At 57.9% G+C, this 113589-nt stretch carries 103 protein-coding genes, 1 tRNA gene, 3 pseudogenes and 2 other annotated features (1 of these 109 cut by a window edge); of the genes and pseudogenes, 33 read left to right on the top strand and 74 right to left on the bottom strand.

Annotated elements, in window-relative coordinates:
• The 20 genes from ACFER_RS01050 to ACFER_RS00955 all read right to left on the bottom strand — a co-directional run.
• Positions 1–62, bottom strand: partial view of a porin family protein gene (locus ACFER_RS01050; protein ID WP_012937597.1) — the start only. The gene continues 547 nt to the left of window position 1, outside the view; only the first 62 of its 609 coding nucleotides appear in the window; its start codon is at positions 60–62; its stop codon lies beyond the left edge, outside the window.
• 77 nt (positions 63–139) lie between these two features.
• Entirely contained in the window at positions 140–1483 is a 1344-nt protein-coding gene (brnQ, locus tag ACFER_RS01045) for a branched-chain amino acid transport system II carrier protein (protein ID WP_012937596.1), read from the bottom strand.
• 10 nt (positions 1484–1493) lie between these two features.
• Positions 1494–2249 carry an SDR family NAD(P)-dependent oxidoreductase gene (locus ACFER_RS01040; protein WP_012937595.1) on the bottom strand — a complete coding sequence of 252 codons (756 nt, stop codon included), beginning with the start codon at positions 2247–2249 and terminating at the stop codon, positions 1494–1496.
• 109 nt (positions 2250–2358) lie between these two features.
• Entirely contained in the window at positions 2359–2556 is a 198-nt protein-coding gene (locus ACFER_RS01035; protein ID WP_009015310.1) for a cold shock domain-containing protein, read from the bottom strand.
• 156 nt (positions 2557–2712) lie between these two features.
• On the bottom strand, positions 2713–2982 hold the full coding sequence (locus ACFER_RS01030) for a GIY-YIG nuclease family protein (RefSeq protein ID WP_012937594.1): 270 nt from the start codon (positions 2980–2982) through the stop codon (positions 2713–2715).
• Positions 2979–3446 (bottom strand): peptidylprolyl isomerase, encoded by a 468-nt coding sequence (locus tag ACFER_RS01025; RefSeq protein WP_012937593.1) that lies wholly within the window; start codon positions 3444–3446, stop codon positions 2979–2981. Before ACFER_RS01025 ends, ACFER_RS01030 begins: the two co-directional genes overlap by 4 nt.
• A 231-nt stretch (positions 3447–3677) precedes the next feature.
• Positions 3678–4673: a hypothetical protein gene (locus tag ACFER_RS01020; protein ID WP_012937592.1), complete on the bottom strand. Its 996-nt coding sequence runs from the start codon at positions 4671–4673 to the stop codon at positions 3678–3680.
• Positions 4670–5527, bottom strand: a complete 858-nt coding sequence (locus ACFER_RS01015) for an NAD(P)/FAD-dependent oxidoreductase (protein ID WP_012937591.1) — start codon at positions 5525–5527, stop codon at positions 4670–4672. The genes ACFER_RS01020 and ACFER_RS01015 overlap by 4 nt, the downstream gene beginning before the upstream one ends.
• Before the next feature lie 27 nt (positions 5528–5554).
• Positions 5555–6130 carry a nitroreductase family protein gene (locus ACFER_RS01010; RefSeq protein WP_012937590.1) on the bottom strand — a complete coding sequence of 192 codons (576 nt, stop codon included), beginning with the start codon at positions 6128–6130 and terminating at the stop codon, positions 5555–5557.
• A 15-nt stretch (positions 6131–6145) separates the two neighbouring features.
• Positions 6146–6703: a hypothetical protein gene (locus ACFER_RS01005; RefSeq protein WP_012937589.1), complete on the bottom strand. Its 558-nt coding sequence runs from the start codon at positions 6701–6703 to the stop codon at positions 6146–6148.
• Positions 6704–6795: 92 nt separating this feature from the next.
• Positions 6796–8148, bottom strand: a complete 1353-nt coding sequence (gene pdxR, locus ACFER_RS01000; RefSeq protein WP_012937588.1) for a MocR-like pyridoxine biosynthesis transcription factor PdxR — start codon at positions 8146–8148, stop codon at positions 6796–6798.
• Between the two features lie 112 nt (positions 8149–8260).
• Positions 8261–8896, bottom strand: a complete 636-nt coding sequence (locus ACFER_RS00995; protein WP_012937587.1) for a V-type ATP synthase subunit D — start codon at positions 8894–8896, stop codon at positions 8261–8263.
• A gap of 3 nt (positions 8897–8899) precedes the next feature.
• Complete coding sequence (locus ACFER_RS00990) at positions 8900–10291, bottom strand: V-type ATP synthase subunit B (RefSeq protein ID WP_012937586.1); 1392 nt, start codon at positions 10289–10291, stop codon at positions 8900–8902.
• Positions 10284–12059, bottom strand: coding sequence for a V-type ATP synthase subunit A (locus ACFER_RS00985; protein WP_187287533.1), 1776 nt, complete (start codon positions 12057–12059; stop codon positions 10284–10286). Before ACFER_RS00985 ends, ACFER_RS00990 begins: the two co-directional genes overlap by 8 nt.
• Positions 12060–12065: 6 nt before the next feature.
• Positions 12066–12392 (bottom strand): V-type ATP synthase subunit F, encoded by a 327-nt coding sequence (locus ACFER_RS00980; RefSeq protein ID WP_012937584.1) that lies wholly within the window; start codon positions 12390–12392, stop codon positions 12066–12068.
• Between the two features lie 26 nt (positions 12393–12418).
• Positions 12419–13414 carry a V-type ATPase subunit gene (locus tag ACFER_RS00975; protein ID WP_012937583.1) on the bottom strand — a complete coding sequence of 332 codons (996 nt, stop codon included), beginning with the start codon at positions 13412–13414 and terminating at the stop codon, positions 12419–12421.
• A gap of 1 nt (position 13415) precedes the next feature.
• A complete protein-coding gene (locus ACFER_RS00970) occupies positions 13416–14024 on the bottom strand; it encodes a V-type ATP synthase subunit E (RefSeq protein WP_012937582.1) in 609 nt (202 codons plus the stop codon).
• A gap of 16 nt (positions 14025–14040) precedes the next feature.
• Positions 14041–14517: a V-type ATP synthase subunit K gene (locus ACFER_RS00965; protein ID WP_012937581.1), complete on the bottom strand. Its 477-nt coding sequence runs from the start codon at positions 14515–14517 to the stop codon at positions 14041–14043.
• 14 nt (positions 14518–14531) lie between these two features.
• Positions 14532–16388, bottom strand: coding sequence for a V-type ATP synthase subunit I (locus ACFER_RS00960; protein WP_012937580.1), 1857 nt, complete (start codon positions 16386–16388; stop codon positions 14532–14534).
• The gene (locus tag ACFER_RS00955; protein ID WP_012937579.1) at positions 16382–16693 is read right to left on the bottom strand and encodes a hypothetical protein; all 312 of its coding nucleotides are present in this window, start codon (positions 16691–16693) and stop codon (positions 16382–16384) included. Before ACFER_RS00955 ends, ACFER_RS00960 begins: the two co-directional genes overlap by 7 nt.
• Before the next feature lie 321 nt (positions 16694–17014).
• Between ACFER_RS00955 and ACFER_RS00950 the strand changes: the two genes are divergently transcribed.
• Positions 17015–18256 (top strand): aminopeptidase, encoded by a 1242-nt coding sequence (locus ACFER_RS00950; protein WP_012937578.1) that lies wholly within the window; start codon positions 17015–17017, stop codon positions 18254–18256.
• Between the two features lie 43 nt (positions 18257–18299).
• Here the strand turns inward: ACFER_RS00950 and ACFER_RS00945 are convergent, their stop codons facing one another.
• The 3 genes from ACFER_RS00945 to ACFER_RS00935 form a co-directional block, all read right to left on the bottom strand.
• A complete protein-coding gene (locus ACFER_RS00945; protein ID WP_012937577.1) occupies positions 18300–19694 on the bottom strand; it encodes an NAD-dependent succinate-semialdehyde dehydrogenase in 1395 nt (464 codons plus the stop codon).
• A 116-nt stretch (positions 19695–19810) separates the two neighbouring features.
• Complete coding sequence (gene ygiD, locus ACFER_RS00940; RefSeq protein ID WP_012937576.1) at positions 19811–20602, bottom strand: 4,5-DOPA-extradiol-dioxygenase; 792 nt, start codon at positions 20600–20602, stop codon at positions 19811–19813.
• A 13-nt stretch (positions 20603–20615) separates the two neighbouring features.
• Positions 20616–21599, bottom strand: a complete 984-nt coding sequence (locus ACFER_RS00935; RefSeq protein ID WP_012937575.1) for an alpha/beta hydrolase — start codon at positions 21597–21599, stop codon at positions 20616–20618.
• 195 nt (positions 21600–21794) lie between these two features.
• On the opposite strand from ACFER_RS00935, the gene ACFER_RS00930 reads away from it, so the two are divergent.
• Both ACFER_RS00930 and ACFER_RS00925 read left to right on the top strand, forming a co-directional pair.
• Positions 21795–22334, top strand: coding sequence for a PadR family transcriptional regulator (locus tag ACFER_RS00930; RefSeq protein WP_012937574.1), 540 nt, complete (start codon positions 21795–21797; stop codon positions 22332–22334).
• A 325-nt stretch (positions 22335–22659) separates the two neighbouring features.
• Positions 22660–23616, top strand: coding sequence for a M23 family metallopeptidase (locus ACFER_RS00925; protein WP_012937573.1), 957 nt, complete (start codon positions 22660–22662; stop codon positions 23614–23616).
• Between the two features lie 197 nt (positions 23617–23813).
• On the opposite strand, the gene ACFER_RS00920 is transcribed toward ACFER_RS00925, so the two are convergent.
• Positions 23814–24713, bottom strand: coding sequence for a LysR family transcriptional regulator (locus ACFER_RS00920; RefSeq protein ID WP_012937572.1), 900 nt, complete (start codon positions 24711–24713; stop codon positions 23814–23816).
• A 361-nt stretch (positions 24714–25074) separates the two neighbouring features.
• On the opposite strand from ACFER_RS00920, the gene ACFER_RS00915 reads away from it, so the two are divergent.
• The 3 genes from ACFER_RS00915 to ACFER_RS00905 are packed head-to-tail and all read left to right on the top strand — an operon-like array spanning position 25075 to position 28044.
• Positions 25075–26289 carry a pyridoxal phosphate-dependent aminotransferase gene (locus ACFER_RS00915; protein ID WP_012937571.1) on the top strand — a complete coding sequence of 405 codons (1215 nt, stop codon included), beginning with the start codon at positions 25075–25077 and terminating at the stop codon, positions 26287–26289.
• A gap of 27 nt (positions 26290–26316) precedes the next feature.
• Positions 26317–27603 carry an aminotransferase class V-fold PLP-dependent enzyme gene (locus ACFER_RS00910; protein WP_012937570.1) on the top strand — a complete coding sequence of 429 codons (1287 nt, stop codon included), beginning with the start codon at positions 26317–26319 and terminating at the stop codon, positions 27601–27603.
• Between the two features lie 15 nt (positions 27604–27618).
• Positions 27619–28044: a RidA family protein gene (locus tag ACFER_RS00905; RefSeq protein ID WP_012937569.1), complete on the top strand. Its 426-nt coding sequence runs from the start codon at positions 27619–27621 to the stop codon at positions 28042–28044.
• Between the two features lie 43 nt (positions 28045–28087).
• On the opposite strand, the gene ACFER_RS00900 is transcribed toward ACFER_RS00905, so the two are convergent.
• Positions 28088–29701, bottom strand: a complete 1614-nt coding sequence (locus tag ACFER_RS00900; RefSeq protein WP_012937568.1) for a putative polysaccharide biosynthesis protein — start codon at positions 29699–29701, stop codon at positions 28088–28090.
• 416 nt (positions 29702–30117) lie between these two features.
• Here ACFER_RS00900 and ACFER_RS00895 point away from each other — a divergent pair, with 416 nt between their 5' ends.
• A complete protein-coding gene (locus ACFER_RS00895) occupies positions 30118–34404 on the top strand; it encodes an acyl-CoA dehydratase activase-related protein (RefSeq protein ID WP_012937567.1) in 4287 nt (1428 codons plus the stop codon).
• A gap of 246 nt (positions 34405–34650) precedes the next feature.
• Positions 34651–35772 carry a 5-methyltetrahydropteroyltriglutamate--homocysteine S-methyltransferase gene (locus tag ACFER_RS00890; protein WP_012937566.1) on the top strand — a complete coding sequence of 374 codons (1122 nt, stop codon included), beginning with the start codon at positions 34651–34653 and terminating at the stop codon, positions 35770–35772.
• A gap of 170 nt (positions 35773–35942) precedes the next feature.
• Here the strand turns inward: ACFER_RS00890 and ACFER_RS12055 are convergent.
• Both ACFER_RS12055 and ACFER_RS12050 read right to left on the bottom strand, forming a co-directional pair.
• A pseudogene (locus tag ACFER_RS12055) lies at positions 35943–36302 on the bottom strand (YadA-like family protein); the annotation flags it as partial.
• Positions 36303–36761: 459 nt separating this feature from the next.
• Positions 36762–36947, bottom strand: a pseudogene (locus ACFER_RS12050) (hypothetical protein); the annotation flags it as partial.
• Positions 36948–37227: 280 nt separating this feature from the next.
• Here ACFER_RS12050 and ACFER_RS00880 point away from each other — a divergent pair.
• On the top strand, positions 37228–38733 hold the full coding sequence (locus tag ACFER_RS00880; protein ID WP_012937564.1) for an ArnT family glycosyltransferase: 1506 nt from the start codon (positions 37228–37230) through the stop codon (positions 38731–38733).
• A 24-nt stretch (positions 38734–38757) separates the two neighbouring features.
• Here ACFER_RS00880 and ACFER_RS00875 read toward each other — a convergent pair whose 3' ends face one another.
• Genes ACFER_RS00875 through ilvB (ACFER_RS00860) form a run of 4 tightly spaced genes read right to left on the bottom strand, consistent with a single transcriptional unit; the run spans position 38758 to position 42877 of the window.
• Positions 38758–39315: a methylated-DNA--[protein]-cysteine S-methyltransferase gene (locus ACFER_RS00875; RefSeq protein WP_012937563.1), complete on the bottom strand. Its 558-nt coding sequence runs from the start codon at positions 39313–39315 to the stop codon at positions 38758–38760.
• A 60-nt stretch (positions 39316–39375) separates the two neighbouring features.
• Positions 39376–40629 carry an ATP-binding protein gene (locus ACFER_RS00870; protein WP_012937562.1) on the bottom strand — a complete coding sequence of 418 codons (1254 nt, stop codon included), beginning with the start codon at positions 40627–40629 and terminating at the stop codon, positions 39376–39378.
• On the bottom strand, positions 40626–41165 hold the full coding sequence (gene ilvN, locus ACFER_RS00865; RefSeq protein ID WP_012937561.1) for an acetolactate synthase small subunit: 540 nt from the start codon (positions 41163–41165) through the stop codon (positions 40626–40628). Before ilvN (ACFER_RS00865) ends, ACFER_RS00870 begins: the two co-directional genes overlap by 4 nt.
• 14 nt (positions 41166–41179) lie before the next feature.
• Positions 41180–42877: a biosynthetic-type acetolactate synthase large subunit gene (gene ilvB, locus ACFER_RS00860; protein WP_012937560.1), complete on the bottom strand. Its 1698-nt coding sequence runs from the start codon at positions 42875–42877 to the stop codon at positions 41180–41182.
• Between the two features lie 146 nt (positions 42878–43023).
• Positions 43024–43262, bottom strand: a binding site (T-box leader).
• Between the two features lie 384 nt (positions 43263–43646).
• Between ilvB (ACFER_RS00860) and ACFER_RS00855 the strand changes: the two genes are divergently transcribed.
• From ACFER_RS00855 to ilvN (ACFER_RS00835), 5 genes are all read left to right on the top strand, one after another.
• The gene (locus ACFER_RS00855) at positions 43647–45158 is read left to right on the top strand and encodes a HAMP domain-containing sensor histidine kinase (protein ID WP_012937559.1); all 1512 of its coding nucleotides are present in this window, start codon (positions 43647–43649) and stop codon (positions 45156–45158) included.
• Positions 45130–45816: a response regulator transcription factor gene (locus ACFER_RS00850; RefSeq protein ID WP_012937558.1), complete on the top strand. Its 687-nt coding sequence runs from the start codon at positions 45130–45132 to the stop codon at positions 45814–45816. Before ACFER_RS00855 ends, ACFER_RS00850 begins: the two co-directional genes overlap by 29 nt.
• A gap of 130 nt (positions 45817–45946) precedes the next feature.
• Positions 45947–46187 (top strand) — a binding site (T-box leader).
• 89 nt (positions 46188–46276) lie between these two features.
• Positions 46277–47287: a ketol-acid reductoisomerase gene (ilvC, locus tag ACFER_RS00845; RefSeq protein ID WP_012937557.1), complete on the top strand. Its 1011-nt coding sequence runs from the start codon at positions 46277–46279 to the stop codon at positions 47285–47287.
• A gap of 121 nt (positions 47288–47408) precedes the next feature.
• Positions 47409–49106, top strand: a complete 1698-nt coding sequence (ilvB, locus tag ACFER_RS00840) for a biosynthetic-type acetolactate synthase large subunit (RefSeq protein WP_012937556.1) — start codon at positions 47409–47411, stop codon at positions 49104–49106.
• Positions 49103–49606: an acetolactate synthase small subunit gene (gene ilvN / locus ACFER_RS00835; protein WP_012937555.1), complete on the top strand. Its 504-nt coding sequence runs from the start codon at positions 49103–49105 to the stop codon at positions 49604–49606. Before ilvB (ACFER_RS00840) ends, ilvN (ACFER_RS00835) begins: the two co-directional genes overlap by 4 nt.
• Before the next feature lie 281 nt (positions 49607–49887).
• On the opposite strand, the gene ACFER_RS00830 is transcribed toward ilvN (ACFER_RS00835), so the two are convergent.
• The 6 genes from ACFER_RS00830 to ACFER_RS00805 all read right to left on the bottom strand — a co-directional run bounded on the left by ACFER_RS00830 (position 49888) and on the right by ACFER_RS00805 (position 56046).
• On the bottom strand, positions 49888–50457 hold the full coding sequence (locus tag ACFER_RS00830) for a DNA-3-methyladenine glycosylase I (protein WP_012937554.1): 570 nt from the start codon (positions 50455–50457) through the stop codon (positions 49888–49890).
• Positions 50458–50544: 87 nt separating this feature from the next.
• Positions 50545–51618, bottom strand: coding sequence for a 3-isopropylmalate dehydrogenase (gene leuB, locus ACFER_RS00825; RefSeq protein WP_012937553.1), 1074 nt, complete (start codon positions 51616–51618; stop codon positions 50545–50547).
• Positions 51618–52100, bottom strand: coding sequence for a 3-isopropylmalate dehydratase small subunit (locus tag ACFER_RS00820; RefSeq protein ID WP_012937552.1), 483 nt, complete (start codon positions 52098–52100; stop codon positions 51618–51620). The genes leuB and ACFER_RS00820 overlap by 1 nt, the downstream gene beginning before the upstream one ends.
• Positions 52097–53362 carry a 3-isopropylmalate dehydratase large subunit gene (leuC, locus tag ACFER_RS00815; RefSeq protein WP_012937551.1) on the bottom strand — a complete coding sequence of 422 codons (1266 nt, stop codon included), beginning with the start codon at positions 53360–53362 and terminating at the stop codon, positions 52097–52099. Before leuC ends, ACFER_RS00820 begins: the two co-directional genes overlap by 4 nt.
• Before the next feature lie 323 nt (positions 53363–53685).
• Entirely contained in the window at positions 53686–55092 is a 1407-nt protein-coding gene (locus ACFER_RS00810) for a WG repeat-containing protein (protein ID WP_012937550.1), read from the bottom strand.
• Positions 55093–55116: 24 nt separating this feature from the next.
• The gene (locus ACFER_RS00805; protein ID WP_012937549.1) at positions 55117–56046 is read right to left on the bottom strand and encodes a LysR family transcriptional regulator; all 930 of its coding nucleotides are present in this window, start codon (positions 56044–56046) and stop codon (positions 55117–55119) included.
• 140 nt (positions 56047–56186) lie between these two features.
• On the opposite strand from ACFER_RS00805, the gene ACFER_RS00800 reads away from it, so the two are divergent.
• The 3 genes from ACFER_RS00800 (at position 56187) to ACFER_RS00790 (ending at position 59037) form a co-directional block, all read left to right on the top strand.
• Complete coding sequence (locus tag ACFER_RS00800) at positions 56187–57257, top strand: AbrB family transcriptional regulator (RefSeq protein ID WP_012937548.1); 1071 nt, start codon at positions 56187–56189, stop codon at positions 57255–57257.
• A gap of 365 nt (positions 57258–57622) precedes the next feature.
• Positions 57623–58027 (top strand): HTH domain-containing protein, encoded by a 405-nt coding sequence (locus ACFER_RS00795; RefSeq protein WP_012937547.1) that lies wholly within the window; start codon positions 57623–57625, stop codon positions 58025–58027.
• An 11-nt stretch (positions 58028–58038) separates the two neighbouring features.
• Positions 58039–59037, top strand: coding sequence for an IS3 family transposase (locus ACFER_RS00790; RefSeq protein ID WP_012937546.1), 999 nt, complete (start codon positions 58039–58041; stop codon positions 59035–59037).
• A gap of 361 nt (positions 59038–59398) precedes the next feature.
• On the opposite strand, the gene ACFER_RS00785 is transcribed toward ACFER_RS00790, so the two are convergent.
• From ACFER_RS00785 to murQ, 11 genes are all read right to left on the bottom strand, one after another.
• Positions 59399–59474, bottom strand: a tRNA-Ala gene (locus tag ACFER_RS00785).
• Between the two features lie 122 nt (positions 59475–59596).
• Positions 59597–60490 carry a CvfB family protein gene (locus tag ACFER_RS00780; RefSeq protein ID WP_012937545.1) on the bottom strand — a complete coding sequence of 298 codons (894 nt, stop codon included), beginning with the start codon at positions 60488–60490 and terminating at the stop codon, positions 59597–59599.
• Positions 60487–60840 (bottom strand): ribosome silencing factor, encoded by a 354-nt coding sequence (rsfS, locus tag ACFER_RS00775; protein ID WP_012937544.1) that lies wholly within the window; start codon positions 60838–60840, stop codon positions 60487–60489. The genes ACFER_RS00780 and rsfS overlap by 4 nt, the downstream gene beginning before the upstream one ends.
• A 61-nt stretch (positions 60841–60901) precedes the next feature.
• Entirely contained in the window at positions 60902–61879 is a 978-nt protein-coding gene (locus ACFER_RS00770; RefSeq protein ID WP_012937543.1) for an LCP family protein, read from the bottom strand.
• 3 nt (positions 61880–61882) lie between these two features.
• On the bottom strand, positions 61883–62470 hold the full coding sequence (gene yqeK / locus ACFER_RS00765) for a bis(5'-nucleosyl)-tetraphosphatase (symmetrical) YqeK (RefSeq protein ID WP_012937542.1): 588 nt from the start codon (positions 62468–62470) through the stop codon (positions 61883–61885).
• Positions 62471–62505: 35 nt separating this feature from the next.
• Entirely contained in the window at positions 62506–63117 is a 612-nt protein-coding gene (nadD, locus tag ACFER_RS00760; RefSeq protein WP_012937541.1) for a nicotinate-nucleotide adenylyltransferase, read from the bottom strand.
• A gap of 165 nt (positions 63118–63282) precedes the next feature.
• Complete coding sequence (locus ACFER_RS00755) at positions 63283–64056, bottom strand: histidinol-phosphatase HisJ family protein (protein ID WP_012937540.1); 774 nt, start codon at positions 64054–64056, stop codon at positions 63283–63285.
• 34 nt (positions 64057–64090) lie between these two features.
• Positions 64091–65200, bottom strand: a complete 1110-nt coding sequence (gene ychF, locus ACFER_RS00750) for a redox-regulated ATPase YchF (protein WP_012937539.1) — start codon at positions 65198–65200, stop codon at positions 64091–64093.
• A gap of 38 nt (positions 65201–65238) precedes the next feature.
• A complete protein-coding gene (locus ACFER_RS00745; RefSeq protein WP_012937538.1) occupies positions 65239–66309 on the bottom strand; it encodes a MupG family TIM beta-alpha barrel fold protein in 1071 nt (356 codons plus the stop codon).
• On the bottom strand, positions 66306–67709 hold the full coding sequence (locus ACFER_RS00740; protein WP_012937537.1) for a PTS transporter subunit EIIC: 1404 nt from the start codon (positions 67707–67709) through the stop codon (positions 66306–66308). The genes ACFER_RS00745 and ACFER_RS00740 overlap by 4 nt, the downstream gene beginning before the upstream one ends.
• Positions 67699–68535: an N-acetylmuramic acid 6-phosphate etherase gene (gene murQ, locus ACFER_RS00735; RefSeq protein ID WP_012937536.1), complete on the bottom strand. Its 837-nt coding sequence runs from the start codon at positions 68533–68535 to the stop codon at positions 67699–67701. Before murQ ends, ACFER_RS00740 begins: the two co-directional genes overlap by 11 nt.
• 97 nt (positions 68536–68632) lie before the next feature.
• Here murQ and nagA point away from each other — a divergent pair, with 97 nt between their 5' ends.
• Positions 68633–69766, top strand: a complete 1134-nt coding sequence (nagA, locus tag ACFER_RS00730) for an N-acetylglucosamine-6-phosphate deacetylase (RefSeq protein WP_012937535.1) — start codon at positions 68633–68635, stop codon at positions 69764–69766.
• A 47-nt stretch (positions 69767–69813) separates the two neighbouring features.
• Here nagA and ACFER_RS00725 read toward each other — a convergent pair whose 3' ends face one another.
• The 10 genes and pseudogenes from ACFER_RS00725 to ACFER_RS00680 form a co-directional block, all read right to left on the bottom strand.
• Positions 69814–70983: a type III PLP-dependent enzyme gene (locus tag ACFER_RS00725; RefSeq protein ID WP_012937534.1), complete on the bottom strand. Its 1170-nt coding sequence runs from the start codon at positions 70981–70983 to the stop codon at positions 69814–69816.
• 342 nt (positions 70984–71325) lie between these two features.
• A complete protein-coding gene (serS, locus tag ACFER_RS00720) occupies positions 71326–72606 on the bottom strand; it encodes a serine--tRNA ligase (protein WP_012937533.1) in 1281 nt (426 codons plus the stop codon).
• Between the two features lie 79 nt (positions 72607–72685).
• Positions 72686–73459 (bottom strand): NAD-dependent protein deacylase, encoded by a 774-nt coding sequence (locus ACFER_RS00715; protein WP_012937532.1) that lies wholly within the window; start codon positions 73457–73459, stop codon positions 72686–72688.
• 27 nt (positions 73460–73486) lie between these two features.
• A complete protein-coding gene (locus tag ACFER_RS00710; RefSeq protein WP_012937531.1) occupies positions 73487–74767 on the bottom strand; it encodes a hypothetical protein in 1281 nt (426 codons plus the stop codon).
• A 117-nt stretch (positions 74768–74884) separates the two neighbouring features.
• Positions 74885–76312 carry an FAD-binding oxidoreductase gene (locus tag ACFER_RS00705; RefSeq protein ID WP_012937530.1) on the bottom strand — a complete coding sequence of 476 codons (1428 nt, stop codon included), beginning with the start codon at positions 76310–76312 and terminating at the stop codon, positions 74885–74887.
• A gap of 364 nt (positions 76313–76676) precedes the next feature.
• On the bottom strand, positions 76677–78116 hold the full coding sequence (locus ACFER_RS00700; RefSeq protein ID WP_012937529.1) for a carbon starvation CstA family protein: 1440 nt from the start codon (positions 78114–78116) through the stop codon (positions 76677–76679).
• A gap of 204 nt (positions 78117–78320) precedes the next feature.
• On the bottom strand, positions 78321–79568 hold the full coding sequence (locus ACFER_RS00695) for a hypothetical protein (RefSeq protein WP_012937528.1): 1248 nt from the start codon (positions 79566–79568) through the stop codon (positions 78321–78323).
• A gap of 257 nt (positions 79569–79825) precedes the next feature.
• A pseudogene (locus ACFER_RS00690) lies at positions 79826–80341 on the bottom strand (ATP-binding protein); the annotation flags it as partial.
• A gap of 293 nt (positions 80342–80634) precedes the next feature.
• A complete protein-coding gene (locus tag ACFER_RS11335) occupies positions 80635–80826 on the bottom strand; it encodes a hypothetical protein (RefSeq protein ID WP_049763412.1) in 192 nt (63 codons plus the stop codon).
• A gap of 223 nt (positions 80827–81049) precedes the next feature.
• On the bottom strand, positions 81050–81358 hold the full coding sequence (locus ACFER_RS00680) for a LysM peptidoglycan-binding domain-containing protein (RefSeq protein ID WP_012937527.1): 309 nt from the start codon (positions 81356–81358) through the stop codon (positions 81050–81052).
• A 194-nt stretch (positions 81359–81552) separates the two neighbouring features.
• Here ACFER_RS00680 and ACFER_RS00675 point away from each other — a divergent pair, with 194 nt between their 5' ends.
• Both ACFER_RS00675 and ACFER_RS11710 read left to right on the top strand, forming a co-directional pair.
• On the top strand, positions 81553–82230 hold the full coding sequence (locus tag ACFER_RS00675; protein ID WP_012937526.1) for a response regulator transcription factor: 678 nt from the start codon (positions 81553–81555) through the stop codon (positions 82228–82230).
• Between the two features lie 15 nt (positions 82231–82245).
• Positions 82246–83976, top strand: coding sequence for a sensor histidine kinase (locus ACFER_RS11710; RefSeq protein ID WP_012937525.1), 1731 nt, complete (start codon positions 82246–82248; stop codon positions 83974–83976).
• A 53-nt stretch (positions 83977–84029) separates the two neighbouring features.
• On the opposite strand, the gene ACFER_RS00665 is transcribed toward ACFER_RS11710, so the two are convergent.
• From ACFER_RS00665 to ACFER_RS00655, 3 genes are all read right to left on the bottom strand, one after another.
• Positions 84030–84506 carry an S-ribosylhomocysteine lyase gene (locus tag ACFER_RS00665; protein ID WP_012937524.1) on the bottom strand — a complete coding sequence of 159 codons (477 nt, stop codon included), beginning with the start codon at positions 84504–84506 and terminating at the stop codon, positions 84030–84032.
• Positions 84507–84605: 99 nt separating this feature from the next.
• Positions 84606–85001 carry a DUF190 domain-containing protein gene (locus tag ACFER_RS00660; protein ID WP_012937523.1) on the bottom strand — a complete coding sequence of 132 codons (396 nt, stop codon included), beginning with the start codon at positions 84999–85001 and terminating at the stop codon, positions 84606–84608.
• 246 nt (positions 85002–85247) lie between these two features.
• Entirely contained in the window at positions 85248–86006 is a 759-nt protein-coding gene (locus tag ACFER_RS00655; protein ID WP_012937522.1) for a hypothetical protein, read from the bottom strand.
• A 138-nt stretch (positions 86007–86144) separates the two neighbouring features.
• On the opposite strand from ACFER_RS00655, the gene ACFER_RS00650 reads away from it, so the two are divergent.
• Positions 86145–86540: a thioesterase family protein gene (locus ACFER_RS00650; RefSeq protein ID WP_012937521.1), complete on the top strand. Its 396-nt coding sequence runs from the start codon at positions 86145–86147 to the stop codon at positions 86538–86540.
• On the opposite strand, the gene ACFER_RS00645 is transcribed toward ACFER_RS00650, so the two are convergent.
• From ACFER_RS00645 to ACFER_RS00615, 7 genes are all read right to left on the bottom strand, one after another.
• Complete coding sequence (locus ACFER_RS00645; RefSeq protein ID WP_012937520.1) at positions 86541–87359, bottom strand: bifunctional 5,10-methylenetetrahydrofolate dehydrogenase/5,10-methenyltetrahydrofolate cyclohydrolase; 819 nt, start codon at positions 87357–87359, stop codon at positions 86541–86543. It lies immediately after the preceding gene.
• Between the two features lie 15 nt (positions 87360–87374).
• Entirely contained in the window at positions 87375–89468 is a 2094-nt protein-coding gene (locus ACFER_RS00640) for a penicillin-binding transpeptidase domain-containing protein (protein WP_012937519.1), read from the bottom strand.
• On the bottom strand, positions 89465–90670 hold the full coding sequence (locus ACFER_RS00635; protein ID WP_012937518.1) for an FtsW/RodA/SpoVE family cell cycle protein: 1206 nt from the start codon (positions 90668–90670) through the stop codon (positions 89465–89467). The genes ACFER_RS00640 and ACFER_RS00635 overlap by 4 nt, the downstream gene beginning before the upstream one ends.
• Positions 90671–90688: 18 nt before the next feature.
• Positions 90689–91330: a tRNA (guanosine(46)-N7)-methyltransferase TrmB gene (gene trmB, locus ACFER_RS00630; protein WP_012937517.1), complete on the bottom strand. Its 642-nt coding sequence runs from the start codon at positions 91328–91330 to the stop codon at positions 90689–90691.
• Positions 91331–91420: 90 nt separating this feature from the next.
• Positions 91421–93340: a sigma-54-dependent Fis family transcriptional regulator gene (locus ACFER_RS00625; RefSeq protein ID WP_012937516.1), complete on the bottom strand. Its 1920-nt coding sequence runs from the start codon at positions 93338–93340 to the stop codon at positions 91421–91423.
• 21 nt (positions 93341–93361) lie between these two features.
• Entirely contained in the window at positions 93362–94060 is a 699-nt protein-coding gene (locus tag ACFER_RS00620; protein ID WP_012937515.1) for a C40 family peptidase, read from the bottom strand.
• A gap of 219 nt (positions 94061–94279) precedes the next feature.
• Complete coding sequence (locus tag ACFER_RS00615) at positions 94280–95188, bottom strand: radical SAM protein (protein WP_012937514.1); 909 nt, start codon at positions 95186–95188, stop codon at positions 94280–94282.
• A 323-nt stretch (positions 95189–95511) separates the two neighbouring features.
• On the opposite strand from ACFER_RS00615, the gene rsxC reads away from it, so the two are divergent.
• The 12 genes from rsxC to amrS all read left to right on the top strand — a co-directional run bounded on the left by rsxC (position 95512) and on the right by amrS (position 105712).
• The gene (rsxC, locus tag ACFER_RS00610) at positions 95512–96855 is read left to right on the top strand and encodes an electron transport complex subunit RsxC (RefSeq protein ID WP_049763411.1); all 1344 of its coding nucleotides are present in this window, start codon (positions 95512–95514) and stop codon (positions 96853–96855) included.
• Positions 96856–96881: 26 nt separating this feature from the next.
• Positions 96882–97916 carry an RnfABCDGE type electron transport complex subunit D gene (locus ACFER_RS00605; protein WP_012937512.1) on the top strand — a complete coding sequence of 345 codons (1035 nt, stop codon included), beginning with the start codon at positions 96882–96884 and terminating at the stop codon, positions 97914–97916.
• On the top strand, positions 97913–98482 hold the full coding sequence (locus tag ACFER_RS00600) for an RnfABCDGE type electron transport complex subunit G (RefSeq protein WP_012937511.1): 570 nt from the start codon (positions 97913–97915) through the stop codon (positions 98480–98482). Before ACFER_RS00605 ends, ACFER_RS00600 begins: the two co-directional genes overlap by 4 nt.
• A 5-nt stretch (positions 98483–98487) precedes the next feature.
• A complete protein-coding gene (locus ACFER_RS00595) occupies positions 98488–99084 on the top strand; it encodes an RnfABCDGE type electron transport complex subunit E (protein ID WP_012937510.1) in 597 nt (198 codons plus the stop codon).
• Complete coding sequence (locus ACFER_RS00590) at positions 99077–99652, top strand: electron transport complex protein RnfA (protein ID WP_012937509.1); 576 nt, start codon at positions 99077–99079, stop codon at positions 99650–99652. The genes ACFER_RS00595 and ACFER_RS00590 overlap by 8 nt, the downstream gene beginning before the upstream one ends.
• A gap of 17 nt (positions 99653–99669) precedes the next feature.
• Positions 99670–100587 (top strand): RnfABCDGE type electron transport complex subunit B, encoded by a 918-nt coding sequence (locus ACFER_RS00585; RefSeq protein WP_012937508.1) that lies wholly within the window; start codon positions 99670–99672, stop codon positions 100585–100587.
• Positions 100588–100692: 105 nt separating this feature from the next.
• The gene (locus tag ACFER_RS00580; protein ID WP_227898332.1) at positions 100693–101601 is read left to right on the top strand and encodes an FAD:protein FMN transferase; all 909 of its coding nucleotides are present in this window, start codon (positions 100693–100695) and stop codon (positions 101599–101601) included.
• A 9-nt stretch (positions 101602–101610) separates the two neighbouring features.
• Positions 101611–101988, top strand: a complete 378-nt coding sequence (locus tag ACFER_RS00575) for a NusG domain II-containing protein (RefSeq protein ID WP_012937506.1) — start codon at positions 101611–101613, stop codon at positions 101986–101988.
• Entirely contained in the window at positions 101969–102496 is a 528-nt protein-coding gene (locus ACFER_RS00570; RefSeq protein ID WP_227898333.1) for a Gx transporter family protein, read from the top strand. The genes ACFER_RS00575 and ACFER_RS00570 overlap by 20 nt, the downstream gene beginning before the upstream one ends.
• A 269-nt stretch (positions 102497–102765) precedes the next feature.
• A complete protein-coding gene (locus ACFER_RS00565; protein WP_012937504.1) occupies positions 102766–103413 on the top strand; it encodes a uracil-DNA glycosylase in 648 nt (215 codons plus the stop codon).
• Positions 103414–103475: 62 nt separating this feature from the next.
• Positions 103476–104873: an AmmeMemoRadiSam system protein A gene (gene amrA, locus ACFER_RS00560; RefSeq protein WP_012937503.1), complete on the top strand. Its 1398-nt coding sequence runs from the start codon at positions 103476–103478 to the stop codon at positions 104871–104873.
• The gene (gene amrS, locus ACFER_RS00555; protein WP_012937502.1) at positions 104870–105712 is read left to right on the top strand and encodes an AmmeMemoRadiSam system radical SAM enzyme; all 843 of its coding nucleotides are present in this window, start codon (positions 104870–104872) and stop codon (positions 105710–105712) included. Before amrA ends, amrS begins: the two co-directional genes overlap by 4 nt.
• A 41-nt stretch (positions 105713–105753) precedes the next feature.
• Here amrS and ACFER_RS00550 read toward each other — a convergent pair whose 3' ends face one another.
• The 6 genes from ACFER_RS00550 to ACFER_RS00525 all read right to left on the bottom strand — a co-directional run bounded on the left by ACFER_RS00550 (position 105754) and on the right by ACFER_RS00525 (position 113324).
• Positions 105754–106077 (bottom strand): hypothetical protein, encoded by a 324-nt coding sequence (locus tag ACFER_RS00550; protein ID WP_012937501.1) that lies wholly within the window; start codon positions 106075–106077, stop codon positions 105754–105756.
• Positions 106078–106091: 14 nt separating this feature from the next.
• On the bottom strand, positions 106092–106790 hold the full coding sequence (locus ACFER_RS00545; RefSeq protein ID WP_012937500.1) for a hypothetical protein: 699 nt from the start codon (positions 106788–106790) through the stop codon (positions 106092–106094).
• A gap of 126 nt (positions 106791–106916) precedes the next feature.
• Positions 106917–108344 carry a sensor histidine kinase gene (locus ACFER_RS00540; protein WP_012937499.1) on the bottom strand — a complete coding sequence of 476 codons (1428 nt, stop codon included), beginning with the start codon at positions 108342–108344 and terminating at the stop codon, positions 106917–106919.
• The gene (locus ACFER_RS00535; RefSeq protein WP_012937498.1) at positions 108328–109002 is read right to left on the bottom strand and encodes a response regulator transcription factor; all 675 of its coding nucleotides are present in this window, start codon (positions 109000–109002) and stop codon (positions 108328–108330) included. The genes ACFER_RS00540 and ACFER_RS00535 overlap by 17 nt, the downstream gene beginning before the upstream one ends.
• A gap of 628 nt (positions 109003–109630) precedes the next feature.
• On the bottom strand, positions 109631–110953 hold the full coding sequence (locus ACFER_RS00530) for a CitMHS family transporter (protein ID WP_012937497.1): 1323 nt from the start codon (positions 110951–110953) through the stop codon (positions 109631–109633).
• A gap of 82 nt (positions 110954–111035) precedes the next feature.
• Positions 111036–113324: a hydratase gene (locus tag ACFER_RS00525; RefSeq protein WP_012937496.1), complete on the bottom strand. Its 2289-nt coding sequence runs from the start codon at positions 113322–113324 to the stop codon at positions 111036–111038.
• Between the last annotated feature and the right edge of the window lie 265 nt (positions 113325–113589).

Genomic DNA, 113589 nt, shown 5'->3' with positions numbered 1-113589 from the left:
GCACAGGCCACGGTCAAAGGCAGCAGGCTCAGCACTGCAGTGGCCATCATCATTTTTTTCATGGGAAATCCCTCCTTCAATGGATTCAAACATTCATCATTCTTTCATTATACACTTTTTCATCAATTTTCGCAAAATTTCACCGCCGGACTCCGCCCAGTTTCACGGCTGCAGCCGCAACCGCCAGAGCCGCCAGGGTGGGCAGCAGCCAGCTCATCCCCAGGGAAAACAGGGGCAGCTGGTGGTAACACCCCAACAGAGCCTGGACGGCACCGGTTTCCTGGAGCCCTTTGGGCAGGACGCTGAGGGCATCCCCGAAGGCCGCCACCCCTGCCAGCAGCATGGGCCACCGGTACAGCCGCCGGTCCTTCCCCAGCAGGGCGGAGGCGAAGGATGCCAGGATCAGGGTAATGGCCATGGGATACAGGAACATCAGGATGGGTACTGCCAGCACGATGATCTGGGTAAGCCCCACATTCCCGATCAGGAAGGAAATCCCGGCAAAGAGCACACAGTAGGCTTTATAGCTCAGGCTCCCGGGGAACAGATCACAAAAGGTGTTGGCACAGGCGGTGATGAGACCGATGGCCGTCTTCAGGCAGGCAAAGGTCACGATGGCCGCCAGCAGCATGCCCCCCACCGGTCCGAAATAGGCATGGGCAATCTGGGCCAGGGCAATGCCCCCGTTGGCGGAGATGGCCAGCGCTCCCAGGCTGGAGGTCCCCAGCCAGGTGATCAGAGTGTAGATCAGGGCCATCAGGAACACCACGATGATCCCCACCTTCAGCAGGTCCACGGAAATGGTCCGGGCATCCGATACCCCCAGTTCCTTCAGGGTATTGATCACCACCACGGAAAAGGCCAGCATGGCCAGCACATCCATGGTGTTGTATCCTTCCTTGAACCCGGTGAGGAAGGCATGGTCCACATAGGGTCCCTGGGGCACCCCGGCGGCAATGGATCCCATGGGACGGGCCAGGGCCACCGCCACCAGGATGGCCAGGAAAGCCAGGAATACCGGGTTCAGGAATTTCCCGATGTAAACGATCAGTTTGGAAGGTTTCAGGGAAAACAGCAGGGCCACCGCCATGAACAGGAAGGTGAATCCGGCCAGCACCAGGGTCTGGTTCCCGCTGACAAAGGGAACGATCCCGATCTGGTAGGAAACAGTGGCGGTCCGGGGCAGGGCAAAGGCCGGCCCGATGGTGAGATACAGCAGCACCGTAAAGATCCGGGCAAAGGCCGGATGCACATTCCCGGCCAGTTCTTCCAGACTGCCGCTGCCGGAAAGCCCAAAAGCGATCAGGGCCAGGAAGGGCATGAACACCCCGGTGGAAATGAAGCCCAGGTTGGCCCCCCAGAAATGGGACCCGGCCAGCTGGCCCATGTGCACCGGGAAGATCAGGTTTCCGGCCCCGAACAGCATGCCGAACAGCATGGAGCCCACAAAAAGATATTCTGCAGAAGTCAGTTTGTGATTCATGGCATCCTCCTTATTTGGCCGTCAGGCCGCCGTCCACGGAAACGATGGCTCCGGTCATGAAGCCATTGAGCGGAGACAGGACGGCACAGATCATGTGGGCCACTTCTTCCGGTTTCCCGATCCGTCCCATAGGATAGACGGAAGCCATGGACTCCCGGGAATAGCCCCCTTCCGCCAGCTGTTTTTCCACCAGAGGCGTATCCACATCCCCGGGGCACAGGCAGTTCACCCGGACCCAGGGGGCCAGGTCCAGAGCCAGGGACCGGGTAAAAGCCACCACAGCCCCTTTGGAAGCCGCATACAGACAGCAGCCGTAATTCCCTTCCAGGGCGGCATCAGAGGCGATGTTCACAATGGAAGGGCCATCCTGGGCAAAGAGATCCAGCAGGGCCTGGGTGAGGAAAATGGTCCCCTTCACATTCACATCCATCAGCTGCTGATACTCCTCTTCCGTCACATCCTGAAAGGGCTTTTCCTGATAGATCCCGGCGCTGTTCACCAGGAAATCCAGTTCCTGATGATGCTGCTGGAGGCAGGCGGCGATTTTCCGGCAGCCTTCCACGGTGCTCACATTTCCCTGGAGATACAGGGCTTTCCCCGGCAGTCCCTCAAGACTTTCCAGGGCCTTCTTCCCCCGTTCCGGATCCCGACCCACCAGCCAGACGGTGGCTCCATCCTGGACCAGCATCCGGGCAGCGGCCAGGCCGATGCCGGAAGTCCCTCCGCTGATCACACCCCTTTTGTTCTCCATTCCATATCCGATCATATCTTCTTCTCCTTTGCATACTGGGGTCAGCACAATAAAAAAGGAGATACCGTTTCCACGATATCCCCTCTTTGCTAAGCTGGTTGTTCCTTGCAGATATCTGTATATCTTACAGTTTCACAACGTTGGCAGCCTGTTCGCCACGGTTGCCTTCGACAACGTCGAATTCTACAGCCTGGCCTTCTTCCAGAGTCTTGAAGCCTTCACCCTGGATTGCGGAGAAATGAACGAATACATCGCCGCCATCTTCCCGTTCGATGAAACCATAACCCTTTTCAGCATTAAACCATTTAACTTTGCCAGTCATCTTTACTTGGCCTCCTAAAAAATATTGCGAAAAACGATCCAACTATATGTGATACCTGCGTGAGTTCAACATTCAGTAAGTCCGTTGTTTCTGTTCTCCATTCTAGCATAACCCCTGGACTTTTACAAGCAAAAGAATTGGGCCTATACAGAAAACTCAGGGTATTTTCAAAGATTTTTGAGAAAATTGACGGACCAGCTCTTCTTTTTGTTTTTTTGCCAACTGTTTCAGGGCATATTCCCGGCGAAGAGCCGTTTTCCGGTCCGGCAGTTCCTCAAAATAAGCCAGGTCCACCGCCTTGAAGGCCCGGGTGTATTTGGCCCCGGACCCGCTGCGGTGCATGGCCAGCCGGTGGGCCAGGTCGTTGGTCCAGCCGGTGTACAGGGCGCCGTTGGCACAGCGCACCATATAGACGTAGGCGGTCATTCCTTTACGACTTCCACCTTTTCCATCACCACATCCTGGAGAGGCCGGTCGGCGAAATCCGTGGGCGTGGAACCGATCTTGTGGACCACGTCCATCCCTTCCACGATTTTCCCGAAGATGGCATGGTGGCCGTCCAGCCAGGGAGTAGGCACCAGAGTGATGAAGAACTGGCTGCCCCCGGTGTTGGGACCGGCGTTGGCCATGGACAGGATCCCTTCCCCGCTGTGGGCCAGACCGGGACCGAATTCATCATCGATGGTGTAGCCGGGGCCGCCCATGCCGGTACCGGTAGGGTCCCCGCCCTGGATCATGAAATCATCGATGACCCGGTGGAAGATCACCCCGTCATAGAACCCCTTCTCCACCAGTTCCAGAAAGTTCCCGGCAGTTTTGGGAGCCTTGTCTTCAAACAGTTCAGCTGTAAAATCTCCCAGGTTGGTATGGAAATGCACTTTTTTATTCATGTTGTTCACCTCGTTGTTGTGTGGGCTGCCCTTTAGCAGCCCCTGGAAATCGTTCCTGCAGGGGCGGCAGGCCCGGCCGCCCGTCAAATCACCGTTTGTCCGTACGGTTTGCGGGCCGCCCGGCGTGCGGCCCCTACGGTTTACAGGGTTCAAAATCAATTGGCAAAATTGATTTCCACCAGCCGTTGACCATTGACAGCTGACCGCTGACAGGAGGTGCTCCGCACCTCCTTAAAATTCCCGAATCACCAGATCCGACAGATCCATCTCCACCCGTCCCTTGCCGGGGACGGAAGCCAGGGCCACCAGATGTCCCTGGGTATCAATGTAGAAATTGTCCTTCTGAAACCGGGCCCCTTCTCCCAGGTCCGCCAGCCGTTCCCGGATGGCTTCCTGCCGGTTCTGCCCCAGGAAGTACTCCAGAGGAAGCCGGCTGCCGGTAACCAGATCGAACACCAGCCCATAATGGAGATCCGTGATCCGGGCCGTCAGCAGGGAGGGATCAGCCCCTCCCTGGAGCGGGGACACATAGGCATAGTGCTTCAGCCGGGTCCAGCTGGCCAGGCTGTTCACTTCCGTCACCGGATAACTCCGGTACAGGATGGGATCCCCCTGGAACACCAGGCTCAGGATCTGCCGGCGGTTGTAGGTCACCCTGCACTGGAGCCCGCTTTCCACCGGGCCGGTAATATGCCGATACACGGACAGGTAATTGCCCAGTTCCTGGTTGATCCGGTCCTGGACCTGGGACGTGACCCCTCCCGTCACCTGGGGAAAGATGGTTCGGTAGCCTTCATTGGTGATCTGGAGGGGCTCCCGTTTGTCCCGGGGGCTGGCTCCTTTTTTGGCCGGCACGGTGTACCAGCCGGTAACCCCGTCCCGGGTGGCCACTTTGGCCCACTCCAGCCCGTTGATTTCCCGCTTCCCGAAGATCATTCCCTGGGCGCCCGCAGGAGCCGGCCGCAGGATGGTTTCCGGTTTTTCCTCCGGAAGGCTCCGGAGATAGCCACCGCTGAACAGCACCCGTTCCATTTTGTGTTCCCGGGTGACAAATTCCACCCGGGCGCCCTGCACTCCTTCCCCCGGTGCCAGGGCTTTGGTTTCTGAAGGAGCCGCTGTCTCCGCCGCCTGTCCGGTTTCCGCCGGCTGGCTCCGGACGCAGCCCCCGGCCAGCATTCCCATCACCGCCAGTGCCAGCAGGAACCGTCCGGTCTTTTTTCCGGTCATACCGGATTCTCCCGCAGCCAGAAGGCTGCAGAAAGCAGTGCCTTTTGCCCTTCTCCGGCAGCCTTGTTGATCTGCCAGGGATAACCGGCCGCATCTCCGGCAGCAAAGACCCCCGGTACGGAAGTGGCCAGGTTCCCGTCCACCCGGATAAAAGGCCCGTCCAGCCGGAGTCCGGGCAGGAGCCGGTCCAGGGGATCTGTTTCCCGGAGCAGGAAAAGACCGTCCAGTGGTTCCGTCCCGGCCGTGGTTTCCAGGGCTTCGGCTTTTCCTTCTCCCAGGATCTTTCGGGGTTTCCCGGCCATCACCGTCACATTGGCCGGTTTTTCTTCCGACAGGGAAAAATCCGCCCAGAGCTTCACTTCTGCCGCCAGCCCGGCCAGGAACTCCACTTCTTCCCAGGCGGAAGGCAGATTGGTCACCACCCCGATGGTCTTTCCCCGGTACAGAAACCCGTCACAGGTGGCACAGTAGCTGACCCCTTTTCCCAGAAGGGCCGTTTCCCCTTCCAGGGGTTTCCCATGAGCGGCTCCCGGACACAGGATCACACTCCGGGCCTCATACACATCCCCCGGTGTGGCCAGGAAAAAGCTTTTCTCCCGGGGCATGATGCTCAGTACTTTATGGGGGACCACCGTGGTCCCGGCGGCCTTCATATGAGCGGTAAAGGCATCCATCAGTTCCACTCCGGACCGGTCCGGCAGCCCCAGATAATTTTTCACCAGATGGCTTTTCCGCAGAGCCAGGCCAAAATCTCCGGTATCCAGCAGCAAAGTGCCCAGAGACCGGTTGGCCGCCGTCACCGCCGCACTGCAGCCGGCAGGCCCGCCCCCTACAATGGCAATATCATACAGCATAGGATTCTCCTTTTTTCTCGGGAGCGGTTATTTGAACTCCGCCACTTTCTCCAGGGGCAGTTTGGGTACATAATAATCCCGGGCCTCATCCACATAGTAGGCCAGTTTTCCCTCTTCTCCAGGAACCAGGGTGCTTTGGTGGGAGGGATAGCCCAGAGCCAGTACCGTCACCACTTCCCGTTCTTCCGGAATATCCAGCAGGGCCGCGATTTTCGGCCGGTCCACCGCTGCCAGGATGGCGCTGCCCACCCCCTGCTGCCAGGCGGTGATGGCCATGGCATCCAGGGCAATGCCCACATCGATGCTGGAAATGGTGGGGTTGGCGTCCTTGGGCCGGGACACCACCACAAAGGCCACTGGCTGTTCCCCTTCCTTCGGGGTGCCGATTTCTTTAGGCAGGGCTGCCGCCCACCGGAGCAGGGGCTGCATGGCTTTTACATTTGCCGGGCTTTCCACCACCGTAAACCGCAGGCACTGGCCGTTCCGGCCGCAGCTCCGTTTCCGTGCAACGTCCGCCAGGGTCCGCAGCAGCTCCGGTTCCACCGGCTTTTGTTCAAAACGCCGGTAGGTCCGGCAGGTATCATACAAAGAAGCCAATTCCATTTCACTCACTCCTTCTTATTCCACTTCCGCCACATAACCGTTTTCCCCGTCCGCCCGGAGGACCAGCACATGGGGTGCCTGTTCCAGGAACAGCACCGCCTCCTGCTGGCGGATCTGGAGAGGACTGTTGAACACGGCCGTGGGCACAAAGCCGTTCACCGGCAGCTGGCGGATGACCCCCAGGGAATCTTCCCCGATGACGGTCACTTCATTCAGATGGGTCTTGCCGGTGCCCCGGTGGCCGTAGCTGAGCACCAGGATATCCTGTTTCCCCGGGCGGAAATCCAGTTTGTACAGGGCGTAGTCCACCCCTTTCTGGAGGGTGCACAGTCCCACTCCGTCCCCCACCTGCCAGCCCAGGACCAGGACCTTCTCTCCGCCGTCAGTACCGGTAAGGCTGGCACTGATCTTCTGGGGAACCCCTTTCTGGAATTCCACCGTCAGTGGGGGCTGCAGCTGGCCGTTGGCACTGAGATTGTACCGGGGGGCAAAATACTGGGCCGCTTCCCCGGCCGCCGGACCGCCCAATCCCAGCATCACCGTCAGCAGCGCAATCTCCCAGGTATTTTTCATACATCCACCTCCCGCAGCCATAGACAAAATGTTTTTTCTGTATCCTTTTTATTATACCCTACCGGGTGGAAAGAAGACAATTGTCTTTTCGTTTACTTCTCCAGAGCCTCCCGGAAGGCTTCCACCCCTTCCCGGATCTTCTCCTCGGGAATCCCGGCAAAGGACAGCAGGAATTCCGGGGACCGTCCCGGCTCCGTACCCCGGACCGGGATGACCCGGACCCCCTGGGCCAGGGCTTTCCGGGCCAGTTCTTCCGCCGTTCCCGGCAGATCCAGGGCGATGTGGAGATGGAGCCCGGACCCGTAGCTCAGCAGCCGGACCTTGCTCCCGAACCGGCTGGTCAGTTCTTCCTTCAGCCGCCGGCTCTTGGTCCGGTACAGGCTCCGGAGCTTCCGGATGTGCCGGGTGAGATGACCTTCTTCGATATACGCCGCCAGAGCCAGCTGCTCCACCGTGGAGGAAGTCTGGTTGTACCGGTCCGCAATGGCCTCATAGGCCGGCAGCAGTTTCTCCGGCAGCACCAGATAGCTGATCCGCAGGGACGGCAGCATGGTCCGGGAAAAAGACCCCAGATAGATGATCTGTTCCCGGTTTCCAAAACTGTGGAGAGCCGGGGTGGGCCGGTGGAGATACCGGAATTCCCCGTTGTAGTCGTCTTCCAGCAAATACACCCGTTCCAGCTGGGTAGCCACGATCAGGTTGTTCCGTTCTTTTTCCGTCAGGGCCCGCCCCTTGTAGGGATTGGCCGGGGAAATCATCAACAGGCCGGGCCAGTCTCCCTTGGGATCCGCCGGATCAAAAAGCCGGGTCTTCCACCCCATCAGATGGAAAATCTGTTCCGCCTGGGGAAACCCTGGTGCTTCCAGGCCCGCCACCTTCTGATCCAGGGGCAGCAGGGGCAGCAGGATCAGCAGCAGGGTCTGGAGACCGGCCCCCACCAGGATCTGTTCCGGACGGCACACCACCCCCCGGGAGGCATAACTGTACCGGGCCAGGACCCGGCGCAGTTCCGGTTCCCCCTGGGGATCCCCGTACCCGGCGATGGACGCCGGATTCCGCAGCACCTGGTTCAGACAGCGCCGCCAGAGCACCGTGTCAAAGGTGGAAGTATCGATGTAGTTGTTGGAAAAATTCCAGCGGACTTCCGGCCGGCGGAGTTCTTCCCCGGCTTCCTGTCCCTCCGATGCTTCCCGGGGCTGATAGACGGCCACCCGGTAACCCCGGTTGGGCAGGTTTTCCACATACCCCTGGTCGATGAGGATCTGGTAAGCGTTTTCCGCCGTGGTCCGGCTCAGTTTCAGGTCCCGGGTCAGTTTGCGGATGGAGGGCAGGAAATCCTGGGAAACCAGATGCTGCTGGCGGATTTCCTGCCGGAAATAATCAGCCAGCTGCCGGTAAAGAGGCTCTTTTCCCGGCTGTGCCCGGAAATTAAAGGTAGTCAGCACGGAACTGTGCTCCTTTCATCAGTATTTTTTAACAAAAATTACAGTCACGGATATTGTAGCATAAAAAGGGGCTGTGAAAAAATGAGGAATCATTTTTTCACAGCCCCTTCTTTCACGCCTGCTTCGCCATGATTTCCTTGGCTTTCATCAGGCGCACCGTACTGGCTCTTTCGTTTTCGCTGAGCTTCATGGTGATGTACTTGATGCTTTCCTGCATTTCCGGGATCATCACGTATTCCAGGGCGTTCACCCGCCGGCGGGTCTTTTCGATTTCATCCGCCAGCATGTTGCAGGTCTTTTCCACTTCCGCCAGTTCCAAAAGATCCGGCAGGCAGGTGGTCAGTTCCGTCACCGCCGTGTCCAGTTCCCCGGTGGTAAAGGCGAAGGAATAGGGCACCTGGGCCGCATCATCCGCCGTAGCCCCCGTATAGGTCAGGGTGGGCACGTCCACGCTCATCACATTCTTGCTCCCCACTTCGAACTCGGCACTCCGGGCCGGGTACAGCAGGGCTTCGTTCATGGTCAGGAACCCCATATGGGCCCGGGCCACCACGAAATGGTGGGACACGTTCTGAAGGGCTTTTTCCATCTTCAGCCGCAGCTCGTGGTTCCGGCGAATGTAGATCATGAACTGCCGGACCATTTCGTCCCGTTTGTCTTTCAGCAGTTTATGCCCCCGGACGGCGGTGGCCAGCCGGCGTTTCAGCCGGGTCAGCTCCATCCGGGTCGGATTCACGTTGGTCGCCATGGGTTATTCCCCCTTGCTGCCGTCCGCCGGTTTGTAGTATTTGTCCAGGTATTCATCCCGGATCCGTTTCAGCTCGCTGCGGGGCAGGATTCCCAGCAGCTTCCAGCCCAGATCCAGGGTCTCTTCGATGGACCGGTTGGTCCGGTACCCCTGGGAGACGTATTCCTTTTCAAAGGCATCGGCGAATTGGGCATACAGCTTATCCACCTTGCTGAGGGCGGAATCCCCCAGGATGGTGGCCAGTTCCTTGGCCTGTTTCCCCCGGGAATAGGCGGCGAACAGCTGGTTCATGGTATCCGCATGGTCTTCCCGGGTCTTGCCCTTGCCCACCCCTTTATCCTTCAGACGGGACAGGGAAGGCAGCACGTCGATGGGCGGCGTCAGCCCTTTCCGGTACAGTTCCCTGGACAGGATGATCTGGCCTTCGGTGATGTACCCGGTCAGGTCAGGGATGGGGTGGGTCTTGTCGTCTTCCGGCATGGACAGGATGGGGATCATGGTAATGGAGCCCTTCTTGCCCCGGATCCGGCCGGCCCGTTCGTACATGGTAGCCAGGTCCGTATACAGATACCCAGGGTAGCCCCGGCGCCCCGGGACTTCCTTCCGGGCAGCGGACACTTCCCGGAGGGCATCGGCATAGTTGGTGATGTCGGTGATGATGACCAGCACGTGCATATCCAGTTCAAAGGCCAGATATTCCGCCGCGGTAATGGCCATACGGGGGGTTGCGATCCGTTCTACCGCCGGGTCGTTGGCCAGGTTGATGAACATCACCGCACGGCTCAGGGCCCCGGTCCGGTTGAAGTCCTGCATGAAGAAGTTGGCTTCTTCGAAGGTGATCCCTACGGCAGCGAACACCACGGCGAACTTTTCGTCGGTGCCCCGTACCCGGGCCTGCCGGGCGATCTGGGCAGCCAGCTGGGCATGGGGCAGACCGGAACCGGAGAACACCGGCAGTTTCTGCCCCCGGACCAGGGTGTTCAGGCCATCGATGGCACTGACCCCGGTCTGGATGAATTCGGAAGGATATTCCCGGGCCGCCGGGTTCATGGGTTCCCCATTGATGTCCTTGTATTCTTCCGGGATGATGGCCGGCCCCCCGTCAATGGGGCTGCCCATGCCGTCGAACACCCGGCCCAGCATGGCGGGAGACACCCCCAGCTGGATCCCGTGGCCCAGGAACCGGGCCTTGGCTGTAGCCGGCTGCAGCCCCTGGGAATCTTCGAACAGCTGGACCAGGGCCTTGTCCCCGTCCACGGTAAGCACCTTGCCCTTCCGGAGTTCCCCGTTGGCCTGGTGGATTTCCACCAGTTCGTCATAGGTTGCGCCTTTCACCTGATCCACCAGCATCAGAGGGCCCACCACTTCACGGATGGTCTTGTAATCCTTACGCATTTTCTTCACCCTCTTCCGTCAGTTCTGCAAAGGCCTGCTCCAGATCCCGGTTCAGCTGGCCGAATTTTTCCTTCCGTTCTTTTTCCGGAATGTACTTGGCACGGCCGATCTGTTCCCGGATGGGCATATCGATCAGTTTGTCCAGTTTCACATGCTTGGTCATGGCATCCAGGGCTTTCTCGTACCAGGTGATGATCAGTTTCAGCATGTCATACTGTTTTTCCAGAGAAGTGTAGGTATCCACTTCGTGGAAGGAGTTCTGGTGCAGGAAGTCTTCCCGGATGGACCGGGCACATTCCATGGTGATCCGGTCCTTGAAGCCCAGGGCATCGATCCCCACCAGACGGACGATTTCGTTCAGGTTGGATTCTTCCTGGAGGATCTCCATGGCGGTCCCCACCAGTTTGGACCAGTCGGGAGCCACTTTGGCATCATAATAAGCCCGCAGCCGGTCGGAATACAGGGAATAGCTCTGGAGCCAGTCGATGGCCGGGAAATGCCGGGCATAGGCCAGGGCCGAAGACAGGCACCAGAACACCTTCACGATCCGCAGGGTGGCCTGGGATACGGGTTCGGAAATATCCCCGCCGGGAGGGGATACGGCCCCGATGGCGGAAACCGCCCCTACCCGGTCCTCCTGGCCCAGACATTCCACTTCCCCGGCCCGTTCGTAGTATTCCGCCAGACGGGAGGACAGGTACGCCGGGTACCCTTCTTCACCGGGCATTTCTTCCAGACGGGAGGACATTTCCCGGAGGGCTTCCGCCCAGCGGGAGGTGGAGTCGGCCATGATGGCCACTTTGTAGCCCATGTCCCGATAGTATTCAGCAATGGTGATACCGGTGTAAATGGACGCTTCCCGGGCGGCCACCGGCATGTCGGAGGTATTGGCGATCAGCACCGTCCGCTTCATCAGCGGCAGGCCGGTACGGGGATCGTTCAGAGCCGGGAATTCGTTCAGTACGTCGGTCATTTCGTTCCCACGTTCCCCACAGCCCACATAGACGATGATGTCCGCATCCGCCCACTTGGCCAGCTGATGCTGGATGACCGTCTTGCCGCTGCCGAAAGGACCGGGCACGGCGGCCACGCCCCCTTTGGCAATGGGGAACAGGGTATCGATGACCCGCTGCCCGGTGACCATGGGTTCTTCCGGAGGCAGCTTGGTCTTGTAGGGCCGGGCCACACGGACCGGCCACTGCTGCAGCATGGGATATTCCTGCACATTCCCTTTGCTGTCCTTCAGTTTGTACACCGGGTCCAGGATGGTGGCTTCCCCTTCATAGACCCATTCCACGGTGCCGCTTTTGCCGGGAGGCACCATGATCTTGTGGAGCACCGCCGGGGTTTCCTGGACCGTACCGATCACATCACCGCCGGAGACCTGATCCCCCGGTTTGGCCACCGGCACGAACTGCCATTTCTTTTCCCGGTTCAGTTTGGGCACTTCCACCCCCCGGCTGATCCGGTCCCCGGCCAGTTCATAGATTTTTTCCAGCGGGCGCTGGATCCCGTCGAAGATGCTTTCGATCAGCCCGGGAGCCAGTTCCACACTCATGGGAGACCCGGTGGATTCCACCGGTTCCCCCGGCCCCAGGCCGGCCGTTTCTTCGTAAACCTGGATAGAAGCCTTATCATCACGAAGCTCGATGACTTCACCGATCAGGCGCTTGTCACTGACGCGGACCATATCATGGAGCTGCACGTCTTTCATGCCTTCGGCGACAATCAGCGGGCCGGATACTTTCACGATCTTTCCACTCACGATTGTTCCCTACCCTTCCTTGAATAGAATATCGGCGCCTACTGCTTTTTCCACATTTTCCCGGACACGCTTCATGCCCAGTCCCAGGGATTTGTTCCCGGCGGGGATGGGAATGATAGCGGGAAAGGTAGCGGTAGCATATTCTGCGATCACCGCCTGGGCCTTCTGGGCGGCGGTTTCCGTAATATAGATCACGGCATAGCCCCCATCGGCCAGACGGTGGATCCTGCGCTCTATCTGTTCCTGTTCTTCCTCGTAGAACACATCGAATCCTACGGCTTTGAAGATCATCACGGAGCTGGGATCGCCGATCACTGCAATTTTCTTTTTATCCATCTTGCTGCCTCCCATGCTTCCTGTGATCAGGCATAGACACTGGGCAGCTGGGGTTCAAAGCCGCCCTGGATGGCTCCGAAGATCATCCGCAGGGCTTCCGCTTCCGTTTCCCGGGCTTCCAGGTATCCCACGATGGGCCCCAGAGAATGGGTATCCCATCTGGCCCGGCGGAGGATCAGGCTCAGCCCCTCTTCCATCCGGCGGGCAATGACCCCCAGCTCATTGGTCTGTGCAAATTCATTGATGGCCTGGACCAGTTCCGCCCCATGGCTTCCCTGGTTCAGACGGGCCCCCAGCTGTTCCGGAGGCACATCCAGGCTTTCTTCGAACACCGTCCGGGGGATCTCTCCGCAGTCCACCAGGACCAGCCGCAGCTGGGACAGTTCCCAGTGGAGATTCTGGGCCCGGATCAGGCTGATGGTATTCAGGTAATCCGCCCACAGAGAAAAATACTTCCGGATGAAGCCGTCTTCCTTTTTCCGGTCCAGCACCGCCTTTGCCTGACGGAACATGGCTCCGTCCAGCAGGGCGCTGAGCCGGAAAGGATCCGCTTCCCGGGCCAGCTCCCCTTCGATTTCGTTCAGGGTCTGGCAGTAGATGGGCGGCAGGTCTTCATAATATTTGGTCTGGACCATGTCCTTCAGGAGGTTCAGGTCGAAATTGCCTCCCTCCCGGAGGATGGCGTCCGCCTGGGTTCCCAGCAGCCGTGCCTTCAGCAGGCATTTCAGGTTGTGGGTATCCACCGGCAGCAGGAACAGACCGGTCAGTTCCGGATCCGGCGTCAGTTCCTGGATCCGTTTCCGGGTCAGCTGCATCTGGGCCCGGATGATCAGGTCGATTTCTCCCTGGGCCAGTTCCTGTTCCGTGGCCGTATTTTCCCCGTACCCGGTCTCCAGCAGCAGCTTCATGGCCGCCTTTGTGCTGTCGGCTTCCGCAATCCGCCGCAGCTGGGCTGCGGTGAGCAGATGGGTGGACAGGACGCTGATCCGGCCCAGAGCATATTCATAACTGGGCTGGGCCATTTTACTTCACCTCCGCGCCAAACAGGAGCTCTGCCACGCGGTATTCCTCCCCGGTCCGTACGTCTTCCAGCAGGGTGGCGAAGGAACCGTCATAATCACAGGTATCCCCTTCGATCAGCACCCCATCGGCGAAATCCGCCTCTTTGTCCGACAGGGCCAGTGCCCCTTCCCGGCCCTGGGCCTTCAGCTCACCGTTGAGCCGGGCCAGGAATCCGTTTTCATACCGGGGCCGGTCCTTGGCCGGTACCACCAGGGTTTCACGGCCGGTAAGATCCGATTCCAGGATGATCCGCCCGATCAGATTTTCCCACTGTTCCTGGGGCAGGGCTTCCAGCTGTCCGGCAGCCTGATCAAAAGCTTCCTGGAGCACTTTCCGCTTGCTGGCCAGGTTCTCTTTCCGGCTCTGCAGTTCCGCGATCAGCTGCAGACGGCCGGCCGCTTCTTTGGCATCCACCTGGGATTTGGCCTGGATTTCCCGGACCTCTTCCCGGGCTTTGGCCAGGATCTGTTCCTTTTCCTTCCGGGCCTTTTCCTGAGCCGCTGCTCCGATGGCTGCCGCGTCCTGCTTCGCTTCTTCTTCTATTTTCTGAATGATTTTGTCACCAGACACGACGGGTCACCCTTTCTTATAATTTGATCCCGTTCACCATGATGAAGGAAATCAGCAGACTCAGCACGGCGTAGGTTTCCACCATGGCCGTCAGGATGATGCCTTTACCGGTTTCTTCCGGCCGTTTTGCCGTCAGATAGATGCCGGAGGCAGCCACTTTCCCCTGATAGATGGCGGACAGCAGACCGCCGATGCCCATGGGCAGTGCGGCAAACAGATAGGCCAGGCCCTGGAAGGTGGTCAGGTCTTTCACGTTCCCGTCAATGACCCCCAGGTTCAGGATGATGATGAAAGCGATCAGCAGCCCGTAAATGCCCTGGGTACCAGGCAGGGCCTGGAGTACCAGTACGTTACCGAACTTGTCCGGGTCTTCGCTGACCACACCGGAAGCGGCCTGCCCGGCGATCCCTACGCCGATGGCACTGCCAACCCCTGCCAGAGCGGCAGCCGTTGCTGCCCCGCCAAATGCCAGCGCTGTTCCTAAAGTAATCATAATGAAATCCTCCCTTATTTGGTAATGTCAGTATACTTGGTCCGGAGCGCCAAAGGCAGAAATGCCCGGCCGCCGGCTTCGTAGAACTTGCCGAAGAATTCGATGTACTGCAGACGGCTGCTGTGCACGAAGGCACCCAGCACGTTGATGATGATGTTGAAGTAATGCCCTGCCAGAAGCACCAGGATGGCCGCCACAATGCCCACAGGGCCTGCGCTCCAGAGCATCTGGGCCACGGTATTGATGACCATGGCGATGACCCCGGTGGCCAGTCCCAGAGCAAAGATCCGGGAATAGCTCAACAGATCGCTGAGATAACCGCTGATGTTGTATAGGGTCAGGAGACCGCCCAGGAGACGGTTCACGATGCCCTTCTTTTCCCGTCCCCCGAACAGGACGATGATGCCGGCACCCAGCCAGGCCAGGTACTTGCCCACAGGCCCCGGCACCAGTGCCATGAGGAAGAAGCCCAGGAACATGATGAGCCAGCTGATCTGGTCACAGACCGCTCCCATCACATCCCCATCCCGGAGCAGCATGTAGATTTTCACCACCATGCCGGCCACCAGATGGATGGCCCCCAGGCCGAAGCACAGCGCCAGCATCTTCAGGGGTTCCTTCATGGGGACGAACAGCAGAGGCTGCCATTCCAGGCCGAACCAGCCGCCGAACATGGCTCCCCAGATAATGGTGGAAATACTCCCGAAGAAAATCACCATGGCCAGCTGCCGGGCGAACCCGGTGGGCCGGAACTTCTTCAGGGCAAAATACAGCATCACGGTCAGCACCAGGCCGTAGCCTGCATCGGACAGCATCATGCCGAAAAAGATGAAGTGGAAGGGAGCCATGACCAGATCCGGATCGATGGAACCGGCTTTGGGCAGGGAATACAGTTCCACTACGCTTTCGTAGGGTTCCACCAGTTTGCCGTTTTCCAGTACCGTAGGAGGGATTTCCCCTTCTGCCGGATCTGCAAAGGTCAGCTGGTAGGCGTCGGTGACACTCTGGACCACCTTTTCCACCCGTTGGGTCCGGTCCTTCCGCACCCAGCCCTGTACCTTGAAGGCACTGACGGTTTCCACCCCGCCGTTCTGGAGACGGTCATGGGCGGCACTCAGCTGGTCGTAGTACAGTTCCACCTGCTGTTTCCGGGGGATGCTTTCCCGGGTTTCCTCCTTCAGACGGCTGATCCGTGCTTCCTTTTCCTCCGCTTCCTGGAGCAGTTCCTTCCGGACATCTGCCGCCAGGCCGCTGTGTTTGGGCAGCACTGCCTCGCTGAAATCATGTTCCTTCAGCAGATGCTTCACTTCACTGTCGGCCTCTTCATAAGCCAGCACCACCATGGCCTGCCCGTCCTGGGTCACCCCATACAGGCTCACATCCGCCAGGAGGCCGCTGATGGCCTTCTGGAATTCCGGCAGTTCTTTTTCCGGCAGGAATCCCACATGGCAGCGGGTGGTTTCCGTAAAGCTCAGCTGTTCCAGGGGAATGTCCAGTTCCAGCCAGGGATCCAGGCTTTCCGCCTGGGTCCGGAGGGCCGCCGCTTCACTTTCCAGGGAAGCGATCTTGCTGGCGGTGGTATCCAGTTTTTCCGTCAGCTTCCGGCCTTCCTGGGTCTCTTCCAGGAAATTCCCATAGGAAATGGTTTCTTTCTGAGGAAACAGGGGATTCTTGGCACCATTCTGGACCAGGAACTGGAGCACCTGACCGGTTTTATCCAGCTGGGCGCTGACTTTTTCTGATCCGGGAAGGGCCTTGCTTCCCGCTTCCGGTTCCAGCATCACACTCCCGTCCTTCTGGAGGGCCAGGAGCAGGGCATCGCGATCGGCTTTCAGGGCGTAGAGAGTCAGTTTTTGCATAGGGACTAACATTCGATCACGACCTTCTTCATAATATACTGGACTGCCGCATCCAGATTTTTCCGGGCCTCTGCCGCCTGGGCCTCATCCCGTTTCCGGTTTTCCGCCACCAGGGCATCGGCTTCCTGTTTGGCCTGGGCTTCTGCCTGGGCAATGGCCGCGGCCGCCTGTTTCCGGGCTTCCGCGATCAGGGCTTCCGCTTCCTTGTGAGCTTCCGCCTGGGCGTCCCGTACCGTATTCCGGGCTTCCAGGGTGGCCTGTTTCTTCAGGTCATCCGCCTTCTGCTCGGCATTTTTGATGTCTTCCAGCATGGACATGGTATCACCACCTTTGCGCAGGGAAGGCGGTTGCCTTCCAGATTGGTTGAAAAGAAAGAAATAGCAGTAACCAGTGTAGTATTTCAACAGAGATCCGCAAATCCCTGCTGAAGCGCTATAAAATCATTATACTATACTGTATCCGTTTTTGTAACAATAACTTTTCTTATTTTTTCATTGCAGGGTTGATTTTGTACTATTTTATAATAATTTTGTAGCATATGATACACTAATGTCACAGAAGAGTCCCCCGTTTCTGGCTTTTTCCTTCCTGGACTTTCCTGTATAATAGAAAAACAATGGTGAAAAGGAGTGATTTCCATGGATATACAAGAAACCCTGACCCGGCAGCTGCCGCTGTATGCCCGGGTCCTGCTGCAAAAAGGGATCTGCCTCCAGAAGGACCAGATCCTGGTGATCAATGCCCCGGTGGAAGCCAGCCGGTTCGCCACCCTGCTGACGGAAGAAGCCTATAAGGCCGGTGCTGCCCAGGTGGTGTTCAACTGGTACTGCAATGGGACCACCCGGCTCCGGTATGAGTACGAAACCCAGGACAAGTTCGAATCCGTCCCCCACTGGCGCAGTGAATTCAACCTGGATTATTACCGGAAAGGTGCCGCTTTCCTGAGCCTGATCTCCGCCGACCCCTATGCCATGAAGGGCATCGACCGGAAAAAGATCATGGCCTGGCAAAAGGCCTTCCACCAGGCGGTCAAAGAATATTCCGACGGGATGATGGCTTCCAAAACCAACTGGCTGGTGGCCGCCGTCCCCAGTACCGTATGGGCCAGGCTGCTGTACCCGGAGCTGCCGGAACAGGAAGGCATGGACAGGCTGTGGATCCAGCTGCTGGATGCGGCCCGGTGTCTGGGCGAAGACCCTTTGGCCGACTGGGACAAGCATCTGGCGGAACTGAAACAGCGCCGGGAATGGCTGACGGCCCAGCAGTTCACCGCCCTGGAATATGAAAACGGCCTGGGTACCCATCTCACCGTGGGCCTGCCGGACCGGCACATCTGGCAGGGAGGGGCTGAAAGCACCGCCCGGGGGTTCCTGTTCAACGCCAACATCCCTACAGAAGAAGTGTATTCCGCGCCCCAGGCGGACCGGGTGGATGGGGTTGTATGCAGCACCCGTCCCCTGGTGTACAGCGGAAATCTCATCGAAAATTTCCGTCTCACCTTCAAAAACGGAAAAGTAGTGGAAGCCACAGCAAAAAAAGGCGAAGAAGTCCTGAAAGACCTGCTGAAAATGGATGAAGGTGCCTGCCGGCTGGGAGAAGTGGCCCTCATCCCCTACCATTCCCCCATTTCCCTGATGGATACGGTTTTCTACGAAACCCTCCTGGATGAAAATGCTTCCTGCCACCTGGCCCTGGGGGACGCCTACCCAACCTGTGTGGAAAAAGGAGCGGAGATGGACGAAGAAGAACTGAAAAAAGCCGGACTCAACGATTCCATGATCCACGTGGACTTCATGGTGGGCAGCCCGGATCTCACCATCACCGGGATCCGGAAAGACGGAACAAAGGTGTCCGTGTTCGTCAACGGGGATTGGGCATAAAAAAAGAAGGGGCTGTTGCTCACGCAGCAGCCCCTTTTGGCTTTTACTTCCCGTGCCGTTCCCATACGGTCTGGGGAATGAATACCAGATGCTGGTTCACGAAGGTGTCGAAACCGCTCCGGGACAGTTCGTGCCCGTACCCGGAATTCTTCACGCCCCCGAAAGGCAGTTCCGGCAGGGAGGTCCAGCCGTGGTTGATGAAGCTCATCCCGGTTTCGATCCGGGCCGCCACCCGGCCGGCATGTTCCATATCGCTGCTGAACACCGTGTTCCCCAGCCCGTAGCTGGAATCGTTGGCCAGGGCAATGGCATCCTCTTCATCCCGGACTTTGTACACCACACCCACCGGACCGAAGACTTCTTTGTTATACAAAGGATTGTCCTTTGTCACATCGGTCAGGATGGTGGGCATCACGAAGTAACCGGGACTTTCGATGGGCTGGTTCCCGTACACCACCCGGGCGCCGGCCTGGACAGCCTGTTCAATGGCCGCCAGCACATCCCGCTTGGCCGTGGCGGAGGACAGGGGTGCCAGTGTGGTGGCCGGATCCATGGGATCCCCCCATTGGGCGGAGGCAAAGACTTCCGTCAGATCCCGGAGGAACCGGTCGTAGTTCTTTTCCGTCACGATGAACCGTTTGGAAGAGACGCAGACCTGGCCCGCATTGTACAGCCGGGCGGCAAACAGCTGGGATTTCACTTCGTCCATATCCGCATCATCCAGGACGATGAAGGCATCATTGCCCCCCAGTTCCAGGGAAGAAGGCTTCAGGGCCTTTCCGGCATGTTCCGCCACGGAAGAACCGCCCCGTTCCGACCCGGTCAGGCAGGCTCCGGCCACCCGGGAATCCTCGATGATCCGGGAAACCTGATCATAGCTGGCAAACAGGTTCTGGAAAGCCCCTTCCGGAGCCCCCGCTTCCCGTACCAGGGCTTCAAAGGCCAGGGCAGAGCCGGGGCAGTTGGAGGCATGTTTCAGCAGCAGAGGATTCCCGATGATGAAATTGGGGGCGAACACCCGCATCACCTGGTAGAAGGGGAAATTCCAGGGTTCCACTGCCATGATCACGCCCCGTGCCTGTTTCAGGATATAGGCTTTGCCGGCCGGGGTTTCCACCGGTTCCCGGGCCAGGAATCCATCGGCCTGGTCCGCATAATATTCAGCGATGGCAGCACAGAGTTCCACTTCTCCCCGGGCTTCCACAAACAGTTTCCCCATGTCTTTGGTCATGGTTTCCGCATACCGGTCCAGATCCCGCCGGAGCAGGGCAGCCACCTGGCGCAGGACCGTTTTCCGGTTCTCCACGTCATTGTCTTTCTGCCAGGCCTGGTATTGTCCATAGGCCCGTTCCAGGGCTTCTTCCACCCCGGCATCGGACAGGCTCTCATAGGAGCGGAGCACTTCATTGGTATAGGGATAAATAGTCTGATAAGCCATAATCGACCCTCCTTGGACTGGTTAAGTGTATTTTTATCGTTTACAGTTAACCGTATTATACGATACCGCCCCTAAAAATACAAGTCCTTTTTGGAGAATTTTTATCGATTTCTTTTTTATCCCTTCATTCCCCAGGCATAGCCGGTCATGGCCATGGATCCCAGGTTGCAGATTTTGTTGAACACCTGGGCCCGGTCTGCGCCGGCGGCTCCCAGGCATACCAGGAGCGGCAGGTAATGATCCGGGGTAGGTACGGCATAGGACGCATCAGGATGGGATGCGAACCCGATGACTTTTTCCGTATCCTCCTGGAGCACCGCTTCTGTAATATAGTCATTGAACCGGAGAGTGGCATCAGAACCCCCTGCATTCTCCCATTCCACTTCCCGGAGATTGTGGACCACGTTGCCGCTGCCCAGGATCAGATAGCCATCTTCCCGGAGAGCAGCCAGCTTCCGGCCCAGTTCGAATTCTTCCGTATAGGAAATGTCCCCGTCCACGGACAGCTGGACCACCGGGATGTCCGCCTTCGGGAACATATGGACCAGCACCGTCCAGGCCCCGTGGTCGATGCCCCAGTCGTCATTGACGGCCACGGCAGAGCCCAGCAGCGACTGTACCTTTCGGGTCAGTTCTCCATCCCCTTTGGCGGGATACTTGACTTCATACAATTCCTTGGGGAACCCGTACATATCGTAGACCTGCCGGGGTTCCGGGGCGCTCTGGACAAAAGTCCCGTGGGTATACCAGTGAGCAGATACCATCAGGATGGCCCTGGGCCGGCCAAACTGGCTTTCCACCGCCCGGCCGATCCGGTCCATCCCTTCCGTAATTTCATTGTGTTCCAAAGCAATCATAGGGCTGCCGTGGCCCGAAAAAATCACCGGCATGGTTTTCTGTTCCTCCATATTTTATCTCCTTTTATTTCAGGTACCGGTCGAAGAAATCCCCGATTACCTGCAGTACCTTGTCCTGCACCCAGTATACGCCCCCATGGGCTGCTCCCGGGATCTCATACCGTTCCGCCGGCACCCCTTTGGCCTTCAGGGCCCGGTACAACAGGTCCGTCTGCCCCGGGGACACCACCTTGTCCGCCGTTCCGTGCATCAGCAGCATGGGGGCGCTGTTTTTCCCGATATAGGCAATGGGGTTGGCAGCCTCCGTGGCTTTGGGATCTGCCAGGACCCCTCCGTCCTTCCCGCCGAACACCGGGCTGCCGTTGACCCACAGGGCTTCTGTGGCCCCGGCGGACTGATGCCGTTTCTGGTTTTCCGGGCTGTAATCCATGCCCACCCGGCTCAGATCCGACAGACCGTAGAGATCCACTGCACAGTTCACTTGGCTGGATTCCTGGAGATTCTCCCCCTTGTCAAAGGTCCTGGTACCGCTGGTGGTGCCGGCAAAGGCAGAGAGATACCCCCCGGCGCTGCCCCCCACGATGCCGATCCGGTCTTTGTCGATGTGCCATTGGTCCGCATGGGCCCGGAGATACCGGATGGAAGCTTTTACATCTTCCAAAGGTTCCGGGAACCGGGCCGTGGGGGCCACCCGATAGGTGATGCTGGCCACCACATAGCCCTTTTCCGCCAGGTAGTTCCGCAGCTGGACCCCGTTGTCCCGGTTGGCGTTGATGAAGCCGCCGCCAGTCACATAGACGATGGCCGGCATTTTTTCTTTCTTCTGGGGCTGGAGCAGATCCATGGCCATGGGCACATTGGGATACCCCCGGGAAGGTACCTGTTCATAGACCACTCCGGAAATCTGCTTTACTTCCGTTTTCACCGGAGCCACCTCCAACGTCTTGCTGGCGTATTGCTCCGCCGCCTCCGCCCCGGAAAATCCCGTCATGCCCAGCAGAAACAGTCCGGACAACACCAGCCGGCTTACTTTCCCACACTTTTTCATAGAAATGCCTCCCTTGCTCTCTTTTCAGGCAGACTCCTCCTGCCCACAAAAAAACATGTCAATATTGACATGTTTCGATTGCCACGAGTGTAGCACGGGCCGGAGGGGCTGTCAATGTTTATGGATGCTTTTTTTCTATATCCATGGATGTCTTCTTCCCATGATATAATATACCCCGAAGAAAGGAGCAGTTCAATGACAAAAGAAGACACTCTCCAGTACATCCTCCTGGGACTCCTGGCCAAACGGGACCTGACCGGCTACGACATGAAAAAACTTTTCGGGCAGGAAGTGAGAGATTTCTGGTACGCCCGGCACAGCCAGGTGTATCCGGAACTCCGGAAGCTGGAAGAAAGCGGGCTGATCACCTCCTACACCAGCACTGTGGGTACCAAACTCCAGAAAAAGTATTACCGCCTGGCGGCCACAGGCCGGCAAAAGCTCCGGGACTGGCTGGACCAGCCTTTGGGAGATATGATGCCCACCCGGGATGAATTCACCATGAAGCTGTACCTGATCCGCAGCCAGAAAGACCCCCAGCTCCGGCAGCTGCTCCAGGAGGATATCCGGCGCCACAAGGAACGTCTGGCCCATCTCCAGCTCCGCTGGCGGCTGCTGTTCCCCACCCAGGAAGCCCGAGAAAAAGAATATGGCCACGCCCTGATCCTCCAGGAAGCCATCCAGCGGGAAACCCAGAAGCTGGCATGGGAAAAGAAGCAGTTGGCAGAGATTTAACAAAATGTAAATTTTTTGGGGAAACCGTTGAATATACCGGATTTTCGCGATAAAATATTGACCCGGTAGTCAATATGTGCAGATTTGTACAGGAGGCTGTTGCAGGAGCAACAACCCCGTCAGCGGTCAGCTGTCAACTGTCAACGGCCAAAGGCAGCCAGCCCCGCTGGCTTTGAACAACGAAAAACAAGACCAGCCAACCGCTGGTTTTGTAATTTCAAAATCAATTTGAAAAATTGATTTCCAACGGCTGGTGACCAGTGACCAGTGACTGGTGACTGAGGGGTGTTGCAAAGCAGCACCCCTCTTTTGGTAAGGAGTAAGTATGGAAAAGAAAGAACTGACGGAGAAATTCAAAGGATTGAAGGGGCTGCTCCCTTCCGGGCATCTGGTGGTGACCGGCTTCTCTTTCCAGTGGAAGGATGCGGACGGCCAGATCCAGGAATTCCATGCGGGGCCCAAGCTGCTGATGGGCTTCTGCGGGGCTTTCCTGGCCAGCCTCATGGGACTGGCGGTATGCGCCGGGCTGCTGTTCAAGGCCTGGGATGAACAGACGGAACTGGCCAATTACCGGGCGGACTACGGGGTCTATACGGAACGGCTGGCCAAGCTCATGGACGACAATGAAAAACTCCAGCGGGAACTGGCCCAGGTGGTCCAGGTGGAAAACGCCGTCCGGGAAAAGCTGTCCAAGGACGGAGTCAAGATCGGGGAACAGGCCGTGGACAAAAAGTCCAAGGAACTGGATAAAGGGGGCCAGGGCGGTTCCACCACGGCGGACCAGCTGACGGTGCTGGAAGTCCAGGATGAAATCAACTGGAAGAAGCTGGCCTATAAGAAGGAAAACCTCACCAATATGCTGCTGGCCCTGTCCAATACCGGGGACGGAACCTATGGCTGGCCCGTCAGCGGCGGGGAAATCAGCTCCTTCTTCGGGCTCCGGGCGGATCCTTTCGGCGGCGGCAGCGATTACCATCCCGGCATCGACATCGCCGTGGACTATGGGACCCCCATCAAGGCGTCCTCCACCGGGACTGTGGAAGAGGCCCAGTGGAACGGGGGATACGGCCGGTTCGTCAGCATCGATCACGGCAACGGGATCACCACCTGCTATGGCCACATGAGCGCCATCGCCGTACAGCCGGGGCAGACCGTCCGTCGGGGAGATGTGATCGGCTACGCCGGCAGCAGCGGCTACAGCACCGGTCCCCATGTGCATTTCGAAGTGCGCCAGAACGGGAGCCCGGTGAACCCGCTGAATTTTGCCAGACCGATGGGATAAGAAAAAAAGAGTGCCTTCGATGGGCACTCTTTTTTTGTCAGCTGTCAACTGTCAGCGGCCGAAGGAAATCAATTTAGCAAATTGATTTTGAAACCCATAAACCGTAGGGGCTGCACGCCGGGCGGCCTGCGCATGATTGCCATTTGTTGGTGCATTGTGTGGGACGCCGGGCCTGCGTCCCCTACGGTTTTACACAGTCAAAAGGACCGTCTATCCATCTGCCCCTTTTTCAAATCCTGGAAATGCTGCTGGAGGGCGGCTGTCATTTCTTTCACCCAGAGCCGGTCTTCTCCCTGGCGGCTGGCCAGATACAGCCGGTGGAAGGGGGTCCGTTCCGCCAAAGGGAATATGGAAAACCCCTGTTTTTTCATGGCGGCGGCCACTGACCGAGGTACCAGCATCCAATCTTCCGGTCCCTGGAAATACTTTTCAGCCGTCGGGGTGCTGTTCACCCGGATCTTGCTGTCCAGAGCCCGCCAGTACTGATCATGCCAGCTGCGGAATTCTTCCGTGAAGATCTGGAAGATTTCCTGTTTTCCATCCAGGTCTTCCATGGAAATGATCTTTTTCCCCTGAAAATGTCCTGGCTCCTTCATCACCACCAGAAATGGCTCTTCATAGAGAAGTTCGCTCACCAGCCCCCGGCTGGCAAGAGGGATCTGCACAATGCCCACATCCAGCAGTCCTTCCTGCAGCAGGTCCCGGATTTCCACACTGTGATGATCTTCCAAAGTCAGACTGCACCGGGGATGGCCCAGCAGATAGTCCTGGAGGAACCCGGCCAGGAAATATTCCTGGGCACTGCGCATGCACCCCAGCCGCAGAAGATACCGTTCCTGTTCTTCCCGGAAGGAAAGCCCTTCTTCATACAATTCCAGCATGTGGACGACCACTCCCAGGAACCGTTCTCCTTTGCCGGTGAGTTCCGCTTCCTTTCTCCCCTTGCTTCTCAGCAGCAGCGGGTACCCCAGTTCCTCTTCCAACCGGGCCAGCCGTTTGCTGAGGGTGGACTGGGTCAGAAAAAAATTTTTGGCGGTCTGTGTCATGTTCCGGGTCCGGCAAAGATCTCGGAACAGGTAAAGTGATTCTGTATCCATGGTTTCCCGCTCCTTTAAATAGTCATCTTGGGAAAATTATAAAGTATAATAAGTTGTTTTACAACTGTTTTCTTTCAACTTATACTAAAGCTATCAAGAAAAACATTCCTGGAAAACAGAGGGAACGATGAAAAGAAAGGATGAGTGCCATGAGAAAGAGCTTTATGGATAAATGGCTGGCTGGTTTGGAAAAAGACGAATTCATCCGGACCCGGCTGAGCAGAAAACGGGTATGCGGCCCTGCTCCGATGAAGAAAGGAACAACTCCCATCAGCTGCTTTCAAACCAGAACCGCCGTTCTGCCGGGAAGGTAAAACAACCCTCCATTGACAGAATCATCAATAAAAAAGGAGACTATACCATGGATCTGATGACAGCAAAATTCCAGCGTCTGGGAATCGACAATGCACCGGGACAGGAAGACCGGCAGAGCCATACGGAACTGGAGCTTCGGGGAGAACCGCTGCCGGGACCTGCAGTGAATTTCTCCCATGGAGATGTGGATGCCCACCAGCCCATTCCAGGAAGCCTGGAAACCTTCATCGAGGGATACAAAAAAGGCAGCTGTGTGGCCTATACGGAATACCGGGGTGGAGATGACATCCGGAAGGAAGTGGCGGCCAAACTGGCGGCCTTTACCGGAGCCCCCATCGATCCGGAAAAAGAACTGATCCTGACCCCCGGGACCCAGGGAGCCCTGTTCCTGGCACTGGGCTGTCTGGTGGGACGGGGAGACAAGGTTGCCATCGTGGAACCGGATTACTTCGACAACCGGAAACTGGTGGAATTTTTTGAAGGAGAACTGGTTCCCGTCAAGCTGGATTATCTGAGCCAGGACAAAAATGCCGGGGTCAATCTGGCAGCGTTGGAAGAATCCTTTAAACAGGGTGTCAAACTGTTCCTGTATTCCAACCCCAACAATCCCACCGGGGTTATCTTCTCCGAAGAAGAAACCCGGGAAATCGCCCGTCTGGCAAAAAAATACAACGTGATCCTCCTGGTGGATCAGCTGTATTCCCGGCAGATTTTCGACAACCATCCCTATACCCATCTGCGGGCTCTGCCGGAACGGCCGGAGAACATGCTGACCATCATGGGGCCCTCCAAAACTGAATCTCTCAGTGGGTTCCGGCTGGGAACTGCCTTCGGGACCAGCTGGATCATCGACCGGATGGAAAAGCTCCAGGCCATCGTCACCCTGCGGGCACCGGGATACAGCCAATATGTGTTCAAGCGCTGGTTCAGTGAGCCGGAAGGATGGCTGAAGGACCGGATTGCTGCCCATCAGGCCATCCGGGATGATCTGATTGCTCTGGTCCGGAGCCATGAAGGATGCAGCGTACGGAAAACAGAAGGTGGAAGCTATATTTTCCCCACCCTACCTCCCATGGACGTAAGCATCAGCGATTTTGCCAAAATCGTCCGCAGGCTCACCGGAGTGATCATTACTCCAGGTACGGAATTCGGGCCTCAGTTCACCCACAGTTTCCGGGTGAATTTTTCCCAGGATCCAAAAAACACCCACAGCGCCATTGACCGGGTGCTGCAGGTCATGGAACGGTACAGAAGCAAATGATTTTTGGTTGGAACAGGAGGCATTCCCATGCATAAAAATTTTACGTTTGATCCGGAACTGCAGAAGGAAATCAAAAGCAGATTCTATTATATGGATGAAAATCCCTTGGGCCGGAAGCGGCTGTTCTTCGAAAACTCCGGAGGCTCCCTCCGTCTCAAGGCCTGTGTGGAGGCCAAGGCCCGTTATGAACAGATTCCCGACTGTCCCCTGCGGTACCATGATGTTTCCCTGAAGCTCCATGAAATAAAGGACAAGGGGATCCGGGATCTGATGGAAGTGCTTTTCGGCGCCGCTCCGGGGGAAGGAGCCCTGGTTACGGAACTGACTCCTTCCAAGGTCACCTTCAGCATCACCCGGGCCATTGTGGAAAATGTGCCAGGTACCAATGTGGTCACCACGGCCATCGAGCATCCTTCCGCCTATGATGCCGCCCGGATGTATGCAGAAAAGACCGGGAAAGAATTCCGGGTAGCCAAAGCCAATCCGGAAAACGGCGGAGTGGATGTGGACGAAATCCTGAAGCTGGTGAACAAGGACACCTGCCTGCTCAGTGTCATGAGTGCCTCCAACATCTCCGGAAAAGTGTTCCCCATGAAGGAAATCGTGGAAAAAGCACGGCAGATCAAGCCGGACCTGTTCATCATCTCTGATGCGGTGCAGCATGCCCCCCATGCAGCCCTGTACGCCCATGACCTGCAATTGGACGGACTGGTGATTGCCCCCTACAAAGCCATGGGGATCCGGGGCTGCGGCTATGGATATGTCTCTGACCGGGTGGCTGCCCTGCCCCATGACAAACTGCTGGCCAAGCCGGAAAAGGAATGGGAACTGGGGACCTACCCTCACGCCAACTTTGCGGCCATGAGTGCCATGGTGGACTACATCTGCTGGATTGGCCGTCATTATACGGACATCCAGGACCGTCGGACCCAGTATATAGTAGGCTTCCAGTACTGCCACGCCCATGAAAACAGCCTGCTGGAACGAATGCTGGAAGGCACCGAAGCCCTGCCGGGCCTGCGCCATATCCCGGGCGTGGAGCTGTATTTCGACGGACCGGTGGATGACAGCCGTGACCTGGTGGTGGCCATGGGGCTGAAAGGCATGGATTACACTGCTCTCCGGGAAGAATATGACAAACGGGGGGTGCTGGTCTTTGAACGGATCAACACCAGTGAATATTCCAAACGGATCGTGGAATCTCTGGGCCGCACCGGCCTGCTGCGGGTTTCCCCGCTCCATTGCCACGATTTCAGCGACATCGACCATTTCCTGGAAATTACCTGGGACATTGCCAAAGCCCAGGCCCGCTGAGAAAGGAGCGTCCTGATGAAAGATCCCATTCCTCAGGGAAAATATGTACCGGCAGCCCGCAGCGGCAGACTGATTGCCACGGCCGGCATGACCCCCCGGAAAGAAGGCGTGTTGATCATGCAGGGAAAGGTCCAGGCGACAGTTTCCCTGGAAATCTATCGGGAAGCGGTGGTCCAGGCGGCGGCCAATGCGCTGACAGCCGCCCGGAACCAGCTCCGGCCGGGAGAAGTCCTGGCAAGGATTCTGCGGATGGATGTGTACGTGAACGGAGCTGCGGATTTTACCGCTCACCCCAGACTGGCGGATTTTGCTTCGGAATATCTGCTGGAAGAATTGAGAGACGCCGGGAGGTGTGCCCGCTGTGCCCTGGGCATGGCCGGACTCCCGGGCAATGCTCCGGTGGAGATCAGCCTGCTGGCTGTGGTGAAAGAAAAAGAATGAAAAAAGTTCTGCCTGTGCAAAATAAAGCACAGGCAGAACTTTTTTACAACAGCTTCAATTTCTTCCCCAATACCACCATTCTCCTTCCCAGGAAGGGAATCTGGTACAGTTCTTCTTCGGGCATGGTTTTCAGTCCCAGCAACAGGATGCCGTAGACGGGCACGGCCACGGCCATGCCGCCCAGGATACTCCAGGCACCCCACCCCGGCACCAGGGCCAGGAAGCCCTTCACCGCCGCCCCCATGGCCACAGCGGCCAGAGCGGTTTTCCCCAGCTGCTTCAGTTCCAGGGAGAAGCCGGTGTATTTTTTAATGAAGAAAAGGTTCAGGACGGCGGCGATCCCGATATCCGCCACCGTAGCCCAGGAGGACCCCACTATGCCCAGGGTGGGGGTCAGGTTCCAGTTCAGCAGCACTTTGGAGGCCGCCGCAAGGATCATATTAAATACGGGGATCTTGGTCTTCCCCAGCCCCTGGAGGATCCCGGTACTCACCTGATGGAGCCCCAGGAGAAAAATGGCCCAGCTCATGGTCTCGATGGAAGGCCCGGCTTTGGGGGCATTGTAGATCAGGGCCGCCACCCGGCCGCCCAGCACATGGAGTCCGATGCTGCAGGGAATGGTGATCACCGCCGCCACGGAAAAGGCCGTGGCCACTTTTTCCCGGATCCCTTCCGTATCTTCCAGCACCCGGGATTCACTGATGGCCGGCACCAGGCTGATGGAGAGCGCCGCCGTCAGGATGGTGGACATGTTGATAAGAGGCACCGCCATGCCGGTCAGATATCCGAACAGGGTGGTGGCTTCGGACATGGACCAGCCCCCCACCATCAGCCGCCGGGGTACGATCATCATATCCAGGTTGGACACAATGGGCAGCATCAGGCTGGACATGGAAACCGGCAGGGCCAGGGCGATCAGCCGTTTGATGATCTTTCCGGCCGGTTCCTGTTCTCTTTCCGGTACTTTCTGTTCCCCTTTGGGGAAGAACTTGTGCTTCAGCCGGAAATAGAACACCTGGAGGAGCAGCAGACCGCACAGAGCACCGGCCCCGGCCCCCATGCTGGCCCCGGCCGCCGCATAGGTCAGGCCGTAGGGCATCAGCAGATAGGAGAAAGCGATCATGGTGACCACCCGGACCAGCTGTTCCGTGATTTCCGAACAGGCGGTAGGAGTCATGATCTGCCAGCCCTGGAAGTATCCCCGGAAACTGGACAGGAAGGTGACGAAGAACACCGCCGGCGCCAGGGCGATGATGGAATAATAGGCCCGGGGATCCGGGATGATCCCGGACGTCACCAGCCAGTGGGCCATGCCCAAAAGGCACAGGGAAAAGAACAGCCCGGTGCAGAACAGCATCCGCAGGGATACCCGGAACACCCGCTGGGCGCCGGTATAATCCTCTTTGGCCACTTTTTCCGCTGTAATGATGGAAATGGCCACCGGGATCCCGGCAGAAGAAACGGTGATGGCCATGAGATAGATGGGGAATCCCATCTGATACAGGCCGATGCCTTCGCCCCCCATAACCCGGGAGAGGATCACCCAGTTCAGGGCTCCGATGACTTTGACCACAATACTGGAAATGGTCAGTATCAGCGTCCCTTTCAGGAATTTTTTCGTTTTGCTGTTTCCGGGAGTCTGTCCTTGCTGCTCCATGCCACCCATCCTTTATCCTGCAATGATTATCAGGCCGAAAACGGGGTCTGCCCTGCGGCATGGCCCCGGCCGGTCCCATCCATTTACTGTAATTGTATTATTTTATCATATTTTATCGGCTTGTGGGCAAGGGGCGGGCGAAAATATCTTTCGAATCTTCTCCCGATTGCCCTGGCAGGGCACCCTCTACACGCGGATACGGGTCCTTTCCCCCTTGCCAGGGGGAGCACAGCCCTGCAGGCGGCATTGCAATGGTTCTTCCGGTTCCGCCGTCCCCGCTGCACTCTTCACTCTGCCCTCTTCACTGCAATGAAATTTTCACCGGGAACCTGCTGACCCTATACTATGTTGGATTAACTACTGGAGTTCTGGGGGGATTGTGCTATAATAGTATACACTTTAAGATGAGGTGCATTATGAGTACGTATCGTGTAGGTTTAGACATCGGGTCCACCACGTGCAAGATCGTCGTGCTGGACAATCATTCCCATGTGGTGTTTTCCCGCTACAAGCGGCACCAGGCCAACGTGGCCGGGGTCCTGCGGGAAGAGCTGAAGACTTTGCGTTCCCAGATCGGCGGTGCCAGCCTGAAGCTGAAGATCACCGGTTCCGTGGGCATGGGGGTGGCGGAAAAGTTCCAGATTCCCTTTGAACAGGAAGTAATCGCCGCTACCAAATTCGTCAAAGCCAAATATCCAGACGTAGCCACCCTGATCGACATTGGCGGGGAAGACGCCAAAATCGTGTATATCAAAAAAGACGGCAGCTGTGACCTGCGGATGAACGGCAACTGTGCCGGGGGCACCGGAGCCTTCCTGGACCAGATGGCCGTGCTCCTGGGGATTCCCATCGAACAGCTGAACGGGCTGGCGGAAAAGGCCCAGCATGTCCATTACATCGCCTCCCGCTGCGGGGTCTTTGCCAAAACGGATATCCAGAACCTGCTGGCCAAGAACGTGAGCCGGGAAGACATTGCCATTTCCATTTTCCACGCCGTGGCGGTCCAGGTGATTTCCACCCTGAGCCACGGCTGCACCATCGAACCCAGGATCCTGCTCTGCGGCGGACCTCTGACCTTTATGCCCGCCCTGCGGAAAGCCCTGATGGACTGCCTCCAGATTCCCTATGTGAATTTCGTGGTGCCGGAAAACGCCAATCTGATTCCGGCCTACGGAACCGCTCTCAGTGCGGCGGATGCTCCGGTCATCACCTTTGACAAGCTGGTGGAAAAACTGGAAAGCGCCCCCAAAGTGGCTGTCCGTTCTGACGATATCCTGCCCCCCATTTTCCAGTCTCCGGAAGACTATGCCGCCTGGAAAAAGGCCAAGGAAGCGGATGCCATCCAGCTGACGCCCCTTACGGCGGAAACGGACGGGATCTATGTGGGCATCGACTCCGGTTCCACCACCACCAAGCTGGTGGTCACCGATGACCAGGACCGGATCCTCTTTACCCATTACGGGCCCAACAGCGGGAATCCCATCGGCGCCGTCCAGGAAGCCTTCGAGGCTTTTTATGCGGAATGCCTGAAGGTGGGCGCCAATCCCCGGATCCTGGGCAGCTGCTCCACCGGTTACGGGGAAGACCTGATCAAAGCCGCCTTCGACCTGAAGACCGGTATCATCGAAACCATCGCCCACTATCTGGCAGCCCGGAAGATCCACCAGGATGTGTCCTTTATCCTGGACATCGGTGGGCAGGACATGAAGGCCATTTTCGTAGACCACGGGGTCCTGAACCGGATGGAACTGAACGAATCCTGTTCCTCCGGCTGCGGCACTTTCCTGGAAACCTTTGCCAAGGGACTGAATTATTCCGTCAGCGATTTCGCCAAACTGGCCTGCGAAGCCAAGGAACCCTGTGACCTGGGCACCCGGTGCACGGTGTTCATGAACTCCAAGGTGAAACAGAGCCTCCGGGAAGGGGTCACCATCGGGGACATTTCCGCCGGTCTGGCCTATTCCGTCATCAAGAACTGCCTGTACAAGGTGCTGAAACTCCAGAATACCCATGACCTGGGGAACGATATCGTCCTCCAGGGGGGCACCATGAAAAACGACGCGGTAGTCCGGGCCTTTGAACTTCTGACCGGCACCACCGTCCACCGGAGCAATATCCCGGAAATCATGGGGGCCTACGGCTGCGCCCTGTTTGCCCGGAGCCGGGCGGAAGGGGAATCCACCCTGGACGACATGATCCACGTGGCCAATTATACCGACAGCCAGCTCCAGTGCCACGGCTGCGAAAACAACTGCCTGATCAAGAAATACAACTTCAGCAACGGCAGCGTCTACTATTCCGGAAACAAATGTGAAAAATTCTTCACCAACAACGGGGAAGAACACAAGCCCGGGGAAAACATCTACGACTACAAATACAAGCTGCTCTTCGACCGTCCGGTGAAAGAGGATGCCCAGCGGATCATCGGGATTCCCCGGTGCCTGAACATCTACGAGGACTATCCTTTCTGGCACGCCCTGTTCACCACCTGCGGCCTGAAGGTCCAGCTGTCCGATCCCTCCACCTTCAAGAACTACGAAGGCGGGATCCACGATGTAATGAGCGACAACATCTGCTTCCCGGCCAAGCTGGTCCACGGTCACATCAACAACCTGATCCGGAAACGGGTGAACCGGATCTTCATGCCCTATGTAATCTACGAATGGCAGGATGACAAGCGGCAGCTGAACAGCTACAACTGCCCGGTGGTCTCCGGCTATTCCGACGTAATCAAGAGCGTGGTGGACACGGAGATCCCCATCGATTCCCCGCCCATCAACTTCCAGGACGAATCCCTGCTGAAGAAACAGATCCGGAAATACCTGAGCTATATCGGATTCGACCGTTTCACCGCCGACAAGGCCCTGAAGGCGGCCCTGAAAGCCCAGGAGGAATACGGCAGGGCCATCAAGGCCAAAAATGAGGAAATCCTCCAAAAGAGCCGGGCCAACAAACAGCTGACCATCCTGCTGGCCGGCCGGCCCTACCATACGGATCCCCTGATCCAGCACAAACTCAGCGAATCCATTGCGGCCATGGGCATCAATGTGATCAACGAGGACCTGGTCCGGGACGACAGCTCCATTACCATCGACGATTCCTATCTGGTCCGTCAGTGGGCCTACATCAACCGGATCTCCAAGGCCGCCGACTGGGTGGCCCGCCAGGACAACAGCGTCCACTTCATGGAAATGACCTCCTTCGGCTGCGGCCCGGATGCCTTCCTCCAGGACGAGGTCCGGGGCATCCTCCAGCGCCACGGGAAGGCCCTGACCCTGCTGAAAATCGACGATGTGTCCAACATCGGTTCCCTGAAGCTGCGGGTACGGTCTGTGGTGGAAAGCATCCGGTACAACCGGGATGCCAAATTCGCCGCCACTCCCTTTGAACAGCCGCCCCGTTTTGAAAAGAGCATGAAGGATTACACCATCCTGGCGCCTTTCTTCACGCCTTTCATTTCCCCGCTGATTCCCTCCGTCCTGAAAAACCTGGGCTATCATGTGGAAACCCTGCCGGAAAGCACGGTCCAGAGTGCGGACCTGGGGCTGAAATTCGCCAACAACGAAGTGTGCTATCCGGCCACCCTGGTGGTAGGGGACTTTATCCGGGCCCTCCAGTCTGGAAAATACGATCCCTCCCATACGGCCGTGGCCATTACCCAGACCGGGGGCCAGTGCCGTGCCTCCAACTATTTCGGGCTGATCAAGCATGCGCTGATCTCTGCCGGGTTCAAAAACACGCCGGTGCTGTCCCTGGCCACCAGCAAGAACATCCAGAACGACCAGCCGGGCTTCGAGCTGAACTGGCTGAAGATTGCCCGGATCACCGTTTCCACCGTGCTGTTCTCCGACTGCCTGGCCAAGTTCTTCAACGCCTCCGTAGTCCGGGAAACCGTCAAGGGCAAAGCGGCGGAACTGAAGGAGAAATACCTGGAACTGGCCAAGAAGGAAATCGAAGCCAACAGCCCCGGCGGTCTCCAGAAACTGCTGAAGGAAGCAGCGGCGGAATTCAATGCCCTGGCCAAGCCGGACGTGCATCTGCCCCAGGTGGGGATCGTGGGGGAAATCTACCTGAAGTTCAACGCCTTCGCCCACAAGAACATCACCGGCTGGCTGATGGATCACTCCATCGAAGTGATGCCCCCTCTGCTGACGCCTTTCTTCATGCAGGCTTTTGTGAACCGGATCACCAACCGGAAATTCGGCCTGGAACGGCACCATATGCCCAACCTGATCGTGGATGCCCTGTACATGTGGGTCAGCAAACAGGTGAAGAAATTCAACGAAATCGGGGAAGAATTCCAGTATTTCACCCCCATCGAGGACATCTTCGACCTGGCCAATGACGGCAAGAGCATCATCAACATGGCCGCCCAGTTTGGGGAAGGCTGGCTGCTGCCGGCGGAAGTGGTGAATTTCGCCAAGCACGGCATCGAAAATGTGATCAGCCTCCAGCCTTTCGGCTGCATTGCCAACCACATCATTTCCAAAGGAATCGAAAAGAAGATCAAATCCCTGTATCCTCACATGAACCTGCTGAGCCTGGACTTCGACAGCGGGGTCAGCGACGTGAACGTGACCAACCGGTTGCTGCTGTTCGTGGAAAACATCCGCACCAGCGCCGCACCGGTCCCGGCTGCCAAACCCAAGAAGAAGGAAAATTTCTTCGACGAGAACCTGGCAAAACGGGAGATTATGATTTAAGGAAAAGGGGGTGTGAAAAAATGCTTTTTCACACCCCGTCACTAGTCACTAGTCTCTAGTCACTAGCCGATAGAAGCCAGCTGACGCAAGCGAAATAAAGGCGCTGTGGATGATTTTTTCACAGCGCCTTTTTTGCTATTCCCACAGACTATAGCAACCGGTTGTTTTTCTGTATTATCCAAATTCCCATGACCGTGGTATACTTTCCCCATGCACAAAACCTGAATGTATGGGAGGATATAGACCATGACCAAAAACAAACCGCCTTTTCGCTATGATATTGTGGGCAGCTTCCTGCGTCCGGCTGCTCTGAAAGAAAAACGGGAGGCTTTCGCCGCCGGGACCATCACCGCTGCTGACCTGAAAGCTGCGGAAGACGAAGCCATCCGGGACCTGGTGGCCAGGGAAAAAGAAGTGGGACTCCACGCCGTCACCGACGGAGAATTCCGCCGCCGCTACTGGCATCTGGACTTTCTGACGGAACTGCAGGGCGTTACGGAAATCTCGGCAGAAAACTGGTCCGTCCATTTCAAAGGGGCCCAGCCCAAGGCCCGCACCGCCAGGATCACCGGCCTGGTGGATTTCGGCAAGCACCCGTTCCTGGACCACTTCAAGGCCCTGCAGGAAATTGCCGGCAAAGACACGCTGGTGAAAATGACCATTCCTTCCCCCAGCATGCTGCACCTGATCTGCTGCGTCCGGGAAAAGCACTATGAACCCATTCCTCAGTACCAGGACCAGAACCGGCTGTTCACAGACATCGCTCTGGCCTACCAGCACGCCATCAAGGCTTTCTACGCCGCCGGCTGCCGGTACCTGCAGCTGGACGACACCAGCTGGGGCGAATTCTGCGACGCCGACAAGCGGAAGGCCTACGCAGAACGGGGCTTTGACCTGGACGAACTGGCCAGACATTATGTAGAAATGATCAATCGGGCCCTGGAAGCCAAACCCGATGACATGACCATCACCATGCACATCTGCCGGGGCAACTTCCGGTCCACCTGGTTCTCCAGCGGCGGGTACGAACCGGTGGCGGAAACCCTCTTCGGCCGCTGCCGTGTGGACGGATTTTTCCTGGAATACGACAGTGACCGGGCCGGGGGCTTCGAACCCCTCCGGTTCATCAAAGACCAGCAGGTGGTCCTGGGCCTGGTGACCTCCAAGACCCCGGAACTGGAAAAAGAGGAAGACATCATCGCCCGGATCCGGGAAGCGGAAAAATACGTTCCTCTGGACCAGCTGTGCCTGAGCCCCCAGTGCGGGTTCTCCTCCACAGAGGAAGGCAACCTGCTGACAGAAAAAGAACAGTGGGCCAAGCTCCGCCTGATCAGGGACATTGCCGAAAAAGTCTGGAAGGATGCATGAAAAGTGTGGGTGTTGCACAGGACGTGCAACACCCACTTTTGTCAGCTGTCAACGGCCGCAGGAAATCAATTTGGCAAATTGATTTTGAAGCAGCATAAACCGTAGGGGGCGCAGGCCCGGCGCCCCGCAAAACATACGGACAACCGCTGATTTGGCGGGCGGCCGGGCCTGCCGCCCCTACAGGAACGATTTATATAACTGAACATCAACTCTTCCGTAGGCCGGTAGTAGGCCCCGATGGCCACGGCATGGGCTCCGGCGTAGTTGCCGTACCCGGCGGCAAAATCCCATTTGTCATCGGGATCAAAATCCAGTGGCTGGAGAGCTGCCAGTGCGGCTGCTCCGGCCCCCACCCGGTTGACCCGGGCGTCCAGCTTGTTCAGGGAATTCCCCAGCTGGGTGATGTTCTGCCGGTTCTCCTGGACCATCTGGTTGGTGGCGTGGAGCTGACTGCCGTTCACGGCATCCATGGAAGTGGCCGACACTTCGCCCGGCGCCAGTCCGGTAATGGAGAGCCCTTTCATATCCATGCCCTCTCCATTCAGGATCGGACCCTTTTCTCCGATGGACACGCTGTCCACCCGGATATCCTTGTTCAGATGGATGTGGATATTGTCCACGGTTTGGCCATTGTCATTTGTAGTAGAGCTGGAAGCCGTATGGATATTGTCTCCGCCCAGTACTTTGACGACCCCTCCGTCGTTGAGCCGGGCCGTAGGCCCTTCGTCCGTGGCAAAATCCACCTTATTGGACACATAACCCACATGGAGCTGTCCCCCATTCTCAGTTTGCGGTTCCGCCACCGCCCGCAGGATTGCTCTGGCCGGTCTGAGTTCCGACCCATCCTGGGTACCAGGAAGCTCACCGGGATCGGACAGGATATGTACAGTTCCATGTTCGTTGCTCAATCCGTTCAGATTGGCTTTGATGGTGTACTCGGTTCCCAGTTTTTCCACAATGATCCCTTCACCGGCATGGATGGAGATCCGGGCATCGCTCATGGCTTCCTTCAGCTGGGCCACGTTCACAGCGTCCGTATCTTCCGTCCCGGCGGCCAGGTTGATGATCTGCCGGGTCCGCTGGGGAATCGTCCGGCCATTTTCATTCTGGGAAGCCCCGGCCCCGACGGAAACTGCCCCCCAAGAGGACTGCCAGGCAGGAGAAACGTCCTGCATCTGTCCATACACCGGATGGTATCCCTGCCAGCCTGCTTTCCTGCTTTTTGGGGATGGTATTTATTTGCAGAGTTTTCTGTTAATTTCGGCTGTGCTCCTTCCTCCTTTCTTTTTTCCCGGTGTTTTGTTGTCCTCCTTATACATGAATTGACAGCCGTTTACACTGTACTTTAGTACAGGTTCCCATAAAAAATTCTTTAACCAATCCTTCGATTGTGTTTATATTTCCTTTAACATTTCCGCCTATACTGAAAGCATCAACTGTGGAGGGGGAACGGTTATGGAATACTGGGAAAATGACGGCAGCCCGCTGCTGCGCTTCTATCACCGGCACTGGCCGGCATTGCTGCTTTTGCTGCTGAGCCTGGTGCTGTTCTTTGCCGGCAACAGCCGGCTGCTGATCACCGATCCGGTGGAATCCAACTATGCCCTCACCGCCAGGGAAATGCTGGCAGACGGAGACTGGCTCTCACCCCGGATCTACGGGAACTTCTGGTACGACAAACCCTGGCTGTTCTACGGGGAGCTGCTGATTGCCTTCCGGCTTTTCGGGGTAACGTCCTTTGCCGCCCGGTTCTTTCCGGCGGTCTTCGCCACCATCGGGGTGCTCCAGACCTACTGGTTCGCCCAGAAACTGTACAACCGGAAGGTGGGGTTTCTCAGCGGTCTCATTATGGCCACCAGTGTGGAATATTTCTACCTGGCCAAAGCAGTAATTACCGACATGACCCTGTTCGTCACCACCACGGGATCCCTGATGCTGTTCTATGTGGCCAAAAGCGAAAACAAGTCCCGTCTCCTTTACGGAGCCTATGCTCTCACCGGCCTGGCCCTCCTCACCAAAGGACCGGTGGGCCTGGTGCTGCCCGGCCTGATCATCCTGGCCTACCTGGCCGGGAACCGGGATTTCCACACTCTGACCCGGATGAAACTGATCCGGGGAAGCCTGCTGACCCTGGGGATTGCCGCCCTGTGGTACGGTCCCATGATTGCGCTCCACGGCACTGATTTCCTCACCGGCTTCATCGGTGTCCACAATATACTCCGGGCCACAGTATCCGAGCATCCCCGGAACAACACCTGGTGGTATTATTTCCTGATTTTCCTCATTGGCTGTTTCCCCTGGAGCTTGAGCCTGCCCTGGCTGTGGAAAAAATACGGTCATATCCTGAAGGAACGGATCAAAACCCGGACGTTCTGGAAAAATCTGAACGACCGGCAACGGTTTCTCTTCTTATGGGCGTTCGTTACCTGGTTTTTCTTTGAATGCATGGCCACCAAGTACCCCACCTACACCCTCCCGTACCTGCCCCCATTGACCATCGGGTTGGCCTGTGCCGCCAGCCGGCTGGATCTGCAGTACTGGGTGAAACGGACTGCCCTGGCCATGGCCCTGCTGTTCACGGTACTGTCCTTTGTGCTGGCTGCCCCCCTGTGCCGGCAGGCTTCCGGCTGGGATGCGGCCCGGCTGGTTACCGCCCGCCATGCGCCGGGGGTGCCGGTGTATGTATATGGCGGCCGGTATCCCGTGTCCTTCACCTACTACAGCGGAATCCCCGCTCCCCGGCTGGTGACCCGGCAGCGGATCCGGGAACTCCGGCCGAACGGAATCAGCTGGAAGGCCAAGAACATGATGCCCTTCGCCGCCCTGGAAGACCTGCCGGACACCGGAAAGGTCATGGTCCTGGTGGACCGGAGCAGCCAGAAGGACTTTCTCCAGACCGTCTCCGGTAAATGGGAAAAACTGGGAGAAGGCGGCCGCTGGACCGTATGGGAAAGAAAATAGGACGAGAAAAAGGGACTGCCGCTGTTACAGGGCAGTCCCTTTTTTCGGTATCGTGAAGCCGGAGGCTTTCAGATCGATGCCTTCATGTTCCAGCAGCCACACCTTCCGGGGCATGCCGCCGCCGTATCCAGTCAGGCTTCCGCTGGACCCCACCACCCGGTGGCAGGGAATGATCAGGCTGATGGGGTTGTGCCCCACGGCGCCGCCTACGGCCTGGGCCGACATCTGTTTTTTCCCCGTCTTTCCTGCCATCTCCCGGGCGATGGCCCCATAGGTCATGGTCTTTCCATAAGGGATGGTCAGCATGATCCGTCCCACCTGCTGCCGGAAAACACTGCCGGACAGTTCAAGGGGAGGGGTGAAGCCGGGATCCTTCCCCTGGAAATACAGTTCCAGCCAGCGGCGGGTCTCCTGGAAAACGGGCAGGTCCGGATTTCTCCGGGCTCCGGCCAGTTCCTGTTCCCCTGGTTCATAGCGTTCCCCCTGGAACCACAGCCCCAGAAGAGCCTCTCCATGGCTGGTCATGATCATGTCCCCCAGGGGCGTCCCCACCCGGTCCGTGTACAATCCTGTTTCGTCCATGTTTTCCCTCCTTTGCTGCTCCAGCCAAAGGTTTTGCCGCTTGGAATCTGCGGCAAAACCTCAATGATTCCCCAGATACCACTGGACGAACTGCTTGGCGATCCGTCCATTCCGGCCGGAATGTTCCATTTCCCACCGGACTCCTTCCACCCGAAGTTCTTCCGGGGACAGCTGGATGCCCTCTTTCCGGAGCTCGTGGTCGATGATGGCCAGGTATTCCTGTTGGCTGGGGGCCCCGAAATGGAGGATCAGCCCGAACCGGTCGGACAGGGAAATGGATTCGTTGGTGGCGTCCTCCCGGTACACTTCCGCCTCCAGTTCATCGCTCCGGTCCACCCAGGTCTCCTTCAGCAGATGGCGCCGGTTGCTGGTGGCGCACAGCATCACATTGTCCGGCTGGGGAGCGGCCCCGCCGTCAATGGCGGATTTCAGGTACTTGTATTCCTTTTCGTTTTCATCAAAGGACAGGTCGTCAAAGAAGAACAGGAACCGGTGGCTGCGGATCTTTCCCGCCCGTTCCATGGCTTCCGCCAGCAGCTGGAGCTGATCCCGCTTGATCTGGACCAGACGGAGGCCCTGGGCACTGAACAGAGGGATCAGGGCCTTGATGGAAGTGGATTTCCCGGTGCCCCGGCTGCCGGTGGACAGCACATTGTTGCAGCCCCGGCCGGCCATGAACTGCCGGGTGTTGGCCAGCAGCTTCTCCTTCTGGTCCTCATATCCCAGGATATCATCCCAGGCATAATGGGGAAAGTCGGCAATGCCCTGGAAGCGCCCTTTGGCATCCAGACAGAAGGCTTCGTACCGGGCCATTTTCCCCCGGCCGTACCGCTGGTAGTGGTGAAGCAGCAGCCGGGCCTTCCCGGCCGCTTCTTCCGTTTCCTTCAGCTGCCGGGCCAGCTGGGCATCCAGGCTGTCCCGGACCGGATGGCCGGGTTCATAATGATCGTAGAATCCGTCCTGGAACACGTCCCGGCCGGTCAGTTCCCAAAACGGCCGGAGCTTTTCCAGATCCCGGGTCAGGGCCGCCTGGATGCCGCTGCCCGCTTCTCCCCGGGTTTCCACCACCTGGGCGGCCAGGTTCTCCCCTTCCGCCAGGAGATGGAAGAAATATCCCTGCCACAGGTTCCCGGCAAGTCCCAGTTCCTCGGCAGCAGCCAGTACCGCTTCCCGGGCCCGGGCCAGGTGCTTTTCCCGTTCCGGATGGGCCTGGGCCTTTTCCAGGTTCCGGATCACCGGATCCCGGCGCAGGTCCCTGAGGACCGACAGGGTGGCAAAAATGCGAAAATCCGCTGTCTGCAGTGCTTGTGTCATGGCTGTTCTCCTTCCGTTTCCGGTTCCGTCAGCAGGCTGTCCTTGACGGTCTGGGGACCCCGGCCCAGGGCGATCTGGCCGGTGGTAGCGATTTCCAGGATCTCATAGTTCTGGAGCATCTGCTTCAGGGCCTGGATGTGATCCTGCCGGCCGGTAAGCCGGAAAATCAGGGAATCCGGGTACACATCCACAATCTTGGCGTGGAACAGATTGGCGATGTTGGTCAGTTCCTCCCGGATCTGGGGGGTGGGGGCGCTGACTTTGATCAGGGTCAGTTCATAGCTTACCAGAGGGGCATCGTCCAGGTTCACCACCTTGATTACGTCGATGAGATGACTCAGCTGGTGGATGGCCTGGTCCAGCTGGAACCGGCTTTCCACCCCCACCACCAGATTGATCCGGCTGATTTCCGGGATTTCCGTATAGCCTACGTTCAGACATTCGATATTGATGTTCCGGCGGGCAATGAGCCCTGCCACATGGGACAGGACCCCCGGCCGGTTGTTAACCAGAAGGGCCATATGCTGCCATTTCATGGGATTTCTCCTCCTTATTTTTCCTCAGGACCCAGGATCATCTGATCCAGGCCTTTGCTGCCCGGGACCACCGGGTAGACCCGCTCATCCTCCGGGATGGTGATTTCCAGCAGGGCGGAGTCCTCCGACCCGAACAGGAAATCCAGTCCTTCCGCCAGTTCTTCCGGCCGGGAAATGCTCCGGGACGGGATGCCCATGGCTTCGGCGATTTTGGCCATGGAGGGCTTCCGGATCAGTTTCGTCTGGGAATACCGGCCGCCCCGGAACAGGCCCTGGAGCTGGCGCACCATGCCCAGCTGGCCGTTTTTCAGGACGATGGTCTTCACCTGGATGCCGTAGGTGGGCAGGGTGGTGAATTCCTGACAGTTCATCAGGATGCTCCCGTCCCCAGTGATCAGCAGCACCGTTTTCTCCGGTTCTCCCACCTTGGCGCCCAGGGCGGCGGGCAGGCCGAAGCCCATGGTGCCCAGGCCCCCGGAGGTGAGGAAGTGCCGGGGCTGTTCCGTAGGGAAGAACTGGGCAGCCCACATCTGGTGCTGGCCCACATCCGTCACCACAATGGTATCCCTGGGAGCCCGGGCCGCCGCCTGTTTCAGTGCTATTTCCGGGGAGATGCCCCCCTGGCAGGCATGGGCACTGCAGGGGATTTCCGCCTTCATTTCTTCCGCCTGTTCTCGCCAGGGAGCTACCTGTTCCCGGAATTCTTCCGCCAGCGGTTCCACCAGCTGGCTGAACAGGGGCAGGGATTCTTTCAGATCCCCGGGCACCGCCACCTGGACCGGGATGATCTTGTTGATTTCTCCCGGTTCCACATTGAAATGGACGATCCGGGCCGCCGGGGCAAAGAGTCCGGCCTTGGCAGTGGACCGTTCATCGAACCGGACCCCGAACGCCAGCAGCAGGTCGCAACCGGATACGGCCATATTGGCGGCATAGCTGCCGTGCATCCCCAGCATCCCCAGGTTCTGGGGCAGGGAATCGGGTACGGCGCCTTTTCCCATCAGGGTGGTCACCACCGGGATTCCAGTTTTTTCCGCCAGGGCAGTCAGTTCTCCGGCCGTTTCGGAGAGGATCACCCCGCCTCCGGCCATGATCACCGGCCGACGGGCCCGGCGGAGGGCTTCCGCCGCCCGCTGGACATCGGCCTGCCGGGCATGCTGGCTGCCCTGGTAGCCCAGGAGATGGACTTCGTTGGGATACTGGAAGTCCAGCCGGGCATCGAACACGTCGGTGACAATGTCGATGAGCACCGGCCCCGGCCGTCCGGTCCGGGCAATGTAAAAGGCCTCCTTCAGCACCTGGGGCAGGTTCCCCACCTTCCGGACCAGATAGTTGTACTTGGTGATGGGGGTGGTGATCCCGGCGGTGTCCGCTTCCTGGAAGGCATCCTGGCCGATCAGGGAAGTGGCCACCTGTCCGCTGATGATCACCAGGGGGATGGAATCCATGTTGGCGGTGGCAATGCCTGTCACCATGTTGCAGACCCCGGGGCCGCTGGTGGCAATGCATACCCCCACCTTTCCCGTGGCCCGGGCATAGCCGTCCGCCGCATGGATGGCCCCCTGTTCGTGGCCGGTAAGGATATGGGGAAAATGGGTTTTGTAAATGGCATCATACAGGCCCAGTACGGCTCCGCCCGGGTAGCCGAAGACCACCGGGACCTGTTCTGCCTTGAGACATGCAAGGATGGCTTCTGCGCCGGTCATTTCCATAAAAGGTCCTCCTTCATGTATCCTGTCCTTTTCAAATGGCCCTGGTATCGGGGCCTGCATCCTTTTCAATGGGTTCTGGTATCCTGAACCCGGCATGGGGGAAAGTCGATTTGACGGGGGCCGCAGAAATAAAAAAACCGTCCCTGAAAAGGGACGGAAAAATCCGCGGTACCACCCTGTTTCCCCGGCCATTGCTGGTCCGGGACACTTTGCCACGTACAATCATACGCGCTTCCGATAACGGGGAATGCCGTCCAGGCCTACTGCACTGCTTCGGCCTGTCTCCTCCGGGACCAGTTTCCTCCAGGTTCCCCTGATGGCTTCCACCAGCCGCCATCTCTCTGCAAGGTTTCCCCGGACTACTCTTTCCCCTCATGGGCTTGGGATGTGAAATTGTGAATTGGAATTATTTTACCTTCCCTACGGACGTGTGTCAACTGTATTTCCGAAAAATGTTGCACTTTCATTCTTTCTCCATGGATATTGTAACGAATCATACAATGTTCCATCCGTCACAGGCAGGATACAGCCCGACCGACGGCCGGGCTGTAGGGGCTTCCCCCGAAAAGCCCCTACAGCCGTTGGTGTCGGAGGGACGGGCATTTGGCGGGCCGCCCGGCGTGCGGCCCCTACGGCATCGCAATGGGTCATAGGATTTTCATCGTCTGTGCTCTTCACTCTGCACTCTGCACTTCCGGCCATGAATGGTATAATAAGAAACAGTACAAAAGAAAGGAGTACCTGCTGTGCACAGCAGGAAGTGGACCTTATGCGCTGGAAAGATCTGCCCATCCGGAAGCGGCTGCTGGCCGCCAACTATCTGATGATCCTGATGCCCGTCCTCTGTTTCGCCCTGCTCAGTCTGGGGATTTTCTGGATCTTCGGTCTGGAAAATCTGAACCGCAGCAGCATCATTTCCTTTATCTGGCCGGAAAGCGGCCCCAATCTGACCATCCAGTTCGAACTGACCCGGCTCCGGGTCCGGTCCGACCATTTCGAACCGGACAATCCCCATCCCCTGATGCGGGTCACCGAACATCTGGAAGACCAGGGGCTCCGGGTAGTGCTGGAACAGCATGGTCATCCCTTCTATACAACAAAGGGACAGCAGCCGGACGAAATCCGCACCACTGCTCTCCAGCAGGTGCCGGAAGGCCAGGGAGGCATCAGCTGGGGCAAGAAGGGCCTGGCTTTCCATTACCGCTCCCTCCAGACGGGGGTGGAGGCCTGGGTCACGGGACCGGACCCGCTGGTAGAGGGGGATGACCTGTTCACCCTCCATTCCAAAGAACTGTTCAAAGGCAGTTTCATCGGCGCCTTCCTCCTGGTGCTGCTGGCCGCCGCCCTGGTGGGCCTGCTCCTCAGCCGGCTCATGGCCCGGCAGCTGCTGAAGCCCCTGGGAAAACTGCGCCGGGTTGCGGCCCAGGTGAGCCGGGGGGACCTGGATACCCCCATCCGGGCGGACAGCCGGGATGAAATCGGGGACACCCTCCGGGCCTTTGAAAAAAGCCGTCTGGAACTGTGCCGGGCCCGGCAGAAACGGGAGCAGGATGAACGAAGCCGGAAGGAAATGCTGGCCGGCATCGCCCATGACCTGGCCACCCCCCTGACCAAGATCCAGGGCTATGCGGCGGGAATCCAGGACGGCATTGCGGATACCCCGGAAAAGCGGCAGCGCTATCTCCAGAAGATCCTGGAAACCACGGAGAACATGGCCAAACTGAACCAGACCCTGTTCCTGTTTTCCAAACTGGATCTGGACCAGGTCCCCTTCCACTGGGAAACGGTGGATCTGTGTTCCTGGATGAGGGATTATGTGGAAAAACAGCGGGAGCACTGGGAGCAGAACGGCCTCCATCTCACCTTTTCCACCGCCCTCACAGCAGCCCCCATCCGGATGGACCGGGACCAGTTTGCCCGGGTGCTGGAGAACCTGCTGGGCAACAGCTGGAAATACAAAACGGAGAAAGCCGGTACCTTGGCCATCGCCCTGAAGCCCCAGGGAAAAAACCAGGTCCGGCTGGAACTGGCAGATGACGGTCCCGGCGTGGCTCCGGAGCAGCTGGACCGGATCTTCGAAAGTTTTTACCGGACGGACCGGGCCCGAAGCCATGTGTCCGCCGGCAGCGGCCTGGGACTGGCGGTGGTCCGGAAAATCACCACCACCATGAAGGGGACCATCCGGGCGGAAGCCAACCAACCCCATGGACTGAAAATCTGCATGACATTTCCTTTGGAGGAGGACCTGAACAATGGAAAAAATCCTGATCGTGGAAGATGACCTGGATATTGCCGAACTGGAACGGGATTATCTGGAAGCCAACGGGTTTGCGGTGGCCATTGCCGGAGACGGCCTGGCCGGAGAAAAGGCGGCCCTGGATGAAAAAGTGGACCTGGTGCTCCTGGACATTATGCTGCCTGGGATGGACGGATTCCAGGTCTGCCGGCGGATCCGGGAAAAGCGGAACATCCCCATCCTGCTGGTATCCGCCCGACAGGAGGACGTGGACAAAATCCGGGGTCTGGGTCTGGGAGCCGATGACTACATCGTCAAGCCCTTCAGCCCCGGGGAACTGGTAGCCCGGGTCAAGGCCCATCTCCAGCGGTACCGGCAGCTCACCGGGCAGCATTCCGGGGACCAGCTGCTCCGGCGGAAAGACCTGACCATCGACCGGAAAGGCCATCATGTGTACCTGAAGGGAAAAGAGATCGCCATGCCCAACAAGGAATTTTCTCTGCTCCTGTTCCTTGCCGAAAACCCCGGTGTGGTCTTCAGCAAGGAAACCCTGTTCGAACGGATCTGGGGAGAGGATTCCCTGGGAGATACCGCCACCGTATCCGTCCACGTGAACCGGATCCGGGAAAAGATCGAACCCTCCACCGCCAAACCGGAATACATTGAAACCGTCTGGGGCGTGGGGTACCGGTTCCGGAAATGAAGCCGGACTATTCCATTCATTACACTTTTTATTTTGTTTCCGCCATTTTGAAACTTTTTCAAAAATCCTGTTGACAGTTGTTTTTGTACAATGTATACTTACCTCATCCTTTTCGAACCAAGTGAACAAGGCAAATCCCATGAAGGGAACGAGTACTTTGTCCCCCGTTTCTCCCAGAGAGCTGACAGATGGTGGAAGTCAGCAGAAACCGGCAAAGGAAAATCCTCCCCCAGGAGCCTGCTGAAGCCCAGTAAGCATGGACGGCCTTCCCCCGTTAACCGGAACGCGTATGTTAGTACGTAGCAGAGCGCTTCGCGCCAGCAATGGCCGGAGAACCAGGGTGGTATCGCGGAAATGTTTCCGTCCCTATTTTACAGTAGGGACGGATTTTTTTATACGAACAGCCCGGCTCTGCCCCGTATCCCCCATTTTATTTCTATTTTCAAAGGAGATGTTTCCCATGGCAAAAGTATTTTATGACAAGGACGTTAACTGGAGCGTACTGAAGGACAAAACGGTGGCCATCATCGGCTACGGCAGCCAGGGCCATGCCCATGCCCTGAACCTGAAAGAAAGCGGTGTCAATGTGGTGGTTGGCCTGTACAAAGGCAGCAAATCCGCCGATGTGGCCCGTGCCGCCGGCCTGGAAGTGAAGACCGTTGCGGAAGCAGTAGCTGCCGCTGATGTGACCATGGTCCTGATTCCGGATGAAAAACAGGCTGATGTGTACAAAGCCGAAATCGCTCCCAACCTGAAGAGCGGCAGCGCCCTGGCTTTTGCCCATGGATTCAACATCCATTTTAAACAGATCGTCCCTCCTGCCGATGTGGACGTGTTCATGGTCGCCCCCAAAGGCCCGGGCCATCTGGTCCGCCGGACTTTCGTGGAAGGCGGCGGCGTGCCTGACGTATTCGCCGTGGAACAGGATGCCACCGGCAAATGCTTCGACCTGGCCCTGGCCTATGCCAGAGGCATCGGCGGCACCCGTGCCGGGGTCATCCAGACCACCTTCCAGGAAGAAACCGAAACCGACCTGTTCGGGGAACAGGCTGTACTGTGCGGCGGCATCTGCCAGCTGATCACCAACGGGTTCGAAACCCTGTGCGAAGCCGGCTACCAGCCTGAAATCGCCTACTTCGAAACCTTCCATGAAATGAAACTGATCGTGGACCTGATGTACGAAGGCGGCATGGCCAAAATGCGGAAATCCATCTCCGACACTGCTGAATACGGCGACTACACCGCTGGCCCGAAAGTGGTGACCCAGGATTCCAAAGCTGCCATGAAGCAGGTCCTGAGCGACATCCAGGACGGCACCTTCGCCAAAGACTGGCTGTTGGAAAACCGCGCCGGCGGACGGGCCCACTTCCTGGCCATGCGCCGTCAGCATGCCGAACATCCCATCGAAAAAGTCGGGGAAAAACTGCGCAGCATGATGCCCTGGCTGCATGAAAACGACAAAAACGAGTAAGCAGGCGGGAGCAGTCACTAGTCTCTAGTCACTAGTCTACAGCCAAAGGAAGGCAATCCTGCGGGATTGCCTTTCTACTTAATGAATCCAACCAACAACCATCATTCACAAAGGAGGAACCATGAAGATCACCGGTGCAGAAGCCGTCATCGAAAGTTTGCGAAAGGAACAGGTCCAGGTTGTCTTCGGATACCCTGGAGGAGCCGTACTGAGCCTGTATGATGCTCTGTACCGGATGAAGTTCCCCCATATCCTCACCGGCCATGAACAGGGCGCCGTCCATGCAGCGGACGGCTATGCCCGGGCCACGGGACAGGTGGGCGTCTGTTTTGCCACCAGCGGCCCCGGGGTCTGCAACATGGTCACTGGCATTGCCACCGCCAACATGGATTCCATTCCCCTGGTGGTGATCAGCGGCCAGGTGGCCACCCCTCTGATCGGCCGGGATTCCTTCCAGGAAGCGGATATTTCCGGCATCACCACCCCCATCACCAAGCACAATTACCTGGTGAAGAGAGTCCAGGATCTGCCCCGGGTACTGAAGGAAGCCTTCTACATCGCCCGGAGCGGCCGTCCCGGGCCAGTGCTGGTGGACGTGGCCAAGGACGTGTTCGACACCCCCTTTGACTACGAGTATCCGGAAACCGTATCCCTGCGGGGCTATCAGCCCCTCCAGGAAGGCCGGGAAGCGGAAGTGTCCGCCGCCCTGGCGGCCCTCCGCCAGGCCCGCCGTCCCCTGCTGATGGTGGGGGGCGGGGTGGTTCTGTCCGATACAGCGGAACCTCTGCGGCAGATTGTCCGGGATGCCAGCCTGCCGGTGGTGTACACCCTCATGGGCAAAGGGGCCATCCCCGATGACTGGGAGGAAAACCTGGGCATGGCCGGGATGCACGGCACCTGGACCGCCAACATGGCCATCACCCAGTGTGATCTGCTGCTGACCGTAGGGGCCCGGTTCGACGACCGGGTCACCGGGTCCGTAGCCAATTTCGCTCCCAAAGCCCGGATCGTCCATTTCGACATCGACCAGGTGGAGATCAACAAGATCGTCCACGCGGACCTGAGTGTCAACGGGGATCTCCGCTGGTCCCTGCCGGCCTTCCGGAAACAGCTGGAAGCCAGTCCCATTCCGGCGGTCCAGACCGTCACCTGGCGCCAGGAGCTCCAGGAAATGAAAGCCGGTCACCCGGCCGGGACCCGTCCTTCTTCGGAAAAAGGCCTGTCTCCCCAGGTGGTGCTGGAAGAGACAGCGAAGAAAGCCGGTCCGGAAGCCCTGGTGGCTACGGATGTGGGCCAGCACCAGATGTGGGCGGCCCAGTTCTATCCGGTTTCCCAGCCCCATCATTTCATCACCTCCGGCGGTCTGGGCACCATGGGCTACGGCCTGCCCGCCGCCCTGGGGGCCCAGCTGGGCGAACCGGACAAACCGGTGGTACTGATCACCGGGGACGGCAGCATCATGATGAACTGCCAGGAATTTGCCACCCTTCACAAATACGGCATCGCCGTCAAGACCGTGGTCCTGCGGAACAACACCCTGGGCATGGTCCATCAGTGGCAGGGGATGTTCTACAAAGGGCATTTTGCCGAATCCGACCTGACCGCCAACCCGTCCATTGCCGGCGTAGCCCGGTCCATGGGGGTTCCGGCCTGGACGGTGGAAAAAGAAGAAGAGCTGCCGGCAGCCCTGGACAGACTCTTTGCCCAGGAAGGACCGGCGCTCCTGGAAGTGACCATCCCGCCGGACGAAAATGTCTATCCCATGGTCCCTGGCGGAAAGAAACTGGATGAAATGGTAACGGGAGGCGACAACGCATGATCCGACAGCATCTGGCCATCCTGGCCGACAACAAACCCGGGGTCCTGACCCATGTAGCCGGACTGATCAGCCGCCGGGCCATCAACATCGAGTTCATCAATGCCGGCTACACGGAAGAACGGGACGTGACCCGGATCAACATCGTGGTATCGGTGGAAGACCGGTATGAGCTGGACCAGGCCATCAAACAGCTGGCCAAGCTCATCGATGTGATCAAGGTGGTGAACCTGGACGACGCGCCCTTTGTCAGCTACGAACTGGCCATGATCAAGGTCAGCGCCCCCACCCCCCAGGTGCGGGAAGAAGTGGCCAGCCTGGCGGAACTGTTCCACGCCAAGGTGGTGGACGTGCAGAAAAAATCCCTGGTGCTCCGGCTCACCGGCCGGGAGGACCATATCGATGCCCTGCTGGAAGTCCTGGAGGACTACGAAATCATCGAAATCGCCCGGACCGGGCAGATTTCCCTGAGCCGGGGGCTGGTGCCGGTGAAGAAGATGTAGTAAAAAAAGCAGGTTTCGCAAAATGCGGAACCTGCTTTTTTGTCGGCTGTCAACGGTCAGCTGTCAGCAGCCGATGGAAATCAATTTTTGCAGATTGATTTTGAAACAGCATAAACCGTAGGGGGCGCAGGCCCGGCGCCCCGCAAAACACATGGTCAACGGCTGATTTGGCGGGCGGCCGGGCCTGTCGCCCCTACGAAAACAATTTATATAACGGTTGCCGTTGTTCAAAGCCAGCTTTGCTGGCTTCCTTTGGCCGTTGACAGGGGGTGTGAATTTTTTCATTTCCCTTTTTCCCGCTCCAAAAAACATCCCTTTTCGTGGCTCCAGATGATGCCCACGGCCTGGAGCAGGGAATAGATTACTATGGTGCCCACGAATTTCATGCCCCATTTCTTCAGGTCTTTGGAAATTGCATCGGACAGGGGCGAATGGGTGAGATCAGTTTCCCGGAGGGTCTTTCCCTCTGTCCAGTGCCACAGATACCGGTCGAAAGTGCTCCATTCCCGGCGTATGGCCAGGAACACCCGGGCGTTGGTCACCGCCGCCCGGATCTTCAGCCGGTTCCGGATAATGGCAGGATCCTGGCCCAGAGCCTCCAGTTTTTCTTCCGTATAGCCGGCGATGATTTCCGGATCGAACCCGTCAAAGGCCCGGCGGAACCCTTCCCGCTTGTTCAGCACACATTCCCAGGAAAGCCCGGCCTGGAAGGTTTCCAGCAGCAGCATTTCAAACAGTTTCCGGTCTTCATGGACCGGCCGTCCCCATTCTTCATCATGGTAGCGGATGTACCGGGGATTGCCGGGGTTGGCCCAGAAGCACCGCTGTTTCCCGTCCGCCCATTGGGTCATATTGATTTCCCTCCCTGCATGGTTTCTGGTATTCCATTCCAAAAAGGGGGTGTGAAAAAATTCACACCCCCGGTCTCCCACCAATCCTTATTTTCTCACCGCTTCTGCCACCAGCTGGCCCATTTTCTTTGTGCCTACAGTGGTCAGGCCTTCCCCGGCCAGATCCGGTGTCCGGTACCCGGCCTTCATTACATCGTCCACGGCCCTTTCAATGGCCCGGGCGGCTTCTTCCTGATAGAGGGAATACCGGAGCAGCATGGCGGCGGACAGGATGGTCCCCAGAGGATTGGCGATATCCTTCCCGGCAATGTCCGGAGCGCTGCCATGGATGGGTTCATAGAGCCCGGTGCCGTCCCCCAGGCTGGCAGAGGGCAGGAGCCCGATGCTGCCGGCAATGGTGGAGGCTTCGTCGCTCAGGATGTCCCCGAAAATATTGTTGGTGAGGATCACATCGAACTGTTTCGGGTTCAGCACCAGCTGCATGGCACAGTTGTCCACGTAGAAATGGTTCAGTTCCACATCAGGATAGTGGGCATCGTGGATTTCCTCCACAATTTTCCGCCACATCCGGGAGGCCCCCAGCACATTGGCCTTGTCCACGCTGGTCACCTTTCCCCGGCGCAGCCGGGCGGCTTCAAAGGCCTTGACAGCGATCCGTTCCACTTCCGGACGGGTGTATTTTTCCACGTCAGAGGCGGTTTCCACCCCGTCCACCAGAGCCGCTTCCCGGTGTTCCCCGAAATAGATGCCCCCGGTGAGTTCCCGGACGATGACCAGATCGGCCCCTTCCACCCGTTCCGTCTTCAGGGGGGACAGATGGGCCATGTAGGGCCGCACCTGGACCGGCCGCAGGTTGCAGTAGAGTCCCAGGGCCTTCCGGATACCCAGGAGGCCCTTTTCCGGCCGTTTGGTCACGTCTTCGATGTGATCCCATTTGGGGCCTCCCACGGCCCCCAGCAGCACCCCGTCAGCAGCCTTGGCGCTGGCGATGGTTTCTTCCGGCAGGGGGGTGCCGAACCGGTCGTAGGCACAGCCCCCCATGAGTTTGTGGTCATAGGAAATGTCCAGTCCGAACACGTCCGCAGTTTTCTTCAAAACAACCAGAGCCGCATCGGTGATCTCAGGACCGATGCCGTCCCCGGCCAATACAGTGACTTTCATCAGGCATGGACTCCTTTCACATAGTTGATGAGACCGCCGGCTTCGGCGATTTTCCGGACGAAGGCCGGCAGAGGATGGGTCTTGATCACCAGGCCCTTGTTCACCACACGGATCTCGCCCTTGTCAAAATCCACTTCCACCTGGTCCCCGGCCTGGATCTTTTTGGCTTCTTCCCCGATTTCCAGTACCGGCAACCCGATATTGATGGCATTCCGGTAGAAGATACGGGCAAAACTTTCCGCAATGATGCAGGCCACCCCCTTCTGCTGGATGACAATGGGGGCATGTTCCCGGGAAGACCCGCAGCCGAAGTTCCGGCCGGCCACAATGATGTCCCCGGGCTTCACATTGGGGGCAAAGGTGGTGTCGATGTCTTCCATGGCATGTTCACTCAGTTCCTTGAAATCGGAGATGTTCAGATAGCGGGCGGGGATGATCACATCCGTATCCACATGGTCTCCATAACGCCATACTTTACTCATTTCAGTACCTCCCTGGGATCCGTGATATGGCCGGTAACAGCGCTGGCCGCAGCGGTCAGCGGGCTGGCCAGATAGACTTCACTGTCCACATGGCCCATGCGGCCCCGGAAATTCCGGTTGGTGGTGGACACGCACCGTTCCCCGGCGGCCAGGATGCCCATGTAACCGCCCAGGCAGGGTCCGCAGGTGGGGGTGGAAACCGCCGCACCGGCTTCGATGAAGATATCCAGCAGGCCGTTGTCCATGGCCCGTTTGTAGATTTCCTGGGTGGCCGGGATGATGATGCAGCGCACCCGGGGATCCACTTTCCGCCCCTTCAGGATCCGGGCTGCGGAAACCAGGTCCTCATACCGTCCGTTGGTGCAGGACCCGATCACCACCTGATCGATGGCCAGGTCTTTTCCTTCCGCGGCGGGATGGGTGTTTTCCGGCAGATGGGGATAGGCCACCACCGGCACCAGCTTGTCCAGCTCGATGGTAATGGTCCGGGCGTACACGGCATCCTCATCCGCTTCCACCGCTTCCCAGGGACGGGTTACGCCCCGTTCCTTCAGGTATTCCCGGGTCTTGTCATCCACCGGGAAGATTCCGTTCTTGCCGCCGGCTTCAATGGCCATGTTGCAGATGGTGAACCGGTCCGCCATGGACAGTTCGCCCACCCCTTCCCCGAAAAATTCCAGGGACTGGTACAGGGCCCCGTCCACCCCGATCATGCCGATCAGGGTCAGGATCACATCCTTGCCGGAAATGTAATCCGGCTTCTTTCCGGTGAGCACCACTTTGATGGCCTTGGGGACCTTGAACCAGGTCTGGCCGCTGGCCATGGCCGCCCCCAGGTCCGTCTGGCCCACCCCGGTGGAGAAGGCGTTGACAGCCCCGTAGGTGCAGGTGTGGGAATCCGCCCCGATCACCAGTTCCCCGGGGGCCACCAGACCGCTGTCCGGCACCAGGGCATGTTCGATGCCCATCCGGCCCACTTCGAAGTAGTTGGTGATGTTGTGTTTCCGGGCAAAATCCCGCATATGCTTGCACAGGGTGGCGGATTTGATGTCTTTGGGGGGAGAGAAATGATCCGGCACCAAAGCGATCTTGTCCTTGTTGAATACAGGACGGCCGATTTTGTCGAATTCGTCGATGGCCGGTGGCCCGGTAATATCGTTGGCCAGGGTCAGGTCAACCTGGGAAACCAGCAGTTCTCCCTCTTCCACCTCCGGGCGGCCGGCATGCCGGGCCAGGATTTTCTGTGTTCTTGTCATACCCATAGTTCGGACTCCTCTCTTTCTTGCACCAAAAAGCCCCTACCTGCTGCAAAGCAGATAGGGGCGAATGAACGCGGTACCACCCTATGTTGGGACTCATTCAGCTTAACGCACTGTGGACGGCAGGGACTACTGATTTTTCCCCCCTGCGGCTCCCGGGTGAGAGGAATCCTCAAAGCTTACCGGCTCGCACCGACCGCCGGCTCTCTGGAAGTTTCTACGATTCCGCTCCCGTTCATTACCTGTGTTTGTTTGAAATGGTATGGTTTACATTATGACATTTTAAACCCATTATGTCAATGGTTTTTTGTAGCCGATTTGGAAATTCAGTCAAAAATTCCAGCCTTGTCATATTGCGGAGAGATTACCGTCTTTGCATTCTCATCCACATACCCCCATTTTTTCTTTTCCGGATCCCGGTAGGCCGCCCGGTCCGCCGTGAGAGGCCCCAGTTCCCGGAGTTCTCCCCGGAACGGCGCCACCGGATTCCCGGCTTTGTCGATGATGCCGCCCTTGTCCTTTTCCACCGCCGTGGTCCGGTCCTGGAAGAAGCTCTGGACACTGTCGAACCGGTTGGGAATCACCACTTTGTTGCTTTCATCGATGAAGCCCCATTTTTTGTCCGATCCGAAGGCTGCCAGCCCCTCACTGAAAGGCAGCAGGGCATCGTAGGCCGCCGGGATCACCACCTGCCCCTTGGTATCCACCATGCCCCAGTGGCCGTCCTCCCGGATCAGGGCCAGCTTTCCATAGAAGGGAGACACATAGCTGTAGGTGGGAGAAATTACTTCCTGGGCCTTTTTGTTCACATAGCCCCGGTACAGGCTGGAGGGCATCACCACCCCGGGCGAGATGCCGATGCCCCCGCCCCAGCCGTGATGGTGATGATGGTGGTGATAGCCGTAGCCGCCCCAGTAGGGACCCCAGCCCGGGCCCACGCCCCATACGGGACCGCCCCAGCCCCAGCCGTCACCCCAGCCCCAGCCGATGGAGATATAATCCAGGAGGCTGCGGCTGGCCCGGCGGACCCCCACTTCCGCCAGTCCGTTTTCCTGGAAATCCCCCACAAAGGAGTAGGATTTCAGTTTGGCGTATTTTTTTCCCTGGGTATCCATGAGCCAGCTGCCGTCCACCACGGCCACACCCTGGTGGAAATCCCCGGCTTTCCTGACGCTCACGGTGGGCAGCAGGGTCCCGTCTTTCCGGATATAAAACCACTGGCTGTCCTTTTTTACAGCCGCCAGCCCCTCACTGAAGCTGTGGACTTCCTTGTACTGGGGCTGGATCACCACTTTGCCAGTTTTGTCCGCAAAGCCCCATTTGCCCTGGAGCTTCACCGCCGCCAGCCCTTCCTGGAACGCCCGGGCTTCGTCGTACTCCCCGGGCAGCTTTTCTCCCTGGAGGGTGTAGAAGTTCCATTTTTTCTCTGCCACGCCTCCGATGATCCCTTCATTGATATCGGTGATTTTTTTCAGGGTGGGGGCCAGCAGCTGTTTCCCGTCCCGGTCATACAGGCCGTACCGGCCCTTCTGCTGGACCAGGATCACCGGATCCTCTTTGGGATCCCCCACCAGGATCTTTTTATAAGCCAGGGGCAGGATTTCCTTTCCCCCCTGGTCAATGACGCCCTGTTTTCCGTTCTTCTCCACCACGGCCACATGGTCGGCGGCAAAAGCCGTCTGCCCCAGGGCCAGGGAAAGTCCCAGCAGCAGAGCCATCTGTTTTCTGTTCATAGAAAACACCTCCGTTCCCTGGCCCTATTTTACCATAGAACCGGTGCCTGTTACACGGCTTCGGATCAGTGTACTGAGGGCTTCCATGGCCCGGGTCAGATAAGCCCCCTTCCGCCTGACCAGGTACAGGGTCCGGTCCAGGGGATGGCCTGCCACCTGGAAGAAAACAGACCGTTCCGTCCGGTGCAGGGTCCGAAAAGCCAGACCGGGGATCAGGGTGAACCCGTGATTGTCCTGGGCCAGCCGATGGGCCAGTTCCACACTGTCCGTTTCCAGGATGATCCGGGGCCGGATCCCGGCCTCCCGGAAAAACTGGTCCGCCTTGTACCGGAGCCCCCGTCCCGGTTTCAGCAAGATGAAGGGCTGGTTCTGGAGCAGACGGACATTCTCCAGACAGTTGCCGGTTCCGGGCTTCCAGCGGGGCTGTTTCTGCCAGAAAAACGGCGGAGCTTCCAGATAGACCGTATCCGTCAGCAACCGGGCGTATTCCAGTTCCGGATCATCGGTGAAATAAGTCAGGGCCAGGTCCAGCTTCCCCTGCCGGAGCAGGGGATTCAGCTGCCGGATCAGGGTTTCCGTCAGGTGGAGTTCCACATGGGGATACAGGGTGCGGAACTGCTCCAGGATCACCGGCAGCAGGGTTTCGCTGGAAATCCGGGAGAGCCCCAGCCGGATCTGTCCACTCTGGGAATCCCGGATATCGTGGATCTCCCGGAGCCCGTTCCGGTAGCTTTCCAGCATGGTCCGGGCCATCCGGGCGTAGATTTCTCCTGCCTGGGTCAGATACACCCCGCTGGCTTCCCGGACCAGCAGGGGCATCCCCGCTTCCTTTTCCACCATTTTCACGATCCGGCTCAGGGCCGGTTGGGAAAGTCCCAGACGGGCGGCAGCTGCCGTAATGTTTCCCGTTTCACAGACCGTCAGGAAATCCCGGAGATATTTTTCATGGAACATGGGCTTTCTCCTTTTGTCATATCATTTTTGCTATAGTCCTATTATACTATTAGGATTTTACAGTATGGAACAGATTGTCTATAATAAAATTATCTTACCGTACAAACCATCCTTTGTACCCTTGGAAGGAGCTCTTTTCCATGAAACGATTCACCGCATTCCTGGCAGCGGCCCTGGCAGGCTTCCTGCTGCGGCAGCTGTCCGTCCCCATTCCCTATATGCTGGGGGGCATTGCCGTGGGATTTCTTCTCCGGACCTTTCTGGACAACACCTTTTTCTGGCCCCGTTCCTGGCGGGGCCTTATGCTGGGGGTGGCCGGCTACGGCATCGGCAGCAACTGCACCCCGGATACCTTTTTCAAACTGAGCCAGGAAACCCTGGGGACCCTGGGGGCCAGCCTGTTCACCCTGGCCGTCTCGGTGGCCGTGGCCGTTTACATGCACCGGCACACCTTTGCCAACCTGCTCAGTTCCATCATGGGCTGCCTGCCGGGAGGGCTCACAGCCATGACCGTCCTGATGGATGACTATGAAGAAGCCGATGAGAACGTGGTGGTGGTCTCCCAGTGCCTGCGGCTGTTCGTGGTGGAAATCAGCGTCCCCCTCCTGGCCATCAATCTGTTCGGCGGCCAGGTCACCCGTCTGGCGGGAGTCGGCCTGTGGGACGCCTCCCGGGCAGATTTCCTGAGCCTGTTCCATCCGGGCTGGCTGCTGGTAGTCCCGGTAGTGCTGGTGGGACAGACCCTGGCCAAAAAGATCCACATGCCCACCGGCCAGCTGCTGGGCCCCATTATGATCACAGCCCTGCTGGCCCTGTGGATGGGCCGGGTGCCCCGGGTGCCCGCCCCGGCCATGGCCTTCGCCCAGCTCCATATCGGCCTGTACATCGGCACCATGCTGGACCGGGAAAAACTGCTGAAGACCCGGGCCCTGATCCCCAACGTGCTCCTTGGCTCCCTGCTGATGGTGGCTTCCAGTGCCGGCCTGTCCCTGCTCCTGTCCCGGCTCTATGGCTTCACCACCCTCACCGCCTTCCTGGCCCTGGCCCCCGGCGGCATTGCGGAAATGTGCCTCACCGGCCTGGAAATGCACCAGGATGTGGCCGTGATCCTTACCTATCAGCTGGTTCGGGTCCTGATGCTGGCCATGGGGGTGCCCTTCGTGATCCGGAAATTCTTCAAACCGTCCGGAGAGAAAAAACAGGGGGTGTGAAAAATAGCTTTCACACCCCCTGTCAACGGTCAACTGTCAACGGCCAGTGGATACATGTAGAAGTTTTCGCCCCTTGGGCGGCCGGGACGGGCTTGCCTTTGGGTACCCCTACGGCGTTGGTGTCAGAAACTCGTACATCTGACGGGTCAACCAGCCTGCGCCCCCTACGGCATCGCAATGGGTCATTGGACTTTATACTGTCCCCATAAGTGTGGACACTTTTTAAGAGTAGCACCTGCCCACAAAATTGGACAGGCTACAATTTGAATCCTTTAAAATTGGCGTGCTCATTTTGGACCCAACCTATTGAACACAATCATATGCATGTGGTATCCTCAAATCCAATAAAGCCAAGGAGAATCCACATGAGCAGAAAACTTTTTACTGAGGAGCAGATTGCAGCGTTGCGCCAGAACCCTTATGTGTATAGCGTAAGCCGCTCTACCCTGGTCCTGAGGAAGTCCTTTAAAGAAATCTTTTACACCGAATATATGGAAGGAGTCTATCCTAAAGACGTCTTCAAAAAATACGGCTTTGACCCTGCTGTGCTGGGCGAAAGACGCATTGGCGGTGCTCTCCAGCATATCAAAGAGGAATATGCCAAATATGGTTGTTTCTATGAAGGCAGGAGACCCGCCGACAGGTCTGACACCGCCGCCAAGGTCAAGCCTGAAGATGACATTAAGGCCCTCAGACATGAAGTTGAATACTTGCGGCAGGAAGTGGAATATTTAAAAAAAATTTCCGCGATCAAGAACACAAAAAGGTAGGTTCTCTGCTCATGAACGATTCCTCTTGTGTGTTCGAAATCATAGAAAAGACGGTAAGTACCAGCGAGAACAGACTTTCCATCAGCAGTTTATGCAAGATGGCAGGCGTGTCCCGAAGCGGTTATTATGCCTGGGTAAAGGCGGAAGCATTTCGGCAGGCCCAGGAAGAACAGGACCGCAAGGACTTTGAACTGATCCTTGCCGCTTACAAAAGACGAGGGTACAAGAAGGACGCCCGCAGCATCTATATGGAGCTGCTCCACATGGATCCGCCCGTCATTATGAATGTGAAGAAAATCCGTCGTCTGATGAAAAAGTTCCACCTGCTTTGCCCCATCAGGAAGGCGAATCCCTATCGGCAGCTGGCGAAAGCCCTGAAGACCAATACGGTGGCCGATAATCTGCTGCAGCGCCAGTTTGAGGACTATGGTCCTCGCATGGTACTGCTGACAGATATTACCTATCTTCCTTACAATGGGATCTTTGCTTATCTTTCCACCATACTGGATGCCTATACCAAGCAGATTCTGGCGTATGTCCTCAGCGATTCTTTGGAGGTGGATTTCGTGGTAGAAACGGTGAACAACCTGATTCGAGATCACGGCGTCTCACTGCATGCTGAAACCATCGTGCATTCTGACCAGGGTTGCCATTACACGAGTCACAGCTTCATCGATATCCTCCATGACAAGGATCTCAGACAATCCATGTCACGGCGGGGGAATTGCTGGGACAATGCGCCGCAGGAAAGCTTCTTCGGCCGTATGAAAGACCATGTGAAAAAGAAAATTGCAGCAGCAGTGAGCTTTGGGGAGGTGAAGGCCATCGTAGATGATTACATGGATTATTACAACAACGAGCGCTACCAGTGGGAACTGGCGAAACTGTCGCCAAACGAGTTCTACCAATTTGTAACAACAGGGGTTTATCCGCTCGATATTCCCAAGATGCCCGAGGTTCCTACATTGAAGCGGAGAGCCTGTGAGCTGGGGAACCAGCTCACCTCATAAAATGGCAAAAGCAGCCATTTTATGAGTAAGGAGCCAGTGCATAAGATTGGATGGTTAGGGGCCTTCTGATAGACAATTACCAAACGTCCATTTTAAAGGTACCAGGATTGTTGAACTGTCTAAAACAAGGGGTCCTACTTTTAGAAACTGTCCTTGACAAGGAGTACGGTTTACTTTCATCGTCCGTACTCTTCACTCTTCACTCTGCACTTTGCTGCATAATCATACTGTGATGAAGACTTTACCGAGAACTTGTTGACACATACGATCTTTGCTGTATCTCTGCATTCTCTCTTGTTCATCTACCAACTACAAAAATACCCTTGCGGTCTCACAACCGCAAGGGTACTGACTTTTCATTTGGTGGAGACAAGGAGGATCGAACTCCTGACCTCTTGCATGCCATGCAAGCGCTCTCCCAGCTGAGCTATGCCCCCAAACGACTTCTTAAGTATACCCCGAAACAGGGTTTCTGTCAACAACTTTTTTTATTTTTTTCAAAGCCTGCCTGGCAGGCATCCCTCAGCCGCTGACCGTTGACAGCTGACCGCTGATAGCCTTATTTCACCAGGCTCGTCCACCCGTTTTCCTGGGTGATCTTTCCTTCTTTCATCAGTTTTCCCAGGGCCCGCTTGAAGGCGGCCTTGGAGATCCCGAAGGCGTCCTTGATGATTTCCGGCGGGGTGGCGTCGCTGTAGGGCATGGTGCCCTGGCGTTTTTCCAGCAGGGCCAGGATCCGCTCACTGTCGGTGATCATGGCCTTTTCCTTCACTTCCCGGAGGGACATGTCCACCCGGCCGTCTTCCCGGACAAAGGTGACCCGGCCGGTGACCTTCTGGCCGAAGTCCAGCCGTCCGCTGGGCACTTCGCTCCGGTGGATGAAGGCCAGATACCGCTGGGTGGTCAGCAGGAAGAAACCTTCCGGCAGAATGTTGTAGACGGTGCCGGTAAGTTCATCCCCCACCTTCACATCTTCAGCCGGTACGGAAGCCCGGACCATATCCTCTTCCACCCGCATGGTCACCGCCTGCCGGCCGCTTTTGTCCCGGTAGAGCTTCACCCATACCAGCTGTCCCGGAGACACATGGCCCCGCATTTCGCTGTAGGGCAGGAACACCCCCCGTTCCGCGCCGATGTCCACAAAGCCACCCTGCCGGGTGACGGACAGGACCTTCACATACCCCAGCTGGCCTTCCCGCATCTTGGGCAGCTTCATGCTGGCGGTCATCCGGCCCTTGGCATCCAGGTACAGGTAGACTTTTACTTTGTCTCCCACTTTCACCGGGCTGGTCTGCTGATGCTGGTGGAGCAGGATGTCATCGGAGGTGTTGCCGGTGCCGGCGTCCAGGAAAGCGCCCACTTCCCCCAGCCGGGCCACGGTCATCTCGCACACGTCCCCCACCCGGTACCGGCCCACAGTCTTGACGGTTACCGGTCCACGTTCCTTTCTCATGCTTCTGTCTCCGTATAGCTTTCGCTGGGAGCATCCGCCCACAGCTGTTCCAGGTTGTAGAAATTCCGCTGGGATTCCTGGAACACATGGGCCACACAGTCGCCGTAATCCAGGAGCACCCAGTTGCCTTCGCTGTACCCTTCCTTGTGGGCCGGCAGCTTCCCTTCCTGGGCCAGTTTGTCTTCGATACCGTCGGCAATGGCCCGCACCTGGGTGGTGCTGGGAGCCGAGCAGATCATGAAGTAGTCGGTTACGGAAGACAGTCCTTCCATGTTCAGCAGCAGGATATCCCGTGCTTTTTTGTCCGCAGCCGCCGCTGCAATTTTGTTGGCCAGTTCTTTTCCGGTCATGGTGTCATCCTTCCTTTCTCATAAAAACTCATATTTCTCGTTTCGCAGAACGTTTGTGCACTCAGATGCTGGGAATCCGCCGGTGGGGAATCTTCAGTTCATCCAGGGTGGCAGCAATCTTGGAGGGAGTGGTGACCCAGTAGCTGACGCCGCCGATGTCCCCGAAATCCCCCTTCAGGCTGGCGCTCTTCACGCCCCCTTCGCCGAAGAGCCGCAGGCAGTTGGCCGCCTTCACCAGCTGGATGAAGGTCATGTCCGTTTTCACATACTCTGACGCCGTGCCGATGATCACGGGCAGCTTCACCATGTTCCCCACGGTGAAGGCCTGTTTGGCCAGGGCTTTCATGAATTTCTGCTGCCGTTCCACCCGGCCGATGTCCCCCATTTCATCATGGCGGAACCGGACGTATTCCCCGGCTTTTTCCCCGTTCAGATGCTGTTTGCCTTTTTCCAGGTGGATCTTCAGGTCCGCATAGGGATCTTCGTAGTCCATGTTCTGTTCCACATCCAGATCCACGCCCCCCAGCATGTCCACCACCTTGATGAAGCCCTGCCAGTCCACCTGCATATAGTGGTTGATGGGCACCTGGAGCAGATTGGCCACAGTCCGTTTGGCCAGAGGTACCCCCCCGTAGGCATAGGCCGCGTTGATCTTGTCATGGCCCCGCCGGCCGGGAATGGTCACCCGGGTATCCCGGGGCAGGCTCAGAACGGAAACCTGGCTGTTTTCCGGGTCGAAGCTCACCAGCAGCATGGCGTCCGTCCGCTTGGGCACGTCCTTGTCAAAGTCATCGCTGTCCCCATCGTCCGTCCCCAGGAGCAGCACATTGATCCGGTTGGAGAACCCCTCCGTGGTCAGGGACTCCTGCTGGCTGTCCGCCACCTGGGCCCGGGGCCGGAAGAACCGGTTGTAGATCCTCATACCCGCCGCAAAGCAGCTGGCCATGAGGAAAAGGATCATCACCAGGGAAAAGAACGCCCGTCCTTTCCGCAGGCGTTTCTTGTACCGCCGGGGTCCTTGTTTCTTTTGGTCTGTCATACACTACTCCTGTCCGTTCTGTTTTTCTTTCTGTTTCAGCACCAGTTCATTGTACCCGGCCAGGCAGTCGGGATGGATCAGCAGGCCCTGGTCCAGCAGATATTCCATAGTGTGGGCATAGGCCTTCCGCATGCCGTTCTCCAGTCCCTTCTTCACTTCTTCCCGCATGGTGTCCACCCCGGGGAAATCCCGATTGGGCTCCACCAGATCCGCCAGGTAGATGACCATAGCCAGAGGGCTCATATGGGCGGCACCGGTGGTATGGTACCGGATGCTGGACAGGATATCCGGATCCGTGACGCCGAATTCCTGTTGGGCATAATAGACTCCCAGCTTGGCATGGATCAGGATGGGCTGGTTCTTTTCCACCTCATCCAGAGGGATGCCCAGTTCCGCGGCCTTGGCGATGAATTCCTTTGTGGGGATCTGCCGTCCGCTGTCGTGGAGGAGACCGGCAATGGCGGCCTTCTTTTCATCCACCCCATAGCGCCGGGCCAGTTTCACCGCCGTTTCACTGACGGCCAGGGTATGATGGAAGCGTTTGGCCGGCAGTTCTTTTTCCAGCCGTTCCTGCATTTCTTTGAATTCCATAGGTTTTCCCTCCCAAGAAAAAAACAGAGAAGCCCCTACTGACGGTAGAGGTCTCTCTGTTCGATGTATTCCGCTACTGCCTTGGGGATCATGGTATCCACCGGTTCGCCTTTCCGGATCCGTTCCCGGATCGCTGTGGAAGATATGTCCAGTTCCGGAGTCTCCACCCACACCAGATTCCGCAGCCCCTGCCGGGCCAGTTCTTCGCTGACCTTCTCCTTGTGAGGGGCAAAGCCGGGCCGGGCTGCCGCCGCAAAGGTGGCATAGGTCATGGCTTCCCGGATATGGTGCCAGGTAGGCAGCTGTTCCGCCGAATCGGCACCGATGATAAAGTACAGGTCGTAGAACCGGTGCCATTTCCGGTAGAGCTGTCGGAGGGTATCGCAGGTGTAGGATACCCCGCCCCGGTCCAGTTCCATGGGGGAAACCGTATACCGGGGGTCTTCCGCCGCTGCCAGGATGGTCATGGCCAGCCGGTCCGCCGAGGGAGAACAGTGCCAGCCCCGTTTGTGGGGCGGGATATAATCCGGAATGAACAGGATCCGGTCCAGTCCCAGCTTGTCCAGCATGGCGCGGGCAATCATCAGATGTCCGTTGTGGATGGGATCAAAGGTCCCTCCCAGGATGCCCAGGCGCTGACGTCCCATGGTTCTCCACTCTCCTTTATCATGGTGATACCAGAGTATTATAACAGGGAAAATGGACGAAAACAAGGAAAAGACGTGACAAATGTATGGAAAAAAGGCAGCCGCAGCCCGGCTGCCTTCCTTCGTCCAGTGACCGTTGACGGTGCTGTTGCCACGCAGCAGCACCTATTCGCACAGCATCCGTTTCCGGTCCTTGTAGTACACCAGGGTCAGTCCCGCTTCGTCGGCGATCTGTTTCCCTTTGGCAAAGTCCCGGCCCACATGTTCCTTATAATGGGCGTCGCTGCCCAGGGTGGCGTACTTTCCCCCCAGTTCCCGGAACCGTTTGTACAGTTTCATGAGGGGCGGGATGGTGCTGTCATCCCCCAGTCGCCGGGTGTTGATCTCCAGGGCCTTGTCTCCGGCGATCAGCAGCCGGAACACCCGGTCCCACAGTTCCGGATGGTCCTCATAGTACAGGTTGGGATCCGGATAGGGCATGTACCGGGAAATGTAATCGATGTGCCCGTAGGAATCGAAATCCGGCTTCCTTTCCAGACACCGGACGGAATCCTCCAGGTACCGGCGCACCGCCTGGTCCTTGGTGAGCCCATCATAGGTGGTGGGTTCGTACATGTCCAGCCCGTCGAAACAGTGCATGGACCCTACCACTTCGTCAAAGGGATGAGCCTGGACCATTTTCCGGTCCTCTTCGATTGCCCGGGGCTGGAGCCCCACTTCAATGCCCAGGAGCACCCGGTCGCTGCGGAAGGGGCCGTCCTTTTTGAAATAGTCGTCGATGTCGAACAGGAACATCTCCGGATTGGTGGGATAGTACCGGTCCCAGTGTTCCGTCAGGATGATCCCGATGCCCCGGGCTTTGGCCGCAGCAGCCGCTTCTCCGATGGTCTGCTCCGCATCGCAGGAATAATCCGCATGGGTATGGGTATCAAACAGCATGGACACACACCTCTTTCTTCCTGGGGAAAGCCCCTTACACGTTGAAGCGGAATTCCACCACGTCGCCGTCCTGCATGATGTAATCCTTGCCTTCCAGACGGACCAGTCCTTTTTCCTTGGCAGCCTGTTTGGAACCGCATTTCACCAGGTCATCATAGGACACGATTTCCGCCCGGATGAAGCCTTTTTCAAAGTCCGTGTGGATCTTGCCTGCCGCCTGGGGTGCCGTGGAGCCCTGGACGATGGTCCAGGCCCGGGATTCCATTTCTCCGGCCGTCAGGAAAGTCTGGAGACCCAGCAGCTTGAACCCGGCTTTGATGAGACGGTCCAGGCCGGCTTCCGTCAGTCCTTCCATTTCCAGGTATTCCTTGGCCTCGTCTTCCGGCAGTTCGGCGATTTCTTCTTCCACCTTGGCGGAAATCACGATCACCTGGGCGTTTTCCTGGGCGGCATAGTCTTCCAGGGTCTTTACATAGGCATTGCCGGACCAGTCGGCGGCTTCCTCTTCCGCCACATTGGCCACGTACAGGATGGGTTTGGAGGTCAGCAGGTCCAGTTCCTTCAGACCGGCTTTTTCATCGTCGGTCATCTCCACCCGGCGCACCGGGATCCCTTCTCCCAGGGCATCGGAGATCCGCTGGAGCAGGGCAGCCCGGGCGGCAGCTTTCTTGTCCCCGGCCTTGATCAGCTTCTGGGCCTTCACCAGCTGCTTTTCCACGCTTTCCAGATCAGCCAGGCACAGTTCCGTATTGATGATTTCCACGTCCCGGACCGGATCGATGGACCCTTCCACATGGGTGATGTTCCCGTCTTCAAAACAGCGGACCACTTCCGCGATGGCATCGGTCTGCCGGATATGGGACAGGAATTTGTTCCCCAGGCCTTCCCCTTTGGAAGCCCCTTTCACCAGGCCGGCGATATCCACGAACTTCATGCCTGCCGGGACGATCTTTTTGGAATGAAACATGTCCGCCAGTACCTTCAGCCGGGCATCGGGCACATCCACCACGCCCACATTGGGCTCTATGGTACAGAAAGGATAGTTGGCCGCTTCGGCCCCTGCTTTGGTGATGGCATTGAACAGGGTGCTCTTGCCCACGTTGGGCAGGCCCACGATCCCCATTTCCAGATTGGTAGAACTCATATCATATCTCTCCTTCATGCATACTATCGTTTATTATATCATATTCCGGAGCCGCGAGGGTTCATTTCCACCACCCGGAACCGGAACTTCTTCCCGCCTTTCAGGTACCGGAGCAGGAACCGTTCCTCTTCCGGGATCCGACCCAGCACATCCACCCGCCGGTCCGCCGGAAGTTCCGTTTTGCAGATTTCCAGTTCCCCGGCATAGCGGCCGTAAAGGGGATTGTCCAGCGTCACATCCCCGGCATGGCAGCGGCGGAAAGGATATTCCGGGATCTCCACGCCCTTCCACAGGGCCCGGCTGTTGACGGTGCGGATCACTTCTTCCGCCTCGTCCGGCCGGGTTTCATACACATGGCCGGCCAGGACGCCGTACAGAGGACGGTCTTCCCACACCTGGAGGGTCAGTTCCAGCACCTCCCCGGAAACCCTGGCCAGGGCCTCCAGTTCCTGCCGGTCCGGTCCATCATCCCCGATATAGATTCCGTCAATCCCCAGGGCCGCCAGCTGCCGGGCAGCCAGGGACACACTCCGGTGCCGGGCTTGTTCCAGGGTGGGAAGTCCTTCCCCAAGCGGGCCCCGTTTCCCGGACTGGCTGGCCGCAAAGGCGCCCACCGGGATACCGTACCGGTGGAACAGCCGGTTCTGCCGGAGCAGATATTCTTCAGAAAGACCGGTATGGGGATGGGGATAGAAATTGTGGAGAGCGGCCACCCGGCCCAGGTCCACTCCCTGGCGGTCCAGGGTTTCCAGCTGGTCCTCCGTCAGGGCCGAGGCATTGAGCACCAGGGTCCGGTCCGGATACTTTTTCTGGAGGGCGGCCATGGCTTCCGGGGTATAGCCGTCATCCAGCCGCAGAAAGGTCAGATCCTCCGGCACCGGCCGCCCGGGCACCAGATCCCCCACCGTTTCCAGGCCCAGGGACCGGGCCCGCCGGAGCAAAGGCTCCACTTCCCGGTCAAAGGCGGCCGGATCCGTCTCCGGGATGTGGAAAGACAGGAACAGCCGGGTGATCCCCAGTTCCGCCGCCTTCTCCAGCCGCCGGAGATTCTCCTCCAGCGGCCGCCCCAGGCCAGGATACAGAGATATGCCTTTTGTCAGTTTCGTCACGATTGCATGCCTCCTGCACTCTTTTCCTCAAACCCCAGCACCCAGGTGGCCAGGAATCCCACGCCGTAGGATACCAGGAGACCCAGCAGGTACATGGGCACGTTGGTGGTGCTGGGCGCCAGGGGCAGGCCGGAAATCCCCAGGGCTCCGGCCCCCACCTGGAAGGCCGCCTGGACCGCGCCCCCGGCAGCACCTCCGATGCAGGCGCCGATAAAGGGCCGCCCCAGGGGCAGGGTCACCCCGTAGATCAGAGGTTCTCCCACCCCCAGCAGTCCCACCGGCAGGGCGGAAGCCACCACTTTCCGGATCCGGGGATCCTTCGTCTTCAGATACACCGCCAGGGCCGCGCCCACCTGGCCGCCGCCGGCCATGGCCAGGATGGGCAGCAGGATGGTGTACCCGTACTGGGCAATCAGCTGGGCATGGATGGGAGTGAGCCCCTGATGGACCCCCAGCATCACCAGAGGCAGGAAGAGCCCGCCCAGCACAAAACCGGTAAAGGCTCCGCCCCGGCTTACCGCTTCCGTGGCGGCATAGCCGATGCCTTCCGCCGCCCAGCCCCCCACCGGCTGGAATACGCACAGGGTGGCAAAGGCCATGATGCCCAGCACCAGGAAGGGGGTCAGGAACAGGTCCAGGGCCTCCGGGACCATCCGGCGGATTTTTTTCTCCAGCAGGGCCCCCAAGGCTGCTGCCAGGAGCACCGCCACCACGCCGCCCCGGCCCGGGGTCAGGGGCTGTCCGTACAAAGTCAGCCCGGCCAGCCCCGGATGGCTGATGAGAGCCCCCAGGGCCCCTCCCAGCACAGGGGAACCGCCGAATTCCCGGGCGGCGTTCCAGCCCACAAACAGATTCATGCCCCAGAACACGGTACTGCCGGCCAGACCCAGGATCTGGAAAAAGCCATGGCCCGCCAGCTGGGGATCCAGACGCCGGACGATGTTCAGGATCCCGGTAAGGAGCCCGCAGCCGATGAACCCGGGGATCAGGGGTACAAAGATCCCGGCGATCCGTTTCAGAAACAGTTTTCCCGGGGTGGCATTCCGGGCCCGGATGGCCTCATGGAGCTCTTTTCCGTCCCCCACTTTTCCGGCAAACGCCCGGAGATCCGGTTCCTGTGCGTCCGGCTTTCCCGGTTCCGTCCCGTCCGGAGCTTCCTGGAGCAGGGCCTGGAAGGCCTCGGTCACCTGGGCTGCCTTTCCCGGCCCCAGGATGATTTGGAGCTCCGGTCCGGCCTGGTTGACCCCCATGACCCCGGGCAATTTCTTCAGAGCGTCCCGGTCCACATCCTGGCGGTCCAGCTGGAGCCGGAGCCGGGTCATGCAGTGGCTGGCCTGGCGTACGTTTTCCCCGGGCCCCACGATCCGGAAGATTTCCCGGGCCAGCTCCTTATTTTCCATGGGCCGCCTCCCATTCCTCTACCGCCTTCCGGGCACTGCCCCGGTTCCGGGCCAGGCTCAGCCGGGCTTCTTCCCGGCTGCAGCCGGTAACGGTGCAGACAATGTGGAGGGCCCGTTCCAGCAGCTTTTCATTGGTGGCCCGGACATCGATCATCAGGTTGCCCCGGACTTTTCCCAGTTTCACCATGGCCCCGGTGGTAATCATGTTCAGGACCATTTTGGTGGCCGTGCCGGCCTTCATCCGGGTGGATCCGGTGATCACTTCCGGCCCCGGCAGCACCGTCAGGCACAGATCCGCCAGTTTGGCCATAGCGGACTGCCGGCTGCAGCACAGGCCCAGTACGGCACAGCCCCGTTCCCGGGCTTCCTTCATCCCCCCCAGCACATAGGGCGTCCGGCCGGAAGCACTGATCCCCATCACCACGTCCAGCGGCGTCAGTTCCTTGTTCCAGATATCGTCCCGGCCCTGCTCCTCGCTGTCTTCCGCCCCTTCTTTGGCCCGGAAGATGGCTTCATAGCCGCCGGCGATCAGCCCCTGGATCTGTTCCGGATCCGTGCTGTAGGTGGGCGGACATTCCACCGCATCCAGGATCCCCAGCCGTCCGGAAGTACCGCTGCCCATGTAGAACAGCCGGCCGCCCCGGCTCAGCCGGTCCGCCACCAGGTCCACCGCCAGGGCAATGGCCGGCAGGATCTTTTCCACTGCATCGGCCACCTTGTGGTCTTCCCGGTTGATGATTTCCATCATTTCCTGTGTAGATACTTTATCAATGGCCACGGAAGCGGGATTCCGCTGTTCCGTAGAAAGCCTGTCCAAATCGATCATTGCAAAGAAACCTCCAGCCCTGTGCTATAATAAAAAGGATTCGTCCATGTGCCGTCCCTGATTCCTTTCCCGGGGACGGCCGGAAAAGGAGCATGCCATGAAAGCCATATGCAACGGCAGATTTATTTTACCACAAGAAATCCGGGAGGGACAGGCACTGGTGTTCGATGAACGGATCCGGGGCTTCTGTTCCCCGGACCGGATCCCTCCGGAAGCGGAACGGATCGATGTCCAGGGTGCCTATGTGTCACCGGGATTCCTCAACCTTCACATCCACGGCTGCGGAGGCCGGGATGCCATGGACGGCAGCCGGGAAGCCCTGGAAACCATGAGCCGGCTGCTGCCCGCCACCGGGGTCACCGGCTGGCTCCCCACCACCATGACCTCCAGTGAAACCGCTATTTCCCAGGCTCTTTCCGCCATCCGGGAGGCCCGGGGCCGGGTTCCCGGGGCAGAGATCCTGGGGGCCAACCTGGAAGGCCCCTTCATCAGCGAAAAATACAAGGGTGCCCAGAAAGCCTGCCACATCCGGAAAGCCTGCTGGGAGCTGGTGGAACCCTTTGCCGGCCTGATCCGGCTCCTGACCCTGGCCCCGGAGACCCTGGAGGACATGGATTTCATTTCCCGCTGCCGCCGGGCCGGGATCATCGTTTCCCTGGGGCACAGCGACGCCACCTGGGAAGAGGCTGCCCGTGCCGTGACCGCCGGTGCCAGCCACATCACCCACCTGTACAACGCCATGAGCCCCCTCCATCACCGGAAGCCGGGGCTGGTGGGGGCGGCCCTGACCCTGCCGGTGACCTGTGAACTGATCGCCGACGGGATCCACATCCATCCGGCGGCCCTGGCCCTGGCCATCCAGGCCAAAGGGCTGGACCGGGTGGAACTGATCACCGATTCCATGCGGGCCTGCCTCCTGGGAGAAGGAAAAAGCGAGCTGGGGGGCCAGACCGTATACGTAAAAGACGGCCGGGCCACCCTGGAAGACGGCACCCTGGCCGGCAGCATCCTGACCATGGACCGGGCGGTCCGGAACATCCGCAGCTGGGCCCATCTGACCCTGCCCCAGGCCGTCCAGCTGGCCACCGTCAACCCGGCCAGGGAGCTGGGCCTCACCGACCGGGGCACCCTGGAACCGGGCAAACGGGCGGATATCACCGTGTTCGATGAAGATTTCCGGATTTTGGGGACATACGTAAAGGGGTCTGCGGTATATACCACAGACCAGTGACGGCCAATAAAAAAGGTGCCTTCCGGCACCTTTTTTATTGGCTCTCTTTACACCGCCACACTCATGGCATCCAGTCCCAGTTCCTCCCGGACTTCTTCCCAGATCACCGTCCGGGCTTTTTTGAAGCCGTTGAAGGTGGTGGCGGAAGCCGATGTATAAGCCCCGCACACCGGCACCAGCAGCAGGTCCCCCACTTCCAGGGGTTCCGTCATCTTGCCCCGGAACATGATGTCCAGGGAATCGCAGCTGGGTCCTGCAAACGTGGCAGGAATCTTTTTTCCGTCCTTGAAGCTGATCAGTTTGAAATCCCACTGGTCGAAGATCACTCCGGAAAAGGTCCCGTAAATCCCGTCATCCAGGAAATACCAGTTCTGTCCGTTCCGTTCGTTCTCCCCGATCACCCGGGTGATCAGGTTCACCGCCGTGCCGCACATGTACCGGCCCGGTTCCGCCCAGATCTCCAGATCAGAGAAGTCCTCCCGCAGCCGGGCAGCCACCTGATCCAGCAGGGCTGTCAGATTGTAATGGACCCCGGTTTCCGGAATGGGGAAACCGCCGCCGATGTCCAGCACCCGCATGGAAAGGCCCCTGGCCCGGGCTTCCGCCATCAGTTCCCGGGTAATGTCCATGGCGTGGAAATAGGGATCCGCCGAAACAGTCTGGCTGCCTACATGGAAGGCGATGCCGGCCACATCCAGTCCGGCTTCTTTGGCCTTCAGCATCAGATCCAGGGCTTTTTCCCGGGGGCAGCCGAATTTCTTGTTCAGGTCCACATGGGCCTTGGCATTGTCGATCCGCAGCCGCAGCAGCACCGTGGCTCCCGGACAGTGTTCCGCAATCTTTCTGATTTCACTTTCGCTGTCGTAGGTCATCCGGTACACCCCGGCATCGTTGCAGGCCCGGAACCCGGCATCCAGTTTGATGGGGTTGGCATAGATCATCCGGTCTCCGGAAACCCCCAGCTGGCTCAGGGTCCGGATCTCTCCGTCACTGGCCACATCGAAGCAGGCTCCCTTGTTGATCAGCAGATCCAGGATATGGAGATCCGGATTGGCTTTCATGGCATAATGTATTTTCAATTGCGGGATATGTTCCCGCAGGATATCATAGTTTTTCTCAACCTGCTCCAGCGACAGTACCAGAAGAGGAGTTCCATACCTTTCCGCCAGGCTGGTGACAGCATCTTGAGTCAATTGGAAAAAACTTTGTTCGTTCATTATCCATCCCCCTTTGGGCCTGCAGCTGCGGTCCGGACCTGCCGGCACAGACACGGCCATCGTAAATTCGTAGTTCATTATACTACGATGAGAAGAAAGTGCAAGAGGAAAATCAAGGAAAATCGAGGAGAACAAAGGAGTTTTGAGGAGTTCAAAGAAAAATATTCACCACCAGGTTTTACTCACAATAACGCTTTATTTTTCACTTTTGCCAGAAATAAGACGATTCAGGGCGTATGAGCCCGAATGAGCCCGTGCGGGTATTTCCCCGGGAAAGAAAATACCCGCCAGGAACGGCGGGTATTGAATAAATATTCAATTGTAGCGAATATCAAAACTTTATCAGGAGTTGGCGCCTGTGATCACGTCACAGCCCATGTAGGGACGGAGCACTTCCGGCACCACCACGGATCCGTCAGCCTGCTGATAGTTTTCCAGGATGGCGGCTACCGTACGGCCTACTGCCAGACCGGAGCCGTTGAGGGTATGGACGTATTCCGGTTTGGATTTGGCATCCCGGCGGAACCGGATGTTGGCCCGGCGGGCCTGGAAATCTTCCGTATTGGAGCAGGAAGAGATTTCCCGGTATTTGTTCTGTTCCGGGAACCAGACTTCCACATCGTAGCATTTGGCGGCAGAAAAGCCCAAATCCCCGGTGCACAGGCAGACCACATGGTAGGGCAGTTTCAGGGCTTTCAGGATGTCTTCCGCATTGCCCACCAGTTTTTCCAGTTCATCATAGCTGGTCTCCGGTTTGCAGAACTTCACCATTTCCACTTTGTGGAACTGGTGCTGCCGGATCAGGCCCCGGGTATCCCGGCCTGCGCTGCCGGCTTCGGCCCGGAAGCAGGGGGTCATGGCAGTCAGGTAGATGGGCAGGTCATCCCCGTTCAGGATCTCTCCCCGGTAATAGTTGGTCAGAGGCACTTCCGCAGTGGGGATCAGGTACATATCCTGGCCTTCCACCTTGTACATGTCTTCGTGGAATTTGGGCAGTTGCCCGGTACCGGTCATGGAAGCGGTGTTCACGATGTAGGGCGGGATCACTTCCATATAGCCGTCTTTCCGGGTGTGCTGGTCCAGCATGAAGTTGTACACCGCACGTTCCAGACGGGCGCCGGCCCCTTTGTAATAGTAGAACCGGGCACCGGAAACCTTGGCTGCCCGTTCCGCATCCAGGATCCCCAGTTTTTCCCCGATTTCCCAATGGGCTTTCGGTTCGAAATCAAAGTGGGTGGGTTCGCCCCATTTCCGCACTTCCGGATTTTCCGTATCGTCCTTGCCCACCGGCACATCCGCTGCAGGCATATTGGGGATGGTCAGCATCACAGCCTGGAGCCGGGCTTCCACATCCTTCACTTTTTTATCCGCTTCTGCGATCTTGTCACCCAGGGCCCGCATGGCGGTGATTTTTTCCGTTGCGTCTTCCCCATTGCGCTTCATCTGGCTGATTTCAGCGCTCACCGTATTCCGCTGGCTCTTGTCCGCTTCCACTTCCTGGAGCAGGGAACGCCGTTCCTGGTCCAGCTTCTTGAATTCTTCCAGATCCACTTTGGCATGACGGTTTTTCAGAGCCTGGGCAACCTTTTCCGTGTTGTCCCGGACAAATTTCAGATCCAACATGATTATAACCCCCAAAAATTCAATGCAATACTCTTGTCATTATAGCACAAAAGACCGGCAAAAAGCATCCTTTCCTGCCTTACAGGGCAATTCCCTCTTTTTCTGCCAGGGCTTTGAACACCTTGTCCATGTTTTCCGTGATCACCAGGGTTTCCGCCTTCATGTGGACGGACAAAGGGTCCCGGTTCAGGATCACCAGCCGTTTCCCGTGGAAATAGTTGATGAAGGAAGCCGCCGGATACACCGTCAGGGACGTGCCGGCAATAATCATCAGATCCGCCCGGGAAATGGCCCGGACCGCGTTTTCCACCGCCTCATCCGGCAGCATCTCTTCATAAAGGGTGATGTCCGGCCGGATCACGCCTCCGCAGGTGCAGTGGGGGATGGGCTCTTTGGATTCGAAAATGTAATCTGATGGATACCGTTTCCCGCAGCTCATGCAGTAGTTCCGCAGGGCGCTGCCGTGGATCTCATAGACCTTCCGGCTGCCGGCTTTCTGGTGCAGCCCGTCGATGTTCTGGGTCACGATGCCATCCAGTTTCCCGGTCTTTTCCAGGGCTGCCAGGTATTTGTGGGCATTGTTGGGCTGGATCTTCCGGGTATCCATTTTCTGCCGGTGGAACTCGAAATAGACCTTGGGTTCGTTCACCAGGCAGCTGTGGCTGAGGAGATATTCCGGCCGGTACTGGTCGAACCGCACATCATGCTGGTTGTACAGCCCGTCCTTGCTGCGGAAATCCGGGATCCCGCTGGCCGTGGAAACCCCGGCCCCCCCAAAGAATACAATGTGGTCCGCCTCCCTGATCCAGGCGTCCAGGGTATCCACATCCTGTGCAAATTCTTTCTGTTCCATGGATAATCAGCTCCTTTGTCAGTCCGTTCATTCTCCCCCGTATTTGGGTTTCAGTGGTTTTTCCGGACCTTTTTTCCCGGCCCGGACCACCGTATCCGTATCTTTCCACTGGAGGCTGTTTATGGAATAGTCGATGATTTTCTGCTGATCCCGGGCTCCCAGCTGGAAATAATCCAGGGAGAGGAGGGTTCCCTTCCGCAGGAACACATAGCCCAGGCTTTTGCCTCCCGGCAGGACCATGTCCTCCACAATGCAGGGCCGTCCCGCTGCCTGGGAAAAATACGTGCGGTTTTCTTTCAGGATCTGGCCGGGATGGCTCCGTTCCCACCGGGTCCGCCGGTTCTCCGTCATCAGACGGCACAGGTTCTCCCGGTCCTGGGGACACAGGCCTTCCAGACTGTCCGGCAGGAAGGCATAGTCCTGGCTTTCCTGGAGGGGCTGGAAGATCACCCCGGTGATCAGCTGGCTGTCCAGATGGAGCCGGGTCAGACGATGGGGATCATCAGGATCCGCCGCTTTCTGGATGTCCACGCTCCCAAAGGGGATCTCATAAGATACGCCGCTGTGAGGCAGCCGGACCCGTTCATAGGCCGTGCCGATTTCCAGGGAATCCAGCACCTGGCGCACGGCCGGATCCAGGGTCCCTGCCTCTTTTTCCGGGCTCAGGAAGCTGAGGCTGTACAGTTTTTTCCGGTCCCCGAAGAAATACCGGTCCGATACCTTCCCTTCTTCCAGCTGCCGGATATGGAGCCCGTCCCGGCCGGCAAAGGTGCCCATTTCCGAAACCTGGACCGGGATTCCCCGGGTCCTGGCTTCTTCCTCATAGGTCCGGGCCGTGAGTTCCAGCATGACTTTTTCCGACTGGAAGGGCTTGGCCTCCTTCTGGCCCTCAGTTTTCATCATGGCCCCGTTGGCCATGTAGACCAGGAGGGTATCGCCCCGGGACGCCCGCATCAGGATGTCTTCCTGATTCTTCCCCCGGCCATAGACCCCCTGGAGAGAAAATCCGTCCGGCAGGGCAAAATGCACATCGTTTTTGGGATCCCGGAAGACCACCGGCTGCCGTTTTTTCCGTTCCCCGTACCGGGCCAGCAGTTCCGCTTTCAGGTCTTTTTGCCGGAGAGCCCCGGTTTCCCCCAGCGGCTGGCTGACGGCAAGCTTGCCTGACGGAGCCGGTCCGGCCGCTGCCAGGGATTCCGCCCCCATTCCGTATTCAGTTGTTCCTGTTCCGGCGGCCCAGGCCGCCGGCAGCAGGCTTCCCCACAGCACCAGTGCCAGGAGCAGCCTCTTTCCCTTGGATGGCTTCATAGGAACTCCCTCCGGGCCAGCAGGCCCTTTCTGTTGGATGATTCGATACAGTTCCTATTATAATCCATACGGGAAAAGGAAAAAAGGGGGCTGTTGCTTGCGCAACAGCCCTTCTTTTTACGCCACAAAATCTCCGTTCACATCCACCAGTTTCCCGGGATTCATGATGTTGTTGGGATCCAGGGCCTGTTTGATGGCTTTGATCAGTTTCACTTCCCCTTCGGGAGTGCAGCGGGCGAATTCTTCCAGCTTCTTGTAGCCAATGCCGTGTTCGCCGCTCATTTTGCCGCCCAGGGCATATACCCGGGGGAACAGGTCTGCATGGAAAGCCTTGATGGTCTTGAACCATTCTTCCGGAGACAGGCCATATTTGTTCAGAGGCAGTACATGGATGTTCCCGTCCCCGATATGGGCCACGGTCACCGTGTACAGGTTGTATTTCTTTTCCAGTTCGGGGATCTGGGCGGTCATTTCCGCGATTTTGTCCAGAGGCACCACGAAGTCTTCGGTCTGGAACATCCGGTCGATATCCCGGGCCGCTTCCGCAAACTGTTTCCGCAGGGTCCAGATCCGCTGATCCGCTTCGAATTCGTCGATGGAACCGTTGGCTTCCGCCAGGTCGCAGAGTTTTTCCATCTTCCGGTCGGATTCATCCTGATCGAAGCTTTCCACCGTTACGATTACGTAGCAGCACCCTTCCTTTACATGGGGCATGTCCATGTTGTCCAGGTATTTGCAGGTCATGTCGATGGCGGAATTGCCCATGTATTCGATGGAGGTGGGATCGATCCCCGCTTTCAGGATCTTGTTGGGCAGGGCAAAGGCTTCCTTGTCGGTGTTGAACACACAGACCATATTGAAGGAATAGGGAGGCAGGGGACGGAGCTTCACGGTGACTTCCGTGATGATTCCCAGGGTCCCTTCACTGCCGGCAAAGAGCTGTTCCAGGCACAGGCCGGTGGAGCATTTCTTCAGCCGGGCGCCCACATCCACAATGTCCCCGGTGGGGGTGACCACCTTCAGGGCATAGATCTGATCCCGGGTGGTACCGTACCGTACAGCCCGGTTGCCCCCGGCGTTGTTGGCCACGTTGCCGCCGATCTGGCAGGATTCCGCACTGGAAGGATCCCCGGCGTACATGACGCCGGCCTTTCTGGCTTCTGCCTGGAGCTGGCCGGTGAACACCCCGGTCTGGCAGACTGCATAGAAGTTGTCCGCATCCAGTTTCAGGATCTTGTTCATCCGCTGGAGTTCTACCACCATCCCATGGTAGATGGGGATGGCGCCGCAGGCCACGCCGGTGCCGGCGGACCGGGGAGTGATGGGAACCAGGAATTTGTTGGCCAGTTTCACCACTTCCGCCACTTCTTCCGTGGTGCCGGGGAACACCACCACTTCCGGTTTCTTGAAGAAATGGGGGTTCCCTTCTTCGTCCGTCTGGTACTGTTCCAGATATTCCTCATCGGTCTTTACATAGCGGTCGCCCACCACTTTTTTCAGTTCTTCCACCAGTTCCGGTGTAACAGGATTATACTTATGTTCCATTCCAAGGCCTTCTTTCCGTTATTCTGTAAGCTGTTTCTTTTTCCGTCTTTCGCTCGTTGACGATGATGTTCCCTAGTATACCACATTCTGTATACAAGTAAAGGGCTTTTTTCTCCCCTCTCCGTCACATCTACATACTATTCATCATTTTTATGGGATTTTTTCATGTTTTTTGTAATGTTTTTTATAAAAAGACGGAGAATTTTCGTTTTACGCGCATATGAATTATTTTTTATTACATTTCATTTTTCTTTTCCATTGATACAACAGCCTTGTTGTAACGGACAGCTCCCGGATATAAAAAAATTCCCGGGAGACAAGCTCCCGGGAATTTTTGAAGGGATAAGATTCGTTTTACAAGGAATCAGCCTTGGACAGGTTTGTCGGCAATATCCAGTTCGCCCCGGTCCACTTTCTTGGCCCGTTTCCAGAACAGGCAGAAAGCAACGATGGCGAAAGCAACACCCACAGGATAAGCCACGGAAGTGCTCAGCTGCAGCCCTTCCTTGGCAACCAGGATGTAGGTACAGGATACAGCACTCATGAAGGTTGCAGGGATGATGGCGATCCAGGCATTGCCCTTGTTGGCATACAGGTACATGGCACCGGACCACAGCACCAGCATGGCCAGGGTCTGGTTGGTCCAGGAGAAGTATCTCCACAGGATGGTTACGTCAACCTGGGTCAGGATGCCGCCCACAGCAATGATGGGCACAGCCAGTCTCAGACGGGAAGACAGGGTGTGCTGGTCGATCTTGAACCAGTCAACCAGGGTGTACCGGGCGGACCGGAATGCGGTATCAGCAGAGGATACAGGGCAGGCGATAACACCGATCATGGCGATAACGGTGCCCAGGTAGCCCATCAGGCCGGAGCAGATGTCATACACAACGCCGCCGGCGCCATGGTATTTCACGAAAGCTTCGCCCAGGCCGGCAGTGTTGCCATAGAAGGAAACACCGGCAGCCGCCCAGATCAGAGCAATAATCCCTTCGCAGACCATGGCTCCGTAGAAGATCTTGTGGCAGTCCCGTTCACTCTTGATGCAGCGGGCCATAATCGGGGACTGGGTGGAATGGAAACCGGAAATGGCACCGCAGGCTACGGTGATGAACATGATCGGCCAGATCGGAGTTCCTTTCGGATGCATATTGGTCAGAGCGATTTCAGGTACATGGTACCCTTCGGCAAAGAGCATCGTCCCAACGCCCACAGCCATGAAGATCAGGCAGAATCCGAAGAACGGATACAGTTTCCCGATCAGTTTATCCACCGGCAGGAAGGTAGCACAGAAATAATAGATCAGTAAGACAACCAGCCAGAAGTTATAGCTCATGGGAGTGATCTTGGTCAGCAGGCCGGCAGGGCCAGTGGTGAAGGCAACGCCTACCAGGATCAGCAGGACAACGGAGAACCCACGCATGATATGTCTCATGGTCGGCCCAAGGTATTTGCCGCACAGTTCGGAAATGGAAGCCCCATCGTTCCGTTCGGACAGCACGCCGGAGATGAAGTCATGGACACCGCCGGCAAAGACGGTACCAAAAGTGATCCACAGGAACACGGCAGGACCCCACATAGCACCAGCCAGGGCACCGAAAATAGGACCCAGACCTGCGATGTTCAGCAGCTGAATCAGGAAAACACGCCAGTTTTCCATGGGTACGTAGTCAACCCCATCTTCCAGACGATAGGCAGGAGTCTTTCTGTCATCGATAGGAGGACGGAAGCAGCTTTCCACGTATCCGCCATAAATGAAATAACCACCAATTAAAATAGCAAGACACACAAAGAAGCTAATCATTGAATAAAACCCCCTTCTGCGAACCCCTTCAATTCGCAAATTTTACTGTCGGGTTCATTATAATCCTTCTTTCACAAAAAATCCATAAGAATTGCGGTAATTATGTGTATATTTACTATATTTTGTTAAATAAAAAGGGAAGGTGTATCACCTTCCCTTTTTCTGTAAACACATGTGATTTTGAGTGTAGACACTTTCCCGTTTTTACTTCTTTTTCAGTCCCCATTGACTGTAGATATGGAGTCCATCCGCTTCCGGCACCAGTCCGGTGAGCCGTACAAGATCAAACAGATTGAACCCTTTGATGGTCATCTGGGCCAGTTTGCTCTTCTTGATCACGTCGGTGAAGTCCACCGTCAGGCTCTTGTCGCTGAAGGTGCAGATCAGGTCGTCCCGGTTCACCACCGTCATGTTGAAGATGGCGTTCACCAGGCTCATGATGATCCGGGTCCCCAGGAGCCGCACCAGCAGTTCGCCCAGTTTGTTGTCGGCAATGGCAAAGTCATGGATCCGGAACCGGGCATAGGAAGCCGTGTTGTTCAGGGCCAGGGCTTCGATCTCCACATCGGCGGTCAGGGTCCCGTACTTTTCATGTTCCACGGTGATTTCCAGCTGATGATCCCCTTTGTACCGGCATTCCCGGAACTGGAATTCGCTGTCCTTCATGGCTTCTCCCAGCCCCTTGGCCAGATCCGTATAGGGCACGGCCAGTTCGCCCCGGCGCAGCTGTTCCCAGGTCTGGGCATTCACCCAGCGGCTCACGGCATCCTTGAAAGGTGCCACCAGCATATTGAAATCCTCCACATAGGTCCCCATGTTTTCCGCCACTTCACCCAGCCGGTCGGCGGCTTCGTCCGCCCTGGTCTTCAGCTTGTCAAAAATGGGTTTGGCTTTTTCCGCCACTTTCCGCCGTTCATCCCCCAGGGGGATGTTCCGGTTCTTGTCCCTGGTGAATTCCCGGAATTTTTCCATGCCTTCCTTCCGGGCCTGTTCATAGAGACCCTTGAACTGGCTCAGGTCATCGGGCCGGCCAGCATCCAGCCAGGCATTGGCGGCTTTCCCCACCGCATAGGTGATGCCTACGGCCATAGGAACCTGGAGAGGCGGGAAGGGGATCACCGTAAACACGGTCTGCCCCACGAAGGAAGCTCCCAGGGAGCCCACCAGGCCGGCAATGGCGCCGGTTTCCAGTTCCACCCCCCGGAGATCGCAGAGCCGGGTGATCATGTATACTTCGTTGGCCATGAGAGCCAGGCTTCCCAGGAAAGGCGTCATGACGATGACACTGGCCCGGGCGGCCCCCCAGCGGATAATCCGTTCGGATTCCCGGGCAATGTCTTCCGGCCCCAGGGTGTCTTCTTCCTCTACTTCTTCATCCATGGGGCGGGTTTCCGCCTCTACGGCATCTTCTTCCTGATCCATGGCATCCCGTTTATCCATTTCTTCTGTCATAAGAATCCCTCCTGTCAGTGTCTTCACAACAAACCTGTATTCTGCCTTAAGTATAGCATATTTCCCCAGCCCCGTCAGGAGCTGGGGAAGGGTATCCAAAAAGTGTCACAAATACCCGTTCAGTCGGGGATCACCGCCACTTTGCCGTCCGGAAAAACGCCCCGGCAGCAGTCCGTATAGACCTCCACAAAAACATAGCCTCCGTACAGGGCCAGGCTCCGGGTCAGGTCATGGTCCGGATCCGCCACCTTCCGGTAGGCCAGTTCCCGGACGGCGGATTCCAGATCCGCTCCGGTGAACCCTTCCGTCAGTTCCACCAGCTGCCGGGCAAAGGTTTCATTGGTATGGATGTCCACCTGGAGATACCGCTGGAAGTACAGCCCCAGGATGTCTTCCCTTTCCTCCTCCGTGGGCAGATCCACGAAGAACAGTTCATCGAACCGGCCCCGGCGGAGCAGTTCTGAAGGCAGCTGGGACACATCGTTGGCGGTGGCCACCACAAACACCGCTTTCCGGCATTCCTGGAGCCAGAACAGGAACTGGCCCACCATCCGGGTGGAGACCCCGCCATCGTTGGACGAACCGGCCCCTGCCAGTCCCTTTTCAATCTCATCGATCCACAGGATGCAGGGAGACACCCGTTCCGCCGTGGTCAGGGCGTCCCGGAGCTGCCGTTCCGACTGGCCCACATAGCTGCCCTGGACTGTGGCGAAATCCAGCCGGTACAGGGGCAGTTCCCAATTGGCAGCGATGGCCTTGGCGGACAGGGATTTCCGTCAGGATCAGGGTCTGGTATTCCCGCTGTTCCTGGCGCATCCGGCCAATGAAGAAATCTCCGGCCCCCAGGACGGATTTGGCATTTTCCTCCACGCTCCGGTTGGTGCACAGTTCATAGACCCCCTTGCTCAGGGTGTGGGCAAAGAAGCTCTGCTGGTCCAGCCAGTGTTCCCGGGACAGTTCCAGGGCCACTTCCCGGAGCAGTTCCAAAGCCCGGGGCACCTCGATGGTCTGGAGCACAATGAAGGGGATCCGGGCGATGAGATACTGGCGCAGCAGCTGTTTGGCCTCATTTCGGTTGCTCATGATTCTGGTTTTCCTCCCATCGGTTTACAGGATACAGCTGCAGGAGATGCTGCATCTGTCCGCTGCGGTCTTGGGCAGCCGATGCTTCCAGGCTGGACTGGATCCGGTCCGCCCCTTTCTGGATTTCCGACGGAAACTGCTTCCGCAGGGATTCCGGCAGACAGGGCAGGGTCACCGCTGCCTTCAGCCGGGATCAGTCCCTGTTCCAGGTTCCCCAATACTCCGATGAAATAGTTGGCGGTCTTTTCCCCCGGCAGACCCGGAGGGTCCCCGGTGCTTTCCCCTCGTCCATTGTCCTTTCTCCCCAGTCAATATGGTTCCATTGTACAACAAAAAAGGGAGTGTTGCACGTGTGAAAACACATGTACAGCACTCCCGGCCAGCGGCCATGGAAACCATCAGCTGCGGCTGGCCATCATCTTCTCTGTTTTTTCCGGTTTTCCCTGTTTCACCGGCACCGTCAGCTTCTGACCCGGCTGGATGGCCTGGCGCAGGTCCAGATGGTTGGCCTTGGCGATCCGGTCGATCACTTCCCGCACATCTTCTTCCGGCCGGGTATACCGCCGGGCAATGCCCCACAGACTGTCCCCCCGGAACACCACCACCTGCTGATTCCGGTACCGGGTGGGAGCCGCTTCCATCTGCAGGACCCCATACGAAGAAACACCCAGCAGAACCAGTACCAGTCCCAATAAAAGTTTCTTCATTTTTCTCCCTCCACACGAACTTTTGTTTGTTGTTTGTATATTATCACGTTTTGTTCGTTAAATCAAGTATTTAATGAAACTTTGTTCGTTTGTTTTCCCTCCGATTTCGCCCCGCCATAACTCTTCCCCCCCTGTTGGAATCAAGGAAAGTGGGCTATAATGGAAAGAAAACCCTGTAAAGGAAGGTGCAGTGGATGGCGCTGATCTATTGTGTGGAAGACGATGAAAACATCCGGGAACTGGTCCGTTATGCCCTTTGCAGCCAGAAATTCCAGGCGGAAGCCTTTCCTGACGGTCCCTCTTTCTGGAAGGCCCTGGAAGCCAAACAGCCGGATCTGGTGCTCCTGGACATTATGCTGCCGGGAGAAAGCGGCCTGGACATCCTGAAGAAGCTCCGGGACAGCCAGGCCACCAGCGGTCTGCCCGTAATCATGCTCACCGCCCGGACCAGTGAATACGACGTGGTCACCGGACTGGATGCCGGGGCGGACGATTATATCTCCAAACCCTTCGGCATCATGGAACTGCTGAGCCGGGTCAAGGCCGTCCTCCGCCGGGGCGGCCGGCAGAAGCCCCAGGACCGGAACCTGCTGGTCTGCGGAGACATTACCCTGGACCTGAAGAAACACCGGGTGACTACTCAGGGCCAGCCCTGTGAACTCACCGTCAAGGAATTCGATCTGCTCCACTATCTCATGGCCAATGCAGGCATTGTCCTGAGCCGGGACCAGATCATGGAAGCCGTATGGTCCTTTTCCTATGCGGGAGAAAGCCGCACCATCGACATGCACATCCGGAGCCTGCGCCAGAAGCTGGGAGAAGCCGGACGGATCATCCAGACCGTCCGGGGCGTGGGCTACCGGATCCAGTGACCGGGAGCACAGCGTATGAAAAAGCAGATTTATCTCCATCTGTTCCTGGTGGGTCTGGCCTGCATCCTGGTCACCGCCCTGGTCTGCGCCTTTGCCTCCTGGCAGACGGCCAAACAGCAGACCCTGGCCGATCTCCAGCAGGTGGCCCAGGTCCTGGGGACGGACCTGGAACACCACAGCGACCCCTATGTGTTCCTGAAACGGTCCGGCCAGGCGTCTCCGGATCTGCGGCTGACCTGGGTGGATACCCATGGCACCGTCCTCTATGATTCCTTTGAAGACGCAACAGCCATGCCCAACCACCGGGAGCGGCCGGAAATCGCCCAGGCCCTGGGCGAAGGCCAGGGCAGCAACGCCCGTCATTCCGCCACCCTCCAGGAAGTGACCCTGTATGCGGCCCAGCGGCTATCGGACGGCAGCGTGCTCCGGCTGGCCCGGACCCAGACGGACCTGCTCCGTCCCCTGGAAGCTCTGCTGCCCTGGTGGCTCTTCTCCCTGCTCCTGCTGATCCTGATCTGCCAGTTCACCGTGCGGCGGCTCACCCAGGGGCTGCTGGATCCCCTGGAACAGGCCACCCGGTACCTGTCCCAGATCGGTCAGGGAGACACTTCGGAAGAAGAAAAACAGCTGTTCCACACATCCTACCCGGAACTGCTGCCCTTCCTGGCCACCATCGACCGGCAGGGAAAACAGCTGGACCAGAGCCTGCGGAACCTGGAACAGGAACGGAACACCATGAAACGGATCACCGACAGCCTGAAGGAAGGGGTGATCCTGCTGGATGACCAGATGCGGATCCAGTGGATCAACGCCTGGGGCTTCCAGCTGCTCCAGCAGGAAGAACGGCCCACCGCCGGCCGCCCCCGGATCCTGGGAAAATTCCTCATGCCCTTCCTGCCCCCGGAGGCCCGGACTTCCCTGGATCAGCTCCGGAACAGCCGGGCCTGGAACCGGACCGTCAAATACCGGAGCCGCCAGTACCAGTTGGACCTCCAGCCTCTGGAACCGCCCCAGGGCCGGGCCAGCCGGATGCTGATCATCCAGGACATTACTGAAGCCCGGGAACGGGAGCAGCTGCGGCGGGATTTTACTGCCAACGTGACCCATGAACTGAAGACGCCCCTGACTTCCATCAGCGGATTCGCCGAACTGATGGCCGCCGGGATGTACCAGAAAAAAGAGGACATCACCCATTTCGGACAGCTGATCCGGAAAGAGGCGGCCCGGCTGCTGGAAATGATCAACAGCATCATCTTCCTGTCCCGGATCGAAGAAGTGCCGGCGGAGGCCCTCCAGGAAGAAGTTCCCCTGGGCGGCCTGATCCAGTCCGTGGTGGAATTCATGGACCCCTTCTGCAAAGACAGGCAGGTGACCATCCACTGCCATCTGACGGAAGACAAAGTCCGGGGCAGCAGCAGCATGCTCCGGGAAATGGCCATGAATCTCATCGACAACGGGGTCAAGTACAACCGGCCCGGAGGCCATGTGTACGTGACCATGGGACGGGACGGAGACCAGGTGGTGCTAACGGTGAAGGACACCGGCATCGGCATCCCGGAAGATGTCCAGGAGCGGGTCTTCGAACGGTTCTACCGGGTGGAAGGGAGCCGGAGCAAGCAAAGCGGCGGCAGCGGTCTGGGCCTGTCCATCGTGAAACACATCGTAGAACAGCACCGGGGCAAGATCAGACTCACCAGCCGGGTGAATGAAGGGACCTCCATAGAAGTCCAACTGCCGAGAGCGTGAAAATGGGGGTGTGAAAAAATTCACACCCCCATTCGGTGCGTCTCTGACGCACCTTACACAATCTTCCTCTCATAGGGATCACTGCTGATTCCTTTGGCCAGGATCTCCTTGGCCCATTCCTGGGCACAGAACAGGGAATGGTCTTTGTAATTCCCGCATTCCTTTTCCTTTGTCCCGGGTACCTGGTCCCAGGTGGTCTCCACCACCAGTTCCAGAGCTTCCTTCAGGGCTTTGGCCACGTCCTTGGGATCATGGACCCCCCAGCACAGGAGATGGAACCCGGTGCGGCAGCCGAAAGGAGAGCAGTCCAGATACCCTTTGATCCGGGGCCGCAGATACAGGGCCAGCAGATGTTCCAGGGTATGCATCCCTCCGGTGGGGATTTCCTGCTGGTTGGGCTGGCACAGCCGGATGTCGAAGTTGGAAACGATGTCCCCGTGTTCCCCGGTTTCCTGCCCGATCAGCCGCACATAAGGGGCCTTCACTTTCGTATGATCCAGGGTGAAGCTTTCGATGATGACTTTTTCCATATTCATTCCTCCAATGAAAGAAGTGTTGCACGATTCGTGCAACACTTTCCTGTCAGCTGACAGCTGACGGGGGTGCTGCCCATCCGCAGCCCCCCCCTTTCATTTTTGCATCTCCGGATTGTCCCGGTTCTCGATCTTTTTCCGGTATTCTTCCTTCACGTAATTGGTGGCCAGCATGTCGATTTCTTCCACTGTAGCCACCCCGTGGCGCAGGTTCTCCTCCAGGAACGGATACATCAGTTCGATCTGTTCCTTTGTATCGATCATGGTGATGATCACCGGCAGGTTGATGGCTTCGGAAACACTGATGAACAGTCTCCGTTCCTTCCCCCGCACCCGGCTCCCATAGCCCTGGGTCCCCCGGAGCACTGTACAGCCGGCGATTTTGTATTTCCCGGCAATGTCAAAGATTGCCTTGTAAAAAGGTTTGTCCTTGTAAAAGAAATCTTCGCCTACATAGATGGTCAGTTTGGTCAGGTGCAGAAAATCAGCCATATGCTTTCCCTCCATTTCGGATGAATCTCACTTTTCTTATGTTTATTGTAACATAAATTGATTTTTTTCGTAATAGGATGGACCGTAGGGGATGCAGCCCGGTTGCTCCGCAGGATGTACGGACAATCGGCAATTTGGCGGGCTGCCCGGCGTGCAGCCCCTACGGTTCCGATTTGCACATCCATAAAATTTGCCTGCAAATTTTATCATCCGGCCATTAACCATTGACTGCAGACAAGCTGGGGCTCACGCCCCAGCTTTTTCCATCCTCTTCCGCTTCCGGTAATAGGCGTTCCCCACGCCCCCCACTACCAGCAGCACCATGAGCCAGCCGGCGGCTTTCACCGGGTTCAGGTAGGTGACGGTGGCCTCCATGGGCGTTTCTTCTCCCAGGGGCAGCTTCCAGGTAAGGATCCGTTTGTCGTCGCTGACCTGGGTAGCGTTGGTGGCATCCACCCCGGTGGGCAGCACCAGGGTGAACCGCAGATCGAACTGTTTCAGCACGTTCTGGAGCACGGCCTGGGCATCCCTGTTCTTCAGTTCTTCTTTGGGGGCCATGTTGATCCCGGTATGGACACTGATGGTATCGAACAGCAGGCCTCCCTGGAGACGGACAATGGGATCTTTCTTTTCTTTGGTAACGGAGGCCGTTTTGGCTTTATCCCCGTTCTGGGATCCGGCGGCATCCTGGGCCGCTTTTTCCCAGGTGCCGATGTCAAAGGTCTTCAGCACTTTGGAGTCTTTGATATCCTTCACCTGATTGTAATGCTTGGTGGCCACGAACCCTTCATACTGCCCTTCTTTGGCAGGCCGGACTCCATAGCCGTCCTTCCGGAAATCTTCCTGGAAGGCGTCCACCGTAGGTTTCAGCACCGGTGCCGCCACCAGTCTGCAGGTAAGGTCCGCCGCTCCCAGACGGGTGATTTCCATGGTAATGTGGCCTTTGGCGCAGCCGCTGAGAAGAAGGCTCAGCAGCAGGCACCCAAGAAGAATGATCTTTTTCATAAAGCCCTCCCGGCTGTCTTGTTTTCTTCGCCCTTGTCCCGGCCGGCACCTGGAGGATTCCAGACTGCCGCCTTGCCTTTCCGGGAAAAAACGAGTAAGATGGAATTGTCAAAAATCTAAAAGAGAGAAGTGGATATCATGAAAGAATTCCGTATCGGCGCCGTGGGTGAAGCCACGGATACCGTGCTCCACACCAACACTGCCGCCGCCATGGGCAGCGGCTCCCTGGACGTCTACGCCACCCCGGCCATGCTGGCCCTGATGGAAAAGGCGGCCTGCAGCATCGTCAATCCCTGCCTGGATGAGGAAACCACCAGCGTGGGGATCGGCGTGAACCTGTCCCATGATGCCGCCACCGCCGTGGGCAAGACTGTTACCGCCAAAGCCGTCCTGGTCGGAGTGGACGGCCGGAAACTGACCTTCAAGATCACCGTATCCGACAACTACGGCACCATCGGCCAGGGCACCCATGAACGGTTCCTGGTGAACAAGGCCAAATTCCTGGGCAAACTGGCGGCCAAGGATCAGAAATGATCAGAGACGCCGGGTGAGGGTTTCCATGACCATCAGGTTGCTGACCACACCCACTCCGCCGGGAACGGGGGTGTAGGCCGAAGCCTTGACTTTTTTGGCCGCTTCGGACACATCCCCCACCAGCTTCCCGTCCACGGAATTGATGCCCACATCCACCACCACGGCTCCTTCCCGGATCATGTCTTCCGTGATCAGGTCGGGTTTGCCCACTGCACTGATGATGATATCTGCCTGCCTGGTAATGGCAGGCAGATTTTTTGTGCGGGAACGGCACACGGTCACTGTGGCGTACCGGCCCATGAGCATCAGGGTCAGCGGCCGTCCCACCACTTCTCCATAGCCCACCATCACCACATGCTGCCCTTCCAGGGGGATCTTGTAGTAATCCAGCAGGGCCATGCAGGATCGGGGAGTGCAGGGGCCCCAGGGGGTGATCCCCAGGTACAGCTTCCCTCCGTTGATGGGATGGATGCAGTCCATGTCCTTTTCCGGATCCAGCTGCCGGATCAGCTGCATCCGGCTGATGTGCCAGGGAAAAGGCACCAGGGGCAGGATCCCGTCCACCCGGGGATCTTCACTGAGAGCCCGGAGAGCGCGTTCCGCTTCTTCCTGGCTGGCTCCTTCTGGCAGTTCCACATCCCGGGTATGGATGCCCAGGCTGGCTGCCGTCTTCAGCAGGCTCCGTTTGTACACATGGGCCGCCGGATTGTCCCCCACCAGAAAGGTGGCCAGGGTCAGTTCCTTCCCGGCGAACTTTTCCCGGAGATTTCTGCGGATTTCTTCCGCCACCGGTTTCCCGGCCATAATGATTGGTTCCATCTTCCATTCCTTTCCTTACCGAAAATACACCGTCACCGTATCTCCCTTGTGGAGAATGGTTCCCGGAGCGGGATTCTGCTTCCAGCTGGTACCGCTGCCAACGGGGATCAGGGCCAGGTTGGCCCCACTCAGGGCAGCGGCCACCTCCCGGATGGCATGGCCGGCCAGGTTGGGCAGTTTCACCGCTCCGTTCCCGTCCGCCTCCAGGGTGGCCAGGGGCGCCGCCTCTTTGGCCGTCTTGGCCAGCAGGGATTCCACGGTGGGAAGCCCGTCCCAGTTGCTGGGCTGGACCCCTTCCGCCACCAGGATCTGCTGGAGAGTATCCCGGAAAATAGGCGCAGACACCTGGGATCCGTAGAAGGCTCCCTTGGGCGAATCCAGCATGATGATCATGGCATATCTGGGGGCATCACTGGGCACAAAGCCCACAAAGGAGGCAATGTACACCCCGGGGATATAGCCGCCTTTGGGAGACAGTTTTTCTGCGGTCCCAGTCTTGCCGGCGATCTTGTAGCCCTTGATCTGGGCCGTTTTGCCGCCCCCTTCGGAAACCACCTTTTCCATCATGGTCCGCATTTCTTCCGCCACTTCCGGCGTGATCACCGTGCGGACCACTTCTGTTTTCCCTTCCTGGAGGACTTTTCCATCCGGGCTTGTGACTTTTTTGACAATATACGGTTTTACCAGGCTCCCACCGTTGGCAATGGCGCAAATGGCACGGAGCATCTGGAGCGGAGTCACAGCAATCCCCTGTCCGATGGCCATGGTGGCCACATCGGAAGGCACCATATCCTTGGGGTTGTACAGGATCCCCGCTTCTTCCCCGGGCACATCACTGCCGGTGGCGCTGCCGAAGCCGAAGGCTTTGGCATACTGGGTTTCCCGTTCGCCTCCCAGCTTCAGGCCCAGGTCGGCCATCCCCGTATTCAGGGAGAATTTGATCACGTCAGTAAAGGTCACATGGCCCATGCCCTTGCCGTCCCAGTTCCGGATCCGCCGGCCTCCCACGTCGATGGACCCCTGGTCGTTGAAGGGCGTATTGGGGGTGATGACCCCTTCCATCAGCCCGGCGGACCCCATAATGGGTTTGAACACGGATCCGGGTTCATAGACGATGCCCACGCCCCGGTTCATATAGGCTCCTTTGGGGGCCTGGGCAAAATGGTTGGGATCGAAGGTGGGCCGGCTGGCCATCCCCAGGATCTCCCCGGTGTTGGGGTCCATCAGGATGGCAGCCGCACTGGCCGCATGGGTCTTTTTGATGGCTTCATCCAGGCTCTTTTCCAGGATGAACTGCATCCGGGCGTCAATGGTGAGCTGGACCGTGTTCATCCGCCGTACCTGGACCTGGTTCATGGCACTCTGGCCCACCTGGTTGCCCTTGGCGTCGAAGAAGCTGCGTTTTTTCTGGTTCCGGCCCTTCAGCTGGTCGTCCATGGAGGCTTCCACCCCCTCCAGCCCCTTGTCATCGGTGCCCACAAAGCCCAGGACCTGGGCCGCCAGGTCGTTTTTCGTATAGAACCGTTTGCTTTCTTCCTTGAAATGGAACCCGCTGAGCTTCTGTTCCTTCAGGATGGCTTCCACCTGGTCCGCCACATGGGGATCCAGGGTCCGCTTCACCCAGATGAACCGCCGGTCCGGCTCACAGAATTCTTCGTACAGTTTGTTCGCATTCAGTCCCAGCACCGGTGCCAGGGCATCCGCTGCCACCTTTTTGGGGTCCCGGCTGGGCATTTTCCCCGCCGGCCACCGGTCCGGATTGTCCACCAGTTCCTGGGGATCCACATAGAGGGATTTGCTGATGACGCTTACCGCCAGCTCCTCCCCGTTCCGGTCCACGATGCTGCCCCGGGGGGCGATTTCCGTATGTTCCCCGGTGATCTGGTCATTGGCCTCCTGGGCCAGGGTACTGCCCTGGACAATCTGGAGCCAGAACAGCCGGACCACAATGACCAGCACGGCCAGCCCCAGGAATTTCCCCAGGCCCACGGCCCGGAGCTTTCCCTCATGGAGGATTTCCTGGTGATTGGGATCCAGCTTCAGCACCGGTTTTTCCGGTGCCGGACCCGTTTTTTTCTTTTTTCTCTGCAAAAACTGCGGTATCTTCACCGGGTCCACCTCCCCGTCTCTTTCCGTCCCGGCTGGAACGGTCTGTTACCGGAGGGCGGCACCCGGGACCCGGCCGGCTGTTTTCCCCGTTCCATTTCCATCCGGTACACGGAAAGCACCAGGCCGATGCCCACCAGGGTGATGATCAGGGAAGTGCCCCCATAACTGATGAAGGACAGCGGAACCCCGATTACCGGCAGGATGCCGCAGACCATGGCCATATTGGCAATGGCCTGGCCCACCACCAGGAAATTCACCCCGCTGACCAGCAGGAACCCCTTCCGGTCCTGGGTATTCTGCCCGATCCGGTACAGGGCCAGTCCCATGAGCAGGAATACCAGCATCAGGAACAGGGCTCCCAGAAAGCCCCATTCCTGGCAGAAAATGGCAAAGGCAAAATCCGTATGGGCTTCCGGCAGGTAAAAGAACTTGCTGGTGCCCATGCCGAAGGGTTCACCGAAGATTCCCCCGCTGCCGATGGCCATTTTGGCCTGGACCGCCTGGTACCCGTTGCCCTGGGGATCCAGTTCCGGCGTCAGCCAGATCCGCATCCGGTTCAGCCGGTAGGGAGCCTGGATCACGGCCGCCACAGCCCCGCCCAGGAGCACCCCCACCAGGATGCCGAATTCTTTCCAGGGCAGTCCCGCCAGCAGGTACAGTACGATCATCAGGGTCAGGATAATGGAAGCCGTCCCCATATCCGGCTGGATCAGCACCAGGAAGGACATGAACGCCGCTTCCAGGAAGGCCTGACAGGTATCCTTCCGGTGGAGATGGGGTGTTTTCCCCTGTTCCATCACCCGGCCCAGGAAATGGGCCCCCAGGAGGATCACCGCCAGTTTCACGAATTCGGAAGGCTGAAAGGAAAAAGGTCCCAGGATCAGCCAGCGCTGGGCCCCTTTGGTGGCCTTGCCGAAAATGTCCACGGCAATCAAAAGGACCGTACAGCCCACGCACAGCAGCTGGTCAACCCGGAAGAACTGGTGATAGTCCCATTTCCGGCCCACCCAGTGCATCAGCCCCAGTCCGATGGCCCCGTAAATGGCATACCGGATCAGATAATGGTACCCGTTGCCGAACATATCCGCCGCCGCCACGAAACTGGCGCTGAAAATGTTCACGCCCCCCAGGATCATCAGGAAATACACCAGGTTCACCAGTGCATCCCGGGGATTGTCCCAGATTAAAAACCGTTTTCCCATAGCTCCGCCTCGGCGCCGTTAAAAGGCCACTTCGCAGAAGTTGATGTTCTTGCCCCGGGCACTGAACTTCTGCTCATATTCCGTCTGGGCTTCGTTGAGGATGTCCGTATGGTGGAGATCCGTGGACAGTGCCACGATTTCCAGGCCAAATTCCTTGAACTCCTCTACAGAAAAGGCAAACAGATCATCATTGTCCGTTTTGAACCGGAGATGTCCCCCCGGCTTCAGGATCTCTTTGTACTGGGCCAGGAAAGTCCGGTAAGTCAGCCGCCGTTTGGCATGCCGGGCCTTGGGCCAGGGATCGCTGAAATTCAGGTAGATCTGGTCCACTTCTCCCGGAGCGAACCAGTCCAGGAGATGGGCGGCGTCAGCATGGAGGATCCGGGCATTGGGGATTTCCCCTTCCCGGATCTTCTTCACGCCGTAATAGCACACATCCCGCTGGGTTTCAATGCCCAGGTAGCCGATTTCCGGATGGAGCTGGCTCATGGCTGCCAGGAACTGCCCCTTGCCGCAGCCGATTTCCAGCTGGACCGGACGGCCCCCCAGCACCTGTTGGGACCACTGGCCCCGATACTGTTCCAGTCCGTCTTCCAGCAGTTCTTTTCCCCGGTACTCTTCCAGGGCCTGAGGGATCCAGGGTTTCTTTCGTAAACGCATGTGTTGTTTCTCCTTGTCATGGAAATAGGGGGGTGTTGCACCTTGTATGCAACACCCTCTTTTAGCCGTTGACCGTTGACAGCTGATTTTTTATTTTTCTTCCGTCTTTGCTTTCTTGCCCCGGTTTTTCTTTTCTTCCGGGCCCAGATTGAATTTTTTCAGATACCGGTACAGGGTCACCCGGCTTACATCCAGCATCAGCGCCAGTTTGCTGATATTGCCTCCCGCAGCTTTCCAGGCGGCCACAAAGGCATCCTTGTCATGCTTCCAGGATTTTTCGATCCGGTGTTCTCCCGGCAGTTTGATGTGGGATGCTTCGATGACACTGCCGGAAGTGTGGAAGAAGGCCTGTTCGATGACCCCCTGGAGCTGTTTGATGTTGCCGGGCCACTGGCAGCTGTTCAGCAGCTGGAGAGCTTCCCGGGAAAGGGTCTTGCTGGGCATGTTGTGCCGGGCGGCCATTTCCGTCAGGATGTGGTTGGCGATCACTTCCACATCTTCCACCCGTTCCCGCAGGGGCGGAACCCGGATCACCGTCCCGATCACCTGTTCATACAGGTTCCGGGAGAACAGTCCCTTGTCCGTCAGTCGTTTCAGGTTGGAGTCGCAGGCGGCGATCACCCGCACATTGTATTTCCGGCGGGTGCCGGTTTCCCAGTTCCGGACCCCGTTGCGCAGGGCATCCGCCAGGGCATCTTCCAGCTTGGTGGGGAATTTTTCGATTTCATCCAGGAACAGGGTTCCCCCGTTGGCCAGTTCCAGGGCTCCGGCGGTCACATGGCCGGCGCCGTCATCACTGCCGAAGAATTCCGCTTCCAGTTCCGCTTCCGAGCCGTCATGGCCCCGGACGGTAATGAGAGGAGCCGCTGCCCGGGGGCTGGCCTGATGGATCCCGTGGGCCAGCCGCTGCTTGCCGGTACCCGGTTCGCCCTGGAGCAGCAGGTTGTTGTCTCCCCGGGCCACCCGGGCCGCTTTGTGCTGGAGGGCCAGGAATTCGCTGGAGTTGCCCACCATGCTGTAAAGGCTGTACCGGGAGCTGTATCCGGTGGCATGGGCAATGGTGGTCTTCAGGTCCTCGATGGCCATGGTGATAATCACCACGCTGTCCACTTTGCCGCCGGCTTTCACCGGCAGTACACTGGTCACATCCTCATAGGTCCGTTCCTGGGTGATCCAGGTGATTTCCTTCCGGATGGTGCTCTTCCCGGACAATCCCTTCTGGATGGGGATGTGTTCATAGTTCAGGAACACTTCGTCCAGCCGTTCCTTCCCATCCAGCCGCTTTTTCCCGTTGGTGTTGCTGTACCGCAGGCTGCCGTCCTGGTTCACCCAGTAGACCGAAGCCGGGATCTCTTCCGAGATCAGGCCGCAGACCTTCCAGTAGGCCAGCATGTTCAGGAAATTCTCCACAGAGTATTTCATGGTCATCAGCAGGCTCAGCAGGATGTCGTAGGGCAGATCATTCTGGTCCAGGGAGAACAGGGACAGGATGTACCGGCACTGGCCGCCCACTTCGATGGGAGCGGAGCAGGCATCTCCGGAATGGCTTTCCCGGATCCACATCTCCGGTCCGAACATCAGGAAAGGCACATTGTGGCTCCGGGCCACACAGATGCTGGACGTGCCCACATCCTCCTCCAGGACCCGCATGCCCTGGATATCCTCGATGCTCCGCTGGAAAAAGGGCAGGGCGTAGTTCTTCAGCACATATCCCTCTTCATTCACCAGCAGCATGCTCAGATTGTGGGAATTGAAATACTGTTTGTTCTGTTCAAAGAGCCCGTCCACATACTTCACCACGTCCTCATGGACTTCCAGTGCCTTGGCCAGTTCCTGGGGAGACAGCCGCACCCCGTTGGCCGGCATGGTCTCATGTTCCAGTTTCCGTGCTTCGCACCGGCGCCAGGACTCCGCCACCCACGGATGGACGTTGGGATCTATGATCCCCTCGTCCACAAATTTATTGTAGTAGCTGGTCAGCTTTTCCTTGTTGCGTCGTTCCCTAATCATCGATTTACCCCCTGATTCGCTTTAGCGATATGATTTGTGCACCGGGACCAGGACCCGTTTTGCACCGTAATATCTGGATTTCCAATAATCATCGGACAGGCTGCACAGCCGCACTCCCCGGGAAGAGGTGGCGTTCCAGAACAGCCCGTTTCCTGCATAGATGCCCACATGGGACGCTCCGGGTTCATAGGTGGAGAAGAACACCAGATCCCCCGGTTTCAATTGCCGCTGGGTCACAAAAAGACCCTTCTCATACTGCAGATCCGCCGTCCTGGGCAGCTGGGCCCGGTGCTGGCGGAACACATACTGGACGTAGCCGGAGCAGTCGAAAGCCCGGGGCGTGGTTCCCCCGAAGCTGTAGGGCACACCCTTGTACCGGGAGGCCGTCCGGACCACGTCTTCGCCCCTGATTCCATGGATGCCCTCTTTTTCGAAGGCGGCTTCCTGGATCCGGAAATAGGTGGTGTCATCCACTTTCCCGGTGGCCGGCAGCCGGTGTTCCTTCTGGAAGTTCCGGACCTGGCCTTCCAGTTCCCTGGTGTATTTTCCCGTCTGGGGTGTTTTCATACCGATGGCGTTCAGTTTGATCTGCACCGTTTTGACTTTCCAGCCCTTGTCTCCCACTTTCAGAGGGGCTGTCCGATGGGCAGCCGCACCGGCTGAAAGGGGCAGAGCCAGCACAGCCAGGATCAGCGCTGTAACGAGCTTATGCAGTTTCATTTTGGTGCCTCTTTTCTTGTACCCGGAAGAGCCTTTTGGTCAGCGGTCAGCAGCCGTTGGAGATCGATTTTTGCAAATTGACCTTGAAATTGTAAAAACGTTGTTCCACCGGACCTTTTTTCGTTGTTCGGAGCCAGCTTTGCTGGCCTCTTTTGGCCATTGACCGTTGACAGCTGACTGTTGACAGGCTGCTCCTCTTCCCATGCAGCAGCCTTATTCTCAATACTCCATATTAGTATAAACTTCCCAATCCGTCAATTTTGAAAGCTTTTCCATGGAAACATCCAGTTCCCGGAGCAGCCGGTCCCGGTCCTGGGGCAGGGTGCCTGCCAGAGGCACGTAGTTGGAGATGTGGTTGCTCCGGAACAGGGTGTGGTTTTCCGGCCGGATCTCCACATTTTCCAGCATGGTATGGACTTCCCGGGCCAGCCCCGCCGGGGACAGCAGCTCAAATTCCCCGGCTTCGAACTGCCGGAGCATTTCCGTCCCTTTGTACAGCCGCAGGGTCAGCACACTGAGCATGTTGGGCTGGATGGCGGTGACGGCTTTCCCGGTGTTCACCGCATGGCGTTCACTGTCCGCCTTTCCGCCCAGTCCGGCGATCACCATCATGGACAGCTTCATACCGCAGCGGACCACCTTCTGGCCGGCGGCAACGGCTTCTTCCGCCGTGACCCCTTTTTTGATCCGGGCCAGGAGGGAATCGTCCCCGGTTTCCAGGCCAAAATACAGCATTTTCAGTCCCGCTTCCCGGAGGCGGACCATGTCTTCATCGCTTTTTCGCAGGATGTCCCGGGGCCCGGCATAGGAGGTGACCCGCTGGAGATTGGGAAAAGTCCGGTAGAGCACAGCCAGGATCTTCAGCAGTTTTTCCGTAGGCAGCACCAGGGCATCCCCGTCCGCCAGGAAGATCCGTTTCACCTGGTTCCGGGCATACCGGGCCGCCAGGGCGATCTGCCGGGAGATTTCCTCATCCGGGCAGACGGAAAACCGCACATCCTTGTACATGGCGCAGAAGGTGCAGGTGTTGTGGGCACAGCCCCGGGTCACCCGCAGGATGAAGCTGTTGGCTTCACTGGGGGGACGGAACACCGGCGTATCGTAATCATCGAAATAAAGACCAAACATGAGCGTTTCCTCCAGATTTTTGATAAATCTCTTCCTAAAATATATATGGCTATATAGACAGTGTTTTCACAAGATTTCTTCAATTCTTTCAGCTGTACAAAAATCCATCTGCCACGTTCATTATTATAAACTATTTTACAATTTTCGTCATGTTTTTTTGTAAACTTTTTGAGAAGAAAATTCTCTTTTCCATTCTTCCTCTTTCCTTTTTCATCCCCCTTTCACCCCTTGTTTTTTGTGATTTAACAATATATAATTTTTACTTGAAGTTGACACATGAAAGGTTAGAGGTGAACTGAATGTCTGCACAAGAAGCAAGTTTCATGGGCGGTGTAGAAGTACCCCCCAGCAAGTCCTTGACCGACAAAGTGGCTATCGAAAGATGCCCGGCTCCGGACGTGGTGTACATTCCTCTTTCCCAGCACATTGGTGCTCCGGCCAAACCGGTGGTTAAACCAGGGGATAAGGTCACGATCGGACAGGTGATTGGTGAAGCAGGCGGTTTCGTCAGCACCAACATCCATGCCAGCGTCAGCGGCATGGTCATGAAACTGGAAAATCGGTATATGCCCCACGGCATGATTTCCCAGTGCGTGGTCATCAAGAATGATGGCCAGGACACTCTGTGCGAGGATATCAAGCCCCGCAGTGAGGAAGAAATCACCCCGGATCTGATCCGTCAGGTCCTGCGGGAAAAAGGGATTGCCGGCATGGGCGGCGCCACCTTCCCCACGGCTGTAAAGTATGCGCCTCCCAAGGAAGGCCACTGCCCCATCGACACGATCCTGCTGAACGGGATCGAATGCGAACCCTTCGTCACGGCTGACCACCGTACCCTGCTGGAATACGCCGACGAAATCATCCAGGGCCTGAAGTACTTCATGCTGGCCTCCGGCGCTGCCAAAGGCATCATCGGCATCGAAGACAACAAACCCGATGCCATCGAGCTGATGCAGAAGAAAGTGGCCGGCGAAGCCAACATCGAAGTCTGCGTCTGCAAGGAAAAGTATCCCCAGGGTTCTGAAAAACACCTGATCTATGCCGCTACCGGCCGTACGGTCCCTGACCGGGGTCTGCCTGCAGATGTAGGTGTGATCGTGGACAACGTGGGTACTGCCGTGGCAGCCTGCCGTGCCGTAAAGAACAACATCCCCCTGTACGAAAGAGTCGTGACCATCAGCGGTGACGGCGTCAACAAACCGGGGAACTATATCGTCCGCCTGGGCACCCTGTTCAGTGACGCGGTGGAAAAAGCCGCCGGCGGTCTGAAAGGGGATCCCGGCAAGATCGTTGCCGGCGGGATGATGATGGGCTTTGCCGTCAACTCCCTGGATTACCCCATCACCAAGGGTTCCAGCGGTCTCCTGATCTTCAATTCCAAATCTCCTTTTGCCCAGTATGTGGAACCGGATCCCTGCGTCCACTGCGCCCGCTGCGTGGATGCCTGCCCCATGAAGCTGGAACCGACGGAAATCGTCCAGGCCGTGAAGAAGCAGAACTGGGATGATGCAGAACGGTTCTTCTGCCATGCCTGCATCGAATGCGGTTCCTGTGCTTTCGTATGCCCTGCCCATATTCCTCTGGTGCAGTACATCCGGATGGGCAAGCAATTTATCAGAGGGAAAGGTGACGGCGGTCACAACCCCTTCTATAAATTCGACAAATAATTTCGCGAAAGGACTGGATATTGATTATGGAACCTATTAAAGAACCGAAACCGCTGGTTCTCGTTTCCTCGTCTCCCCACATGCACTGTGGGCTCACCATCAGCAAGTCCATGCGGGAAGTCATCCTGGCACTGGTACCGGCTGTCCTGGCTTCTGTCTATTATTTCCGCGTGGATGCGGTCCGGGTGATCGTATGCTGCGTGCTTTCTGCCATTATCTTTGAAAAGCTGGCCAACAAGGTCATGGGCGTGAAGAAAGACACCGTCAAAGACGGTTCCGCTGCCCTGACCGGTCTGCTGCTGGCCCTGTGCCTGCCGGCTTCCCTGCCCAGCTACATGGCTGTCCTGGGCGGCATGTTCGCCGTGGTCATCGGCAAAGCCATTTTCGGCGGCTTGGGCAAGAACATCTTCAACCCGGCCCATATCGGCCGTGCCATCCTGCTGGCTTCTTTCCCCCAGCAGATGACCACCTGGGTCATCCCCGCCACCAAAGCGGCTGCCGTTACGGCTGCCACGGCCGGGGCTGATGCCACCACCGCTGCCACGCCGCTGGCCGTGATGCGGATGACGGAAAAAGTATGGCAGGCCGGCGGTGCCGCCGCCTCCCAGCTGCCTCCCCTGTCCGATCTCTTCATGGGCAATGTGGGCGGTTCCCTGGGTGAAACCTGCGTACCGGCTCTGGTCCTGGGCGGCCTGTACCTGATCTGGAAAAAGCTCATTGACTGGCGGATCCCCGTGTTTTATCTGGCCACGGTAGCCGTTCTCACCGGGATCTACGGGGCTGTGATGGGGTATCCCTCCACTTTCCCGCTGTACCATCTGTTCGCTGGCGGCCTGATGATCGGTGCCTTCTTCATGGCCACTGACTGGGTCACCTCCCCCATCACCAAAAAAGGCAAGATCATCTATGCCATTGGTCTGGGTGTCCTGACTTCCCTGATCCGTCTGCGGGGCAGCTACACGGAAGGCGTGTGCTATTCCATCCTGATGATGAACATGGTCACTCCCATGATTGACCGTTTCGTTCGGAACGTATCCTTCGGAGGAGGTCAGAAAAAATGAGCAACCTCTTTGTTAAATACACCGGCATCCTGGCAATTATCTGCGGCGTCAGCGTAGGTCTTGTGGCCGCCGCCAACGAAGGGACCAAGGATACCATTGCCAAGAAACATGAAGCCGATACCCGGGCCGCCTACAAGGTGGTACTGCCGGAGCTGGGCGATCTGAAGAAACTGCCGGCTCCCGGCGGCCTGATCACCGATGTGCAGCAGTCCTCCAAGGACGGCAAACCCAACGGCTACATCTACACCGTAACCCCCAGCGGGTACGGCGGAAAAGTGACCCTGATGGTGGGCATCTCCAAGAACGGGGACAAGATCACCGGGATCAAAGTCATGAACCACAGTGAAACTCCTGGCCTGGGTGCCAAGAGTACGGAACCGGAATGGCAGGCCCAGTTCAAGGGCAAAGCCCTGAAGGATGCCCTGGCCGTCACCAAACAGGAACCGGCCAAGCCCAATGAAATCAAGGCCATCACGGCAGCAACCATCACCTCCAGAGCTGTGGTCACCGGCGTCAATGCCGCCCGGGAAGACTACATGAAAAATCATGCCAACGGAAAGGACTGATCGAGATGCTGCATGAATTGACCAAAGGTATCATTAAGGAAAACCCGTTGTTCGTCCAGCTGCTGGGTGTGTGTCCGTCCCTGGCCACCAGTACTTCTCTGACCAACGCCATCGGTATGGGCTGCGCCTTTACCTTCGTGCTGGTATTCACCAACATGATCATCGCCGCCATCCGGAAACTGATTCCGGACCAGATCCACATCCCCTGCTACATCGTGGTTATCGCTTCCGTGGTAACCGTACTGGAAATGCTGATGAACGCTTTCGTTCCGGCGCTGTATGCAGCCCTGGGCGTATTCGTTCCTCTGATCGTTGTTAACTGTATCGTTCTGGGCCGTGCGGAAGCCTTCGCCTGCGACCACGGAGTCATTGATTCCGCCATGGACGCCATCGGCATGGGCATCGGCTTCACCTTCGCCCTGAGCTGCATCGCCTTCTTCCGGGAACTGGTGGGAGCCGGCAAACTGTTCGACCATGCCGTCCTGCCCGCCGCCTATCAGCCGGTCCTGATCTTCATCCTGCCGGCCGGCGCTTTCCTGACCATGGGCTTTGTCTTCGCTGCGGTCAACTACTTCAAAGAAAGAGGTGCTCACAATGCATAGTACTTTCGGCATTCTCTTCAGTTCCATTTTCGTTTCCAACATCATCTTGTCCCGGTTCCTGGGGATGTGCTCCTTCCTGGGGGTTTCCAAGAACTTCAAGAACTCCGTGGGCATGAGTGCTGCCGTATCCTTCGTAATGCTGCTGTCCACCATGCTGTCCTACGCCTGCTATCATCTGCTCCTGGTGCCCTATCACCTGGAATACCTGAAGACCCTGGTCTTCATCCTGGCCATCGCCACCCTGGTACAGCTGGTTGAAATGTTCATGAAAAAGGCCATGCCCTCCCTGCACAAGGCCATGGGTATCTACCTGCCTCTGATCACCACCAACTGCGCCATCCTGGGTATTGCGCTGATCAACGTGGAAAGCAACTACAGCTTCCTGGATTCCTGCGTGAACTCCATCGGTACGTCCATCGGTTACACCATGGCCATCCTGCTGTTCTCCTGCATCCGTGAACGTCTGGACGAAAAGGCCCTGCCCAAATGCCTCCAGAACCTTCCCATTGCCTTGATCACCGCCAGCTGCATGTCCATTTCCATGATGGGGATGAGCGGCATCCATTGAGTTAGGAGCTGAAAATTATGATTACAACTGCTGTGATTCTGGTCGCAGTGCTGGGCGGCGTGTTCGGCCTGGTACTGGCTACGGCCAGCAAGAAATTTGCCGTTGAAGAAGATCCCCGGATCGGGGAAATCACCAACCTGCTGCCCGGCGCCAACTGCGGCGGGTGCGGGTTTGCCGGCTGCGGCGCTCTGGCTGACGCCATTGTTTCCGGACAGGAAAAAGACGCCACCAAATGCGTGGTCTGCAGCGCAGAAAACAAGAAAGCCATTGCCGCTGTGATGGGTGTGGAAAGCAACGATGACGAAAACGCCGTCCGGAGCATCCCCCGTCTCCACTGCAACGGCTGCACCGCCAACCGGACCCCGATCGCCAACCGGGAAGGCATCAAGAACTGCTATGTGAAGGCTGCCAATGCCGGCGGCCCCGGCCAGTGCAACTTCGGCTGCTTCGGGGACGGCGCCTGCGTGGACGCCTGCAACTTCGGCGCTCTGAAGATCGGCGAAAACGGCCTGCCTGAATTCGACTACAACAAATGTGTCAGCTGCGGCGCCTGCTCCAAAGCCTGCCCGCAGCTGCTGATCGAAATGATCCCGGCGGACAAGAAAGTCCTGGTACAGTGCAACAACCGGGAAAAGGGCAAAGCTGCCATGACCGACTGCAAGGTGTCCTGCATCAGCTGCGGCATCTGCGTGAAGACCTGCCCCAAACAGGCCATCACCCTGGAAGATACGCCCAACGGCAGCATCCCGGTCATCGACTACGACAAATGCGTGGGCTGCGGCCTGTGCACCATGAAGTGCCCCCGGAAGTGCCTGGTGAAGATCAACCCGGTAACCGGCACCCCGGAAGCTCCCGCCAAACCGGAACCCACCGGTTGCGCCTGCTGCGCCATGGCCGATCAGTGCCCTTCCGCCCAGGCCCAAAAGCAGAAATAAATCGAGGATTCCATGAAAAAACTGTTAGCATCGCTTCTGGTTTTCAGCAGCCTGACTTGTGCAGGCTGCTTTTTTCAAACCGAAAAACAGGAAGACACCCGGTTCATGATGGACACCATCGTGACCATCACCACCACCGGTGACAGCAAAAAGGACCTGGCAGCCGCCACCAGCGACGCCTTCCAGCTGTTCCAGACCATTGCCAACCAGACGGACCCCTACACGGAACAGGGACCGGAAGACCTGTATGCCGTGAACCAGAGTGCCGGTCAGGGACCTCACAAGGCCTCCCCCTATCTCATGGACATCCTGAGCAAGGTACAGCCCATGGGGAACCGGGATCTGGACCTGTCCCTGGGACCGGTGATCCAGGTCTGGAATGCCCACAAGGAAGCCAGGACCGTCCCCGGCCAGGAGGAAATCGCCCGGGCCCTGGCCAGAACCGGCCCCGGGACCTATACGGTGGATACCGCCGCCAATACGGTGACCCTGGCCCCGGGAGCCCAGCTGGATCTGGGTGCGGTAGCCAAAGGCTACGCCGTGGAACAGACTGCGGACCTGTTGAGCCGGGACAAACGGGTGAAGACCGCCCTGATCAATGCAGGAGGCAACATCAAGGTCCTGGGCACCAAGGAAGACGGCAGTCCCTGGAAGATCGGGGTCCAGGATCCCCGGAATCCCCAGCGGATCATCGGGACCCTGGCGGTAAAGGACGGTACGGCCATTGCCACCAGCGGGGACTACCAGCGGTACTATGAAGTGGACGGGAAACGGTACCACCATATCCTGGATCCCCATACCGGCTGGCCCGCCTGGCACGCCCGTTCCGTCACCGTGGTCACCCGCTCCGCCTTCTGGGCAGACTACTATTCCACCCTGCTGTTCGTCCTGCCGGAAGACAAGGCCATGGCCCTGGTGGAAGACAATCCCAACCTGGAAATGCTCTACGTGGACCAGGACGGGAAGACCTTCCTGTCCTCCGGCCTGAAAGCCATCTATACCCCGGAAAAGTGAGGAGACCCTATGCGCAAGAATGATTTTTGGCTGATCCTGGGACTGGCCCTGCTGGCCCTGGGCAGCTGGTTCCTGTTCCGTTCCCGGACCTCTGACAGGGATAAAGTCCTGGTGGTCCGGCAGGACCAGCAGGTGATCCAGCGGATCGAACTGAAAAAAGTCACCTCGGAAACCAAGCTGATGGTCCCCACGGAACATGGTGAAGTGGTCATTGTCTACGACCGGGAAGGGGGACGGGTCCTGTCCTCTCCCTGTCCGGACCAGGTCTGCGTCCGTCAGGGGAAGATCACCCAGTCCGGCCAGACCATCGCCTGCGTACCGGAAAAAGTCCTGGTGACCCTCACCACTGCTGCAAAGGAGAATGATCATGATGCCATCCTCCGATAAACTCACCATCCATGAAATGACCCAGCTGGGGGTCCTGCTGGCCGCCGCCATTGCCCTCCGGCTGGCGGAAACCAGCCTGGCCTGGCTGCTGCCCCTGCCCGGCGCCCATCTGGGCCTGGCCAACACCGTGACCATCATCGTCCTGTATCTGTACGGCCCCGGGAAAACGGCCCTCTTCCTCACCTGCCGGATCCTGCTCACAGGCCTCCTGTTCACCGGTCTCCTGACCCCGGGCTTCCTGATCGGCCTGGGCGGGGCAGCCCTGAGTTTCGCCGGCATGGCCCTGGCCCGGAAACACCAGTGGTTCTCCACCGTGGGGGTAGGGCTCCTGGGCGCCTTTCTCCACAACTGTGGCCAGATCCTGGTGGCGGTGGCCATTATGCGCACCCCGGCCCTGTTTTCCTACCTGCCGGTGCTGATCGCCATCGGCATCCCCACCGGTCTGTTCACCGGCTTCCTGGCCGGATTCTTTTTGGAGAGGATGAAGGAAAAGGACAGCGCCGCCTGAAGGGCGCTGCCCTGGTCGGGAGTCAGAAGTCAGAAGTCGGAAGCCCCAGGACAAATTTGCAGGCAAATTTTTGAACATGCAGAACCTTTGCACGAAACAGTTGCTCAGAACAACCTCGACACTGGTTCTGCACCGCCAGAAGAATCCATCCAGCAAGACGGATTCTATCCTAAGGCTTCTGACTCCGGACTTCCGACTTGTGGTGCTGCCTGGCAGCACTTTATGACCGAGCTGCCAACGGCAGCTCTGCAAAGGAGCTATCAAAACCCATGGAACCTGCAAAAACCTTTGATGAACTGAAGAAACAGCTGGAGGATTGTGCCGCCTGCCCGCTCCGCAAGGACTGCCAGGCCCCGGTGGGCTGGTTCGGCAACCTGGAGAGCCCCCTGATGATCGTGGGCGAAGGCCCCGGCGGCGTGGAGGATGACTACGGCTGTCCCCTCATCGGCCCCAGCGGCCAGCTGCTGGACAAAGCCCTCTGGTCCGTCCGGATTACCCGGGACCGGATCTACACCACCAACGTGATCAAATGCCGGCCCAGAGGGAACCGGACCCCTACGGTGGAAGAAGGATCCTTCTGTGCCCGGCTGTGGCTGGAACAGGAAATCCGGCTGCTCCGGCCCAAAGTGATCCTGGCCCTGGGCAGTGTGGCCCTCCGGTATTTCAAAGGGCCGGAAGCCCGGATCACCCGGGAGCGGGGCCAGTGGTTCACCACCGGAGAAGGGATCCCCTGCCTGGCCACCTTCCATCCCTCCTATCTCCTCCGTCTCACCGGCCAGGCCCAGATCGCCGCCAAATGGGACGTGTTCCACGATCTGGAAGCCGTAAAGGCCAAAGTGGAGGAACAGTGTCCCGGGTACTGCTGGAACAGCGGTGCTCCGGTGCATCTGTTTGCGTTGTTCAGGAAAAGAAGCTGAAAAGGCTGCCGCCATGCGGCAGCTTTTTCTGTGCTAAAATAAAGAAAAGAGAGGTGTTTTCTATGACAATCCTTGCTTCTTTTGCAGTCCCCCACCCTCCCATCATCCTGCCGGAAGTGGGACAGGGGGAAGAGGAAAAAATCCGGAAAACCATTGCCGCCTATGATACGGTCATGGAAAAGGCGGCCGGTCTCCAGCCGGATACCCTGATCATCACCAGTCCCCATGGGGAAATGTACATGGATTACTTCCACATCGCCCCAGGCCCAACAGCCCGGGGGGATTTCGCCCAGTTCCGGGCTCCCCAGGTGGAACTGTCCGTCCGGTATGACCGGGACCTGGCGTCCCTGATTGCCGAGGAAGCCCGGGAAGCCGGGATCCCCGCCGGTTTCGAGGGAGAACGGGATCCGGCTCTGGACCACGGTACCATGATCCCCCTGTATTTTTACCGGAAATACGGTTCCCTGGACAAGGTGAAGGTGGTCCGGATCGGCCTGTCCGGCCTGGGCCCCGATGTCCATTATCTCTTCGGCCGGTGCATCCGGGAGGCAGTGGAGAAACTGGGCCGCCGGGCGGTGTTCATCGCCAGCGGGGATCTGTCCCACAAGCTGAAAGAAGACGGTCCTTACGGCTATGTGCCCGAAGGCCCCGTTTTCGACCGGCAGTGTACGGAAGCCCTGGGCCAGGGGGATTTTTTCCGGCTCCTGACCCTGGACCATTCCCTGTGCACCCGGGCCGCGGAATGCGGTCTCCGGTCTTTCTGGATCATGGCCGGCGCCTGGGACGGGATGAATGTGAAAGCCCGTCTCCTGTCCTATGAAGGCCCCTTCGGCGTGGGCTACGGGGTGGCCGCCTTCCTGCCGGGAGCGCCGGATCCCGGGAGAAAATTCCTGTCACCCCTGCTGGCCGCTGAAAAAAAGCAACGGGAGGAACGGGTCGCCCGGGAGGATCCCTATGTGAAACTGGCCCGGCTGGCGGTGGAAACGTATGTAAAAGACCGGGAGATTCCTTCCCTGCCGGAGGGACTGCCGCCGGAAATGCTCTCCGCCCGGGCAGGGGCCTTTGTGTCCCTCCATCTCCGGGACCAGCTCCGGGGCTGTATCGGCACCTTCCTGCCCACCCGGAACAACCTGGCGGAAGAAATCCTCCGGAACGGGATCTCCGCCGCCACCCGGGATCCCCGGTTCCCGCCGGTCCGTCCGGAAGAACTGCCCTATCTGGAATACAATGTGGATGTGCTCACCACCCCGGAACCCGTTTCCGGACCGGAACAGCTTGATCCCCGGAAGTACGGTGTCATTGTGAAAAGCGCCCAGGACGAACGGAGAGGCCTTCTGCTGCCCGATCTGGACGGGGTGGATACCGTTGGTGACCAGATTGCCATCGCCCGTCAGAAAGGAAATATCGCGGTCACAGAGCCAGTCCAGTTGTTCCGGTTCCAGGTGGTGAGACACAGATGACGGCCCCGGAGAAAATCCTTACCTGCTCCCTTTGCCCCCACCGCTGCCGGCTGGCCCCCGGGCAGACCGGTTTCTGCCGGGCCCGGACCAACCGGGAAGGAACCATCTGCCCAGACAATTACGGTTTCCTCACCTCCCTGGCCCTGGACCCCATAGAGAAAAAGCCCCTCCGCCGGTTCCATCCCGGCAGCCAGATCCTGTCCCTGGGCAGCTGGGGCTGCAGTTTCCGCTGCCCCTTCTGCCAGAACGCCTCCATTGCCCAGGCCGGTGCGGAAACGGCCCGGCTTCGGCTGGACCCGGAACAGCTGCAGGCCCTGGCCCTGGAATCCCGGGAAAAGGCCGGCAGCATCGGAGTGGCCTTTACCTACAACGAGCCCCTGGTGGGGTACGAATACGTCCGGGATTGTGCCCGGCTGCTGAAAAGCCATGGTCTTGCCACTGTCCTGGTGACCAACGGCTTCCTCTGCCGGGAACCCTGGGAAAAACTCCTGCCCCTGGTGGATGCCGCCAACATCGACCTGAAGGGCTTTACCCCGGAATTCTACCGGTGGGTCGGGGGAGACCTGGACACGGTGAAGACCAATATCCGGCTGGCCGTGGAAGCCGGCTGCCATGTGGAAGTGACCACCCTGGTGATCCCCGGGAAAAATGACGGAGAGGAAGATATGAAAAAAGAGGCCCAGTGGCTGGCCTCCCTGTCCCCGGAACTTCCCCTGCACATTTCCCGGTATTTCCCCCGCTGGCACCTGGATCTGCCCCCCACCCCGGTGGAAACCGTGTACCATCTGGCCGCCCTGGCCAGAAAGTGGCTAAAGTTCGTGTATGAGGGGAATTGCTGAAAAAAGGGGGTGTGAAAAAATAGCTTTCACCCCCCCCTTTTTCACCATCTGTGTGCCCTCTCCTGCCGGTGTTCTTTCCGGATTTCCGCGTGTTTCTTTCTTTCCTCAGCCCGGTGCTTTCTTGCTTCGGCCCGTTCTTTCCGGACTTCCTTCCGGTGCTGGACCGCCTTTTTATGCCGTTCCAGCCTTACCTGATGGACTTCCCGGGGAGTGGGCGGGGTGGCGGCTTCCGCTTTGCTGCTCATCAGGGCACTGCCTCCCAGCACCAGGGTTATCCCCAGCAGGAACAGGCTGGTGATCTTTTTGAACCGGTGGATCATGGATTCATAGGGTTTTGCCATGGCATAAGTTACGATTTTCGTCATGTTGATTGCCCCCTTTACCCCAGCAGCTGCTGGATGGGATTCAGTTTGTGGACCCGGCCATGGAGTACCTGTCCGTTTTGGGCATCCACCAGGAACTGGTAGCTCATGCCGTCTTTTTCACACCGGGCCAGGTACACTCCATGGAAGATGCCGGCAGGAGCTGCCTTGGCCATTTCCGGACGGCTGCCTTCCAGTTTCCGGGGCGTGGCCCCGGTCCGGCCATCCGGCCCTTCTTTCCGTTCCTCCGGCTGTCCGGGCAGCCGGCCTTCCGGCTGTTTTTCCGGCTTTTGCCGGCTGTTCTCTTCCTTGGTTCCCCGCAGGTTTTCCTTCCGTTCCTTCTTCCCCGGCTTTGGGTCCCAGGGCTTTCCTTCTCCCGGCTTCCGGTCATCCAGGGTGATGCTCTGGAACGTAATATTGGATACATCGGTCTCCAGGGTACTGGCAATATTTTCCTTCACTGCGTCAATAGAAGCCAGAGAGAGGTTCTTCTGAGCCGCCAGATTCTGGAGCATTTTCGTCCGGGCCTGGGCTTCCTGACTCCGGGCTTCCGCCCGGGCCCTGTGCAGGGCAAACTTGCCGCCGCCTGCCGCCACTGCCAGGACCAGCAGACATCCAGCCCCTTTTTTCAGCCGCTGAGGGGTGATCTGTTTCCTGCCCCAATGCACGGCTCCTTTGAGCCAGGCCTTCCCCTGTTCCATTTTTTCCTTATCCATGACAATCCCTCCTCAGCGGGAATCCTCATTCCCTGTTTGATGGCTCCAGTATATAAGGAGAAAATGAAGTGAAAATGAAAGAAAACGGAAGAATTGTGAACTGTATTTCACAAATCTTCCGTTTTTTCATGGTTTCCTGGCAGCAGGGAGCTGCAGGAAGAAGGTGCTCCCCTTCCCCACCTGGCTTTCCGCCCCTGCCCGGCCTTGCATCAGCCTGGCCCCCGCAGCCACAAAGGAGAGGCCCAGCCCCAGGCCCATGTTCTGCTTCTTGTTCCGGGACGGGTCCGCCTGGTACAGCCGGTCCCAGATTTTTTCCAGTTCTTCCGGAAGGAGCCCGTTCCCATCGTCGGTCACGGACAGCCGGACCCCGCCCTCCCGGGATTCCAGGCGCACTCCGATCCGGCTCCGGGTGAATTTCAGGGCATTGTCCAGGTAATTGCTCAGGATCCGGGTCAGCAGGGCTTCATCCCCCAGCACCTGAAGATCCGGCTGGACGGCGGTTTTCCATTGGAAATTCCCTGCCTGGGGCAGTTTCTGATAATCTTCCAGGGTTTCCTGCACCAGCCGGCTCAGATCCACAGGGACCAGATCCAGATGTTTCCGGTTCCCCAGCCGGGACAGTTCCAGCAGCTGGTTGATCAGCCGGCTCATCCGCCGGGACTGCTGGAAGATGTGCCGGAATTCCTCCCGGGCTTCCTCCAGATTGTCCGTATAGTCCTTGCCGAATTCACTTTCCGCCATGATCACCGCCGTAGGAGTCCGCAGCTCATGGGATACATCGGAGGTGAACCGTTTTTCCCGTTCCAGCAGTTCTTCGATCTGTCCCAGCATCCAGTTGAAGGTCCGGCCCATCTGATGGATCTCATCCCGGCTGTCATCCAGGGGAATCCGCTGGGACAGGTCCCCGGTCTCCCCAATGGCCCGGGCTGCCTCACTGATGGCCTGGACCGGAGCAAAGCTCCGTTTGATGATCCGGTAGCCTCCCAGGGTCACCAGCACCAGGAACAGAGGGAGGGCAATCAGGGCCCCCAACAGCAGCACCCGGTAATACCGGGAATACACCGTATCGGCCAGATAGCCCCGGATAAAGGGCCCCGGCCCCCGGAAGGTTCCGGCCCGGATCTTCTGTTCATCCGGCCGCAGGGGCAGATCGAAATAATGATAGGGAACTCCCTGGATGACCAGCGCCTGGGGCCCCCGGCCGAACACCGGCTGCATCCCCCGGGGAGCCTCTTCCGGTTCTGCCCCTTCCAGAAGTTCCCCCCGATGGGTCTGGAGGGAAAGGTACACATTGTCGTCAAAGGACCGGAACTTTCCTTTTTTCCCCGTGTACCGATCCCCGGCTTTTTCCACCGCCTTGATCAGGGTCCGTCCGGCAGCCCGTTTTTCGTAATCCACCCCCATTTTCAGGATCACACCGGTGAACAGCACCAGGATGATGGACAAAAACAGGGTGTACCACAGGGTGACCCGGAGGGAGACCGGCAGGTTCTTCAGCCGTTTCCACCCCTGCTGCAGCCGGCGACCCAGGACCATCCTACACTTTGAGCACATAGCCGGTCCCCCGTACCGTGTGGAGCAGCTTGGGTTCAAAATCCCTGTCGATTTTCTTCCGCAGGGTCTTGATGTACACATCCACCATATTGGAATATCCTTCATAAGAAAAATCCCAGGCATGTTCCAGGATCTGTTCCCGGGAAAGCACCGTTCCCTGGTTCCGCAGGAGATAATCCAGCACGGAGAATTCCTTGGGGGTCAGGGCAATTTCCTGCCCGCCCCGGGTCACCTGATGGGTCCGGGTGTCCAGGGTCAGATCCGCCAGGGTCAGCCGGGTCCGGGCGGTCTGCTGGGCATTGCTCCGCCGGAGCAGGCTGCGGATCCGGGCCAGCAGTTCATCGAATTCAAAGGGCTTTACCAGATAATCGTCCCCGCCGCTGTCCAGGCCGGTGACCTTGTCCTGGGTGCTGTCCAGGGCCGTCAGGAACAGGACCGGCACCCGGCTGCCTCCGTCCCGGAGCTTTTTCACAAGGGTCAGTCCGTCCATTTCCGGCATCATGATATCCACGATCAGCAGATCATATTCCGCCGCATCCAGATAGTCCAGTGCTTCCTTTCCGTTAAAAGCGCAGTCCACCGAATAAGCTTCGATTTTCAGCCGTTTGGCAATGATTTTATTCAGCGTGGGTTCATCTTCCACCACCAGGATTTTCATGCGTCATCCCTCCCTACTTGTACATTGTACAGGATACCAGGGGAAAATGAAACGCCGGTGAAAGGAATGGGAAGAAGAAAACTCTTTGCGTTTTAAATTAGCGTTAACTAAGTAATGGTATTTTACCATATTCTCGCATTTTCCCTTGCTTTTTTCAAAAATCAGCGTACAATATTCCACGAGGAAAAGAAACAGGGGTGAAAAATCCAAAAATATTTTTCGAAAAAAGCTTGCATCCTTACTGGATCTATGCTAGAATAACTCCTGTAAGTAAAGACTAACCGCATTGTCTTTATTTTTTTCAAGACTAATGGTTAGCATTTCCTAACCATTAGTCACTCCCCTTGCTGATTGTCGTTGAAAGCCTTTCTGACCGATGGTTTTCAGCTGATTGTCATACAGGGACCTTCGGGATGTGTGCCCCGGCGGTCCCTTCCCTCTTCTGGAGAAACCTTCACTCCTCCGATTTCTCCAGCCCCAACTTTTTTATTGTCAACCTTCAAAACAAAACCGGCGGCAGAGAAGCGCAGCTCTGCCGCCGGTTTTGTTTGTGGGCTGTTGCGTATGCAACAGCCTTTCTGTCAAAAAAGATAAGGTCTGCTGCAATAAACAGCAGACCTTATCTTGTTTACATCTGGAACACACCCAGGATACCGGCAGCAAACACGGTGATGATGCTGAGGATCCACAGATAGGGAGCGGAGAATTTCAGCTGGTCCTTCAGGGATACCCCGGCCATCCCGATCAGCAGCCAGGTTGTGGCGTTGTGGGGAGTGACCATGATGCAGAAGTCCTTCCCGATCAGCATGCTCATGGCGATGTCGTGAGCGGCCACACCGAACTTTTCAGCCACCCCGATGCACAGGGGCATGAAGCCGAAGAAGAAGGAGTCGGTGCCCAGCATCATGCCGAAAGGCACGGACAGGCAGCCCATGACGGTGGCCAGTTTGGGCCCCAGGGCGTTGGGCATGATGTTGATCAGGATGTTGGCCATGCTCTTCATCATCCCGGTGCCGTTCAGGATCCCCAGGAAGATACCGGTGGTCAGCAGGATCATGGGAGTCAGCAGGGCAGCGGAGGCGTGGCGTTTCACCGCATTGGCCTGTTCCTTGGAAGACCGGAAGTTGATGATCAGAGCGGCAGCCAGACCGATCATGAAGGCGCCGTACAGCGGAATCTTGGTGAAGCACATGAGCAGGATGACCACCAGGGTGACCAGCCAGTTGATCCACACCAGTTTGGGCCGTTTCAGGCTGGGATCAGCCGGAGCATCGTTCCCGGCCATGCTCATGTCTTCCGTCAGTTCAGCGGCTTTCCCGGTGGGGTTCAGGCCGGCGCCCCGTTTCTTTTCCAGGAGCCCCATGTAGACACAGAAACCCAGGACGATCAGGATCCCCACACCCTGGAGGGGCAGCAGTTCATGCCACAGGATGCTGGCGTCGGTTTTCAGGATAATGGCGGTACGGGCCACAGGGCCTCCCCAGGGCGTCAGGTTCATGATACTGATGGCGGCGGAAATGATGCAGCACAGCACCACGGGACGGATGTGGAGTTTTTTGTACAGAGGCAGCATGGCAGGGACGGTGATCAGGCAGGTCCCGGCGGTGGTGCCGTCCAGGTGGGCGATGGTGGCGATGATCCCGGTGGCAATGGTCACCAGGACGATGTTGTTCCCGGCTTTCTTTGCCAGGAAGTTCATCAGAGGATCGAACATGCCCACATCATTCATCAAAGCAAAATAAACAATGGAGAACAGGAACAGGATGGCGGTGGACATGGTGGTGCCCACGCCTTTTTTGATGAAGGCGAAGACTTCCGCCGGAGCAAAACCGCAGAGCAGGGCAATAATAATGGGGAATGCCACGAAAATGGGGATGGCATTCATTTTGGAGGAGATCAGACAGTAGACCACCAATCCGATCAGGACAAAACCAGCAATACCTAACAACATTTTTTTCTCCTTTCTGCCAGGAAGGCCGGGAAGAGAAGAGCGCGGCCCGTCTCCTCTTCCCCCTTCTCAAGGGCGGCAGATCTTATTTTTTGCTGCCTGCGTAGTAATTGATCAGACAGCCTGCAGCCAGGATCTCTTTCTGGGAAGGTTCCACTGCACCCAGGTGCAGGGCGATTTCTCCCACTTTCTTTCCGTCCCGGACAATGAAGCCTTTGTATTCATCCGTATCTCCCAGGAGGATTTCCCGAACATTGGGGACATAGACCAGGTCTCCCACTGCCAGTTTCCGGGAATCGTCATAAGAGGTCAGGAAGGGCAGCATCCCCCAGTTCATCACATTGCTCCGATACCGTTTGGTGGCATATTCCAGGGCAATGTTGGCGGCGCCTCCCAGCACCCGCTGACAGGAAGCGGCCTGTTCCCGTGCGGAACCGTCACCGGGTTTGTTGGCATAGACCACGGAACCTACAGATGTATTTTTCTTCATCTGGTCAGCCGATTCCTGCAAACCCAGAGCATTTTTTACGGAATCATACATATTGTTCAGTTCTTCACAGTTTTCCCCTTCCTGCCGGGCTTTTTCCAGGGTCCGGACGGCTTTGGCCCGACCCACATATTCCGGCACCTTCCGGCTCAGGGCAAATTCACTGAGGGCATAGGGGTCGCTCCGGTAGGAAGAAGTTTCCCCGGAGGGGATCAGTTCATCGGTGGTGGTCACCGGATCATCGATCCAGGCAGCCACTTTCAGCAGCACATTTTCATTGAGTTTTTCAATGGAAGGCCAGGGTTTGATGGAAGGACCGTACACCAGCTCTTCTTTTTTGTCCGGCTGACCGATCCCGTCGAAAACCTTGTGGTCATAGGGCAGGCTGTCGTAATGGTAGGCGGGCACGCTGTCGTCGTATTCCACCTCCGTGGCCGGAGTCAGCGCCCCATGGTTGGCTGCGGTGGCAGCCACGCTCCGGGCATCCATCAGGGCCACGGAAGCGATCTGTCCCTTGCCGGGCTTGCTCCCTTCCCGGTTGGGGAAGTTCCGGGTGGTGTGCCGTACACTGAAGCCCTTGTTGTTGGGAGTATCCCCGGCCCCGAAGCAGGGACCGCAGAATGCGGACCGGACCACGGCACCGGCATCCATCAGATCTGCCAGGGCGCCATTGCGCATCAGTTCCATGTAGATGGGATGGCTGGAAGGATACACACTGAAGGCAAACCGTTCATTGCCGATGCTCCTGCCCTTCAGGATGTGAGCCGCCGCCACCAGGTTTTCGTACAGACCGCCGGAGCAGCCGGCGATCAGACCCTGGTCACAGTGCATCTTCCCGTCATAGTACTTGTCCGCCAGACCCAGGGACAACTCCTTGTTGTCCAGCATATCCACCGCCTGCTTTTCGATTTCTTCCAGCAGGTCCCGGCCCCCTTCGTTCAGCTCTTTGATGGTGTACACATGGCTGGGATGGAAGGGCATGGCGATCATGGATTCCACTTTGTCCAGATCCACCACCACGGCTCCGTCATAGTATGCCAGATCGCCGGGTTTCATTTCCCGGTAGGCTTCCGGGCGGCGGTGAAGTTCCAGGTAGTCCTTCACGGTGGTGTCCGTGGACCAGATGGTGGTCAGGCAGGTGGTTTCCGTGGTCATCACATCGATGCCGTTCCGGAAGTCCATGGACAGCCCTGCAATGCCGGGGCCCATGAATTCCATCACCTTGTTCTTCACAAAGCCGTTTTTGAACACGGCCTTTTCAATGGCCAGGGCCACATCCTGGGGCCCCACCCCATGACGGGGCTTCCCTTTCAGATAAATGGCGATCACCTGGGGCCGCTGGACATCATAGGTATGGCCCAGGAGCTGTTTCACCAGTTCCGGTCCCCCTTCCCCGATGGCCATGGTCCCGAAGGCGCCGTACCGGGTGTGGCTGTCGGAGCCCAGGATCATTTTCCCGCCGCCGGCCATTTTTTCCCGCATATATTCATGGATGACTGCCATATGGGGCGGCACATACTGACCGCCGAACCGTTTCACCGCAGACAGCCCGAAAACGTGGTCGTCCTCGTTGATGGTGCCCCCTACGGCAGCCAGGCTGTTGTGGCAGTTGGTCAGGATGTAGGGAACGGGGAAATGGTCCAGGCCGCTGGCGATGGCCGTCTGGATGATTCCCACATAGGTAATGTCGTGGCTGGTCAGGGCATCGAATTTCAGATGGAGATCGTCCATCCCTTCGCCCTGCTGATGGGCTTTCAGCACCTGATAGGCCAGGGTCTTCCGGGTACCCCCGTCCCTGTCAGCCTTGACACCCTGGGCGGCCAGTTCTGCCTCCGTCAGCAGCTGTCCGTCCCTGTAATAAACTCCCTCATGGATCAGTTCAACCATAATTGTTTGTCCCTCCTGCTTTGATTCAGATCAGATGGTTCACTTCTGCACAGCCCTATCATAGAATTTTCCGTGAAATAACACAAATACGTGTTTTCTTGTATCTGTCATCAGATTTTTCTATGGTTTTGTTTCTTCTCCTGCTCCGGACAGGAAAAAGGACGGCGTTCCTGTCCGCCGTCCTTTTTCCCTTGCTGGTTTCCTGAGAGGATGGACCGTTCCCCCCACAGGGGGCTGCCCGGGGTCCGCTCTCTGTTTTCAGTGT

It is taken from the genome of Acidaminococcus fermentans DSM 20731 (assembly GCF_000025305.1).
GTDB lineage: Bacteria > Bacillota > Negativicutes > Acidaminococcales > Acidaminococcaceae > Acidaminococcus > Acidaminococcus fermentans.
This window is presented reverse-complemented; position numbering and strand designations above follow the sequence as displayed.

Excerpts from the sequence above, each read along its gene's own strand:
- brnQ (WP_012937596.1), bottom strand. The coding sequence starts at position 1,483 with ATGAATCACAAACTGACTTCTGCAGAATATCTTTTTGTGGGCTCCATG.
- ACFER_RS01040 (WP_012937595.1), bottom strand. The coding sequence starts at position 2,249 with ATGATCGGATATGGAATGGAGAACAAAAGGGGTGTGATCAGCGGAGGG.
- ACFER_RS01035 (WP_009015310.1), bottom strand. The coding sequence starts at position 2,556 with ATGACTGGCAAAGTTAAATGGTTTAATGCTGAAAAGGGTTATGGTTTC.
- ACFER_RS01030 (WP_012937594.1), bottom strand. The coding sequence starts at position 2,982 with ATGACCGCCTACGTCTATATGGTGCGCTGTGCCAACGGCGCCCTGTAC.
- ACFER_RS01025 (WP_012937593.1), bottom strand. The coding sequence starts at position 3,446 with ATGAATAAAAAAGTGCATTTCCATACCAACCTGGGAGATTTTACAGCT.
- ACFER_RS01020 (WP_012937592.1), bottom strand. The coding sequence starts at position 4,673 with ATGACCGGAAAAAAGACCGGACGGTTCCTGCTGGCACTGGCGGTGATG.
- ACFER_RS01015 (WP_012937591.1), bottom strand. The coding sequence starts at position 5,527 with ATGCTGTATGATATTGCCATTGTAGGGGGCGGGCCTGCCGGCTGCAGT.
- ACFER_RS01010 (WP_012937590.1), bottom strand. The coding sequence starts at position 6,130 with ATGGAATTGGCTTCTTTGTATGATACCTGCCGGACCTACCGGCGTTTT.
- ACFER_RS01005 (WP_012937589.1), bottom strand. The coding sequence starts at position 6,703 with ATGAAAAATACCTGGGAGATTGCGCTGCTGACGGTGATGCTGGGATTG.
- ACFER_RS00995 (WP_012937587.1), bottom strand. The coding sequence starts at position 8,896 with ATGGCGACCAACGTGAATCCGACCCGGATGGAGCTGACCCGGCTGAAA.
- ACFER_RS00990 (WP_012937586.1), bottom strand. The coding sequence starts at position 10,291 with ATGCGTAAGGATTACAAGACCATCCGTGAAGTGGTGGGCCCTCTGATG.
- ACFER_RS00980 (WP_012937584.1), bottom strand. The coding sequence starts at position 12,392 with ATGGATAAAAAGAAAATTGCAGTGATCGGCGATCCCAGCTCCGTGATG.
- ACFER_RS00975 (WP_012937583.1), bottom strand. The coding sequence starts at position 13,414 with ATGGCCCAGCCCAGTTATGAATATGCTCTGGGCCGGATCAGCGTCCTG.
- ACFER_RS00965 (WP_012937581.1), bottom strand. The coding sequence starts at position 14,517 with ATGATTACTTTAGGAACAGCGCTGGCATTTGGCGGGGCAGCAACGGCT.
- ACFER_RS00960 (WP_012937580.1), bottom strand. The coding sequence starts at position 16,388 with ATGTTAGTCCCTATGCAAAAACTGACTCTCTACGCCCTGAAAGCCGAT.
- ACFER_RS00955 (WP_012937579.1), bottom strand. The coding sequence starts at position 16,693 with ATGTCCATGCTGGAAGACATCAAAAATGCCGAGCAGAAGGCGGATGAC.
- ACFER_RS00950 (WP_012937578.1), top strand. The coding sequence starts at position 17,015 with ATGGATATACAAGAAACCCTGACCCGGCAGCTGCCGCTGTATGCCCGG.
- ACFER_RS00945 (WP_012937577.1), bottom strand. The coding sequence starts at position 19,694 with ATGGCTTATCAGACTATTTATCCCTATACCAATGAAGTGCTCCGCTCC.
- ygiD (WP_012937576.1), bottom strand. The coding sequence starts at position 20,602 with ATGGAGGAACAGAAAACCATGCCGGTGATTTTTTCGGGCCACGGCAGC.
- ACFER_RS00935 (WP_012937575.1), bottom strand. The coding sequence starts at position 21,599 with ATGAAAAAGTGTGGGAAAGTAAGCCGGCTGGTGTTGTCCGGACTGTTT.
- ACFER_RS00930 (WP_012937574.1), top strand. The coding sequence starts at position 21,795 with ATGACAAAAGAAGACACTCTCCAGTACATCCTCCTGGGACTCCTGGCC.
- ACFER_RS00925 (WP_012937573.1), top strand. The coding sequence starts at position 22,660 with ATGGAAAAGAAAGAACTGACGGAGAAATTCAAAGGATTGAAGGGGCTG.
- ACFER_RS00920 (WP_012937572.1), bottom strand. The coding sequence starts at position 24,713 with ATGGATACAGAATCACTTTACCTGTTCCGAGATCTTTGCCGGACCCGG.
- ACFER_RS00915 (WP_012937571.1), top strand. The coding sequence starts at position 25,075 with ATGGATCTGATGACAGCAAAATTCCAGCGTCTGGGAATCGACAATGCA.
- ACFER_RS00910 (WP_012937570.1), top strand. The coding sequence starts at position 26,317 with ATGCATAAAAATTTTACGTTTGATCCGGAACTGCAGAAGGAAATCAAA.
- ACFER_RS00905 (WP_012937569.1), top strand. The coding sequence starts at position 27,619 with ATGAAAGATCCCATTCCTCAGGGAAAATATGTACCGGCAGCCCGCAGC.
- ACFER_RS00900 (WP_012937568.1), bottom strand. The coding sequence starts at position 29,701 with ATGGAGCAGCAAGGACAGACTCCCGGAAACAGCAAAACGAAAAAATTC.
- ACFER_RS00895 (WP_012937567.1), top strand. The coding sequence starts at position 30,118 with ATGAGTACGTATCGTGTAGGTTTAGACATCGGGTCCACCACGTGCAAG.
- ACFER_RS00890 (WP_012937566.1), top strand. The coding sequence starts at position 34,651 with ATGACCAAAAACAAACCGCCTTTTCGCTATGATATTGTGGGCAGCTTC.
- ACFER_RS00880 (WP_012937564.1), top strand. The coding sequence starts at position 37,228 with ATGGAATACTGGGAAAATGACGGCAGCCCGCTGCTGCGCTTCTATCAC.
- ACFER_RS00875 (WP_012937563.1), bottom strand. The coding sequence starts at position 39,315 with ATGGACGAAACAGGATTGTACACGGACCGGGTGGGGACGCCCCTGGGG.
- ACFER_RS00870 (WP_012937562.1), bottom strand. The coding sequence starts at position 40,629 with ATGACACAAGCACTGCAGACAGCGGATTTTCGCATTTTTGCCACCCTG.
- ilvN (WP_012937561.1), bottom strand. The coding sequence starts at position 41,165 with ATGAAATGGCAGCATATGGCCCTTCTGGTTAACAACCGGCCGGGGGTC.
- ilvB (WP_012937560.1), bottom strand. The coding sequence starts at position 42,877 with ATGGAAATGACCGGCGCAGAAGCCATCCTTGCATGTCTCAAGGCAGAA.
- ACFER_RS00855 (WP_012937559.1), top strand. The coding sequence starts at position 43,647 with ATGCGCTGGAAAGATCTGCCCATCCGGAAGCGGCTGCTGGCCGCCAAC.
- ACFER_RS00850 (WP_012937558.1), top strand. The coding sequence starts at position 45,130 with ATGGAAAAAATCCTGATCGTGGAAGATGACCTGGATATTGCCGAACTG.
- ilvC (WP_012937557.1), top strand. The coding sequence starts at position 46,277 with ATGGCAAAAGTATTTTATGACAAGGACGTTAACTGGAGCGTACTGAAG.
- ilvB (WP_012937556.1), top strand. The coding sequence starts at position 47,409 with ATGAAGATCACCGGTGCAGAAGCCGTCATCGAAAGTTTGCGAAAGGAA.
- ilvN (WP_012937555.1), top strand. The coding sequence starts at position 49,103 with ATGATCCGACAGCATCTGGCCATCCTGGCCGACAACAAACCCGGGGTC.
- ACFER_RS00830 (WP_012937554.1), bottom strand. The coding sequence starts at position 50,457 with ATGACCCAATGGGCGGACGGGAAACAGCGGTGCTTCTGGGCCAACCCC.
- leuB (WP_012937553.1), bottom strand. The coding sequence starts at position 51,618 with ATGAAAGTCACTGTATTGGCCGGGGACGGCATCGGTCCTGAGATCACC.
- ACFER_RS00820 (WP_012937552.1), bottom strand. The coding sequence starts at position 52,100 with ATGAGTAAAGTATGGCGTTATGGAGACCATGTGGATACGGATGTGATC.
- leuC (WP_012937551.1), bottom strand. The coding sequence starts at position 53,362 with ATGGGTATGACAAGAACACAGAAAATCCTGGCCCGGCATGCCGGCCGC.
- ACFER_RS00810 (WP_012937550.1), bottom strand. The coding sequence starts at position 55,092 with ATGAACAGAAAACAGATGGCTCTGCTGCTGGGACTTTCCCTGGCCCTG.
- ACFER_RS00805 (WP_012937549.1), bottom strand. The coding sequence starts at position 56,046 with ATGTTCCATGAAAAATATCTCCGGGATTTCCTGACGGTCTGTGAAACG.
- ACFER_RS00800 (WP_012937548.1), top strand. The coding sequence starts at position 56,187 with ATGAAACGATTCACCGCATTCCTGGCAGCGGCCCTGGCAGGCTTCCTG.
- ACFER_RS00795 (WP_012937547.1), top strand. The coding sequence starts at position 57,623 with ATGAGCAGAAAACTTTTTACTGAGGAGCAGATTGCAGCGTTGCGCCAG.
- ACFER_RS00790 (WP_012937546.1), top strand. The coding sequence starts at position 58,039 with ATGAACGATTCCTCTTGTGTGTTCGAAATCATAGAAAAGACGGTAAGT.
- ACFER_RS00780 (WP_012937545.1), bottom strand. The coding sequence starts at position 60,490 with ATGAGAAAGGAACGTGGACCGGTAACCGTCAAGACTGTGGGCCGGTAC.
- rsfS (WP_012937544.1), bottom strand. The coding sequence starts at position 60,840 with ATGACCGGAAAAGAACTGGCCAACAAAATTGCAGCGGCGGCTGCGGAC.
- ACFER_RS00770 (WP_012937543.1), bottom strand. The coding sequence starts at position 61,879 with ATGACAGACCAAAAGAAACAAGGACCCCGGCGGTACAAGAAACGCCTG.
- yqeK (WP_012937542.1), bottom strand. The coding sequence starts at position 62,470 with ATGGAATTCAAAGAAATGCAGGAACGGCTGGAAAAAGAACTGCCGGCC.
- nadD (WP_012937541.1), bottom strand. The coding sequence starts at position 63,117 with ATGGGACGTCAGCGCCTGGGCATCCTGGGAGGGACCTTTGATCCCATC.
- ACFER_RS00755 (WP_012937540.1), bottom strand. The coding sequence starts at position 64,056 with ATGCTGTTTGATACCCATACCCATGCGGATTATTCCTGCGATGCGGAG.
- ychF (WP_012937539.1), bottom strand. The coding sequence starts at position 65,200 with ATGAGTTCTACCAATCTGGAAATGGGGATCGTGGGCCTGCCCAACGTG.
- ACFER_RS00740 (WP_012937537.1), bottom strand. The coding sequence starts at position 67,709 with ATGGAAAATAAGGAGCTGGCCCGGGAAATCTTCCGGATCGTGGGGCCC.
- murQ (WP_012937536.1), bottom strand. The coding sequence starts at position 68,535 with ATGATCGATTTGGACAGGCTTTCTACGGAACAGCGGAATCCCGCTTCC.
- nagA (WP_012937535.1), top strand. The coding sequence starts at position 68,633 with ATGAAAGCCATATGCAACGGCAGATTTATTTTACCACAAGAAATCCGG.
- ACFER_RS00725 (WP_012937534.1), bottom strand. The coding sequence starts at position 70,983 with ATGAACGAACAAAGTTTTTTCCAATTGACTCAAGATGCTGTCACCAGC.
- serS (WP_012937533.1), bottom strand. The coding sequence starts at position 72,606 with ATGTTGGATCTGAAATTTGTCCGGGACAACACGGAAAAGGTTGCCCAG.
- ACFER_RS00715 (WP_012937532.1), bottom strand. The coding sequence starts at position 73,459 with ATGGAACAGAAAGAATTTGCACAGGATGTGGATACCCTGGACGCCTGG.
- ACFER_RS00710 (WP_012937531.1), bottom strand. The coding sequence starts at position 74,767 with ATGAAGCCATCCAAGGGAAAGAGGCTGCTCCTGGCACTGGTGCTGTGG.
- ACFER_RS00705 (WP_012937530.1), bottom strand. The coding sequence starts at position 76,312 with ATGGAACATAAGTATAATCCTGTTACACCGGAACTGGTGGAAGAACTG.
- ACFER_RS00700 (WP_012937529.1), bottom strand. The coding sequence starts at position 78,116 with ATGATTAGCTTCTTTGTGTGTCTTGCTATTTTAATTGGTGGTTATTTC.
- ACFER_RS00695 (WP_012937528.1), bottom strand. The coding sequence starts at position 79,568 with ATGACAGAAGAAATGGATAAACGGGATGCCATGGATCAGGAAGAAGAT.
- ACFER_RS00680 (WP_012937527.1), bottom strand. The coding sequence starts at position 81,358 with ATGAAGAAACTTTTATTGGGACTGGTACTGGTTCTGCTGGGTGTTTCT.
- ACFER_RS00675 (WP_012937526.1), top strand. The coding sequence starts at position 81,553 with ATGGCGCTGATCTATTGTGTGGAAGACGATGAAAACATCCGGGAACTG.
- ACFER_RS11710 (WP_012937525.1), top strand. The coding sequence starts at position 82,246 with ATGAAAAAGCAGATTTATCTCCATCTGTTCCTGGTGGGTCTGGCCTGC.
- ACFER_RS00665 (WP_012937524.1), bottom strand. The coding sequence starts at position 84,506 with ATGGAAAAAGTCATCATCGAAAGCTTCACCCTGGATCATACGAAAGTG.
- ACFER_RS00660 (WP_012937523.1), bottom strand. The coding sequence starts at position 85,001 with ATGGCTGATTTTCTGCACCTGACCAAACTGACCATCTATGTAGGCGAA.
- ACFER_RS00655 (WP_012937522.1), bottom strand. The coding sequence starts at position 86,006 with ATGAAAAAGATCATTCTTCTTGGGTGCCTGCTGCTGAGCCTTCTTCTC.
- ACFER_RS00650 (WP_012937521.1), top strand. The coding sequence starts at position 86,145 with ATGAAAGAATTCCGTATCGGCGCCGTGGGTGAAGCCACGGATACCGTG.
- ACFER_RS00645 (WP_012937520.1), bottom strand. The coding sequence starts at position 87,359 with ATGGAACCAATCATTATGGCCGGGAAACCGGTGGCGGAAGAAATCCGC.
- ACFER_RS00635 (WP_012937518.1), bottom strand. The coding sequence starts at position 90,670 with ATGGGAAAACGGTTTTTAATCTGGGACAATCCCCGGGATGCACTGGTG.
- trmB (WP_012937517.1), bottom strand. The coding sequence starts at position 91,330 with ATGCGTTTACGAAAGAAACCCTGGATCCCTCAGGCCCTGGAAGAGTAC.
- ACFER_RS00625 (WP_012937516.1), bottom strand. The coding sequence starts at position 93,340 with ATGATTAGGGAACGACGCAACAAGGAAAAGCTGACCAGCTACTACAAT.
- ACFER_RS00620 (WP_012937515.1), bottom strand. The coding sequence starts at position 94,060 with ATGAAACTGCATAAGCTCGTTACAGCGCTGATCCTGGCTGTGCTGGCT.
- ACFER_RS00615 (WP_012937514.1), bottom strand. The coding sequence starts at position 95,188 with ATGTTTGGTCTTTATTTCGATGATTACGATACGCCGGTGTTCCGTCCC.
- rsxC (WP_049763411.1), top strand. The coding sequence starts at position 95,512 with ATGGGCGGTGTAGAAGTACCCCCCAGCAAGTCCTTGACCGACAAAGTG.
- ACFER_RS00605 (WP_012937512.1), top strand. The coding sequence starts at position 96,882 with ATGGAACCTATTAAAGAACCGAAACCGCTGGTTCTCGTTTCCTCGTCT.
- ACFER_RS00600 (WP_012937511.1), top strand. The coding sequence starts at position 97,913 with ATGAGCAACCTCTTTGTTAAATACACCGGCATCCTGGCAATTATCTGC.
- ACFER_RS00595 (WP_012937510.1), top strand. The coding sequence starts at position 98,488 with ATGCTGCATGAATTGACCAAAGGTATCATTAAGGAAAACCCGTTGTTC.
- ACFER_RS00590 (WP_012937509.1), top strand. The coding sequence starts at position 99,077 with ATGCATAGTACTTTCGGCATTCTCTTCAGTTCCATTTTCGTTTCCAAC.
- ACFER_RS00585 (WP_012937508.1), top strand. The coding sequence starts at position 99,670 with ATGATTACAACTGCTGTGATTCTGGTCGCAGTGCTGGGCGGCGTGTTC.
- ACFER_RS00580 (WP_227898332.1), top strand. The coding sequence starts at position 100,693 with ATGATGGACACCATCGTGACCATCACCACCACCGGTGACAGCAAAAAG.
- ACFER_RS00575 (WP_012937506.1), top strand. The coding sequence starts at position 101,611 with ATGCGCAAGAATGATTTTTGGCTGATCCTGGGACTGGCCCTGCTGGCC.
- ACFER_RS00570 (WP_227898333.1), top strand. The coding sequence starts at position 101,969 with ATGATGCCATCCTCCGATAAACTCACCATCCATGAAATGACCCAGCTG.
- ACFER_RS00565 (WP_012937504.1), top strand. The coding sequence starts at position 102,766 with ATGGAACCTGCAAAAACCTTTGATGAACTGAAGAAACAGCTGGAGGAT.
- amrA (WP_012937503.1), top strand. The coding sequence starts at position 103,476 with ATGACAATCCTTGCTTCTTTTGCAGTCCCCCACCCTCCCATCATCCTG.
- amrS (WP_012937502.1), top strand. The coding sequence starts at position 104,870 with ATGACGGCCCCGGAGAAAATCCTTACCTGCTCCCTTTGCCCCCACCGC.
- ACFER_RS00550 (WP_012937501.1), bottom strand. The coding sequence starts at position 106,077 with ATGACGAAAATCGTAACTTATGCCATGGCAAAACCCTATGAATCCATG.
- ACFER_RS00545 (WP_012937500.1), bottom strand. The coding sequence starts at position 106,790 with ATGGATAAGGAAAAAATGGAACAGGGGAAGGCCTGGCTCAAAGGAGCC.
- ACFER_RS00540 (WP_012937499.1), bottom strand. The coding sequence starts at position 108,344 with ATGTGCTCAAAGTGTAGGATGGTCCTGGGTCGCCGGCTGCAGCAGGGG.
- ACFER_RS00535 (WP_012937498.1), bottom strand. The coding sequence starts at position 109,002 with ATGAAAATCCTGGTGGTGGAAGATGAACCCACGCTGAATAAAATCATT.
- ACFER_RS00530 (WP_012937497.1), bottom strand. The coding sequence starts at position 110,953 with ATGTTGTTAGGTATTGCTGGTTTTGTCCTGATCGGATTGGTGGTCTAC.
- ACFER_RS00525 (WP_012937496.1), bottom strand. The coding sequence starts at position 113,324 with ATGGTTGAACTGATCCATGAGGGAGTTTATTACAGGGACGGACAGCTG.